The sequence below is a fragment of the Citricoccus sp. K5 genome, from assembly GCF_902506195.1.
Classification (GTDB): Bacteria; Actinomycetota; Actinomycetes; order Actinomycetales; family Micrococcaceae; genus Citricoccus.
On record NZ_LR732817.1, the window covers coordinates 1,579,487 to 1,694,829 of the forward strand.

93 protein-coding genes (2 of these 93 running past the window's edge) are annotated in these 115,343 nt (G+C 69.5%); 33 read left to right on the forward strand and 60 right to left on the reverse strand.

Features of this window, described 5'->3' with window-relative positions; genetic code table 11:
* From secD to BOSE125_RS07115, 6 genes are all read right to left on the reverse strand, one after another.
* On the reverse strand, positions 1-497 hold the start of the coding sequence (secD, locus tag BOSE125_RS07090) for a protein translocase subunit SecD (RefSeq protein ID WP_159551245.1). The gene continues 1,297 nt to the left of window position 1, outside the view; the window shows 497 of its 1,794 coding nt (coding positions 1-497); its start codon is at positions 495-497; its stop codon lies off the left edge, out of view.
* A 59-nt stretch (positions 498-556) separates the two neighbouring features.
* Entirely contained in the window at positions 557-1,045 is a 489-nt protein-coding gene (yajC, locus tag BOSE125_RS07095) for a preprotein translocase subunit YajC (RefSeq protein WP_236557863.1), read from the reverse strand.
* Positions 1,046-1,218: 173 nt separating this feature from the next.
* Entirely contained in the window at positions 1,219-2,334 is a 1,116-nt protein-coding gene (gene ruvB / locus BOSE125_RS07100; protein ID WP_159551247.1) for a Holliday junction branch migration DNA helicase RuvB, read from the reverse strand.
* 10 nt (positions 2,335-2,344) lie between these two features.
* On the reverse strand, positions 2,345-2,983 hold the full coding sequence (ruvA, locus tag BOSE125_RS07105) for a Holliday junction branch migration protein RuvA (RefSeq protein WP_159554860.1): 639 nt from the start codon (positions 2,981-2,983) through the stop codon (positions 2,345-2,347).
* Between the two features lie 117 nt (positions 2,984-3,100).
* A complete protein-coding gene (ruvC, locus tag BOSE125_RS07110) occupies positions 3,101-3,802 on the reverse strand; it encodes a crossover junction endodeoxyribonuclease RuvC (protein WP_236557864.1) in 702 nt (233 codons plus the stop codon).
* Positions 3,803-3,809: 7 nt separating this feature from the next.
* Complete coding sequence (locus BOSE125_RS07115) at positions 3,810-4,565, reverse strand: YebC/PmpR family DNA-binding transcriptional regulator (protein ID WP_159551249.1); 756 nt, start codon at positions 4,563-4,565, stop codon at positions 3,810-3,812.
* 236 nt (positions 4,566-4,801) lie between these two features.
* On the opposite strand from BOSE125_RS07115, the gene BOSE125_RS07120 reads away from it, so the two are divergent.
* The gene (locus BOSE125_RS07120; protein ID WP_201301156.1) at positions 4,802-6,850 is read left to right on the forward strand and encodes a M3 family metallopeptidase; all 2,049 of its coding nucleotides are present in this window, start codon (positions 4,802-4,804) and stop codon (positions 6,848-6,850) included.
* A gap of 30 nt (positions 6,851-6,880) precedes the next feature.
* Here BOSE125_RS07120 and BOSE125_RS07125 read toward each other — a convergent pair whose 3' ends face one another.
* The gene (locus BOSE125_RS07125) at positions 6,881-8,206 is read right to left on the reverse strand and encodes an alpha/beta fold hydrolase (protein WP_201301157.1); all 1,326 of its coding nucleotides are present in this window, start codon (positions 8,204-8,206) and stop codon (positions 6,881-6,883) included.
* Positions 8,207-8,327: 121 nt separating this feature from the next.
* Here BOSE125_RS07125 and msrB point away from each other — a divergent pair, with 121 nt between their 5' ends.
* The 6 genes from msrB to BOSE125_RS07155 all read left to right on the forward strand — a co-directional run bounded on the left by msrB (position 8,328) and on the right by BOSE125_RS07155 (position 14,716).
* Positions 8,328-8,828, forward strand: coding sequence for a peptide-methionine (R)-S-oxide reductase MsrB (gene msrB, locus BOSE125_RS07130; RefSeq protein ID WP_371300576.1), 501 nt, complete (start codon positions 8,328-8,330; stop codon positions 8,826-8,828).
* A complete protein-coding gene (locus BOSE125_RS07135; RefSeq protein ID WP_236557865.1) occupies positions 8,825-9,898 on the forward strand; it encodes a low specificity L-threonine aldolase in 1,074 nt (357 codons plus the stop codon). Before msrB ends, BOSE125_RS07135 begins: the two co-directional genes overlap by 4 nt.
* Before the next feature lie 85 nt (positions 9,899-9,983).
* On the forward strand, positions 9,984-10,556 hold the full coding sequence (locus tag BOSE125_RS07140; RefSeq protein WP_159554868.1) for a DUF3000 domain-containing protein: 573 nt from the start codon (positions 9,984-9,986) through the stop codon (positions 10,554-10,556).
* Positions 10,522-11,826 carry an HRDC domain-containing protein gene (locus BOSE125_RS07145; RefSeq protein WP_371300577.1) on the forward strand — a complete coding sequence of 435 codons (1,305 nt, stop codon included), beginning with the start codon at positions 10,522-10,524 and terminating at the stop codon, positions 11,824-11,826. The genes BOSE125_RS07140 and BOSE125_RS07145 overlap by 35 nt, the downstream gene beginning before the upstream one ends.
* A gap of 76 nt (positions 11,827-11,902) precedes the next feature.
* The gene (locus BOSE125_RS07150) at positions 11,903-14,104 is read left to right on the forward strand and encodes a 3-hydroxyacyl-CoA dehydrogenase NAD-binding domain-containing protein (protein ID WP_159551255.1); all 2,202 of its coding nucleotides are present in this window, start codon (positions 11,903-11,905) and stop codon (positions 14,102-14,104) included.
* Between the two features lie 87 nt (positions 14,105-14,191).
* On the forward strand, positions 14,192-14,716 hold the full coding sequence (locus tag BOSE125_RS07155; RefSeq protein WP_236557866.1) for a ubiquinol-cytochrome c reductase iron-sulfur subunit: 525 nt from the start codon (positions 14,192-14,194) through the stop codon (positions 14,714-14,716).
* A gap of 14 nt (positions 14,717-14,730) precedes the next feature.
* Here BOSE125_RS07155 and BOSE125_RS07160 read toward each other — a convergent pair whose 3' ends face one another.
* The 7 genes from BOSE125_RS07160 to BOSE125_RS07190 all read right to left on the reverse strand — a co-directional run bounded on the left by BOSE125_RS07160 (position 14,731) and on the right by BOSE125_RS07190 (position 25,351).
* Positions 14,731-14,997, reverse strand: a complete 267-nt coding sequence (locus tag BOSE125_RS07160; protein ID WP_159551257.1) for a PLDc N-terminal domain-containing protein — start codon at positions 14,995-14,997, stop codon at positions 14,731-14,733.
* Positions 14,998-15,062: 65 nt separating this feature from the next.
* The gene (locus BOSE125_RS07165; RefSeq protein WP_159551259.1) at positions 15,063-16,037 is read right to left on the reverse strand and encodes an aldo/keto reductase; all 975 of its coding nucleotides are present in this window, start codon (positions 16,035-16,037) and stop codon (positions 15,063-15,065) included.
* A gap of 76 nt (positions 16,038-16,113) precedes the next feature.
* A complete protein-coding gene (locus BOSE125_RS07170) occupies positions 16,114-16,602 on the reverse strand; it encodes a hypothetical protein (protein WP_236558155.1) in 489 nt (162 codons plus the stop codon).
* Positions 16,603-16,607: 5 nt separating this feature from the next.
* Positions 16,608-18,644 (reverse strand): 1-deoxy-D-xylulose-5-phosphate synthase, encoded by a 2,037-nt coding sequence (gene dxs / locus BOSE125_RS07175; RefSeq protein WP_236557867.1) that lies wholly within the window; start codon positions 18,642-18,644, stop codon positions 16,608-16,610.
* A 164-nt stretch (positions 18,645-18,808) separates the two neighbouring features.
* Positions 18,809-21,508 (reverse strand): aconitate hydratase AcnA, encoded by a 2,700-nt coding sequence (acnA, locus tag BOSE125_RS07180; protein ID WP_159551263.1) that lies wholly within the window; start codon positions 21,506-21,508, stop codon positions 18,809-18,811.
* A 288-nt stretch (positions 21,509-21,796) separates the two neighbouring features.
* Positions 21,797-23,263, reverse strand: a complete 1,467-nt coding sequence (locus tag BOSE125_RS07185; RefSeq protein ID WP_159551265.1) for a class I SAM-dependent RNA methyltransferase — start codon at positions 23,261-23,263, stop codon at positions 21,797-21,799.
* Between the two features lie 21 nt (positions 23,264-23,284).
* Positions 23,285-25,351 (reverse strand): APC family permease, encoded by a 2,067-nt coding sequence (locus BOSE125_RS07190; protein WP_159551267.1) that lies wholly within the window; start codon positions 25,349-25,351, stop codon positions 23,285-23,287.
* 223 nt (positions 25,352-25,574) lie between these two features.
* Here BOSE125_RS07190 and BOSE125_RS07195 point away from each other — a divergent pair, with 223 nt between their 5' ends.
* Positions 25,575-26,294 carry a TrkA family potassium uptake protein gene (locus BOSE125_RS07195; RefSeq protein WP_159551269.1) on the forward strand — a complete coding sequence of 240 codons (720 nt, stop codon included), beginning with the start codon at positions 25,575-25,577 and terminating at the stop codon, positions 26,292-26,294.
* On the forward strand, positions 26,291-27,007 hold the full coding sequence (locus BOSE125_RS07200; protein ID WP_159551271.1) for a TrkA family potassium uptake protein: 717 nt from the start codon (positions 26,291-26,293) through the stop codon (positions 27,005-27,007). Before BOSE125_RS07195 ends, BOSE125_RS07200 begins: the two co-directional genes overlap by 4 nt.
* Before the next feature lie 81 nt (positions 27,008-27,088).
* On the opposite strand, the gene BOSE125_RS07205 is transcribed toward BOSE125_RS07200, so the two are convergent.
* The 4 genes from BOSE125_RS07205 to dut all read right to left on the reverse strand — a co-directional run bounded on the left by BOSE125_RS07205 (position 27,089) and on the right by dut (position 29,635).
* Complete coding sequence (locus tag BOSE125_RS07205; protein WP_159551273.1) at positions 27,089-27,868, reverse strand: DUF3159 domain-containing protein; 780 nt, start codon at positions 27,866-27,868, stop codon at positions 27,089-27,091.
* Entirely contained in the window at positions 27,852-28,133 is a 282-nt protein-coding gene (locus tag BOSE125_RS07210; protein ID WP_159551275.1) for a hypothetical protein, read from the reverse strand. Before BOSE125_RS07210 ends, BOSE125_RS07205 begins: the two co-directional genes overlap by 17 nt.
* A 95-nt stretch (positions 28,134-28,228) precedes the next feature.
* Positions 28,229-29,041: a DUF3710 domain-containing protein gene (locus BOSE125_RS07215; RefSeq protein WP_159551277.1), complete on the reverse strand. Its 813-nt coding sequence runs from the start codon at positions 29,039-29,041 to the stop codon at positions 28,229-28,231.
* Positions 29,042-29,191: 150 nt separating this feature from the next.
* Positions 29,192-29,635, reverse strand: a complete 444-nt coding sequence (gene dut, locus BOSE125_RS07220; protein ID WP_159554874.1) for a dUTP diphosphatase — start codon at positions 29,633-29,635, stop codon at positions 29,192-29,194.
* Positions 29,636-29,801: 166 nt separating this feature from the next.
* On the opposite strand from dut, the gene BOSE125_RS07225 reads away from it, so the two are divergent.
* Positions 29,802-30,326, forward strand: a complete 525-nt coding sequence (locus tag BOSE125_RS07225) for a DUF3093 domain-containing protein (RefSeq protein ID WP_159551279.1) — start codon at positions 29,802-29,804, stop codon at positions 30,324-30,326.
* Between the two features lie 108 nt (positions 30,327-30,434).
* Here BOSE125_RS07225 and BOSE125_RS07230 read toward each other — a convergent pair whose 3' ends face one another.
* The gene (locus BOSE125_RS07230) at positions 30,435-30,734 is read right to left on the reverse strand and encodes a DUF4193 domain-containing protein (RefSeq protein WP_159554876.1); all 300 of its coding nucleotides are present in this window, start codon (positions 30,732-30,734) and stop codon (positions 30,435-30,437) included.
* Between the two features lie 325 nt (positions 30,735-31,059).
* Between BOSE125_RS07230 and sepH the strand changes: the two genes are divergently transcribed.
* Positions 31,060-32,499 carry a septation protein SepH gene (gene sepH / locus BOSE125_RS07235; protein ID WP_159551281.1) on the forward strand — a complete coding sequence of 480 codons (1,440 nt, stop codon included), beginning with the start codon at positions 31,060-31,062 and terminating at the stop codon, positions 32,497-32,499.
* Positions 32,500-32,522: 23 nt separating this feature from the next.
* On the opposite strand, the gene BOSE125_RS07240 is transcribed toward sepH, so the two are convergent.
* The 3 genes from BOSE125_RS07240 to BOSE125_RS07250 form a co-directional block, all read right to left on the reverse strand.
* Positions 32,523-33,743: an alkaline phosphatase family protein gene (locus BOSE125_RS07240; protein ID WP_159551283.1), complete on the reverse strand. Its 1,221-nt coding sequence runs from the start codon at positions 33,741-33,743 to the stop codon at positions 32,523-32,525.
* Entirely contained in the window at positions 33,740-34,465 is a 726-nt protein-coding gene (locus tag BOSE125_RS07245) for a DUF5998 family protein (protein WP_159551285.1), read from the reverse strand. The genes BOSE125_RS07240 and BOSE125_RS07245 overlap by 4 nt, the downstream gene beginning before the upstream one ends.
* A gap of 103 nt (positions 34,466-34,568) precedes the next feature.
* Positions 34,569-37,289 carry a GNAT family N-acetyltransferase gene (locus tag BOSE125_RS07250; protein WP_159551287.1) on the reverse strand — a complete coding sequence of 907 codons (2,721 nt, stop codon included), beginning with the start codon at positions 37,287-37,289 and terminating at the stop codon, positions 34,569-34,571.
* 95 nt (positions 37,290-37,384) lie between these two features.
* Between BOSE125_RS07250 and BOSE125_RS07255 the strand changes: the two genes are divergently transcribed.
* On the forward strand, positions 37,385-40,153 hold the full coding sequence (locus tag BOSE125_RS07255) for a DNA topoisomerase (ATP-hydrolyzing) subunit A (RefSeq protein ID WP_159551289.1): 2,769 nt from the start codon (positions 37,385-37,387) through the stop codon (positions 40,151-40,153).
* Here BOSE125_RS07255 and cydC read toward each other — a convergent pair.
* From cydC to BOSE125_RS07270, 3 genes are all read right to left on the reverse strand, one after another.
* Positions 40,140-43,898 carry a thiol reductant ABC exporter subunit CydC gene (gene cydC / locus BOSE125_RS07260; protein ID WP_159551291.1) on the reverse strand — a complete coding sequence of 1,253 codons (3,759 nt, stop codon included), beginning with the start codon at positions 43,896-43,898 and terminating at the stop codon, positions 40,140-40,142. The two genes, BOSE125_RS07255 and cydC, sit on opposite strands and share 14 nt — an antisense overlap.
* Complete coding sequence (cydB, locus tag BOSE125_RS07265) at positions 43,895-44,914, reverse strand: cytochrome d ubiquinol oxidase subunit II (protein ID WP_159554878.1); 1,020 nt, start codon at positions 44,912-44,914, stop codon at positions 43,895-43,897. The genes cydC and cydB overlap by 4 nt, the downstream gene beginning before the upstream one ends.
* Positions 44,915-45,011: 97 nt before the next feature.
* The gene (locus BOSE125_RS07270; RefSeq protein WP_159551293.1) at positions 45,012-46,607 is read right to left on the reverse strand and encodes a cytochrome ubiquinol oxidase subunit I; all 1,596 of its coding nucleotides are present in this window, start codon (positions 46,605-46,607) and stop codon (positions 45,012-45,014) included.
* 201 nt (positions 46,608-46,808) lie between these two features.
* On the opposite strand from BOSE125_RS07270, the gene BOSE125_RS07275 reads away from it, so the two are divergent.
* The 5 genes from BOSE125_RS07275 (at position 46,809) to BOSE125_RS07295 (ending at position 53,323) form a co-directional block, all read left to right on the forward strand.
* The gene (locus BOSE125_RS07275) at positions 46,809-47,147 is read left to right on the forward strand and encodes a BlaI/MecI/CopY family transcriptional regulator (RefSeq protein WP_159551295.1); all 339 of its coding nucleotides are present in this window, start codon (positions 46,809-46,811) and stop codon (positions 47,145-47,147) included.
* Positions 47,148-47,276: 129 nt separating this feature from the next.
* A complete protein-coding gene (locus BOSE125_RS07280; protein WP_236558157.1) occupies positions 47,277-48,248 on the forward strand; it encodes a M56 family metallopeptidase in 972 nt (323 codons plus the stop codon).
* 190 nt (positions 48,249-48,438) lie between these two features.
* Complete coding sequence (locus BOSE125_RS07285) at positions 48,439-49,461, forward strand: 3-oxoacyl-ACP synthase III (protein ID WP_201301158.1); 1,023 nt, start codon at positions 48,439-48,441, stop codon at positions 49,459-49,461.
* Positions 49,458-52,328 (forward strand): alpha/beta fold hydrolase, encoded by a 2,871-nt coding sequence (locus tag BOSE125_RS07290; protein WP_371300578.1) that lies wholly within the window; start codon positions 49,458-49,460, stop codon positions 52,326-52,328. Before BOSE125_RS07285 ends, BOSE125_RS07290 begins: the two co-directional genes overlap by 4 nt.
* Entirely contained in the window at positions 52,325-53,323 is a 999-nt protein-coding gene (locus tag BOSE125_RS07295; RefSeq protein ID WP_236557868.1) for an NAD(P)-dependent oxidoreductase, read from the forward strand. The genes BOSE125_RS07290 and BOSE125_RS07295 overlap by 4 nt, the downstream gene beginning before the upstream one ends.
* Positions 53,324-53,326: 3 nt before the next feature.
* On the opposite strand, the gene BOSE125_RS07300 is transcribed toward BOSE125_RS07295, so the two are convergent.
* Positions 53,327-53,968 (reverse strand): class I SAM-dependent methyltransferase, encoded by a 642-nt coding sequence (locus BOSE125_RS07300; RefSeq protein ID WP_201301159.1) that lies wholly within the window; start codon positions 53,966-53,968, stop codon positions 53,327-53,329.
* A gap of 1 nt (position 53,969) precedes the next feature.
* Positions 53,970-56,090 carry a type IIA DNA topoisomerase subunit B gene (locus BOSE125_RS07305; RefSeq protein WP_159551303.1) on the reverse strand — a complete coding sequence of 707 codons (2,121 nt, stop codon included), beginning with the start codon at positions 56,088-56,090 and terminating at the stop codon, positions 53,970-53,972.
* A gap of 382 nt (positions 56,091-56,472) precedes the next feature.
* Between BOSE125_RS07305 and BOSE125_RS07310 the strand changes: the two genes are divergently transcribed.
* Entirely contained in the window at positions 56,473-56,700 is a 228-nt protein-coding gene (locus BOSE125_RS07310; RefSeq protein WP_159551305.1) for a hypothetical protein, read from the forward strand.
* A gap of 193 nt (positions 56,701-56,893) precedes the next feature.
* Here BOSE125_RS07310 and BOSE125_RS07315 read toward each other — a convergent pair whose 3' ends face one another.
* The 3 genes from BOSE125_RS07315 to BOSE125_RS07325 form a co-directional block, all read right to left on the reverse strand.
* Positions 56,894-58,150, reverse strand: coding sequence for an RNA polymerase sigma factor (locus tag BOSE125_RS07315; RefSeq protein WP_159551307.1), 1,257 nt, complete (start codon positions 58,148-58,150; stop codon positions 56,894-56,896).
* Between the two features lie 346 nt (positions 58,151-58,496).
* Positions 58,497-59,753 (reverse strand): DUF4192 family protein, encoded by a 1,257-nt coding sequence (locus BOSE125_RS07320; protein ID WP_159551309.1) that lies wholly within the window; start codon positions 59,751-59,753, stop codon positions 58,497-58,499.
* Positions 59,754-59,848: 95 nt separating this feature from the next.
* Positions 59,849-60,916, reverse strand: coding sequence for a PAC2 family protein (locus tag BOSE125_RS07325; RefSeq protein WP_159551311.1), 1,068 nt, complete (start codon positions 60,914-60,916; stop codon positions 59,849-59,851).
* Between the two features lie 200 nt (positions 60,917-61,116).
* Between BOSE125_RS07325 and BOSE125_RS07330 the strand changes: the two genes are divergently transcribed.
* The 4 genes from BOSE125_RS07330 to BOSE125_RS07345 all read left to right on the forward strand — a co-directional run bounded on the left by BOSE125_RS07330 (position 61,117) and on the right by BOSE125_RS07345 (position 66,516).
* The gene (locus BOSE125_RS07330) at positions 61,117-62,667 is read left to right on the forward strand and encodes a leucyl aminopeptidase (protein ID WP_159554884.1); all 1,551 of its coding nucleotides are present in this window, start codon (positions 61,117-61,119) and stop codon (positions 62,665-62,667) included.
* Between the two features lie 122 nt (positions 62,668-62,789).
* Positions 62,790-64,169 (forward strand): dihydrolipoyl dehydrogenase, encoded by a 1,380-nt coding sequence (gene lpdA, locus BOSE125_RS07335; RefSeq protein ID WP_159551313.1) that lies wholly within the window; start codon positions 62,790-62,792, stop codon positions 64,167-64,169.
* A gap of 103 nt (positions 64,170-64,272) precedes the next feature.
* Positions 64,273-66,153 carry a 2-oxoglutarate dehydrogenase, E2 component, dihydrolipoamide succinyltransferase gene (gene sucB / locus BOSE125_RS07340; RefSeq protein WP_159551315.1) on the forward strand — a complete coding sequence of 627 codons (1,881 nt, stop codon included), beginning with the start codon at positions 64,273-64,275 and terminating at the stop codon, positions 66,151-66,153.
* Positions 66,154-66,156: 3 nt separating this feature from the next.
* Positions 66,157-66,516 carry a hypothetical protein gene (locus BOSE125_RS07345; protein ID WP_159551317.1) on the forward strand — a complete coding sequence of 120 codons (360 nt, stop codon included), beginning with the start codon at positions 66,157-66,159 and terminating at the stop codon, positions 66,514-66,516.
* A 99-nt stretch (positions 66,517-66,615) separates the two neighbouring features.
* Here the strand turns inward: BOSE125_RS07345 and BOSE125_RS07350 are convergent, their stop codons facing one another.
* Positions 66,616-68,145, reverse strand: a complete 1,530-nt coding sequence (locus tag BOSE125_RS07350; RefSeq protein WP_159551319.1) for a serine/threonine-protein kinase — start codon at positions 68,143-68,145, stop codon at positions 66,616-66,618.
* 111 nt (positions 68,146-68,256) lie between these two features.
* Between BOSE125_RS07350 and lipB the strand changes: the two genes are divergently transcribed.
* From lipB to BOSE125_RS07365, 3 genes are read left to right on the forward strand one after another with little or no spacing between them, the layout of a single operon-like run.
* Positions 68,257-69,009: a lipoyl(octanoyl) transferase LipB gene (lipB, locus tag BOSE125_RS07355; RefSeq protein ID WP_159551321.1), complete on the forward strand. Its 753-nt coding sequence runs from the start codon at positions 68,257-68,259 to the stop codon at positions 69,007-69,009.
* Positions 69,006-70,010 carry a lipoyl synthase gene (lipA, locus tag BOSE125_RS07360; RefSeq protein ID WP_159551323.1) on the forward strand — a complete coding sequence of 335 codons (1,005 nt, stop codon included), beginning with the start codon at positions 69,006-69,008 and terminating at the stop codon, positions 70,008-70,010. Before lipB ends, lipA begins: the two co-directional genes overlap by 4 nt.
* A 12-nt stretch (positions 70,011-70,022) precedes the next feature.
* Positions 70,023-70,847, forward strand: a complete 825-nt coding sequence (locus BOSE125_RS07365) for a DUF4191 domain-containing protein (RefSeq protein WP_159551325.1) — start codon at positions 70,023-70,025, stop codon at positions 70,845-70,847.
* A 39-nt stretch (positions 70,848-70,886) separates the two neighbouring features.
* Here BOSE125_RS07365 and BOSE125_RS07370 read toward each other — a convergent pair whose 3' ends face one another.
* Positions 70,887-71,420, reverse strand: coding sequence for an RDD family protein (locus tag BOSE125_RS07370; RefSeq protein ID WP_371300579.1), 534 nt, complete (start codon positions 71,418-71,420; stop codon positions 70,887-70,889).
* Between the two features lie 198 nt (positions 71,421-71,618).
* Between BOSE125_RS07370 and glnA (BOSE125_RS07375) the strand changes: the two genes are divergently transcribed.
* The gene (gene glnA / locus BOSE125_RS07375; protein ID WP_159551327.1) at positions 71,619-73,043 is read left to right on the forward strand and encodes a type I glutamate--ammonia ligase; all 1,425 of its coding nucleotides are present in this window, start codon (positions 71,619-71,621) and stop codon (positions 73,041-73,043) included.
* A 191-nt stretch (positions 73,044-73,234) separates the two neighbouring features.
* Positions 73,235-74,218, forward strand: coding sequence for an LLM class flavin-dependent oxidoreductase (locus tag BOSE125_RS07380; RefSeq protein ID WP_159551329.1), 984 nt, complete (start codon positions 73,235-73,237; stop codon positions 74,216-74,218).
* A gap of 240 nt (positions 74,219-74,458) precedes the next feature.
* Here BOSE125_RS07380 and BOSE125_RS07385 read toward each other — a convergent pair whose 3' ends face one another.
* Both BOSE125_RS07385 and glnA (BOSE125_RS07390) read right to left on the reverse strand, forming a co-directional pair.
* Positions 74,459-77,653: a bifunctional [glutamine synthetase] adenylyltransferase/[glutamine synthetase]-adenylyl-L-tyrosine phosphorylase gene (locus BOSE125_RS07385; RefSeq protein ID WP_159551331.1), complete on the reverse strand. Its 3,195-nt coding sequence runs from the start codon at positions 77,651-77,653 to the stop codon at positions 74,459-74,461.
* A 6-nt stretch (positions 77,654-77,659) separates the two neighbouring features.
* Positions 77,660-79,000, reverse strand: coding sequence for a type I glutamate--ammonia ligase (gene glnA, locus BOSE125_RS07390; protein ID WP_159551333.1), 1,341 nt, complete (start codon positions 78,998-79,000; stop codon positions 77,660-77,662).
* A gap of 94 nt (positions 79,001-79,094) precedes the next feature.
* Here glnA (BOSE125_RS07390) and panB point away from each other — a divergent pair, with 94 nt between their 5' ends.
* Positions 79,095-79,937, forward strand: a complete 843-nt coding sequence (panB, locus tag BOSE125_RS07395; protein WP_159551335.1) for a 3-methyl-2-oxobutanoate hydroxymethyltransferase — start codon at positions 79,095-79,097, stop codon at positions 79,935-79,937.
* Between the two features lie 10 nt (positions 79,938-79,947).
* Here panB and BOSE125_RS07400 read toward each other — a convergent pair whose 3' ends face one another.
* Positions 79,948-80,118: an SPOR domain-containing protein gene (locus BOSE125_RS07400; RefSeq protein WP_159551337.1), complete on the reverse strand. Its 171-nt coding sequence runs from the start codon at positions 80,116-80,118 to the stop codon at positions 79,948-79,950.
* Between the two features lie 163 nt (positions 80,119-80,281).
* On the opposite strand from BOSE125_RS07400, the gene map reads away from it, so the two are divergent.
* Positions 80,282-81,163 (forward strand): type I methionyl aminopeptidase, encoded by an 882-nt coding sequence (map, locus tag BOSE125_RS07405; protein ID WP_159554888.1) that lies wholly within the window; start codon positions 80,282-80,284, stop codon positions 81,161-81,163.
* Positions 81,164-81,204: 41 nt separating this feature from the next.
* Entirely contained in the window at positions 81,205-82,026 is an 822-nt protein-coding gene (gene ppgK, locus BOSE125_RS07410; protein WP_159551339.1) for a polyphosphate--glucose phosphotransferase, read from the forward strand.
* A gap of 75 nt (positions 82,027-82,101) precedes the next feature.
* On the opposite strand, the gene nrdR is transcribed toward ppgK, so the two are convergent.
* The 24 genes from nrdR to dinB all read right to left on the reverse strand — a co-directional run bounded on the left by nrdR (position 82,102) and on the right by dinB (position 110,620).
* Positions 82,102-82,599, reverse strand: coding sequence for a transcriptional regulator NrdR (gene nrdR / locus BOSE125_RS07415; protein ID WP_159551341.1), 498 nt, complete (start codon positions 82,597-82,599; stop codon positions 82,102-82,104).
* A gap of 132 nt (positions 82,600-82,731) precedes the next feature.
* A complete protein-coding gene (gene dnaE, locus BOSE125_RS07420) occupies positions 82,732-86,334 on the reverse strand; it encodes a DNA polymerase III subunit alpha (protein ID WP_371300580.1) in 3,603 nt (1,200 codons plus the stop codon).
* Positions 86,335-86,434: 100 nt separating this feature from the next.
* Positions 86,435-87,397: an RluA family pseudouridine synthase gene (locus BOSE125_RS07425; protein ID WP_159551343.1), complete on the reverse strand. Its 963-nt coding sequence runs from the start codon at positions 87,395-87,397 to the stop codon at positions 86,435-86,437.
* The gene (gene lspA, locus BOSE125_RS07430; protein WP_236557869.1) at positions 87,381-87,989 is read right to left on the reverse strand and encodes a signal peptidase II; all 609 of its coding nucleotides are present in this window, start codon (positions 87,987-87,989) and stop codon (positions 87,381-87,383) included. The genes BOSE125_RS07425 and lspA overlap by 17 nt, the downstream gene beginning before the upstream one ends.
* Positions 87,990-88,146: 157 nt before the next feature.
* A complete protein-coding gene (locus BOSE125_RS07435) occupies positions 88,147-88,917 on the reverse strand; it encodes a DivIVA domain-containing protein (RefSeq protein ID WP_159551347.1) in 771 nt (256 codons plus the stop codon).
* 109 nt (positions 88,918-89,026) lie between these two features.
* A complete protein-coding gene (locus tag BOSE125_RS07440; RefSeq protein ID WP_115931479.1) occupies positions 89,027-89,329 on the reverse strand; it encodes a YggT family protein in 303 nt (100 codons plus the stop codon).
* Between the two features lie 55 nt (positions 89,330-89,384).
* Positions 89,385-89,951, reverse strand: coding sequence for a cell division protein SepF (locus tag BOSE125_RS07445; RefSeq protein ID WP_159551349.1), 567 nt, complete (start codon positions 89,949-89,951; stop codon positions 89,385-89,387).
* Positions 89,952-90,031: 80 nt separating this feature from the next.
* Positions 90,032-90,814 (reverse strand): YggS family pyridoxal phosphate-dependent enzyme, encoded by a 783-nt coding sequence (locus BOSE125_RS07450; protein WP_159554892.1) that lies wholly within the window; start codon positions 90,812-90,814, stop codon positions 90,032-90,034.
* 10 nt (positions 90,815-90,824) lie between these two features.
* The gene (locus tag BOSE125_RS07455; protein ID WP_371300581.1) at positions 90,825-91,811 is read right to left on the reverse strand and encodes a polyphenol oxidase family protein; all 987 of its coding nucleotides are present in this window, start codon (positions 91,809-91,811) and stop codon (positions 90,825-90,827) included.
* Positions 91,812-91,841: 30 nt separating this feature from the next.
* Positions 91,842-93,056 carry a cell division protein FtsZ gene (gene ftsZ, locus BOSE125_RS07460; RefSeq protein ID WP_159551351.1) on the reverse strand — a complete coding sequence of 405 codons (1,215 nt, stop codon included), beginning with the start codon at positions 93,054-93,056 and terminating at the stop codon, positions 91,842-91,844.
* A 284-nt stretch (positions 93,057-93,340) separates the two neighbouring features.
* On the reverse strand, positions 93,341-94,174 hold the full coding sequence (locus tag BOSE125_RS07465; RefSeq protein WP_159551353.1) for a cell division protein FtsQ/DivIB: 834 nt from the start codon (positions 94,172-94,174) through the stop codon (positions 93,341-93,343).
* Positions 94,171-95,637 carry a UDP-N-acetylmuramate--L-alanine ligase gene (murC, locus tag BOSE125_RS07470; RefSeq protein ID WP_159551355.1) on the reverse strand — a complete coding sequence of 489 codons (1,467 nt, stop codon included), beginning with the start codon at positions 95,635-95,637 and terminating at the stop codon, positions 94,171-94,173. The genes BOSE125_RS07465 and murC overlap by 4 nt, the downstream gene beginning before the upstream one ends.
* A gap of 20 nt (positions 95,638-95,657) precedes the next feature.
* Complete coding sequence (gene murG / locus BOSE125_RS07475) at positions 95,658-96,839, reverse strand: undecaprenyldiphospho-muramoylpentapeptide beta-N-acetylglucosaminyltransferase (RefSeq protein WP_159551357.1); 1,182 nt, start codon at positions 96,837-96,839, stop codon at positions 95,658-95,660.
* Positions 96,836-98,107, reverse strand: a complete 1,272-nt coding sequence (gene ftsW, locus BOSE125_RS07480; RefSeq protein WP_159551359.1) for a putative lipid II flippase FtsW — start codon at positions 98,105-98,107, stop codon at positions 96,836-96,838. Before ftsW ends, murG begins: the two co-directional genes overlap by 4 nt.
* 11 nt (positions 98,108-98,118) lie before the next feature.
* Entirely contained in the window at positions 98,119-99,687 is a 1,569-nt protein-coding gene (murD, locus tag BOSE125_RS07485) for a UDP-N-acetylmuramoyl-L-alanine--D-glutamate ligase (protein ID WP_159551361.1), read from the reverse strand.
* On the reverse strand, positions 99,669-100,772 hold the full coding sequence (mraY, locus tag BOSE125_RS07490) for a phospho-N-acetylmuramoyl-pentapeptide-transferase (protein ID WP_159551363.1): 1,104 nt from the start codon (positions 100,770-100,772) through the stop codon (positions 99,669-99,671). Before mraY ends, murD begins: the two co-directional genes overlap by 19 nt.
* Positions 100,769-102,295 carry a UDP-N-acetylmuramoyl-tripeptide--D-alanyl-D-alanine ligase gene (murF, locus tag BOSE125_RS07495; protein ID WP_159551365.1) on the reverse strand — a complete coding sequence of 509 codons (1,527 nt, stop codon included), beginning with the start codon at positions 102,293-102,295 and terminating at the stop codon, positions 100,769-100,771. The genes mraY and murF overlap by 4 nt, the downstream gene beginning before the upstream one ends.
* Positions 102,292-104,034, reverse strand: coding sequence for a Mur ligase family protein (locus tag BOSE125_RS07500; protein ID WP_159551367.1), 1,743 nt, complete (start codon positions 104,032-104,034; stop codon positions 102,292-102,294). Before BOSE125_RS07500 ends, murF begins: the two co-directional genes overlap by 4 nt.
* 17 nt (positions 104,035-104,051) lie before the next feature.
* Complete coding sequence (locus BOSE125_RS07505; protein ID WP_159551369.1) at positions 104,052-105,851, reverse strand: penicillin-binding protein 2; 1,800 nt, start codon at positions 105,849-105,851, stop codon at positions 104,052-104,054.
* 79 nt (positions 105,852-105,930) lie between these two features.
* Positions 105,931-106,713 (reverse strand): hypothetical protein, encoded by a 783-nt coding sequence (locus BOSE125_RS07510; RefSeq protein WP_159551371.1) that lies wholly within the window; start codon positions 106,711-106,713, stop codon positions 105,931-105,933.
* Positions 106,710-107,660, reverse strand: coding sequence for a 16S rRNA (cytosine(1402)-N(4))-methyltransferase RsmH (rsmH, locus tag BOSE125_RS07515; protein WP_159554896.1), 951 nt, complete (start codon positions 107,658-107,660; stop codon positions 106,710-106,712). Before rsmH ends, BOSE125_RS07510 begins: the two co-directional genes overlap by 4 nt.
* A 231-nt stretch (positions 107,661-107,891) precedes the next feature.
* The gene (gene mraZ / locus BOSE125_RS07520) at positions 107,892-108,323 is read right to left on the reverse strand and encodes a division/cell wall cluster transcriptional repressor MraZ (protein WP_115931494.1); all 432 of its coding nucleotides are present in this window, start codon (positions 108,321-108,323) and stop codon (positions 107,892-107,894) included.
* Between the two features lie 539 nt (positions 108,324-108,862).
* On the reverse strand, positions 108,863-109,237 hold the full coding sequence (locus BOSE125_RS07525) for a DUF3040 domain-containing protein (RefSeq protein ID WP_159551373.1): 375 nt from the start codon (positions 109,235-109,237) through the stop codon (positions 108,863-108,865).
* Between the two features lie 114 nt (positions 109,238-109,351).
* Positions 109,352-110,620 (reverse strand): DNA polymerase IV, encoded by a 1,269-nt coding sequence (dinB, locus tag BOSE125_RS07530; protein ID WP_159551375.1) that lies wholly within the window; start codon positions 110,618-110,620, stop codon positions 109,352-109,354.
* Positions 110,621-110,695: 75 nt separating this feature from the next.
* Here dinB and BOSE125_RS07535 point away from each other — a divergent pair, with 75 nt between their 5' ends.
* A complete protein-coding gene (locus BOSE125_RS07535; RefSeq protein ID WP_159551377.1) occupies positions 110,696-111,805 on the forward strand; it encodes a polyprenyl synthetase family protein in 1,110 nt (369 codons plus the stop codon).
* A 22-nt stretch (positions 111,806-111,827) separates the two neighbouring features.
* Here BOSE125_RS07535 and BOSE125_RS07540 read toward each other — a convergent pair whose 3' ends face one another.
* Positions 111,828-112,217 (reverse strand): Rv2175c family DNA-binding protein, encoded by a 390-nt coding sequence (locus tag BOSE125_RS07540; RefSeq protein WP_236557871.1) that lies wholly within the window; start codon positions 112,215-112,217, stop codon positions 111,828-111,830.
* 249 nt (positions 112,218-112,466) lie between these two features.
* Here BOSE125_RS07540 and BOSE125_RS07545 point away from each other — a divergent pair, with 249 nt between their 5' ends.
* Both BOSE125_RS07545 and BOSE125_RS07550 read left to right on the forward strand, forming a co-directional pair.
* Positions 112,467-114,173, forward strand: coding sequence for a LysM peptidoglycan-binding domain-containing protein (locus tag BOSE125_RS07545; RefSeq protein ID WP_236557872.1), 1,707 nt, complete (start codon positions 112,467-112,469; stop codon positions 114,171-114,173).
* 43 nt (positions 114,174-114,216) lie between these two features.
* Positions 114,217-115,343: the 5' portion of a Stk1 family PASTA domain-containing Ser/Thr kinase gene (locus BOSE125_RS07550; RefSeq protein ID WP_159551379.1), read on the forward strand. It continues 1,177 nt past the right edge of the window; only the first 1,127 of its 2,304 coding nucleotides appear in the window; the start codon lies at positions 114,217-114,219; its stop codon lies off the right edge, out of view.

Consider the following 115,343-nt stretch of genomic DNA (forward strand, 5'->3'; position numbering starts at 1 on the left):
AGTTCCGGGGTGATCCAGTTCGGGTCCGAGCCGTTCTCGGGCTCGGCCGTGGGCTCCGGGAACTCCTCCACCGGGGTCCGCTGGTCCTCCGGCGTCGCGGTGAAGGAACCCATGGTGATGACCGGACGGAACTCCATGTTGGCGGAGGCCTGGATCAGCTCACGGGTCTCCTGGTCCGGGACGCCGGGCAGGGACACCACCACATTGCGACCGCTCTGGGTGGTGATCTCCGCCTCGGAGACACCGGAGCCGTCCACACGCTGGCGGATGATCTCCACCGCCTGGTCGAGCTGCTCCCCGGACACCTCCTGGCCACCGGTGACTTCCGGGGCGAGCACCATCTGAGTGCCGCCTTCCAGGTCGAGGGCGAGCTTGGGGGCCAACTGGGCCTGGCCGGTGGCCACGCCGACACCGAGGATCGCCGCCAGGGCGACTATCAGGCCGGCGAGCCACCAGAGGGTGCGCTTGGCGCGTCCCCGGGGGGTCTTATCTGACATGGAGGGCTACGGCTTTCGGTTCACGGGACGAGGGCGGGCGTCTGCTCGGTCCGACGGTGTCAGGCAGAGGGGCGGTCCGTGCCGGGACGCTGATCATCCGGGCCGTTGCCATCGGTCTCGTTGCGGTCGGTGCCGCCATTGGCCTCTTCCAGGCCGGCCGGGGAATCCGGGACGGTGGTCTCCGGCTCACCCACCACGGCGGCACCGGCGGCGGGGTCCACGGCCTTGCCGATGGCCTGCAGGTGCACGGTGGCCGTGTTACCCGGGGAGATCTCGATGACGGCCTTGTTCTCTTCCTTGTCCACGGACAGGATGGTGCCGAACAGGCCCATGGTCGTCATGACCTCCACGCCCGGGGCGAGCGACTGGTGGAGCTGCTGCTGCTGCTGCTGAGCCTTCTTGCTGCGGCGGAACATGCTGAAGATCAGCAACGCGAAGATCGCGAGCATGATCAGCAGGAAGGGGTCGAACGGGAGGCCGCCACCGCCTTCCGGATTGGCGCCTTCGGCGACAAGCGGGACAGTTGGGGAGGCGATCAGCTGGGTCACTTCGGGGACACCACATTCCAGAGTCGGGGCACAGGACAACCCGATTAGTCTACGGGTAGGTTCGCACCGTCCATTCAGCCGCGCCCTCCCGGGGCACATTGTTCACCGATTTCCCAGAAACGCCCCGAACCCGGGGACAGAAATCAGGACCGAGTTCAGGGATCAATCCGACTTCAGGGATCGAACAGCGTGTCGGCCTCGTCAGCACCGTCTGGCCGGCTGGAGTCCGCACCGGCATCACGTGCCGCCGGAACCGACCAGAACGCCGCACCCGGGGAATCGGGGGGCGGGGCCAGGCCCAGATGCTCCCAGGCGGCGGGCATGGCGATCCGGCCCCGCGGGGTCCGCCCCAGCAGCCCCTCGCGCACCAGGAAGGGCTCCGCCACGGTCTCCACCGTCTCGGTCTCCTCCCCCACGGCGATGGCCAGCGTGGACAGGCCCACCGGTCCCCCGGCGAACTTGCGGCATAGGGCCTCGAGCACAGAGCGATCGAGACGGTCCAGTCCCTTCTCATCCACTTCGTACATCTCCAAGGCGGCGGAGGCGGCGCGCGAGTCCACCTGGTCCAGTCCGCCGACCAGGGCCCAGTCGCGCACCCGGCGCAGCAGCCGGTTGGCGATGCGCGGCGTTCCCCGGGACCGGCTGGCGATCTGGGTGAACCCCGCGGAGTTGACCTTCATGTCCAGCAACAGGGCGGAACGGCGCAGCACCAGTTCCAGTTCCTCGGTGCTGTAGAACTCGAGGTGGCCGGTGAAGCCGAAGCGATCGCGGAGCGGCCCGGGCAGCAGCCCGGCACGGGTGGTGGCCCCCACCAGCGTGAACGGCGGAATCTCCAGGGGGATGGAGGTGGCGCCGGCCCCCTTGCCGACCACGATGTCCACCCGGAAGTCCTCCATGGCCATGTACAGCATCTCCTCGGCCGGGCGGGACATCCGGTGGATCTCGTCCAGGAAGAGCACCTCCCCCTCCGTCAGGGAGGACAGGATGGCGGCCAGGTCGCCGGCGTGCTGGATCGCCGGTCCGGAGGAGATCCGCAGGGGCGCATTCATCTCCGCCGCGATGATCATGGCCAGGGTGGTCTTGCCCAGTCCGGGCGGTCCGGACATCAGCACGTGGTCGGCGGTGCGGCCGCGCAACCGGGCCGCCTCCAGGACGAGCGATAGCTGCCGGCGGACCCGCTGCTGGCCCACGAAGTCGTCGAGGTTCTTGGGACGCAGGGCGGTCTCGAGCTCCCGCTCCTCACCCTCAGCTGCCCCGGCCACGAGCCGGCCGTCTGGCTGTTCCGTCATGCGCTACCGCCTACCGGCCCGACCTGGCGGACTGTCCCTGGCCGAGATGGCGCAGCGTGGACTTGAGCACGCTGGCGACCGTGCCGGACTCCTCGAGTTCGGGCTCATGCCGGATGGTGTCCCGGACGGCCTTCTCGGCGTCCTTCTCCGTCCAGCCCAGGCCGGTCAGTGCCTCCAGGACGCGGTCCATCCATGGCATGGAGCCGGCCAGGGCCGGCTGGTCCTCGGTCCCGGGGCCGGTCGCCCCCGTGGGCACGAGCTTGTCCGTCAGTTCCAGGACGATGCGCCGCGCGCCCTTGGGTCCGATCCCTGGGACCTTGGTGAAGGCCTTGTCGTCCCCCGTGGACGCCGCCACCCGGACCGCCTCCGGAGCGTGGACCGCCAGCACGGCCAGGGCCAGCCGGGGGCCGACGCCGGAGACCCCGAGCAGCACCTCGAAGACCTCCCTCTCGTCCTCCGTGGCGAAGCCGAACAGGGTCATGGAGTCCTCGCGCACCACCATGGAGGTCAGGACCCGTCCAGCCTCGCCCAGGTGGAGCCCGGCCAGCGTCTGCGGGGTGGCGGAGAACCGCATGCCGAAGCCGGACACGGTGAGGACAGCGTGGTTCAACCCCACGGATTCCACGGTGCCGGTCAGGGACGAAATCATGCTCAACTCGCTCTTCTCGGAATAGCAATTTGGACAACAGCCGGACGACAGCGGGTCAGGTGCCGGACAGCGGCCCGGTTCGAACGTATCTACGAAGACCCTAACCCATCACGGGGTTCAGATCCGGGAACCGCCGTTCCAGCCCTTCGAGCCCCGGCTTCGCTGCTCGGCGGCGAGCCAGGCCTGCTGGGCCGGCGTCGATCCCCCGGTGCGGCGTCCGCCGGAGCCGCCGGCCGGCGTCGGGAACCGCGAGGCACGCTGGGGGCTGGTGAGGTTGCCCGTCTCCAGTCCGCTGCCCATCAGCCCGCCGCGCCAGGCATGGGTGATGGCCAGGGCGAGGGCATCGGCGGCATCGGCGGGCTTGGGCGGGGCGTCGAGGCGCAGGATCCTGGTGACCATGGCGGTGACCTGGTCCTTGTCCGCGGTGCCGCTGCCGGTGACCGCGGCCTTCACCTCGGAGGGGGTGTGGAGCGCCACCGGGATGCCCCGCCGGGCGGCCGCGGCGATGACCACGCCGGAGGCCTGGGCGGTGCCCATCACGGTCGGCGTGTTGTTCTGCGCGAACATGCGCTCCACGGCCACGTGGTCCGGGCTGTGGCGGTCGAGCCACTCGTTGATGGCCTCGTCGATGGCGAGCAGCCGCAGGTCGAGCGATTGTTCGGCCGGGGAGCCGACGACCGTCACGGCCACCAGGGTGGCGGTGCGGTTGGGCGCCACGTCCACCACCGCGATGCCGCAGCGGGTCAGGCCGGGATCGACACCGAGCACCCGCAGCGGACGCGGTGCCCGGCGTCCCGTGGCCCCGGGGCTGAGGGTCAAGGGCGGATCAATCCTCGTCCAGCTGGGCAAGGACCTCCGGCGAGATGTCCACGTTGGAGTAGACGCTCTGCACGTCGTCCAGGTCCTCCAGGGCGTCCTCCAGGTTGAAGTACGTCTTGGCGCCCTTGGCGTCCAGGTCCACCTTCATGGTGGCCACGAACTCCATCTCGTCCGTGTCGTACTCGATCCCGGCCTCCTCCAGGGCGGTGGCCACGGCACGCAGGTCGGAGGGGTCGCACAGGATCTCGAAGGAGTCCCCGGACTGCATGACCTCCTCGGCGCCGGCGTCCAGCACGGCCATCAGGATGTCGTCCTCGGTGTGTCCCTCGGCCGGCAACCGGACCAGGCCGGTGCGGTTGAACAGGAAGGCCACGGACCCCGAGTCGGCCATGGTGCCGCCGTTGCGGGTCACCGCGGTGCGGACGTCCGCGGCAGCACGGTTCTTGTTGTCCGTCAGGCATTCGACCATGAGGGCGGATCCCTGGGGCCCGCGGACCTCGTAGATGATCTCCGTGTACTCGACGACCTCACCGGTCAGGCCGGCACCGCGCTTGATGGCGCGCTCGATGTTGTCATTCGGCACTGACTGCTTCTTGGCCTTGGTGACCGCCAGCTCGAGGGCGGGGTTTCCGACGAGGTCCGGCCCGCCGGCACGCGCCGCCACCTCGATGCCCTTGACGTACTTGGCGAAGGCCTTCGCGCGCCGCGAGTCGATGATGGCCTTCTTGTGCTTGGTGGTCGCCCACTTGGAATGCCCTGCCACGTGCTCTCCTCTCCGAGCCGGCCATGCCGGAGCACGGCCCGCATCGGCTGTTGGTGATGATCGGGTTCGTCCTGGCCCGGACGCCGCGGTGCCGGGCCCCTGCCGCTGCGGGCAGAAGTCTGGCTTCGATTCTACGGGAGGAGCCGCCGGTGCCCCTTCCGTGCGGGACACGGTGCGGTCCGTCCGACCCGTCGGCCCCTGTCCAGGGGACGCGAGATGTGAAACAGTTGCTGACTATGACGACCGACACCTCCTCCGCCACGAGCACCAATCCCCTCCTGGCGCCGTCCCCGCTGCCCTATGGGCTCCCCGACTTCGCCGCCCTCGACGACGGGCACTTCCTGCCCGCCTACCGTGCCGGCATGGCCGAACACCGCGCCGAACTCGAGGCGATCACCGCGGATCCCGCCGAGCCGACGTTCGAGAACACGTTCCTCGCCTTCGAGCGTTCGGGGCAGCTGCTGCGCCGGGTGCACCAGGTCTTCTCCAACCTCGTGGCCGCCGACGGCACCGAGGCACGGCAGGAGATCGACGAGGAGATCAGCCCGGAGCTGTCCGCCCACTGGGACGCGATCCACCTCGACGCGGCCCTCTACAGCCGACTGGCGAGGGTGGACCTGGATGGCATCGGCGGGCCGGAGTCCGAGGACCGGCGGCTGGCCGAGGAGAGCCTCAAGACCTTCCGGCTGCTCGGCGCGGACCTCGACCATGAGGCGAAGGTGCGGCTGGCGGCCATCAACGAGCGGCTCGCCGTGCTGTCCTCCCAGTACGGGCGCCGCATGGTCGCGGAGAACACAGCCTCGGCCGTCTGGTTCGGCTCCGCCGGGGACGTGGCCGGGCTCTCCGAGCAGGACCTCGCCGCGGCCGCGGCCGCGGCCCGGAACGCCGGGCACGACGCCGGCTACCTCCTGACGCTGTCCATGTTCACCTCCCAGCCCTGGCTGGAGACCCTCGAGAACCCGGAGTCGCGGCGGCGCGTCCACGAGGCCGCGTGGCAGCGCGGCACCACCCCGGGGGAGAACTTCGCCCTGGACCTGGCCGTGGAGCAGGCCGGCCTGCGCGCCGAGAAGGCCGGCCTGCTGGGCTTCTCCAGCTGGGCCGACTACGCGCTGCAGGACCGGACCGCCCCGAGCCTGGACGCCGTCCGCGACCTGCTGGCCCGGATCATCCCGGCCGCCACCGCGAACGCCCGCCGGGAGAGGGCCGAGATCGAGGCCGCGGCCGGCCACCCGGTGGAAGCCTGGGACTGGCCGTTCTACGCGGCCCGTATCGAGCGGGAGAGGTACCGCGTGGACACTTCCGCGCTGCGCTCCTACTTCGAGCTGGACCGGGTTCTCACCGAGGGGGTGTTCGCCGCCGCGACGGCCCTGTACGGCATCACCTTCCGCGAGCGCCCCGACCTGCACGGGTACCAGCCGGATGTCCGTGTCTGGGAGGTGCGGGAGTCCGACGGCAACGAGCTCGGCTTGTTCGTCGGGGATTTCTTCACCCGTCCCACGAAGTCCGGTGGAGCCTGGATGAACTCGTTCCGGGAGGCGTCCACGTTCTTCGGCGAGCGCCCGGTGGTGAGCAACAACCTGAACATCCCGAGGCCGGGAGCCGGTGAACCGGCGTTGCTGACGGTGGACCAGGTGAACACCCTGTTCCACGAGTTCGGCCACGCCCTGCATGGTCTGCTGTCCTCCGGCCGGTACGCCACGCTGGCCGGGACCGCCGTCCCCCGCGACTTCGTGGAGTTCCCCTCGCAGGTCAACGAGATGTGGATGTACTGGCCGGAGATCGTCTCCGCCTACGCGCGCCACGTGGAGACCGGGGAGGGGATAGAGCCCGGGGTGCTGGCGGCCATCGAGGCCTCCTCGCTGTGGGGCGAGGGCTTCCGCACCACGGAGTACCTGGGGGCGACCATGCTGGACCTCGCGTGGCACTCCCTGGCACCGGGCGCCACGGTGGAGGATCCGCTCGCCTTCGAGGCCGATCAGTTGCGGGCGGCCGGCCTGGATCCGGACCTCGTGGCTCCCCGGTACCGCTCGAGCTACTTCAAGCACATCTTCGGCGGCGGGTACGCGGCCGGGTACTACTCCTACCTCTGGTCCGAGGTCCTGGACGCGGACACCGTGGAGTGGTTCCGTGCCCACGGCGGGCTGAGCCGGGAGAACGGCGAGCGCTTCCGTTCCGAGTTGCTCGCCCGCGGCAATACTCGCGACCCGATGGAGTCCTACCGCCGGTTCCGCGGCAGCGATGCGGACCCGGAGCACCTGTTGCGGCGCCGGGGGCTGCTCGGCTGAGCTCCGGTGCCGTCGCCTGCGCGGCTCAGCTCAGGTGGAGGAGGCCGTGAGCTGGGCCAGCCCGGGCCGGGGTGAGGTCAGCACGGCGTGCAGCCACAGGCGGCACGCGTGGTCCCACTTCTCCGGGTCCACATTCCACTCACGGGTATGGCGCGCCAGGTGGAACCGGACGAAGGTGACCAGCTGGGGGACCTTGGCGGCGAGTTCCATGGACGGGCCCACCGGGACGAAGTCGTCATCCTCCGAGTGGAGGATGAGGGTCGGCACCCGCAGGTGGTCCGCGCGGGAGAGCCAGTCCATCGCCTTGAGGTCCACGGGCGCGGCGAGGCCGGTGGCCCACCGTCCGGCCTTGTTGCTCATGAGCCACTGCCCCAGCCGCCCCACGGCGTCCGGCAGCCGGTTCAGCCGGGCCTGGTGCGCCAGCACGTCGATCCAGTTGATGACGGGCCCATCCAGGACCATGGCGGCAACCATGGAGGACAGCTCGGAGCGGTCCGCCATCTGCAGGCACACGGCCCCGCCCATGGACCAGCCGAACAGGACCACCTCGCGGGCCCCCTGCTCGAGCGCATAGGCGACGGCGGCCTCGACGTCCTTCCACTCGGTACTGCCCAGGCCGTAGCGCCCGTCCCCGGCAGCCGGGGCCTCCCCGTCGTTGCGGTAGGAGATCAGCAGTGAGGTCATCCCCAGGGCCCGGGCGGTGCCGATGGCCCTGATGCCTTCGGCGCGCTTGGAGCCGCGGCCGTGGACCATGATGGCCCACACCCCTTCGCCGGCGAGCCGAGGTGCAGCGTCGTCGACGGCCGGGGATGGTTCCGGGCGGACGAGCCAGGCAGGGGCGGTGCCGTTCTCAACCGGGATCCGCACGTCCTCGGTCTCGTAGCCCAGGGTGCGCGGCTCGGGGTAGACGAATCCGGTCCACCGGCCGCGGACGGCACGGTGCAGATCACCGCTGTAGACCTCCTCGACCTCCCGCTGGACTGTCCCGTCGCGGGGGTCGAACGAGGTCACCGCACCGATGCGGGCGATCCCCGCGCCGCCGTCGAACACCAGGGAGTAGGTCCCGGGGACGGTGGTCTCCGCGGTCACGGGCAGGATGATCTCCAGGCCAGACGCCCCTTGGACCACCGCGAGGACCTCGAGGTCCTCGGCCGGGGTCTTGACGGGGGTGACCACGGTACGGGCGAAGAGGCCGGCCAGCCCGGACACGGTCCCGGCCGCCACCGAGCCGGCCACCACTCCGCCCACAGCAGCCAGGGAGGACCACCGCATCACCGGCTCGGCCTGTCCGAGGGACTTCTGGATCTTGGAGCGGCGGCTCGCCGGGCGGGAGGAGCGGGAAGGGCGGGAGGTCATGCCCCATTCTGTCCACGTCCGGCCCAGCATTGCCAGCCGGGCACCCGACGGGCTGCCGAGCGGACTGCCAGGAGGACCGCCGCTGAGGTGCGGCGGAAACAACGGGGCGGTTCGTGGTGTTATGGCTGTCATGAGCGATACCCCTCTTTCCTCCTCCCCCGCCGACCAGCCGGATCAGCCGAGTCAGGCACAGAACGCCCCGAGTAGCCCGGATCCAACCGCCCGGAACCGTTCGGACGCCGAATGGCGTGAGCGGCTCAGCCCCGAGGAATTCCAGGTCCTCCGCCAGGCCGGCACCGAACGGCCCTTCACGGGTGAGTACTGGGACGCCCAGACCGAGGGTGTCTACGCGTGCCGTGCCTGCGGTACCGAACTGTTCCGCTCGGACACGAAGTTCGACGCGAATTGCGGTTGGCCCTCCTTCTTCGCCCCTCTGGCCGAGGACCGCGTCGAATACATCCGGGACACCGCCCTGGGCATGGAACGCATCGAGGTCCGCTGCGCCAACTGTGGCTCCCACATGGGCCACGTCTTCCAGGGTGAGGGCTTCGACACCCCCACGGACCTGCGCTACTGCATGAACTCCGTCTCCCTGACGCTCCAGCCGAAGGCCGACGCGTGAGGGGGTTCGCCTCGGACAACTACGCGGGCGTCCACCCTGAGGTCCTGGCGGCCCTCGGTCAGGCCAATGTGGATCATGAGCCGGCGTACGGGGACGATTCCTGGACCGCGCGGCTCCAGGGCCTGGTCCGCGCCGAGTTCGGCGAGAAGGCAGAGGCCTTCCCGGTGTTCAACGGCACGGGCGCCAACGTTCTGGCGCTGCAGGCGCTCCTCCCGCCGTGGGGAGCCGTGATCTGCGCCGAGTCGGCCCACATCCACCAGGACGAGGGCGGTGCTCCCGAGCGCATCGCCCACACGAAGCTCTACACGGTTCCCACGGGGGACGGGAAGCTGTCCCCCGAGCTGATCGACCTCCAGGCCCACGGGGTCGGCTTCGTGCACCGGGCCCAGCCGGCCGTCGTCGAGATCGCCCAGGTCACGGAGCTGGGTACGGTCTACACGCCTGAGGAGGTCCGTGCCGTCACGGACCACGCCCACGCGCTGGGAATGCCTGTCTACATGGACGGCGCGCGGCTGGCGAACGCCGCGGCCGCCCTGGGGTCCTCCCTGCGGTCCTTCACTGTGGACGCCGGGGTGGACGTGGTCTCCTTCGGCGGCACCAAGAACGGCGCCCTGGGTGCCGAGATGGTGGTGGTCCTGAATCCCGACGCCGTCCTGTCCGGTCCCGGGGGGCGGCGCGACGAGGGCGCGGGGCAGGCGGTGGGCTACCTGCGCAAGGCCTCCATGCAGCTCGCCTCCAAGATGCGCTTCGTCTCCGCCCAGCTGGTCGCGCTGCTCACCGACGAGCTGTGGCTGCGCTCGGCCCGGCATGCGAACACCATGGCCGCCCGGCTCGCTGCCGGGGCCGGCGCACTGGACGGCGTCACCCTCACCCAGACGCCCCAGGCGAACCAGGTCCTGGCCGTCCTGGATCCCACGGTCGCGGCTGACGTGCGGGCCGCCTATCCCTTCTACGACTGGGATCTCCCGCGGAACGAGGTGCGCTGGATGACGTCCTGGGACACCACCGAGCAGGACGTCGACGGGTTCGTGTCCGCCCTGTCCGCGTCCCTCTCGGCGGGGCGCGTGTAGCGGGCCACGGCGCGCCGCCTCAGGATCCAGCGGAAGCGGCTTTAACCTTGGTTGCGTGACTGCCCTTGGCCACCGCCCCGCAGAGATGCGACGCCTTCCCGGAGAGTTCCGTGAGGCGTTGTCCGGGTTGCGCCGTGCGCGGCACCGGCAGGAGATCACCCTGGATGAGATTCCCGCCCCGGGTCGCCTCGCCCCCTTCGCCGTGGCCCTGGCGGCTGAGGTCCACGATCCGGCAGCGGAGGGCCGGCCCGAACTGGCCACCGGCCGGTTCGTCCTGTTGCACGATCCCGCCGGTTCCCCGGTATGGAAGGGCACGTTCCGGGTGGTGACCTACATCCGGGCCTCCCTGGAGTCAGATCTCGGCAACGACCCCATGGTCGGCGCCGTGGCCTGGACCTGGCTGGTGGAGGCCCTCGAGACCCACCGGGCCAGGTACACGGAGGCGGGAGGGACCGCCACCCGGGTGCTGTCCGAGAGTTTCGGCGGCCTGGCCACCCGCCCGGACACCATCGACATCGAATTGCGGGCCTCCTGGACACCCGAGGGCCCGGACAGCACCGATCATCTGGAGGCCTGGGCGGACATGGTCTGTGCCTTCGCCGGGCTGCCGCCGGTCCCGGACGGTGTCACACCCTTGCCGCGCATCAGGAGGAACTGACATCACTGCGGACACCAGCGCCACCCCGGAAGAGGACCTGACGGAGGCCACCGCCCCCGAACCGCCCCGGCTCCTCACTGAGCCGGCCGGCGGCATCCCCTTCGTCACGAACTCCCGGCAGGAACTGGAGCGGTGTGCTCGGCTCCTGAAGGCCGGTACCGGTCCCGTGGCCGTGGACGCCGAGCGGGCCTCCGGCTTCCGCTACGGCCAGCGGGCCTTCCTGGTCCAGATCAAGCGCGAGGGTGCCGGGATCTGGCTCATCGACCCCGAGGCCTTCGAAGACCTGAACATCATCCAGGACTCCCTGAGCGGGGTCGAGTGGATCCTGCACGCGGCCAGCCAGGACCTGCCCTGCCTCTCCGAGCTGGGAATGTGGCCGGATCGGTTGTTCGACACCGAGCTGGCCGGGCGTCTGCTCGGACTCCCCCGCGTGGGGCTCGCCTCCGTCCTGGAACAGCTCCTCGGTGTCACCCTGGCCAAGGAGCACTCTGCCGCGGACTGGTCCAAGCGGCCGCTGCCGGAGGACTGGATGCGGTACGCCGCCCTGGACGTGGAGCTGCTGGTCGAGCTGCGCGCCGCGATGATCATGATGCTGACCGAGGCCGGCAAGCTGGACTGGGCGAACCAGGAGTTCGAGGCGATCCGCAAGGCTCCGCTGCCCGGCCCGCGCAAGGATCCCTGGCGCCGTACCTCGGGCATGCACCGATTGCGCAAACCGGAACAGCTCGCCGTGGTGCGGGAGCTCTGGGAGACCCGGGAGGCCCTGGCCCAGAACCGGGATGTGGCACCCGGACGCCTGATCCCGGACGCGGCGATCGTGGCTGCCGCCGCCAGCCAGCCGACCACCGTGCCCGCCCTGCTGAAGACGCAGGGCTTCCACGGCCGTGCCGCCGCCAAGGAGGGCCCCCGCTGGATCCGGGCCATCCAGGCCGGGCAGGCCGCCGCGCAGAGCAGGGCCGGGCTGCCCCCGCTGCACCTGCCGAATGACGGCCCGCCCCCACCGCGCGCCTGGCGGGATCGCAACCCCTTGGCCGACCGCCGGCTGAAGACCGCGAAGGCCTGGGTCGGCAACCGAGCCGACGAGCTGCAGCTGCCCACGGAGAATCTGCTGACGCCGGATACCCTGCGGCGGCTGTGCTGGACGCCTCCGGAGACGATCGACCTGGACTCGGTCTCGGCCGCCCTGGCCGGACTCGGCGCCCGTCCGTGGCAGGTGACTGCCGTGGCACCGATCGTGACGGTGGCACTGCTGGATCCCGACCCAGCCTGAAACTCAGTCCCCTATTCGCTGGTCATGAGTTCCGATACGATGGCGTCAACGCCCGTCCCTCCCACTCAGGAGCAGCATGTCCGAGCCAGTCGTCCCGACGTCCACCACCGACGCGAACGGAGACCGGTTCGCGCCGTACCGCGGCCTCGCCGCACGATTCCCGGACGAAATCCTCACGCGGGCCACGGTGACGGATGTCGCCCTCCCCGACGGCGCCGGGACCCTGGCGCTCCTGGTCCTGGACAATGACGCCGGCCCCCGGCGCCCCACGACCCTGGGCCCGAATTCCCTGATCGGGATCGGCCAGGTGCTCGAGGCCCAGGCCGAACGCGCACACCGCGGCGAGATCGCCGCCGTCGCCGTCACGGGCAAGGCCGGCTTCCTGGTCGCCGGTGCTGACCTGGGGGCCATCAACCGGCTCACCGACCCGCAGGACGGCGTCCTGCTGGGCCGGCTCGGGCACGAGGTCTACAACGGCCTGTCAGACTTCCCGGTGCCCTCCTTCGCGTTCATCAACGGCGTGGCGCTCGGTGGCGGTCTGGAGATCGCTCTGGCGGCCAATTACCGGACCGTCTCCTCCGCCGCAAAGGGCCTGGGCCTGCCGGAGGCCTTCATCGGCCTGGTACCCGGCTGGGGCGGCGTGTGGAAGACCCCGCGGCTCACCGGCCCGAAGGACGCCCTGACGGTGATGATCAAGAACCCGCTGGCGAACAACCGCAACATTGACGGCCGCACCGCCCACCGCATCGGCCTGGCGGACGTGATCTTCGATCCCGCCACCGATCCTGCCGACACGGCCGTGTTCATCGAGGCCTCGACGGCCTGGGCGGCCCGGATCCTGACCGGGGATGCCGCCACCGTGGCCGCGTTGGAGCAGCAGCGGGACCGCGACCACTCCGACCGGGCCTGGGACGAGGCCATCGCCGAGGGCCAGGCGATCGTGGCCGCCAAGACCGGCGGATACGTGCCGGCACCGGCGAAGGTCGTGGAGCTCTTCGCCGCCGGCCGTCACTGGACCCGGGACGAATCGGCCGCCGCCGAGGCCGACGCGCTGGGTGAGCTGATGCTGACCCCCGAGTTCGCCCACACCGTCTACGCCTTCCTGGACGTGGTCCAGAAGCGCTCCAAGAAGCCGGCTGGCGCCCCCTCCCCCGAACTGGCCCGTCCGGTCCGGAAGGTCGGGGTGGTGGGGGCCGGTCTCATGGCCGGCCAACTGGCGCTGGTCTTCGCGCAGAGGCTGCAGGTCCCGGTGGTCATGACGGATGTCGACCAGGCTCGCGTGGACCGCGGACTCGGCCACGTGCACGGGCAGGTGGACGCGCTGGTGGCCAAGGGCAGGCTGCCCGCCGGCCACGGGGAGGCGCTGAAGTCCCTGGTGACCGGCTCCGTTGCCAAGGACGTCTACGCCGATGCCGACCTGGTGATCGAGGCCGTCTTCGAGGAGATGGGCGTCAAGAAGGCGGTGCTGGCCGAGGTCGAGGCCGTCGTCACCCCTGAATGCATCCTGGCCACCAACACCTCCTCCCTGTCCGTGACCGAGATGGCCTCCGGACTGGAGCATCCCGAGCGGCTGGTCGGCTTCCACTTCTTCAACCCCGTGGCCGTGATGCCCCTGGTGGAGATCGTCCGCGGGCCAGCCACCACTGACCCGGTACTGGCCACCGCCTTCGCCACCGCCCGGGGTCTGGGCAAGACCGCCGTGCTGGTGCAGGATGCCGCCGCCTTCGTGGTCAACCGCATCCTGCTGCGGATGATGGGCGAGGTCCAGCACTCCTTCGACCAGGGCACGGAGGCCACTGTGGCGGACCACGCCCTGGATCCGATGGCCCTGCCGATGACGCCGTTCACCCTGCTCTCCATGGTGGGCATCCCGGTGGCCCAGCATGTCACTGAGTCCCTCAACTCCGCCTTCGGGGACGAGCGGTTCCCGGTGTCGAAGAACCTGCAGTCGCTCATCGATGCCGGCATCCCGTCCCTATGGGCGCGTCAGGGGGAAGACCAGGATCACGGCCAGGAGGTCATCCCCGCCGAGACCCGGGCGGTCCTGGAGTTCGGCGACTCCCCCGAGACCGCGGAGGAGCTGCTGGCCCGCGTCCAGGACGCGCTGGCCCAGGAGATCGGCCTCATGCTGGACGAGGGGGTCGTGGCGGATGCCGAGGATATCGACCTGTGCATGATCCTCGGCGCCGGCTGGCCCATGCACCTGGGCGGCATCACCCCGTACCTCGACCAGGTGGGGGCCTCGGAGCGGGTCAACGGACGGCGGTTCCACGCCTGACGAGCACTTCTCAGTGCCAGCACACAAGCGGACGACACCGACGCCGGGCTGCTCGCCGTCCGGCCGCTGCCGACGGATAATGGAGGGATGACTTCCGCTCCCCACTCCTCCACCGGATCCACCGGACCGCAGGACCAGCACGACGCCGGCGCCCCCTGCGGCGGCTGCGGCCCCTCCCGCAGGTCCTTCCTGGAACGCGGCGCGCTGCTCGGCGCGGTGGGGATGGTCGGCACCGTCGGACTGACGGCGTGCACGGACGAGATCCGCGCCGAGGACAACGCTCCCTCTCACCACGTGGGCGGTTCCCCGACCCCGGCCATCGACCTGGCGGACCTGCCCGTCGGCGGGATGACCAGCGTCATGGTCGAGGGCCGGACCCTGTTGATCAGCAGGCCGGCGGAGGACGAGGTGCATGCCTTCTCGGCCGTCTGCACGCACCAGGGCTGCACCGTGGCCCCCGCCACGGAGAACGGCGAGGAGGTGTTCGCCTGCCCGTGCCACGGTTCGCACTTCGACGTGGCCACCGGAGCCCCCTACGGCGGACCGGCACAGAAGCCGCTGACCGCATACACGGCCACCGTGGACGGTGACCAGGTCCTCGTGACGCTGTAGGTGGCCCAGTCGGGCTAGTTCCCCGCGTTCGGACGCCGCGGTGGGTTGACGATGACCTCGCGGCTGTTGGGGTCCCAGGATGGCTGCTCGGCCTTGCGCCGCGGGTAGTAGTAGAACCGCCACCACAGCCACACCGCCGGTCCCAGCACGGGCAGCAGGAACATCAAGAAGGCCCACGGGATGCGCCGCCCCGGGTCCAGGGGAGAGTGGGACAGGGAGACCAGGGACCACACCAGCATCCCTACCACGGCGATGACCACGATCCAGAGCAGGATCTCCACGGCGTTGAGGCCGAGCGTCGACCCGGCGGCGCCTATGAGACCAGTTCTCAGGAGACCGGATAACACTAGAACAGGGCGATCTTCGCGGCGGCCGGGAAGATCTCATCCAGCTCGGCGCGCTCGGCGGCTGTGGGCACCCAGCGGATGGCCTCGGCGTTCTGGCGGACCTGCTCCGGCCGGGTGGCCCCGGCGATCACGGAGGTGACCGGCTCCTGGGCGGCCAGCCAGGAGAAGGCCAGGTCCACCTCGGAGAGGCCCCGTTCCCGGGCGAAGTCACCGTACCGCGCGAGCTGGTCCAGGTCCGCGTCCGCGACCAGTTGCTGGCGGCTGTGCGTCAGCCTCGAGCCCTCGGGCGCCCTGCCGGAGGAGTACTTGCCCGTGAGCAGTCCGTTGGCCAGCGGGAAGTACGGCAGCACCCCGAGCCCGAAGGCCCTCGCCGCGGGCAGGACCTCGAGCTCGGCCCGGCGGTCCAGCAGGTTGTAGTGGTTCTGGGCGGAGATGAACGTCTCGGTCCCGAGCTCGCGGGCCACGAACTCGGCCTCGGCGATCTGCCATCCGGCCCGGTTGGAATGACCGATGTACCGCACCTTGCCCGAGCGCACCAGGTCGTCCAGGGCGGAGAGGGTCTCCTCGATCGGCGTCGCGTCATCCGGGGTGTGGAACTGGTACAGGTCGATCCAGTCCGTGCCCAGCCGCCGCAGCGAGGCCTCCACGGCCTTGACGATGTACCGGCGCGAGCCGCGGGCCCCGAAGTCGTTGCCGTTGACGCCACCCATGTCCATGCCGAACTTGGTGGCCAGGACGATCTCCTCACGCCGGGCGCCCAGGGCCCGGCCCAGCCGCTCCTCGCTCAAGCCGGGGCTCGCCCCGTAGGTGTCCGCCACGTCGAACAACGTCACCCCGGCGTCCAGGGCCGCGTGCACGACCGCGTCCGTCCCCTCCTGGCCCTCCGTCACGGTGCCGGGGCGGCCGAGGTTGTTGCACCCCAGCCCGACGACGGAGACGGCCAGGCCGGAGCGCCCGAGACGGCGGTGTTCCATGGGATTCAATCCTTCGAGTGGTGGGGTCGGCGGGCCACGGCCCGGGGGCCGCAGCAGCTCCGCTTCAAGGGCAGATTCAGCGGGAGGTGGTGACGCGGGAGGGCTGGACGCCGGCGAACTTGGCGGCGGCCGGGATTTCGGCGGCCGCCTTGCGCGGGTGCGGCGTGGCCACGTCCAAGACAACTCGGCCGGACTCCGAGCGTTCTTCCACGACCTCACCCAGCCCGCGCCAGGCCAGCTGATTCGTGATCTCACCGCGCAGCTTGGCCACCAGGGCGGTCTCCACCGACGTCGGCTCCGCGCCCTTCAGCCGGTAGGACACCTCGACGTGCTTCAGCTCCTCCTCCGGGAGAACGGCGAAGCCGTCCTCCGCGCACTGCGCGGCGAAGCCGGCGAGCAGCTCCTCACCGGTGGCGTCGTCCGCGACCTGCTCGGCCGACGTCGTGCCCGTGCTGCCGATCCGGCCGTGGTGGACCACCACCTCCCCGCTGCCGGGGGCGAACCACGCCTCGCGGTAGTCCAGACGTTGCTGGCCGTCCTGCTCGGACCGCCGGTAGGTACGCACAATGCTCAAGAGTTGCCCTCCGTTGACGGGATCTGGCCCGTGTTGACATCCTTGCCGCCAGTGTCCCCGGCCGCCCGGACCTGACTCATCTGACCCGTCAGCGGCCGCGCAAACGGCACCTTCGTGCCGAGAACCTGGGCCACCGTGTCCTGGGCGATGCGCCGTGCCGTCAGGCCGGTGCGCTCAAGCACCTGGTCCCGGGAGGCGTGGGCCAGGAACTCCACCGGCAGTCCGACCTCGTTGAGCGCCGTGTCCACGCCGCGGGCGCGCATCTCCTGGCGGATCCGCGAGCCGACGCCCCCGGCCTTCACCCCGTCCTCGATGCAGACGACGATTCGGTGGCGGGAGGCCATCTCGATCACGGATTCCTGCACGGGAAGCACCCACCGTGGGTCGATGACGGTGGCGGAGATACCCTGGTCGGCCAACCGGGCGGCCACGTCCAAGCCCAGCTCGGCCATGGTCCCGACGGCGACGATCAGGACATCGCGTTCCGCCCCTGGCTCCTCGGAGGCGCCTCCGAGGCGGACCAGCAGGTCCACGCCGTCCGCGAGCCGTTCCAGCGCGGCGATCTCCGGCCCCACGGACCCCTTCGAGAACCGCACGACCGTGGGCGCATCCTCCACGGAGACGGCCTCCCGCAGTTCCTCCCGGAGCCGCTGGGCATCCCGGGGTGCGGCGATGCGCAGGGTGGGCACGGACTGCAGCAGGGCCAGGTCCCACATGCCGTGGTGGCTGGGCCCGTCCGGCCCGGTGACGCCGGCCCGGTCCAGGACGAACGTGACCCCGGCCCGGTGCAGGCCGACGTCCATCAGGACCTGGTCGAAGGCACGGTTGAGGAAGGTGGCGTACACGGCGACCACGGGATGCAGTCCGCCGAAGGCCATGCCGGCGGCCGAGGTGACAGCATGCTGCTCGGCGATCCCGACGTCGTAGACGCGCTGCGGATGCTTCTCGGCCATGAGCCCCAGACCGACGGGGATCTTCATGGCCGCGGTGATGGCCACGATGTCCTCGCGCTCGTCCGCGATCGCGCAGATCTCCTGGCCGAACACGGACGTCCACGAGGGGCCGGAGCTGGAGGCCACCGGCTCGCCCGTCTCCGGGTCGATCCTGCCGATGGCGTGGAACTGGTCATCCTGGTGGGCCACCGCCGGGGCGTAGCCGTGCCCCTTCTCGGTCATGGCATGCACGATCACGGGGCCGGCGTAGTTCTTGGCGTCCGCCAGCGCCTCCTCGAGCTCTGCCTGGTCATGTCCGTTGATGGGGCCGATGTACTTCATCCCCAGGTCCTCGAACAGGCCCTGGGGAGCCCACCAGTCCTTGATGCCCTTCTTCGTGGCATGCAGGGACTTGTACACGAACCGCCCGGCCGTCCCGGAGGTCTGCAGCCGGGACTTCCAGAAGTCGAGGGTGTCCTCGTAGCTGCGGTGGGTGCGGAGCTTGTCCAGGAAGGCCCTGCGCAGCCCCGAGAGCTGGTTGGCGAGCCCGCCGACGGTCGGCGCGTAGGAGCGTCCGTTGTCATTGACCACGATCACGACGCGCCGGTTACGGTCCGCGGCGATGTTGTTGATGGCCTCCCAGGCCATGCCGCCCGTCAGGGCACCATCGCCGATCACGGCCACCACGGAGCGGTCCCCGTCCCCGCGCAGTGCCCAGGCGCGGGAGATCCCGTCCGCCCAGGACAGGGACGAGGAGGCGTGGGAAGACTCCACCACGTCATGCACGGACTCGCCGCGGTCCCCGTAGCCGGAGAGCCCGCCCTCCTGACGCAGCGTGGAGAAGTCCTGGCGACCGGTGACGAGCTTGTGCACGTAGGACTGGTGCCCGGTGTCGAAGATGACGGCGTCCCGGGGCGAGTCGAAGACCCGGTGGATCGCCAGGGTCAGCTCGACCACACCGAGATTGGGGCCGAGGTGGCCGCCGGTGCGGGAGACGTTGGCGATGAGGAAGCTGCGGATCTCCTCGGCCAACTGCCGCAGCTGACCACCGGTGAGGCGGGTGAGGTCCTGCGGGGTATGGATCGTTTCGAGAAGGCCCACGGGCAAGCGGTCCTTTCGGCCGGGGAGGGATTATCACAACAGCTCCCACCAGAATACCGCGCGGCGGGGCCCACCAGAGGACGAAGGGCCGGACCCCCGTGTGGGGGTTCGGCCCTTCGGTCCTCTCTACCGCCGGTCCCCCGGTGCGGGGAGCCGGCTGACGATCACTTGGTCGCGATCTGGCGCAGCACGTACTGCAGGATGCCGCCGTTGCGGTAGTAGTCGGCCTCACCGGGGGTGTCGATGCGGACGACCGCGTCGAACTCGGTGACCTTGCCGTTCACGTGGGTGGCGGCGACCTTGACCGTCTTCGGGGTGGTGCCCTCGTTCAGGGCCGTCACGCCGGAGATGGCGAAGGTCTCGGTGCCGTCCAGGCCGAGGGTGTCCGCGGACTCGCCCTCGGGGAACTGCAGCGGCAGCACGCCCATGCCGATCAGGTTCGAGCGGTGGATGCGCTCGAAGGACTGGGTGATGACGGCCTTGACGCCCAGCAGCGCGGTGCCCTTGGCCGCCCAGTCGCGGGACGAGCCGGAACCGTACTCCTTGCCGGCCAGGACGACCAGCGGGGTGCCGGCGTCCTGGTAGTTCTGGGCGGCGTCGTAGACGTAGGCCTGCGGGGCGCCGTCCTGGGTGAAGTCGCGGGTGAAGCCGCCCTCCACGCCGTCCAGGAGCTGGTTCTTGATGCGGATGTTCGCGAACGTGCCGCGGATCATCACCTCGTGGTTGCCACGGCGGGAGCCGTAGGAGTTGAAGTCCTTGCGCTCCACGCCGTTCTCCAGCAGGTACTTTCCGGCCGGGGTGTCCGACTTGAAGGAACCGGCCGGGGAGATGTGGTCGGTGGTCACGGAGTCGCCGAGCTTGAGCAGCACCCGGGCGCCCTCGATGTCCTGGACCGGCTCCGGCTGGGCCTGCATGCCCTCGAAGTACGGGGGCTTGCGGACGTAGGTCGACTCGGCGTCCCACGCGAAGGTGTCACCCTCAGGGGTCTCCAGCGCCTTCCAACGGTGGTCACCGTCAAAGATGGTGCCGTACTCCCGGGTGAACATCTCGGTGTCGATCGAGCGGTCGATGATCTCCTGGACCTCGGTCGGGTCCGGCCAGATGTCCTTCAGGAACACGTCCTGGCCTTCGGCATCCTGACCCAGCGGATCATTCTCGAAGTCGAAGTCCATGGTGCCGGCCAGCGCGTAGGCGACCACCAGTGGCGGAGAAGCCAGGTAGTTCATCTTCACGTCCGGGTTGATGCGGCCCTCGAAGTTGCGGTTGCCCGAGAGCACCGAGGTCACGGACAGGTCGTTGTCCTGGATGGCCTGGGCGATCTCGGACTCCAACGGACCGGAGTTGCCGATGCAGGTGGTGCAGCCGTAGCCGACGATGTTGAAGCCCAGCGCGTTCAGCGAGGGGACCAACCCGGACTTCTCGTAGTACTCGGTGACGACGCGTGAGCCGGGGGCCACGGAGGTCTTCACCCAGGGCTTCGAGGTGAGGCCCTTCTCCACGGCGTTGCGGGCCAGCACCGCGGCGGCCATCATCACCGAGGGGTTGGAGGTGTTGGTGCAGGAGGTGATGGAGGCGATCGAGACCGCACCGTGGTCCAGATGGAACTCACGGCCGTCCTCCATGGCCACGTCCACCGACTTGGACGGACGGCCGGAGCCGGTCTCGTCCTCCGTGGCGTAGTTGTGGATGTCCTTGCGGAACTGGTCCTTGGCGTCGGTCAGCTGGATGCGATCCTGCGGGCGCTTCGGGCCGGAGATCGAGGGCACCACGGTGCCCAGGTCCAGCTCGAGGTACTCGGAGTACTGCACCTCATCGTCCGCGTTGTGCCAAAGGCCCTGTTCCTTGGTGTAGGCCTCGACGAGGGCGATGTTCTCCTCGGAGCGGCCGGTCAGGCGCAGGTAGTCCAGGGTGACCTGGTCGATCGGGAACATGGCCGCCGTGGAACCGAACTCCGGGGACATGTTGCCGATGGTCGCGCGGTTGGCCAGCGGCACGGAGCCGACGCCCTCACCGTAGAACTCGACGAACTTGCCGACCACGCCATGGTGGCGCAGCATCTCGGTGATGGTCAGCACCACGTCGGTGGCGGTGGCACCGGCCGGGATGGATCCGGTCAGCTTGAAGCCGACGACGCGCGGGATGAGCATGGAGACCGGCTGGCCGAGCATCGCTGCCTCGGCCTCGATGCCGCCGACGCCCCAGCCCAGCACACCGAGGCCGTTGACCATGGTGGTGTGGGAGTCGGTGCCGACGCAGGAGTCCGGGTAGGCGCGCAGGACGCCGTCGACCTCACGGGTCATGACGGTGCGGGCGAGGTTCTCGATGTTGACCTGGTGGACGATGCCCATGCCCGGGGGGACGACCTTGAAGTCGTCGAAGGCAGTCTGGCCCCAGCGCAGGAACTGGTACCGCTCACCGTTGCGCTGGTACTCGATGTCCATGTTGCGCTCGATGGCCTGGTCGTTGCCGAAGGAGTCGATCTGCACGGAGTGGTCGATCACGAGCTCGGCCGGGGCGAGCGGGTTCACGCGGTTGGCGTCGCCACCGAGGTCCTTGATGGCCTCACGCATGGTGGCGAGGTCCACGACGCAGGGCACGCCGGTGAAGTCCTGCATGAGGACGCGTGCGGGGGTGAACTGGATCTCGGTGTCCGGCTGTGCGGTCGGGTCCCAGGACGCCAGTGCCTTGATGGACTCGGCGGTCACGTTCGCGCCGTCCTCGGTCCGGAGCAGGTTCTCCAACAGGACCTTCAAGGAATAGGGGAGCTTCTGTGCACCCTCCACCTTGTTGAGCCTGAAAATCTCGTACTCGGCGCCATTGACGTCCAGGACGCCCTTGGAGCCGAAGCTGTCAACAGTAGTCACGGAGGACTCCTCTTCCCGCCCTGGGTCAGGGCGATTGGCCGGTCTTGAGTGCCATTGCCGTTCCACCGGGCCTTCCGGCACCGCGTGCGGGCGGTCCCGGACCGATGGTGGCGGCCACATGCCGATCCTGGGCCGGAGTCTGACGACTCCGTCACAGGGGGCTCGTTCACCATCCTATCCCGAGGGAAGGCAGGATCCCGCGCTTCACCCGCGCAGATGTCATGCGTGACGGGTTGATTTATGGCGTTCTTGACGGAGCAGCGTGCTTTCCTGACTCCGGCACCGTGCTCAGGACTTCGTGAGCAGGGCCACGGATTCCATGTGGTGGGTGTCCGGGTACAGGTCATAGACGTCGACCTTCGCCGCGGTCCAGCCGGCCTGGGACAACAGCCCCAGGTCGCGGGCGAAGGACGCGGGATCGCAGGAGACGTAGACGATCCTCTCCGGGTCCAGTCGGTGGATCCGTTCCACGGCAGTCTTGCCTGCGCCCGCCCGTGGCGGGTCGAGCACCACCGTGTCGACCGAGTGCCCACCCAGGCCGCAATCGGCGACCGGCTGGTCCGGCTTGGACAGCCAGCCGCCCAGTACCCGGTCGGTCATGCCGTTGAGCACGGCCGCCTGGGTGACCCCGTGGAGGTTGCGCCGGGCGTCCCGGCTGGCTCCCGGTGCGGCCTCCACGGACAGCACCAGCCCCTCGGTCCCGACCCGGTCGGCCAGGAACGCGGAGAACAGTCCGGCACCGGCGTACAGGTCGGCGATCACCTGTCCGGGCTGCGGGTCGGCCGCCGCGAGCACGGCGTCGACCAGCATGGAGGGAGCCGAACGGTGGACCTGCCAGAAGCCGTCCCCGGTGATCCGGAAGGCGTGTTCGGACCCGCGGACACTGGCCACTGTCTCCTGGGTCCAGGTCCGGCCGCGCAGGCGGTGTATCTCTGGCCGGTCGTTCGGGGTCTCGCCCGGCACGATCAGCGCCACGGAGGTGCCCTCCGGCAGCCGGCTGGTCTGCCGGTGCATGCGGCCGCCCAGCTGGGACACGTCGGCACCGTCAGCGGGGGTGAGCAGCACCAGGGCCGACTCGCCGGAGGCGGGCGTGGCCACGTCCACCCGGGAGAGGCCGGTGAAGTCCAGTTCCCAGAGCTTGAGGGCGTCCAGGCCCGGCACGCCGAGGGGCATGTTCCGGACCGGTACCAACACGGTGGAGCGGTGCGCGTGCATGGCCAGCCGGCCGGTAGGTGTCACGGCGAAGGCGTTGCGGGTGCGCCAGTGCAGGCCGGACGGATCGTCCCCCGGCGCCCCGGTGACGTGCACCTCGAGTTGGAGCCCGGCGATCCGGGCCACGGTGTCCCGGAACACCTGGGCCTTGAGGCGCCGCTGATGCGGCAGCACGATGTGCCCGTACTCGGCACCGCCCACGGGCAGCCGGCCTGCCGCGTGCGCGCGCAGGGAATCGGCCAGCTTCCACTGGTGGGTCCGGCGGAACTCGGAGCCGTGGAGCACCTCGACGGCGTCCGCACGCCAGAACCTGGCCCCCTCCCCCGCCTCGGTGACGACGGCGCGGACCACCTCGCCGGGGATGGCGTGGCGGACGAACACCACGCGCCCCTCATGCCGGGCCACGCAGTGGCCTCCGTGGGCCATCGGCCCCGCCTCCAGTTCGAGGATCTGGGGCATCTCCGGCAACCCTGCCGTCCCGGATGCACCGTGCACCGGCTGGCGGGCTACGTCAACATTGCTGGTGTCGCGGATGGTGGTCATCCTCGCCGTCCTCCTGAGCAGTCATGGGCGGTCGGCCTGATCGGCCGGGGATCCGTTGCCCTGTACCCCAGACTCTACTGGGCCGGTCCAGGGTCCGGTGGGCGGGGCGGGTGTGCCGGTCCGGGGCGACGTGCCCGCCCCACGCCGCGTCGTCGCCAACTGCCACGGCACCGAGGCGACCATGACACCGGGCTCGTGGTGCAGGCGCGCCTTGATTCGCTTGGTGGTCCGGTTGTGCAGGAGGGCCTGCCAGCCACCGTTGACGACGTATTCGGGGATGTAGACGACCATCAGGTCCCGTGGCGAGGTGCGCCGCAGGGCCCGCAGGTGGCGGATCAGGGGCTCGGACATCTCCCGGTAGGGGGAGGCCAGCACCGTGATCGGCACCGGCAGGCCGAGCCGGTCCCAGGCCGTCACCAGCTTGCCGGTGGACTGCTTGTCCAGATCCACCACGACGGCCTCCAGGCTGGAGGGCCGTGAGGCGCGGGCATAGGCCAGAGCCCGCAGCGTGGGCCGCTGGACGGACATCACCAGGATGACGGCATGGACCCGGGAGGGCAGCGCCCGCGCATCCTCGGTCGAGGTCAGGTCGAGCTCAGAGGCGACCGCCTCGTAGTGACCCCGGATCCGGGACATCACGAACACCATCGCCGCGATCGCCAGCAGGGCCACCCAGGCCCCCTGGCCGAACCGCGTCACGAGGACCACCAGTGCCACCAGGGCGGTGACCACGAGTCCCACCAGGTTCACCAGCCGCCGCGTCCGGACGGCCTGGCGGGCTCGGACTCCGGGCGTGTGCGCGAGCTGACTGCTCCAGTGCCGCACCATGCCCAGTTGGCTGATGGTGAAGGACAGGAAGACGCCGATGACGTAGAGCTGGACGAGCAGTGCGGTCTGGGCCTGAAAGGCGACCACGAGGGCCAGTGCGGCCAGGGCCAGCAGCACGACGCCGTTGGTGTACCCCAGGCGGTCACCACGGGTGAGCAGCTGGCGGGGCAGGTAGCCGTCCGCCGCCAGCCGTGAGGCCAGCTCCGGGAACGACTTGAACGCCGAGTGGCCGGCCAGCACCAACAGCACCGCGACCATCAGGATCAGGGCGCCGGCCAGGAGCCCGCCGTGGCCCAGGATCGCGTTGGCCAGCTGGGCCAGCACGGGATTCTGCACATAGTCCCCGGGCACCGGGCCGCCGCCGACGGCCTGCAGTCCGGAGGGGTCCAGGACGAACACCACCCCGGTGCGGTCTGCCAGGTACATCACCCCGATCGTGGACGCGCCGGCCGTCAGGCCCATCGCCAGCATCACGGACCGGGCCAGGCGGACCCTCGGCTTGGCCATGGCGCCCACATTCGAGGCCGGAACCTCCACACCGGTGGCGAGCGCCGAGCCGGAGGAGAACGCCCGCAGCACCAGGACCGCCAGCGCGAGGCCGCCCAGCCCCTCGGAGAAGGCGGAGTCGGGCACGGGCTCGACTCCGGCCGACGTCGCCGGTCCGAGGGCGCCCGCCGCGTCCTGGACGAGGCCGGCCCCGATCATGCCGAACAGCAGGGCGAGGAAGACGAAGGCGAGGACGGCGGGGGTCACCCGTCCGCGTCCGGCACCGCGGATGCTCGCCATGGCCAGGACCACGACGCCGGCCACGGCCACCGCCGTCTCCGCGCCTCCCAGCGCGGGGACGGCCGCCACGAGGTAGTGCGCCATGGCAGCCATGGACACCGCCACCGTGAAGACGAAGTCGAGCATCATGGCGGCCCCCACGGTCAGGCCCGCCCACGGCCCGAGATTCGCCCGCGAGATCGCGTAGTCGCCGCCCTCGGGGTAGGCCCGGATGGCCACCCGGTAGGACACGACGATCAGCAGCATCACCGCCACCACGGCCACGCCGATCTCGGGACCCAGGGCCAGGGCGGCCGTGCCGCCGAGTGCCAGGGTCAGCAGGATCTCGTCCGGGGCGTAGGCGATGGAGGACCAGGCGTTCGCAGAGAACACGGGCAGGGCGGTGAACCGGCCCAGGGGCCGGCGGTTCAACCGCTCCGTGTCGTAGGGCCGGCCCACGAGGAGACGGCGCATGCTGTCCAGGACCCTTGCCACGCGCACTACGGTACCGCGCCCACCGATCCGCTCCGCCCACGCGCAGGCCACACCATCGTCACGGCCGAGGAGCAGGCCGGCACGGCATGCCGAGGCCCGGGGGCGGTGCGCCCGTGGCACACTGGACTCGCTGGCGGCGCCAGCCGTTCGAAAGACCGCACAGCCGGGTCCGTGCCGCTCCATCAGGGCGAGGCCTCGGGCCGGTGAAACAGGAGGGAATCCGATGGCCCACTTCGTGATCATGGGTTGCGGCCGCGTCGGTTCCTCCCTGGCCCTGACGTTGGAGCGGGGCGGCCACACCGTCGCCGTGGTGGACCAGGACGAGCGGGCCTTCCGGCGTCTGGGACGGCACTTCGGCGGACAGCGGGTCACCGGCGTCGGGTTCGACCGGGACGCCCTGACCAAGGCCCGGATCCACGATGCCTATGCCTTCGCCGCCGTCTCCTCGGGGGACAACTCCAATATCATCGCCGCCCGCGTAGCTCGCGAGACGTTCGGTGTGGAGCACGTGGTGGCCCGGATCTACGACCCGGGCCGCGCAGAGGTCTACCAGCGGCTCGGCATCCCCACGGTGGCTGCCGTGCGATGGTCCACGGACCAGGTCCTGCGCCGGATCCTGCCGGACGCAGACCTGGCCGGAGACTTCAGGGACGCCTCGGGGCGGATCATCATGACCGAGGTGCGGGTCTCCCCTGCCTGGATCGGGCGCCCCCTGGCCGAGCTGGAGGCCGAGGCCGGACTCCGCATCGCCTTCGTCACCCGTATGGGCGAGGGCATCGTCCCCACCGGCGGCACCCTCTACCAACAGGGAGACATCGTGCACGCCGTGATGGCCGTGTCCGGTCAATCCGAGGCCGAACGGGCCCTGGAGGCCGGACCACAGACCGGTGCCGACCTGCTGGAGGACCGCCCCGAGGACAGCGGAAAGGTGGACCCAGCATGAAGGTCGTCATTGCCGGAGCCGGCGCCGTCGGTTCCTCGATCGCCCGCGAACTGCTGACCAACGGCCATGAGGTCCTGCTGGTGGACATCAAACCCGAGGTCGTCGCCCGCTCGGGGCTGCGAGGCGTCAAGTGGCTCATGGGGGATGCCTGCGAGCTCACGGTCCTGCAGGAAGCCCACCTGGAGACAGCCGAGGTACTGGTGGCCGCCACGGGCGATGACAAGGCCAACCTCGTGGTCTCCCTGCTCGCCAAGTCCGAGTTCGGAGTGGGCCGGACCGTGGCCCGCGTGAACAACCCGAAGAACGACTGGCTCTTCGATGAGGCATGGGGTGTGGACGTGGCCGTCTCCACGCCGCGCATCATGACCGCCCTGGTGGAGGAGGCCGTGGAGACCGGTGACCTCGTGCGGCTGCTGACGCTGAAGTCTGGCCAGACCACGCTCGTGGAGTTCACGGTTCCTGCCGGACACTGGGCCGATGGCCGCCGGCTCGGCTCGGTGTCCTGGCCGGAGGACATCTCCGTGGTGTCCATCATCCGGGACACCCGCCCCATCACCCCCAGTGACGACGACGTCATGGAAGCGGGTGACGAACTGTTCTTCCTGGCCACCGAGGAGGCGGAGTCACGGCTGCGGGACGTCCTGGTACCCGAGGACGAGCGGCAGGCCCGTGGTCAGCGCGAATCACTGTCCCAGCGCGAGACGCGCGGATAGAGAGCCGCGGGAAAGCCGATAGCCGACAGAGACAGAGCAGGGGCAGAGAAGGGACGGATTGGGCAGGGAGGGCAGAGAGGTTCAGGCGCCGGGCTGGTCCGGACGGCCCTCGGACGCCGGTTCCACGTCCTGCCGGGCGGAGACCAGCCAGCCGAACCACAGGGCCAGCGCATAGAGCGGCAGTCCCATCACGAGCCGTGCGGTGCCCAGGGCCGTCAGCAGGTCGGCGAAGTAGAGGGGGACCTGGACGGCCAGCCGCAGGGCGAGGGCGGCCACCAGGATCCAGGTGGCCAAGGCATAGCGCCGGCGCCGCTGCGGATCCTGGCGCCAGGCGATCCCCTCGTTGCGGACCAGTCCGAACACCAGCCCCAGCAACGGCCAGCCCACGAGGACGGAGACGGCCATCGCGGTGATATAGGCCGCATTGGTGACGAATCCCCAGAGGTAGTAGTCCTTCGCCTCTCCTGTGTTCAGCGCCACCACCACACACAGCACGACGGCGGCCAGTCCTGCCAGGGCCTGGATCGGACTCTGACGCTGGAGAAGCCGGACCACGCTGAAGGCGGCGGCCACCACCACGGCGGCGATGCCAGCACCCCACAGGTTCTGGGTGCTGATGAAGGCGACGAGGAAGACAGCGGAGGGCAGAACCGATTCCAGCAGTCCACGCCACCCGCCGACCGTCGCCAGGACGTCGATCTCCCCGTTCTCCGTCACGGCGGTGCCGGACCCGACCTTGCGCAGGGCCGCATCCAGCTGGCCGCGCGGGTCATCCCCCTCCGGCACGCCATCAGTGTGCGGTGCGGCGTTCGGAGTGTCCCGCGGCGTGGGTGCTCCCGAGGTCTCAGGATCGTGGGTCATGCGGCGCTCCTGCCAGCAGTTCGTAACGGGGGTTGAAAACCGTGGGGAGGTCATCGTGCACCGAGAGGAAACCTTCGATGCGTAGCCAGCGTCCGGCCTCGATGCCGGGGATCCGGCGCTGCCCGATCCATACCAGACGCAACCGCTCGCCGCCGGTGGACACCCGTCCGGGACGAGGAGCCTCGGTCACCAGGTCGACGGCGAAACGTACCGGTCCGGCCGCAGCCGTCAACCGTACGGCGGCCACCAGGCCCACACGCTGCACGTGAGCCCCATGGGCTCCTCGGCGTGCGGCACCCCCCGTTCCCGACTGCGGGAGGGACGGGGGTGCGGACGCGGCGGAGGAGGACATGGACGGTGTCAGCGGACTTCCGTCACTTCCGGTCCGCGCTCCGGCGGCCGCTGGCGCGGGTCCACGATGGTCGGTGCCTCTGATCCGCCCGTCGGCTGCGGTGCACCGGCCGCCCCGGAAGACCCGGTCTCGACCGACTCACCGGACTGGCCAGTCTGACCGACCTGACCCGGCTGACGCACGGGGCGCATGTTCTCGGGTGGGGTGAGCGGCAACAGTTCCCGCGGCGGGTGGGGATCGTCTCCGCGCCGGACCACGATGCGGGAGAACAGCTCGTTGACAGGACCCACGGCCTCTGCCTTGAAGGCCGCCTCGCCGCCGATCACGCCGCGGAGGAACCACCGGGGTCCATCCACGCCGACGAAGCGGGCCACGCGCCAGCCGGGCGATCCATCGGGCATCTTGGCGGGAATCCGAGCGACGACCTCGGTGCCGAACTGCCCCTCCTGCTCCCCCACCTGGGCGCCTTCGGTGACGGTGACGGACTCGAGGATCTCGGCGCGGATCTCGTCCCAGATGCCGCCCGCCCGCGGGGCCGCGAACGCCTGCACCTGCAGTGAGGACTGGCCCAGCTGCAGGGTCACGCCGATCAGGCGCTTGGTGGTGTCCTCGAGGTCGAGGCGCACCTTCATGTCCTTCACCACCGGGATGCGCAGGGATCCCAGGTCAAGGTGGCCGTCCACCTCGGGGCGGTCGGCGATGTCGAAGGGGCCGGTGGCCTCGGCTTCGGGCTCGGTCGCCAGCTGGTCCCGGGGATCCTGGAGTTCCTCCGGGAGGACGACCGTCTCGGTCTTGACGTTCCGGTTACGGCCGAAGATCATCTGCGTGCCTGCCAATCCGTGTCACGTGTAGAAGATGCTGGTTCTTGCCTGGCCAGTGCCACCGTCCGACCGACCGGGCTGGACCGGGCCGGCCTTCCGTGCTGGGAGGGCCAGTCCAGCTTAGGTCAGTAGGGCGGTGCCGCAGAACTGTCACGCCCCATGTACCGGGGCCTCCGCACCGAATCCGCCGGTGGATCCGAAACCCGCGGCGCCACGGTCCGAGGGCGGCAGTTCGTCCACGAGCACAAACTGTGCCTGGGCCACCCTCTGGATGACCAACTGGGCGATCCGGTCCCCGCGCCGGAGCCGGATCGCCTCGGTCCGGTCCGTGTTCAGCAGCGGCACCTTGATCTCTCCCCGGTATCCGGCGTCGATGGTCCCGGGAGCGTTGACGAGGCTGAGCCCCTGGCGCACGGCCAGTCCGGACCGCGGGTGCACGAAGCCCACGAAGCCCACGGGCAACGCCAGTGCGACGCCGGTCGGCACCAGGGCTCGTGCGCCTGGTTCCAGCACCACGTCCTCGGTGGTCCGCAGGTCCGCGCCGGCGTCACCCGGGAGGGCATACGCCGGGGGCTCGATGCCGTCGTCGAGCATGGTAAGGGCGATCGTGGGACGCTCCACGGCACCGCCAACGGAAGGCGTGTCAAGGGACTCTGCTGACTGATTCACGCGGCCACTGTACCGGAGAGCGCCGGTCCAACCCTGCGGCGTCAACGGCGCCGATTCACCCTGCCACGCGAAACGTGGGATTCTTGAAGGCATGCACGAATCCTCCTCGGTCCCTGCGGAACAGCCCGGTCGTCCACCCGCCCCAGAGGCGCCCGATCGGGTCCTCTACGAAGAGAAACTGCGTCCTTCCGTGTGGATCTGGTTGATGGCCCTGATGATCTCCGGCCTGTCCATTCTGGTCTTCGTGCCGATCGGACTGGAGATCGGCCTGGGAGCCGCCGTGGTGGTCTTCGCGATCATCGCGATCCTGCTGACGCTCTCCACTCCCAGGATCCAGGTCACTGAACGGTCCCTGCAGGTCGGCCGGGCCGGAATCGAGCGCCGCTACGTCGGCGCTGTGACCGGGTACCGCGGAGACGATGCGACGTACCAGCGCGGGCCGGCCCTGCACGGACTGGCCTTCATGTGCATCCGCGGCTGGATCGACCCGGTGGTCCGCATCCAGATCGAGGACGAGCGGGACCGGACTCCGTACTGGCTGACCAGCACGCGGAACCCGGAGCAGCTCGTCGAGGTCCTGGGCGGCACCATGGCCCGCGACATCGAGTCCGACTGAAACCTACTGCAACCGACTGAACCCCCAGAACACCACAGGCCGGCCAGGAGTACCTGGCCGGCCTGTGTGGTGTTCGGCTGGAACGCAGCCCGTGGGAGAGTCGCTGACTCAGCCTTCGCAGTCCTTGCAGAACAACAGGCCGTCCTTCTCCTTGGCGACCTGGGACCGGTGGCGCACGAGGAAACAAGAGGCGCAGGTGAACTCGTCAGCCTGGGCGGGAAGCACCCGGACCATCAGTTCCTCGCCGGAGAGGTCGGCTCCGGGCAACTCGAAGCCTTCTGCGGCCTCAGCCTCGTCCTCGTCCACCACGGCGGACTGCGTGTCCGTGCGGCGGTTCTTCAGTTCTTCGATGGAGCTCTCGTTCAGCTCATCTTCGTTCTTGCGTGGCGCGTCGTAATCGGTGGCCATAAGGGGTGTATTCACGCTCCGCTGGTGTGGCCGGCGATGACCGACCGTGGGTGGGATGTTGCGACAAGGTCACCGGAACCCCCGGGGATAGCTGGGGAAACCGGCCGCGAGAAACCGGGGCAGAAGGCCCACGGGGCCTTGGCTTCGGTCTGCGCGTCGTGGAGATTGTTCCCCACGTCCAAGGAAAAACCAAATCGCTGAGAGCGGACACCTACCGGCTGCCTTCCACGGATCCGCGCCACACCGGACCGGCGTGGTGCATGCCCCGCCGAATCGTGGCAAAGTCGGTGGAAGAATGTGGGTAGACCGACCGTGGAGGACAAACATGCAGGAACTCCGTCTCGTTGGTGTCCAGGAGGATCGCGGGCACCTGCTGTTGAGCAACGAGGCCGGCGAGGAGTTCTCCCTGCCGGTGACCGAGGCCCTGCGCTCGGCAGCGACCCGCCCCATCGGCCGGCCCTCCGCCCGTGCCGCCGATGCCGCCGCCGGCGTGGTGACTCCGCGCGACATCCAGGCTCGCATCCGTGCCGGTGCCACCGCCGAAGAGGTTTCCGCCGAATCCGGTGTGGACCTCGAGCGGGTCCGGAAATACGAGGGCCCGGTGCTGGCCGAACGCGACTGGATCGCCCACCTGGCCCGCCAGGTCGAGGTCACGGCCCCCCAGACCGGGCACGACCTGTACCGCAGCACGTTCGGCGAGGAACCCGCCCTCCTGGGTGACATGGTCCGCCACCGCCTGACGGCCCTCGGCATGGACCCGGCCACGGCCCAGTGGGACGCCTGGCGCAATCCCGAGGGCTCCTGGACCATCAGCCTCCACTTCTCGACTGACGGACACGACGGGTCTGCATCCGCGATCGGGGACCAGTCCCCCGCCCTGTGGACGTATCGCCAGTCCAGCCAGCACCTCGACAACCAGAACCGCTGGGCTCAGGTCCTGTCCGAACTCGACCCCCTGGACGGGCCGTTCGGGGGTCGCCGGCTCTCCGCCGTCGGTGACCGGCCGTTCAATGTGGAGGAGGACGAGACCCCGGCTCCGACCCCCTCCACCGCGTCCGCCGGGCCCCGCCCTGCCGTCGACCAGGACTCGCAGGACGAGTTGCTGGACGTGTTGCGGGCCCGCCGCGGTCAACGCCTCGGCGTGGACGAGGACGGCGACGACGAGCTGGCCCTCATGCTCACCCGTGACGAGCAGTCCTCCTCAGGGACCTCGCGGCCCCGCCTGACCGTGGCCTCCGCCCCGACCGGCCAGGATGACAACGCTGAAGTCACTGATGACGCAGATGACGCTGTTGAGGATGCCGACGGAGACACCACGGACGAGACCAGCAACAGCCGCTGGGGTCGTCGGTTCGGCCGCACGGCGCCTACTGTCAGCTCTGCCAGCGCTGATCACGACGCCTGGGCGATCGCGGAAGACGACGCCGACCACGCCGTGGATGGTGGGCTCAGCGGCAGCGGCGCACGCGGCGATGACGCAGACGGCGGGGACAACGGGGACGACAGGTCTGCCGATGGAGCGACCGGCGAGCACCAGCGCGGTGATGAGCAGGCCCCCGAGGTGCATCCGGACCAGACCGCACTGGACTTCAGTGCCGATGGCTCGCCGCGGCCCCGGAACGAAGAGGACGAGCCCGCCACGGTGGCCGGGGACAAGGGCCGGACGTCGGGGCGCAAGCCCGGGACCCGGAATGCGGGGACCAAGTCGAAGCGGCCCTCGGTGCCCAGCTGGGACGAGATCGTCTTCGGCCGCAAGGGCGACTGACCTCTCCCCTGCCGAAGCCGTCGTTAGCGCCGGGGGCGGTGCATCATCAGGAGCGGCACCTCCCGCTCCGCCCGCGTCGGGGCACCGTGGTGGCCCACCATCTCGAAGGCGGCCGGCGCCACCCTCCGGCCGTCATACAGGGCGACCGGCCCATGGGCGGCCACCAGGAGGTCGCCGATGCGCGGTGCCACCCGCGCGTCCACCGCGCCGAACCACCCGGCCCGGACGGCTTCCTCTCGTGTCAGGATCCACGCCTGGTCGGCGAAGGCCTCCTGCCACGCCGACGCCGTCGACTCGCGCACGGTCTCCGAGGCGTCCGGCTCGAAATGCACCTGGACGAAGCGGGGCTCCCCCGCCGTGTGCCGGACGCCATCCACCAGGGCCGGCAGTTCTGCGTAGTCGATCCTGCCGGACTCGGGCACGTCCACCATTCCGTGGTCTCCGGTGAGCATGAGCAGCGTATCCCGGGGCACGGCGGCGCTGAGGCGGCGGGCGGCGCCGTCGATCTCCTCGAGGGCGTAGAGCCACTGCTCCGAGCCGGTCCCGTGCTGATGACCGGCCTTGTCCAGTTCGTTGAGGTAGAGGTACAGCAACACCGGGCCGGTGGCCGCGTGCAGTTCCTCCTTGGCCTTCTGGAACCGGGCCTGCAGGGTCTTCGCCCCGACGAACCGTGAGCCCCGCAGGGACGCCTCCGTCAGGGCTGAATCCTCGAACGCCGGCAGGGAGACGGTCACCGCATCCACGCCGGGATCGTCGAAGGCCGAGGCCCTCCGGCAGGTGTCATCGACGGACATCGGCCGCGTGGCGGCGAGGCGTTCGAACACCGTGGGATGCGGCTGCCAGGAGCGGGGATCGGTCAAAGGGTCCCAACCGCCGAGCTGATTGATGACCTTGTCCCGCTCCGGGTCGAGGACGTCGTAGCCGACCAGGCCGTGACGGCCCGGCTCCAGGCCGGTGCCGAGGCTCGAGAGGGAGGCGGCCGTCGTCGTGGGGAAGGCGACCTGCAGGGTGGCCGCATCCCGCTCCAGGACGGACCGGAGGAAGGGCGCGTGGCCGGCGTACCGTTTCAGCAGCGCCTTGCCGAGCCCGTCCACCATGACGACGACGGCGCGCCGGGTCCGCGGTAGCTGCAGGGAGTTGGTGAAGCCTTCGGCTCCGAGCGCCGCCGCGGCGGAGGTGAGGACCCCGGAGAGGGACCTGCCGGCAAAGGGAGGACCTGCGGGCAGCGGTGGTGCGGAGGTCACCGGACGGACCGGCCCCCGATGTCGTCCGTGGTGGCCCGGCGCAGTTCACGATAGAACACCAGCGCCTGGTCGACGGCCTGCTGGCCCTCGGCCTCCGCGGCGACCCGCAGGACGAGGTCTTCGCGCGTGGAGGTGCCGGTATACCCGTGGTCGGCCTCGCACTCGGGATCGCCGCAGGCGGCAGGTGCCAGGTCGAGCCGCTGGCCGCCGGCCCAGGTCACGGACAGGGTGACCTCGGCGATCGGGTCTCCGCGGCGGAAGTTCTGCGGCTGCGGGTGCATGGTGGTGGCCACCACGGAGTTGATCCGGCGTACGGGGACCACCTCGGTGGAGACCTGGGCCATGATCTCCCGGCCCGCGTCGTCCATCGCGTGGTCGTCCAGGTGCAGGGCCGCCACGATGTCCTCGGCGAGCGCCAGCACGGTGATGTGGCGGTGGATCTCGTCATAGTCGAAGTGCGTGTCCACATGCACCAGATGGCTCGAGACCTCCCGTCCGTCCAGGACGGAGTCCAGGACGTCCGCCACGAGCTCCGGGTAGAACCCGGCACGCTCGATGTCCGCCCCGAGGCTGGGCATCGAGGCCCCCGGGCTGCCGGCCGGCGGTGCCGGGCGGTGCTGCGGAGCGTTCGAATCGGCCCCGGACCCGGTGTTGGCGTTCCCCGAGGAGTGGTGCCCGGAGGGTTGCTGGCCCGATCCCGGGTTCCTGCGCAGTGGAGTCATGGTGTCCATGCTATCGGCAGGCACCCCCGCCGGTGGGCCGGGGCGGCAGTTCCCTGGCTCCGTGGCCGGGGCAACCGGCCAGTTGTCTGACGCGGGCGGTCGGTCAGTCCCGCATGGCCCGGCGTGCGGAGTCCGTCCGCTGGGCGGCGTTGGCCACGTCGATGTCCGCGGAGAGGACCGTGACCCCTCGGTCAGAGGCCAGCACCGGGTTGAATCGGATCCGGGCCACCTGCGGATGGTCGTCCTTCAGTGCGGCGACCCGGGCCAGCAGGTCCTGCAGGGCATCCGTGTCCACGGCGGGCAGTCCCCCATAGCCGAAGAGCTTGGCGGCGGCCCGCGGGGCGCGGATCATCCGGTCCAGGTCCTGATTCGTCAGCGGTGGCACCCGGTGGACCCAGTCGTCCAGCAGGTCCACGGCATCCCCGGCGATGCCGAAGGAGACCACCGGTCCCAGGAGGGGGTCTTCGAGGGCGGTGATGGTGCAGGCCTGTCCGGAGGGGGCCATGGACTGCACCTCGAGGCCGGGGCTGCCGAAGGGCTCGAGGACCTGGCGCATCTGGGCCACGTTGCGCCGCAGCGATTCGGCGTCCACGATGTTGAGCCGCACCCCGCCAAGGTCCAGACGGTGGCGCAGGTAGGAGTCCACGGCCTTGACGGCCACGGGCCACCCCAGGCGGTCGGCCGCCCGGACAGCCTCGTCCTCGGTGGTGAAGCGGGCCGAGGGCAGCACCCGGATGCCATAGCAGCCGAGCAGCTCTCCGGCCTCGTCGGCCGTGAGGCGGACCAGGTCGGTGCCGTGGGCCCGCGAGGCCCAGCCTTCGATCAGGCCTTCGGCGCGATCGCGGTCGACTCCCTCGGGTTCCAAGGGCACCCCGGCCTCGGCCTCCCGCCAGGCGCTGTACCAGACGAGGCGGGACAGGACGCGTGCGGCCTGTTCGGGCGAGGAGAACACGGGGACCCCGCGCTGCAGCCCGTCCTGGGTGGACGGCCCGGAACCGCGCAGGCTGGCCGAACGGTAGGTGAGGTCCAGGACGCCGGTGAGCGAGGCCAGCACCGTGACGGACGTTCCGCGAGTGACCTCCTCGACCGCGGCGGCCAGCCGGTCGGCGTCGCCCACCTCCTGGTGCATGCCCGCCTGGGTGACCACCAGGAGGGCGTCCACCTCGCCGGTCGCGATGGTCTCGGACACGGCGCGGCCCACCGCACGCACCGCCTCGTCCACCACGTGCGCGGCGTCCAGGTCGGGGACGAGGACGGTGCTCGCCACGGTCAGCCCGTGGTGTTCCACGGCGTCCATGACCACCCGGTTCAGGGCCAGTGAGTTGCCGACCACGCCCACGCGGGGACCCGCCGGCAGGGGCTGGCTGGCCACGGTCTGCATCAGGTCCATCAGGTCATCGTGGTTCTCCACCTGGATGACACCGGTCTGCTCCAGCATGGAGTCGACAGCCCCGGTGGGCGCCTGCGTGGTGCGGGTCTCATGGCCGGGGGGCAGGCGCCGGCCCATCACGTCGGAGCGTGCCACCACCACGGGCTTGGACCTGGACAGGCGCCGGGCGATGCGGGAGAACTTGCGGGGATTGCCGAAGGACTCGAGGTAGACGCCCACGGCATCGGTGGCCGGATCATCCTCGAAGTACTGCATGGCGTCGTTGCCGGAGACATCCGCGCGGTTGCCCGCCGAGAGCACGGAGGACAGGCCGATGCCCCGGCGGTGGGCCGCGGCGAAGAGAGTGACACCGATGACCGCGGACTGGGAGAACAGCCCCACGGGCCCGCGCACAGGCAGGAACGGGGATACGGACGCGTTCAGGGAGACTTCGGGCGCGGTGTTGATCAGGCCGGCGGAGGCCGGGCCGATGACGCGCATGCCGTTGGCCCGGGCCTGGCGGACCAGGGCGCGCTGGCGCACCAGACCCTCCTGGCCGGCGTCGGCGTAGCCGGTGGTGACCACGAGCAGTCCCTTGACGCCGTGGCGGGCGCAGTCCTGGACCACGCCGGGGACCTCGGACTCCGGGACGGCGATGACGGCGAGGTCCACGGGCCCGGGGACCTCCGCCAGGGTGGCGCGGGAGATCATCCCGGCCACCTCCAGCGCCTCGGGATTGATGCCGTAGACCGGCCCCGTGTACCCGCCCTCGATGATGTTCTGCAGCAGGGCGAAGCCCACGGAACCCCACTGGCGGCTGGCACCGATCACGGCCACGGCCTCGGGCGCGAGCAGCTCCGCCACGGACCGGGCCTCGGCGCGGTGCTCACGGGACTCCATGACCGCGCGCGACTGGGCGGTCGGGTCGATCGAGAAGGCGACGGCGACCACGCCGTCGTCGAAGTGCCGGGAGACCTCGAACCCGGTGTCCTGGAAGACGGAGAGCATCTTGCGGTTCTCCGGCAGCACCTCGGCGGTGAACCGGCGGATGCCGTTCTCGCGGGCGGCCACGGCCAGGTGCTCCATCAGGATCGAGCCGATGCCCTTGCCCTGGGAGGCGTCTGAGATGTTGAAGGCCACCTCGGCCTCGAGGGGGTCATCCAGCCGGTCGTAGCGGCCGATCCCCAGGATCTCCTCGCCGCGCAGCACCACGAACGCGACCCGGTCCCGGTAGTCCACGTGGGTGAATCGCTCCAGCTCCTTGCGGGACAGGGAGGACTTGAAGGTGAAGAAGCGCAGGTAGATGGAGCTCTGTGACTGCCCCTCGTGCATCCGGGCCAGCCCCGAGGCATCCTCGGGCCGCACCGGGCGCAGATGTGCCGTGGTGCCGTCCCGCAAGACGACATCGGCTTCCCAGTAGGCCGGATATTCGGGGGTTTTCGGCTTCTCACCCATAGGATCACAGTAGACAATTCCCGCCCCTCGCGCTGGCGCGTTCTCGTGGCAGGCCCGCGACCGACCGGCGATCGACAAGGACTTCAGAGCACCCCATGGCCCGTACCCCCAAGAAAAACTCCGCCCCGGCCGCCCAGGCGATCCCGCTGGAGCAGGAGAACATCGTGGACATCGACGTCTCCTCGGAGATGGAGACCTCGTTCCTCGAGTACGCGTATTCGGTGATCTACTCCCGCGCCCTGCCGGACGCCCGGGACGGCATGAAGCCGGTGCAGCGGCGGATCCTGTACATGATGAGCCAGATGGGACTGCGCCCGGACAAGGGCCATGTGAAGTCCGCCCGCGTGGTCGGCGAGGTCATGGGCAAACTGCACCCGCACGGGGACACGGCGATCTACGACGCCATGGTGCGCCTGGCCCAGCCGTTCTCCCAGCGCCTGCCGTTGGTGGACGGACACGGCAACTTCGGCTCCCTCGACGACGGCCCCGCCGCCCCGCGCTACACGGAGGCCCGGCTCGCTCCGGCCGCCCTGGCCATGACGACCTCGCTGGACGAGGACGTGGTGGACTTCGTGCCGAACTACGACAACCAGTTCCTGCAGCCCGCCGTGCTGCCGGCCGCCTTCCCGAACCTGCTCGTCAACGGCGCTTCTGGTATCGCGGTCGGCATGGCCACCAACATGGCCCCGCACAACCTGCGCGAGGTGATCGCCGCGGCCCGCCACCTGCTCGCCCACCCCGACGCGACCCTGGCGGACCTCATGGAGCACGTCCCCGGGCCCGACCTGCCCTCGGGCGGCCGCATCGTCGGCCTGGACGGGGTGCGGGACGCCTATGAGACCGGACGCGGCTCCTTCAAGACACGCGCCAAGGTCGCCGTGGAGCAGGTGACGGCCCGCAAGACGGGGCTCGTGGTCACCGAGCTGCCCTACGGCGTGGGCCCGGAGAAGGTGATCGAGAAGATCAAGGACGCCGTCAACGCCAAGAAGCTCACGGGCATCGCGGACGTGAACGACCTGACGGACCGCCACCACGGACTCCAACTCGTCATCGAGCTCAAAAGCGGATTCAACCCGCAGGGCGTGCTCGCCCAGCTGTACAAGACGACGCCGCTGGAGGAGTCCTTCGGCATCAACAACGTGGCGCTCGTGGACGGCCAGCCCCGTACCCTCGGCCTGCGGGAACTGCTGCAGGTGTACGTGCGCCACCGGATCGACGTGGTCCGGCGGCGCAGCGCCTACCGGTTGGGCAAGAAGCAGGATCGCCTGCACCTGGTCGAGGGTCTGCTGCTGGCCCTGGTGGACATCGACGAGGTCATCCAGATCATCCGCACCTCGGATGACACGGCGGCAGCCCGGACCCGGCTGATGGGTGTCTTCGACCTGACCGAGATCCAGGCCAACCACATCCTCGAGCTGCGCCTGCGCCAGCTGACGAAATACTCCCGGCTCGACCTCGAAGCCGAGCAGGACGACCTGCAGAAGGCGATCGCCGAGCTCGAGGCCATCCTCGCCTCGGAGCAGCGGCTGCGCGACCTCGTCTCCGGTGAACTGGCGGACATGGCCGAGGAGCACGGCGACGACCGCCGCACGGTGCTGCTGGAGTCCGAGAACCTCGCGCCCGTCAGCGCCGGCGGCACCGGTCAACTCGGGGCCACCCCGGCGGCCGGTGCGGGTGCCACTTCCCGGGCCGCCCTGCCGGGTGGCGGCGCGGACGGGCTCATGGTCCCTGACACCCCGTGCTGGGTGGTGCTCAGCACGGCGGGCCAGCTGGCCCGTACCGCCGATGACACCCCGCTGGCCACGGGCGGCCGCCGCCAGCGCCATGACGCCTACCGCTCGGTGGTCCCGGCGACGGCGCGGGGCGAGATCGGCGCCCTCACCTCCTCGGGGCGCCTCCAGCGCGTGCAGGTCGTGGACATCCCGGCCCTGACCGAGTCCTCCCCCACGCCAAACCTCACCGCGGGGGTGAATGTCAAGGACTTCCTCACCCTGCAGCGCGGCGAATCGCTCGTGGCCTTGGTTCCGCTGAACACCGTGCTGGCGCTGGGCACGCGGAACGGCATCGTCAAGCGCGTCAACCCCGAGTGGCCGCTGAACCGTGACGACTTCGACGCCATCGCGCTCAAGGGCAACGACGTGGTCGTCGGCGCCGGCACAGCCCGTGATGAGGACCAGCTGGTCTTCATCACCCGCAAGGGCCAGCTGCTACGGTACGCCGCATCGCTGGTGCGGCCGCAGGGCCGTACCGCCGGGGGCATGGCCGGCATCAAGGTGGCCGCGGACGATGCCGTGATCGCCTTCTCCGCCGTCCCGGCCGACACCATCGGTGAGGATGCGGAGGAGGGCCACCGGGCCGTCGTCGTGACCGTGGCGACGGGTGAGGACACGCTGCCCGGTACCGTCCCGGGGTCCGTGAAGAGGACTCCGCTGGACGAGTACCCGGCGAAGGGCCGCGCCACCGGCGGTGTCCGCGCCCACCGGTTGCTCAAGGGCGAGACCCTGCTGTCCCTGGCGTGGGCCGGGGCCGAGCCCGCGCTTGGGGCCTCCGCCCAGGGTGTGGCCCGCGCCCTGCCGGCCGAGTTCGGCCCCCGGGACGGCTCCGGGCTGGCCATGGACCAGCTCGTCGAGGCCCTCGGTGCAGGGGCCTCTCCGCTCGCGTCCGCCCCGGTTGCCGGGGCCGTCGCCGGCAGCGCGTCCGCCGCCGCTCAGCCCGAGGGCGGCGCCGATGCGGACAGCGCGGAACAGGCCCTCTTCGGAGAGACGCTGTTCGGCGAGACCGAGGGCCGCCGTGGCCTGGCCGAGGCACCGACGGACACCGACCCCTTCGCGGCCGGCTCCGATGCGGTGATCACCGGGGACTGACCCCTCCGGCTCCGTCCAGTTCCAGGTGCACCTGGCCGGAGCCGGCGAACCGACGGTCATGGGTCACCATCACCGCCGTGCGGTCCGCCAGGGCGGCGCGCAGGTCCGCCACCAGGTCGGCAGCCTCGTCGGCACCCAGGTGGGCGGTCGGTTCGTCCAGTAGCACGACGTCGGCCCGGGCCAGCAGCGCTCGGGCGACGGCCACCCGCTGACGCTGGCCACCGGAGAGGAAGTGCCCGGAGGGGCCGACCCTCGTGTCCAGGCCGTCCAGGCCGTCCGGGGCGGCGTCCAGCCAGTCCCCCAGGCCCACGAGCTCCAGGACAGAGATGAGCTCACCGTCCGAGGGACGGTCCTCCGGATCCCGGGCCAAGTTCAGGTTGGAGCGGAGCGTGGAGTCGAACAGGTAGGCGTCCTGCGGGCACCAGGCCACGGCGCTCAGGGCGGCGTCTGACGAGTCCACCGGGCCACCGGTGGACTCCAGGACGTACCGGCCCTGCCGTGGCCCGAGGAAGCCGAGCAGGACCGCCAACAGGGTCGACTTCCCGGAGCCCGAGGGCCCGGTGACGACCGCGAGCTGGCCACGGCGGACCGACAGGTCCAGGTCCCGGAAGACGTCCGTCGCCGTCCCGGGGTAGCGTACTGCGGCCGCCGAGAGCTCGATCCCGGTGACGGAAACCAGGTCCGCACCTGCGTCTGCCTCAGGTTCGGTGGCGTTGTCCCGGGCAGAGTCCGGCGCGGGGTCCGAGGCGGAACCCGAGTCGTTCTCCGCGGTGAGCAGCGGCGCGGTCTTGGCCAGCTGCCGGGACAGGATCGCCGCCTCCTGGCAGGCTGTGCTGTACAGGCCCAGGGGCTCGGCCAGGGCCAGCAGCAGGAACACGACCATGGCGGTGACGGGTGCGGTCACGCCGTTCTGGACGCAGAGCACCAAGGTCTGCACCGCCGCCCAGCCGGAGAGCAGGGACGCGAGGGCCTGTCCGAAGCCGGTGGCCGCCGCATTGCGCCTCAGGGGACGGTCCGCGGCGCGGTCGGCGGCCCCGAACCGGTCCGCGGCGAGTGCCGCCGCGCCGTTGCCGGCCAGATCCGGGGTCGCCGCGAACAGGGCGGTGGTGCGCTGCAGCAGCCCGGTGCGGTGGTCCGTCAGGGCGCGGGTGGTCTGCCGGTCGGCCAGCCCCACCACGAGCGGCACCAGCACGAGGCCGGCCAGCCCGGCGACCACCGCCGGCCACCAGGCCGCCGGGGCCATCAGGGCCACGATGAGGACGGTGATCAGCCAACTGATGACGGCGGCCGGGACCGGGACGATCACGCGTGGCAAAGCATCGCGCAGCTCGTCCACGTCCGCCACCAGCACGGACAGTGCGCCACCGGAACGGGTCAGCCGTCCCCACTGGGCCGCCTGCGAGCCGAGGGCGTCCCATAGCCGCAGCCGGATCCGATTCGCCCACGCGAGCACGGCGTCATGGGTGTCCAGGCGTTCGAGGTAGCGGAACAGGGCGCGTCCGATGCCGAAGAACCGCACCAGGACGATCACCGAGAGCAGGTAGAGCACGGGAGGCTGATAGGCCGCCTGCACGATCAGCCAGCCGGAGAGGGCGGACAGCAGCGCCGCGGCCAGCGTGGCCGCCGTGGCCCAGGCCACGCCGGCGATGAACGTCCGATCCGTCAGCGGCAAGAGCCGGAGCCAGCCGCGCCAGCGCCGCCAGCGCGGCCATCGTTTCGAGAGGCTGGTCCCGGTCCGCGGGTCGGCACCCGTCGCGCTCGGCGTCTCAACTGCGGTCGGCGTCTCGGCCGCTGCGGCCGTGACGGCGGAGCCGTCGTGGTCCGGGACCGGCGTCCCGCTCGAGTATGTGACGTCCGGCTGCTGCGTCAGCTGCGGCTCCGGCGAGGCAGGGAGCCTCTGCGGAACGCCCTTCGGCGCCCCGATGACCCTGTCCGCGAGCGCCTGCAGGTCGCGGTCATGCGAGGCCACCAGCAGGATGGCCTCCACGGCACGGCCACCCGGGAGGTGCCCGGAGCGCAGTGCGGCCAGGACGGCGCGGATCCGCTGGGCGTTCTCGGCATCGAGGTGGGCCGTCGGCTCGTCCAGCACGATCAGCCAGGCGGCGGAGTCCACGGGACCCGCCATCAGGCGGACCAGCACGCGGGCCAGGCCGAGCCGGCGTCGTTCCCCGGGGCTGAGCTCGTCGGGGTGGCGCGGTGCGAAGCCGTCGAGACCGCAGGCGGCGAGCGCGTCGGCCACCAGGAGGCCGTCCCGGCCGGGAGCGCCGTCCGGGCCCGCGGACGCCACTGCGTACAGCGCCAGCTCGGCGCCGACCGTCGGCTCGCTGAACGCGGGGTGCTGGCCGAGCCAGACCACGCGCCGGCCGGCCAGCCCAGCGGCCGTGCCGGTGAACTCGGCCTCGCCGCACCGCAGCACCCCGGTGAGGGCGGACAGGACCGTCGTCTTGCCCGTCCCGCTGGGACCGCCGAGGACGGTCAGTTCGCCGGGGGCGAGGTCCAGGTCCAGGTGCCCGACGACGGCCGGGAACGTCCCGCCGTCGGGGTCCCGGTAGGCGATGCCCAGACCTCGGAGGACCAGCCGGTCCTCCCGCGCGTGGGCAGACGGGTGTGTACCCGGGCCCGCATCCTGGCCGGTGGCTGCTTGGGCGACCGGTGCCACGGCTGGCTCTCCATCCGCCGCCACGTCCGTGCCGAGGACGTCCGAGAGCGAGGCCGGGACGGGACGGTCCAGGCCGGCGCGGGCGCGGCGCAGGGCCTCCACCCCGTCCTCGGAGGCGTGGTGGGCGGAGCCGATGTCCCGAAACGGCAGGTAGACCTCGGGGGCGAGGGTGAGCACGAGCAGCCCGGTGTAGAGGTCGAGCTCCCCGTAGACCAGCCGCACGCCGATGAAGACGGCGACCACGGCCACGGACAGGGTGCTGATCAGCTCGAGGGCGAAGCCGGACATGAAGGCCGTCTTCAGGGTGGTCATGGTGGTGGCCCGGTAGCGGTCCGAGACCCCCGCCAGCGCCTGACGCTGCGTGCCCGCCCTCCGCAGGCCGACCAGGACGGGTAGCCCCCGGGCCAGTTCCAGCACGTGGTGCGAGAGTCGGTCCAGTCCCTCGGCGGCCTGCTGGACTCGATCCTCGGTGTACTGCCCGATCAGGACCATGAACACGGGGATGAGTGGGATCGTCAACACCAGCACCAGGGCGGAGACCCAGTCGTGGGTGAGGATCCACACCCCGAGCATGAGCGGCATGACCGCGGCGGTCAGCAGGGCGGGCAGGTACTGGGTGAAGTACTTGTCGAGCCCGTCCAGGCCGGAGGAGGCGAGCACGGAGTCCTCCCCCGCCCGGTCCGCACCGGCCCCGGCAGAGGCCAGGCGGTGGGCGACCATCCGGTGGCGCAGCTCCTCCTTGGCGCCCAGGGCTGCGCGCCGGGAGAACACCTGCTGTCCCCAGGTGGCGGCGGCCCGGGCGAGGACACCGGCCAGGCCGAGGGCCACGACCTGGGCGAGGGTGGTTCCGGCCGCGTCCGAGAGCAGCCCGTGGGCGAGCGGATCGTAGGACGCCGGGTCCGGTGCGAAGAGCAGGCCGAGGAGATCGCTGCTCTCTGGAGCCGGGAGGCGCTCGGCCAGCCAGGTGATGCCCCGGGCCAGGGCGGTGGCGAGCAGGATCCAGCCGGCGGCCTTGACCCCGGCGAGCAGAGCCAGCAGGGCCAGGGCGGCCCGGCCGGAACGGGAGGTGGGCAGTTCGGGTCTCACACCGGTGTCACCACGTGTGACTCCGGGATGTGCGTCTCATGCAACCGCTTCCGGAAGACCCAGTACACGAAGGCCGAGTAGGCCAGGATGATCGGCACCATGATCACGGCGACCCAGGCCATGAAGTTCAGCGTGTACTCCGAGGAGGAGGCATTCATGGCCGTCAAGTTGAAGGCCGGATCGATGGTGGAGGGCAGCACCACGGGGAACACCGCCAGGAAGATGCCGGCGGCGCCGGCCAGCAGGGAGGCCCCCAGGGCGATGAAGGTCCAGCCCTCGCGGCGGAGCTGGGCCGCCATCAGCGCTCCCAGGGCGGCTGCGAGGGCCACGGCCAACAGGATCCACGGGACAAGGCTGGCCTGGCGTGAGACCACCACGACGCCCCACGCGCCCATGGGCAGCAGGTAGAGGGCCAGCCAGCGGGTGAGGTGGCGGTGCGCCGCCTCCCGCGGGGCGCCGTCGGTCTTCAGGCCGAGGTAGGCCCAGCCCATGGCCAGCGAGAACCCGACGACGGCCAGGCCGCCGAGCACGCCCTCCCAGGACAGCCAGGCGAACGGACCGCCCACGCGGTCGCCGTTGGCGTTCAGCGGCAGGCCCGTGGTGGACACGGCCAGCATCAGGCCGATGCTGAAGGCGGCCACGGCAGAGCCACCGGCCATGCACCAGTCCCAGCGGTCCCGGGTCCGGGCGGTCAGGGCCTTGCCCCGGTACTCGATGGAGACGGCCCGGAGGATCAGGGCCAGCAGGGTGATCGTCAACGGGATGTAGAGGCCGGCGAACAGAGCCGCGTACCAGAGCGGGAAGGCGGCGAACATGGCCCCCGCAGCGGTGACCAGCCAGACCTCGTTGCCGTCCCAGACGGGGCCGATGGTGTTGAGGATGACCCGGCGCTGGCTCTCATTGCGGGCCCAGCCCCTCATCAGCATGCCGACGCCGAGGTCGAAGCCGTCGAGGAAGAGGTAGCCCACCCAGAGCACGGCCACCAGGACGAACCAGAAGGTGGGAAGGAACTCGATCGATTCCATGACGGTCTACCTCTCGGGGGTCTCGGGAGCCTCGGGCGTCCGGGTGGACTGGGCGGTGGGAGCGGCCTCGGTGACCGCAGTGACCGGGTCAGTACGCGAAGGCCAGGACATCGGAGTCAACGGTGCCGTCCTTCCCCGCGCCACCGGCGTCGTCATCGTGCTCGTCCTGGGTGAGTTCGGGCATGCCGGCCGGCACCCCTCCCTTGACGTAGCGGGTGAGCAGGACGACCTCCACGACCAGGAGCACCGCGTAGATGGTGGTGAGGAGGATGAGCGAGAACAACAGCTCGCCCGCGCCCACCCCCGGGGACACGGCCGCGGCCGTGTACATCCAGACCTGGTCGATTCCGGTGGGATCGGGGTTCGGGGCCACGACGAACGGCTGCCGTCCCATCTCGGTGAAGATCCATCCGGCCGCATTGGCGCCGAACGGCGCCAGGATGCCGGCCACGGCCAACCGCATCAGCGGCTTGGACGCCGGCACGGTGCCCTTCCGCGTCAGCCAGAGCGCGATCGCCGCCGCCAGGGCCGCGAGACCACCGAAGGTGATCATGATGCGGAAGCCCCAGTAGGTGACCTCCATGACCGGCAGGTAGTCGATCTCCTGGCCGGCGCGCTCGCCGTACATCGGATCGTCCGGCAGATGGGTGCCGTAGTCCTCCTGGTACTGCGGGATCAGGGTGTTCACACCGGCCACGTCGGTGGTGAAGTTGTTGTGGGCCAGGAAGGACAGCAGCCCGGGGATCTCGAAGACGCCCACGACATCGTCGCAGTCGGTGGCTCCGTCGCTGCGCAGGTCCGCCACCGAGAGCACGGAGAACGCCGTCCCGTCATGGCAGGCCGCCTCGGCGGCCGCCATCTTCAGCGGTTGCTGCTGGATCATCAGCTGTGCCTGGGCATGGCCGCTGAAGGCGGTGCCCAGGAAGGCCACGAGCGCGATCCAGGCTCCCCACCGCAAGGAGGAGTACCAGACCCGGTAGTCCGTTTCGTCCCGTCCCTTGGAGCCGGTGGTACCCACCACCACGGTCCCGTCCGCGGCCACGGTGTCGATGCCGTCCCGGCGCCGCTTCCACAGGTGGAACCACGCGATGCCGAGCAGGAAACCGCCGGCCACGGAGAGGGCACCGGCCAGGGTGTGCGGGAAGTGCACCAGCAGGGTGCTGTTGGTCAGCACGGCCCAGATGTCATTCATCACGGGACGGCCGTCCACCATCTCGACCCCGACCGGGTGCTGCATCCACGCATTGGCGGCCAGGATGAAATAGGCGGAGAACACGGTGCCGATGACGGCGCACCAGATCGAGGCGAGGTGCACCCGCTTCGGCAAGCGCTGCCAGCCGAAGATCCAGAGACCGAGGAACACGGACTCCAGGAAGAACGCCATGAGCGCCTCCAGCGCCAACGGAGCCCCGAACACGTCCCCCACGAAGCGGGAGTACTCGGACCAGGCCATCCCGAACTGGAACTCCTGCACCAGTCCGGTGGCCACGCCCATGATGAAGTTGATGAGGAAGAGCTTCCCCCAGAACTTCGTCATCCGCAGGTAGTGCTCCCGGCCGGTGCGGTGCCACATGGTCTGCAGGGTGGCCACCACCAGGCCCAGCCCGATGGTCAGCGGGACCATCATGAAGTGATACACGGTGGTGATGCCGAACTGCCACCGGGCAATGTCCAGGGGATCCATGGGTACACCCTTCCCTCGGTGCAGCGTGGGGTCCGCACCGGTCCGGACCGAACGCCGTCTCGTGTGGGCGAGGCGGGCGTCCGGCACTCGACTTCTACAGCTTGTAGAAACCAGGATAGCGCCAAGTTCTACGTCCTGTAGAATAAAGTCGAGTCCGGAAGGACACCTGTGGTGGAGATCATTGCTTTGAGGGAGGCGCCCGTGGCACTGGGAGATTTGGAACGGTCCGTGATGGACCTGCTGTGGGACCGGCCGGGAGCCCATACGGCCAATGACGTGCGTGATGCCCTGGCGGGAGACCTCGCCGTCACGACCGTGCTCACCGTGCTGTCACGCCTGGAGAAGAAGGGCCTGGTCCACCGCGACGGCGGACGCCGGCCCCATCGCTATGCCGCCGCCTCGTCCCGTGAGGACCACACCGTCGGCCTGCTCAACGAGGTACTCGGCTCCGTGCCGGACCGCGAGGCCGTCCTGGCCCGCTTCATCGGCGAGATCGGCCCCGATGAGGCCGCTGCCGTACGTCGTCTGCTGGAATCCTGATCCGGCCCACGATCCCGACCCGTGATCCCGGCTTTGAGTCGGCTCGGGGTGGGTCTGACGCCGAGACGCCCACCCCGAGTCGGCTGAAAGCGGGAGGCCCCGCCCTCTAGACTCTCCCTCGTGTCCGTCATGCTGCTCGCCGCGCTGGCCGTGATCCTGGCCTGGCCGGTCCCGGTCCTGCTCGGCCGCGCGCGCTGGGTCCGCCGGGCTCCCGCCGCCGCCATGGCGCTCTGGCAGTCCGTCGCCCTCGCCGGCGGCCTCTCCCTGATCGGCTTCCCCCTCCTGTGGGGGCTCACCCCCTTCGGGGACACCGTGGTCGAGGCGGCCCCCGCCTTCGTCCGGGCCCTCGTGGAGGGTTCCTGGATCCCCCTGCTCGAGCATGACCCGTGGCTGCCTACGCGCATCGCCGCCGCCACCCTGGCCCTGCTGCTCTTCGCCCACCTCGTGCTCACCCTGGCCGTCACCGCAGTGAAGACCGTGGCCAACCGGCGCCGTCACCGCCAGATGGTCGAACTCCTGGCAGCACCTCCGTCCGAACGCAGTCGACTGGCGGAGGACATCGCCGGGACTCCCACGCGGGTGCTGCCCCACGATGTCCCGCTGGCCTACTGCCTTCCCGGCCTGACCGGTTCCCTGACCGTCCTGTCCCGCGGCCTGCTGGACCAATTGTCCGAACCGGAGGTGGCCGCCGTCGTGGCTCACGAGCGAGCCCACCTGCGCCAACGGCACGACCTGCTCCGGCTGGCCTTCGAGGCCTGGCATCGGGCGGTGGCCTGGTTGCCCACCACGGCGATGGCCCAACGGGCTGTGGCCGGACTCACCGAGATGATGGCGGACGACGCCGCGCTGGCCGTCCACGACCGCCGAGACCTGGTGCGGGCCATCGTGCTCACCGGTGAAGCCGGGTCACCGACGGCACCGGCGTCCCCGGCCCCGCGACCACCACGGGCGGAGAACGTCCAGAGGGACGAATCCGTCCCCCTGACCCTGCGCCTGTACCGCCTGCTGTCCCCCGCCGACCCCCTGCCGGTGGCGGTGCGCCTCCTGGTCGTCGTGGCGGCGTTGTGCCTGGCCGCCTTCCCGCTGGTGCTGTTGCTGTAGACACTGCTGTAGCCATGGTCACCGTCCCTGGGCAGCCACCCTGCGCTTCCGGGGCGTCATTCAGCAGCCTCCCAGCCGACTCCCGGCTTTCCATCGGTCGGGGTTCGCTAGGCTGGTGCTTCGGTGGCGTCGACCGCCACCTCCCCACCACCCAACCCCTTTGACCCCCACGAACGGACCAGGCCCCATAGTGCAAGGCAACGCGACATTCCGTCACTCCAATGCTTCACTCCTCTCCGTGACGGAAGTACTGGCCCCTGTCACCGTGACCAGTGCACAGCTCGACGAGGAGTTGGCTGATGTCCTGAAGGGGCTGCGGCTCCCCAAGGGCCTGCTGCCGCGCGTCGCGGGCGTCAACGCACGCCGCAATTGGGAGCACCCCGGTCACTTCCAGTTGGGCGCCGCTGAAGCCGGCCGCCAGGCCATGACCAAGGCCGGCGTCCGGCCGGACCAGATCGGGCTCATGGTCAATACCTCCGTCACGCGCGAGACCCTCGAACCGTCCGTGGCCGTCCGCATCCACCACGAGATGGACCTGCCCACCTCCGCCACGAACTTCGACATCACCAACGCGTGCCTGGGCTTCGTCAACGGAATCACCCTGGCAGCCTCCATGATCGACTCCGGTCAGGTCGACTACGCCGTCGTCGTGGCCGGCGAGGACTCCGTCAAGGTCCAGCAGGCCACCCTGGAGAACCTGAAGCAGGAGGGCGTGGACCGCAGCAACTTCATGGAGCAATTCGCCTCCCTGACCCTGGGCTCCGGGGCCGCCGCAGCCGTCATCGGGCGCACCGACCAGCACCCCGAGGGCCACCGGATCGTCCGCGGCATCACCCGCGCCGGCACTGACCACCATGACCTCTGCGTGGGCGACCACAAGGGCATGTTCACGGATTCCACCGCTCTGCTCAAGGACGGACTCGAGCTCGTCATGGACGCCTGGAACGACGTCCCGGCAGACTGGGGCTGGTCGGACATGGACCGCTACGTCACCCACCAGGTCTCCCGGCTCCACACCGATTCGATCACGGAGGCGACCGGCCTGGACCCGGCCCGGTTCCCGGTCACCTTCCCCGAGCTCGGCAACGTCGGGCCGGCGTCCCTGCCGATCACCCTGGCCCGGGAGGTGGACCAGTTGTCGGCCGGCGACAAGGTGCTCTGCATGGGAGTCGGTTCCGGGCTCAACACCGCCATGCTGGAGATCGCCTGGTGAGGATCCCCGCCGCCCCAGCCACCCTGCCGGCCGTTTCCGCCTCCGTTCCGCTTCCCGGCTGGGACCCGGCCTGGAGCCGCCTCGTGCCGATCGATGCCGTCGACGGCCAGCGGACCCTGCACGTGCTGGACACCGGGGATGTCTTGGCCCAGGCCGGAGCGGAGCCGGACGGCACCATCCTGGCCGTGCACGGCAACCCGACCTGGTCCTACCTGTGGCGCGGTCTGGCCGCCGCGACCGTCCGCGCCGCCCTGAAGGGCGAGGGACCCGTGTGGCGCGTGGTCGCCCCGGATCAGTTGGACATGGGTTTCTCCGAGCGCCTGCCGCACGAGTCCCTCCCCCGTCCCGCCACTGCGGCCGGCGCCCCGGATCCGGTGTCCGCGAACGACGCCGGCTACCGCACCCTGGGCGGTCGCCTCGCCGATCTCGACGCCCTCGTCACCGCCCTCGGACTCGACGTCCAGGCCCGCGCCGGCCACCCGCTGCTGACGCTGGGCCACGACTGGGGCGGCGTCGTCTCCCTCGGCTGGGCCGGCCGCCACCAGCACCTGGTGGCCGCCGCGATGACCCTGAACACCGCCGTCCACCATGACGAGTCCGAGCCGATCCCGGTTCCCTTGCAGGCGGCCCTCGCCGGCCCCCTGCTCGCCGGCTCCACCGTCCTGACCGATGCCTTCCTGCGGGTGACGACGGCACTCGGCCACCCCGGCCTGGGCAGCGACCTCAAAGCCGCCTATCACGCCCCCTATGCCTCTCCCGAGCGTCGCGGCGGGATCGGCGGCTTCGTGGCGGATATCCCCGTGGGACCGCAGCACGCCTCCCATCCGGAACTGCGCCGGGTGGCTGCCTCCGTGGCCGACTTCACCCAGCCCGCCCTGCTGCTGTGGGGTCCGAGGGACCCGGTGTTCCTGGACCGGTACCAGGCGGATCTGCTGCAGCGGCTCCCGCACGCCGACCTGCACCGGTTCGAGACGGCCGGGCACCTGTTGGCCGAGGACGTGGACATCGCCACCCCGATCCTGCGGTGGGCCGGACAGGTGCTCGCCGGCACCGCCCGCACCCGAAGCCCCGAGGGCGCTGTCCTCGCCGCCCAGGGTGGGGCGGAGCCGGACGTAGACACCGGCACCGTGGAGATCGGCTGGAACGAGGCCACCGGCCGGCCACTGTGGTCCTACCTGGATGACTGGCGTGACAGTTCCGCCCCGGCTCTCGTGGACATGGCCGGGGACGACCAGACACCGCTGAGCTGGAACCGCCTGTCCAGCGTCGTGGACGCCATCGCCACCGGCCTGGTTGCCCGCGGGGTCCGCCCGGGCGACCGGATCTCCATGATGGTCACCCCCGGACGGGACCTCACAGCCGCCCTGTATGCGGCGCTGAAGATCGGTGCCGTCGTGGTGGTCGCCGATGCCGGACTGGGCGTCGCCGGCATGACCCGCGCCGTGCGGGCGGCCCGGCCGGACTGGGTCATCGGCAAGCTCCCCGGACTCGCCGTGGCCCGGTCCCAGCGCTGGCCGGGACGCCGCCTCTCCGTCTCCACGTTGCCCACGCCCCTGGCGCGGGCCCTCGGCGTGGAGGACAGCCTCTACCGGATGGCCCAGGACCACGACGGCACGCGGTTCTCGGGCGCGCGGCAAGCGGACGGCACCATCCACGTGCCGGCCCCCACCGATCCGGCCGCCATCCTCTACACCTCCGGCTCCACGGGGCCGGCCAAGGGGGTCCTCTACACCCACGGCCGCCTCTCGGCGCTGGCCGGGCTGCTGCGGGACGTCTTCCGGGTCCGGCCCGGTTCCTCTCTGCTGGCCGGGTTCGCCCCCTTCGCCCTGCTGGGGCCGGCCATCGGCGCCACGTCGGTCACCCCGGACATGTCCGTGACCCAGCCCGCCACCCTCACGGCGCAGGCTGTCGCCGAGGCCGCCCGTGCCGGTCATGCGACCATCCTCTTCGCCTCCCCCGCGGCGTTGCGCAACGTCGTGGCGACCGCTGGTCAGCTCGGATCGGAGGATCACGCCGTGCTCGGCCGCATCGACCTGGTGCTGTCCGCCGGAGCCCCGGTCCACCCCCAGCTGATGGCCCAGGTGGCAGAACTCTTCCCCCGGGCCGAGTTCCACTCGCCCTACGGCATGACCGAGGCACTGTTGCTGGCGGACATCGACCGGGAGGCGATCATCGAGCTCTCGGCCCGGGCCGCGGATCCCACGGCGGACGCGAGCAGGCCGGACGACGGCGTCTGCGTGGGCCGCCCCGTGGGTCCCGTGCGCATCGCCATCGACGCGCTGGAGGCCGACGGCAGCCCGGCCGGGATCCTGCTCGAGGGGCCCGACGCCGCCGGAGTCCTGGGCGAGGTCGTCATCTCCGCGCCCCACCAGAAGGCGGGGTACGACCGGCTGTGGCTGACCGACTCCCTGAGCCGGCGGGACGGCAAGGACGGGCTGGACTGGCACCGGACCCAGGACGTGGGCCACCTGGACGCCGCCGGCCGGCTCTGGATCGAGGGCCGCCTGCAGCACGTGGCCATCACGGCCGAAGGGCCCGTGGCGCCCGGCGGCCCCGAGGCGCGCATCGACGACCTCGACGGCGTGTCCCGATCAGCCGTCGTCGGTGTGGGCCCGCGGGGCACCCAGGCTGTCGTCGCCGTCGTCGAGGTCGACACGCCGGACCGGGCCCGGAGGCCGCGCCCCGGGCTGGCCCCCAGCGCCCTGACGGCGGCCGTGCGGGCAGCTGCGGCGCCGGTTTCCGTGGCGGCAGTGCTCGTGACGGACCGGGTCCCCGTGGACATCCGCCACAACTCGAAGATCGACCGCACCCGGATCGCCCAGTGGGCCGCTCGGGTCCTGTCCGGCGGGAAGGTGGGCACCCCGTGAGGGCCGCACCGCCTCCCCGCGTCCTCGTGACCGGAGCCTCCGGCCTCCTGGGCTCCGGAGTGGCGCGCCGCCTCGTGGAGTCCGGCGCCGACGTCGTGACCCTGCAGCGCCGTCCCTCCGGGGTGGCCGGCGCGCGCGACGTCCTCGGCACCGTCACCGATGCTGCGGCCGTCGAGCGGGCCACAGCCGGCCGGGACACGGTGGTCCATGTGGCGGCCAAGGTCTCCGTCTCCGGACCCGCCCACGAGTTCGAGCAGGTCAACATCGGGGGCACAGCGACCGTCCTGGAGGCCGCCCGCCGGGCGGGCACCGAGCGGTTCGTCCACATCTCCTCGCCATCCGTGGCCCATGCCGGGACGTCGATCGTCGGCGAGGGCGCCGGGCCGGCAGACCCGGACCGCGCGCGCGGCCACTACGCCCGCACCAAGGCCGCCGGGGAGCTGCTGGCCCTGGCCGCGGACAGCGCGGAGCTTCGCGTGCTCGTCCTGCGCCCACACCTGATGTGGGGCCCCGGGGACACGCAGCTGACCGAACGCATCATCGACCGTGCCCGCGCCGGCCGGATGCCGCTGCTCGGGCCGGCCGCGGCCCTGATCGACACCTTGTACTCGGACAATGCCGTGGACGCCGTGGTGGCTGCCGTCGCCGCGGTGGACCGGGTCCACGGGGAGGCACTCGTGGTCACCAACGGGGAACCCCGCCCGGTGGGCGAGCTCATCCGGGGCCTGGCCATCGCCGGCGGCGCCCCCGAACCGCGGCTGCGGGTCCCCGGTGGCCTCGCCCGAGGCGCCGGTGCCATCATCGAGCGGATCTGGGAGGCGGCCGATCTCGGCCGGGACGGGGATGTACCCCCGCTGACGCGGTTCCTGGCCGAACAGCTCTCCACGGCACACTGGTTCGACCAGCGCCGGACCCGGGCGAAGCTGGACTGGGTGCCGGCCGTGTCCCTCGACCGCGGCCTGGAGCTGCTGGCCGCGCGCTACGGACGTCGGTGAGCTCTAGCGCCGCACGGCGCTGAGATGGCACTCGGGATACTCGTGGTCCTGGTCAGGGCAGACGATGACCCGCCACGTCTCAGCGAAACCGGCCTCGTCCAGGGCCTGGGCCAACGACGACGGGTTCCATCGCCAGGCCCGGGCCACCCCGTGCGGGAACTCCTCCACATCCCGCCCGGACTCCAATAGTCCCTGGAACGCCAGGAGCACCTGACAGCCGGGCTCCGTGTGCGCCGCCCAGGACTGCAGGACCTGCCGGACCTGTCCGGGTGGGACGTGGATCAGGCTGAACCGGGCCAGGATCCCACTGACGGGACCGGCAGCTCGCACCACCGGATCTGCGGCGGGAAAGTGGGCGTCGCCGGCGATCCAGGTGCGCTGCGGATAACGCTTGCGCGCGATCTCCAGCATCCGGGCCGAGGGGTCCACGCCGATCGTGTTGAAGCCGCGGAAGGCCAATTCCACGGTGACATGGCCGGTGCCGCACCCCAGGTCCAGGATGGTCCCACCTCGCGGCAGCGCGTCGGCGAAGGCATCCACAGAGTGCCGGTCCAGTGGCCGCTGCCAGGGGCCCGGGAAGGTCCGGTCGTACAGTTCCGCCAGGGCGTCATAGCCGGGCTGGCCGGACCAGGGCACGGACGTCACCTCAGGTGTCGATACGGTCGAGGTCGAGGTCGCTGGCGCCGGAGATGATGAAGTCCTTGCGCGGTGCCACATTGGAGCCCATCAACAGGTCGAAGACGTGCTCTGCCCGCTGCAGGGCCTCCTCCGCCTCGGGGATGGTCACGCGGCGGAGCATCCGCACGCGCGGGTCCATGGTGGTGTCCGCCAGCTGGTCCGCATCCATCTCCCCCAGGCCCTTGTACCGCTGGATCGGTTCCTTGTAGTTCTTGCCGTCCTTCTGCAGACGGGCCAACAGACCGTGCAGCTCGTTCTCCGAGTAGGTGTAGACCACCTCGTTGGCCTTGCTGCCGGAGTGGATGATCTCCACCCGGTGCAGGGGCGGCACGGCGGCGAACACACGCCCCTGTTCGACCATGGGGCGCATATAGCGGAAGAACAGGGTGAGCAGCAGGGTGCGGATATGAGCGCCGTCCACGTCCGCATCCGTCATCAGGATCACCTTGCCGTACCGCGCTGAGGAGAGGTCGAAACTGCGGCCGGCACCACCGCCGACCACCTGGATCAGGGCGGCACACTCGGCGTTCGAGAGCATGTCCCCCACGGAGGCCTTCTGCACGTTGAGGATCTTGCCGCGGATCGGGAACAGGGCTTGGAAGTCCGAGGAGCGGGCCAGCTTGGCCGTGCCGAGAGCCGAGTCTCCCTCGACGATGAACAGCTCCGAGGACGCCACGTCCGTGGTGCGGCAATCGGCCAGCTTGGCCGGCATGGTGGAGGTCTCCAGTGCATTCTTGCGCCGCTGGTTCTCCTTGTGGGTCCGGGCGGAGATGCGGGACTTCATCTCCGAGACGACCTTCTCCAGCAGCACTGAGACCTGGTTCTTCTCGTGCTTCTTGGTCGACTTCAGGATCGCGCCGAGCTGCTGCTCGACCACCTTGGCCACGATCTGGCGCACGGCCGGGGTACCGAGGACCGCCTTGGTCTGCCCTTCGAACTGCGGCTCGGCCAGACGGACCGTCAGCACCGCCGTCATCCCGGCCAGGACGTCGTCCTTCTCCAGCTTGTCGTTGCCGGCCTTGAGCTTGCGGGCGTTGGCCTCCACGACCTTGCGGACGGTCTTCAGCAGCGCCTGCTCGAAGCCGGACTGGTGGGTGCCACCCTTCGGAGTGGAGATGATGTTCACGAACGAGCGGAGGTGGGTGTCGTAGCCGACGTCCCAGCGCAGGGCGATGTCCACCTCACACTGACGCTCCACGTCCTGCATGGCCGAGCGGCCGTCCTCACCCAGGACGGGAACGCGTTCGGAGAACGTGCCGGAGCCCTGCAGCCGCCAGACGTCGGTGATGGGGCTGACGGAGGAGAGGTGGTCCACGAACTCGGAGATGCCGCCGTCATAGTGGAACACCTCCTCATGGGATCCCATCTCCCCCGGGGTGCCCGGCAGCCGGCGCTCGTCCCGCAACGTGATCTTGAGGCCGGGGATGAGGTAGGCGGTCTGCCGGGCCCGCTGCTGCAGGTCCTCATAGGAGAACTTCGCCTCCGGGGTGAAGATCTGTTCGTCCGCCCAGTACCGCACCCGGGTGCCGGTCTGCCCGCGCTTGGCCTTGCCCACGATCTCCATCGGCGAGTGGTCGGCCGAGGGAGTGAAGGGCGCGTCAGGCCGGGCGGTGGAACCCGTGTCCGTGAACTGACCTGGCTCGCCGCGGTGGAAGGACAACTGATGGATCTTTCCGCCACGGAACACCTGGACGTCCAGGCGGGAGGAGAGGGCGTTGACCACCGACGCGCCCACCCCGTGCAGCCCGCCCGAGGCCCCATAGGAGCCACCGCCGAACTTGCCACCGGCGTGCAGTTTGGTGAAGACCACCTCGACTCCGGACAGGCCGGTCCTCGGCTCGATGTCCACCGGGATGCCGCGGCCGTTGTCCTCCACCTCCACCGCTCCACCGGCGTGCAGGGTGACGGCGATGGACTGGCCATAGCCACCCAGGGCCTCATCCACCGAGTTGTCGATGATCTCCCAGAGGCAGTGCATCAGGCCGCGGGAGTCCGTGGAGCCGATGTACATGCCCGGCCTCTTGCGGACGGCCTCCAGGCCCTCCAGCACGGAGAGGTGCCGGGCGTTGTACTCACTGCTGCCGGACATGCGTTTCCCTGACTTCCCTGATGACTGCTGTTGCGCCCCCTCGCCAGTTCACGAGGTGGTTGATGATCGTCCTTCAGGCTATCGGCACGAGGCGCCGTTCAGCGGGAACCGGGCGGGGACCGCGCCACATCGGCTGACCTCGAGCCGTGGCGGGTCACATCGAGCGCCACGGATACCGGTCACGTCGGCGGCGGGGGTAGAGAACGGGCGGAGCATCCACAGGTACGCAATCAGCGAAAATGGGGCCTTCCCGCTCGCGCCTGCGGACAAAAGTGCGAGGATGATGGTTCCGTAGGTGTACGCAGTACCCTTCAAGTACCGATCCCCCCGGTCTCTGCGGACCGGTCCCAGGGGAACAGGGGCACCACATGAGGAGGCCAACATGACCACCACCGCCACGACGATTGAACCGCCGGTCCTGACCGGTGCCGACCGTTGCGACCGTTGCGGGGCCCAGGCCTACGTCCGAGCTGTCCTGCACAGTGGCGGCGAACTGCTGTTCTGCGGCCACCACGCCCGCGCAGTGGAGGAGACCCTCCGTCCGCAGACCACCCTGTGGCAGGACGAGACGAACAAGCTGCACGAGAAGCAGCCGGTCGACGCCGACTGAGACGTCCGCCCAACGGATCGCCAACCGTCAGGCTCCGGCTCATACCCGGCACCGACGCACACGATCCACGACGTCCAGGATCGACAAAGGCCCGGCACCTGTTGGTGCCGGGCCTTTGTGCTGCGGTGGGTGTCCCGCCGGCCATGCTCCTCACCCTCTGGGTCGGGGCGGCCGGTGCTTGGGACGGTCGGGCTCAGTCCAGGTAGTCGCGCAGCACCTGGGAGCGTGAGGGGTGGCGCAGCTTCGACATGGTCTTGGACTCTATCTGTCGGATGCGCTCGCGGGTGACCCCGTAGACCTTGCCGATCTCATCCAGCGTCTTCGGCTGGCCGTCCGTCAGGCCGTAGCGCATGGCCACCACACCCGCTTCGCGCTCCGCGAGCGTGTCCAGGACCGAGTGCAGCTGCTCCTGCAGGAGCGTGAAGCTCACGGCATCGGCGGGCACCACAGCCTCGGAGTCCTCGATCAGGTCACCGAACTCCGAGTCGCCGTCCTCACCCAGGGGGGTGTGCAGTGAGATGGGCTCGCGCCCGTACTTCTGGACCTCGACGACCTTCTCCGGGGTCATGTCCAGTTCCTTGGCCAGCTCCTCCGGGGTGGGCTCCCGGCCCAGGTCCTGGAGCATCTGACGCTGCACGCGGGCGAGCTTGTTGATGACCTCAACCATGTGGACCGGGATGCGGATGGTGCGGGCCTGGTCCGCCATGGCGCGGGTGATGGCCTGGCGAATCCACCACGTGGCATACGTGGAGAACTTGAATCCCTTGGTGTAGTCGAACTTCTCCACGGCGCGGATCAGGCCGAGGTTGCCCTCCTGGATGAGGTCCAGGAACAGCATTCCGCGTCCGGTGTAGCGCTTCGCCAGGGAGACGACCAGGCGAAGGTTGGCCTCGAGCAGGTGGTTCTTCGCGCGACGGCCGTCGGCGATGACCAGTTCCATGTCCCGCCGCATCCGGGCCTCCGTGGGAGGCTCGTCCTTCATCTTGTGCTCGGCGTACAGGCCGGCCTCGATACGCAGAGCCAGATCGACTTCCTGTTCCGCGTTGAGCAGGGCGACCTTGCCGATCTGCTTGAGGTAGTCCTTGACCGGGTCGGCCGTCGCACCGGCTGACACGACCTGCTGAACCGGGGCGTCGTCCTCCGCGTCGGAGACGACGAATCCACCGCGGGTCCTCGTCTCCTCGGCCTCAGCCGAGGCTGCCGGGGCGTCCGTGGACTCATCGGTCTCAGCCTCGGAGTCGGAGGCATCCACGGCCTCCTCGGAGGGCTTCGCGGCCGCAGCCTTGGTCCGTCCGGACTTCGCGGCGGCCTTGGTCGCCGTGGTCTTCGTGGCACTCGACTTCGGGGCGGACGTCCGAGCGGTGGCCTTGGCCGCCCCCTGGTCCTCCGCAACGGCGTCCTCGACGGCCGTGCTGCCCTGCGTCTCGGTCTTCTTCGAAGAAGTAGTCACTCAATACCTTTCGTACGGGCATCCCGGAGGGCCCCTAACGGTCAACACCACTATGACCCTGTCAAATCCGCTGGAACTGCACCCGGACGCCACGGGATGACGATCCCGTACTTCCGGACCCGCGGACGCAGGGTCTTCATGTGGTCAACGACCCCCCTGGCACTTTTGTTCCCGTCTCACCGATTTTCCCGCACCCCGACGTGTTGTCGGAGATTCGGCGGGCGGAGGGATGTTAACGAGAGCCGGGGTCGGCCCCGCCGATTATGCCACGGCAATCACCGGACCGGCGCATCAGCGCCCGCCGCGCGCCGCCCCACATCACCCGGTCGGCTCCGGATACGCGGTGTCAGCTCGTCCTGCGGGCCGTGGCCGACCATGCGGTCTCGCGCCGGGCCGCCCAGCCGGACAGCATCCCCCGGTCCACGATCTCGCCCAGCAGTTGTCCCAGCGGGTAGTCCGGGTCCTCGTGCCGGCACTCGAGCAGGATCCTGCCAGCGGCAGAACCACGGCCCCTCGCCCATTCGACCCAGGCCGCCAGGCACCGCAGAGCCGACGCCACCGGTCCGGCGGCCTCCGACAGCAGGCCTGTGCAGGCGTTCTTGAGGTGGGCGATGCGCTCCCAATCCGGCGCGCGGCGGCTGGCGGCGAGGACGACGGAGGAATAGAGCACTCCGTTGACCTCGCGGGGTTCGGCCTCGAAGGCCAACGACGCCTCGATGGGCAGGGTACCGATCCAGGCGGCGCCGGACAGGGCCCGTTCCAGCGTGAAGCTCGCGGCGGCGAGGAGGCAATCCCGCCACTCGACCAGGAGCAGCCCGGCCATGAGGACGGCTCTCTCGGTCGGCTGCTCCGGGAGCCCCTCGCCCGCCAGGACCCGCTCCCAGGCCGCAAGCCAGTACACCAGTTCCTCGAGGTCCTCGGCCTCATCATCGGCGCTGGCCCCGAGGCCGATCTCCCGGATGTTCCGCAGCGCCCAGGCGAGCTCCACGGAGAAGTCCTCCGCGGCGGGCGGCAGCCCACTGCCCACCGGTTCCTCCTCCACCACGGACCCCTCCACGATCAGGGAGGCGTTGACGACGCTGGTCTCGACCCAGGATGCCGGTGAACCATGGCCGGAACACGATCCCGGGGCTGGACAGTCCACGTGCCACAGGCGTCCCCTGGCCACCAACCAGAGTTCCATCAGGGGCAGGCCGACCTCACTGAGTTCGCGTTCCAATGCGGCTGCCAGCAGGCGGTCCGACTCGCCGGTCGGATCCTCCTCGACCTGCCGGTCGTCAGCATCGCGGTCGTCAGCATCACGGAAGAGCACGGCCACACAGCCGTCCGCTCGCTGGTCCCGGGCCAGGTGTCCGGCGAACTGGTGGGCATAGGCCGAGTGGTCCGCCCAGGTCCTCACCGTCCCGGGGTCCCAGTCGCAACGCAGGACGGCACCGAGGTTCCGGCCGGTCATGCTGATGGCCGCGAGGCTGTTGCGGGGCGGAAAGCCCATGGTGTGCTGGATATAGCTGATCAGATCGGCCACTCCGGCGGCCTTGACCGGGGCGGAGATCGAGACCGGCAAGCCGGGACGGACACGGTCGTCGGGGAGGTCTGTGTGCATGGCCTCCACGCTTCCGTCTCCCTGCCGGACACGGAACCGCCCACAACCCCGGCTGTGGGGCTGTGGGCGGTCTCTGCCGGGTGTGGAGTAGCGGTCTACTCCTCGCGGCGGCTGTTCGGCTCCTCCGCCGGACCGTCCTGTGGGCCCTCTGGGGCGGCAGCTTCCTCGGGGCCCTCAGGGCCCACACCAGCGTCCCCGTCCTCCGGTCGCACGCCCCCGCCGGCGTCCAACGCATGGCGCGGCTGGCTCTGCAGGTATTCCTCGACGGCCGCGCCCAGCTCCTCGGCATCGGGGACCTGCTCGTCTGGACCCACCAACAGGGAGCGGCCGGCCCCCGGCGAGTTCTGGTCGAAATTCTTCTCCAGGCCCTCCACCATGGCGGTGACCTCACGCGAGGAGCCGGTCTGGCGGTCGAGCTCCCGGTCCACCTCGCGGCCCCGTTCGCGCAACTCCTCGGTGGGGAGCATGAGACCCAGGGCGGCCCCGACGTATTCCAGCGCGGCGACGGCGGCCTGGGGGTAGGCGGCATCGTTGAGGTAGTGCGGGACGTGGAGGGTGTATCCGGTCGTTCCGCGGTTGTTCTCGTCCAGTCGCAACTCGAGCAGCTGGCCCACGCCGGACACCATGCGTGCCTGGGGGCTCCAGGTGGACAGGCCCGCCACCAACTCGTCGCGGTTCCCATGGGCCGTCACGCCGAGGGGCCGGGTGTGCGGCACGGGCATGGGCACGGCATCGATCAGGGCCACGAGCTTGACGTCCAGCTTCTCCACCAGGAACAGCACCGAGGAGACGAAACGCTCCCACTGGTAGTCCGGTTCGGGGCCGGACAGCAGCAGGAAGGGCCGGCCCAGGGAGTCGGAGACCAGGTGCAGCTGCAACCGGGGTGACTGGTAGTCGCGGAAGCGCTCGCCGTCGAACGTGATCTGCGGCCGGCGTGAGCGGTAGTCGATCAGCTGGTCCGCGTCATAGCTGGCCAGCAGCTTGTGGTCCAACGAGTCGAAGACGGTGGTCCGCACCTGTTCGGAGAGGTGACCGGCATCCATGTGCCCGCCGAAGACGGCCAGCATGCCCAGGCCACGCAGCGCGGTGGCACCGTCGAAGCCACCGGCCAACAGGTCGCGGCCGGCCGGCTCGAGCGAAAACAGCGTGGTGGGATCCTGCATGGTGCGTCCTTCCGGTGCCTCGGGTCAGGGGGCAGTGCATCGGGGCCGGGCCAGGCCAGCGGCTCCGGCCCTGTTGGTGATACCAACGTACTGTGGCCTGCGCGTATTCCGTGGCTAGGATCGAGGCAGAACGGATCAACCACCCACGACCATTGCCACCGAGGGGAACCACCCACGTGATCAACTATTTCAGCCCTGTCCTGACCGCCATCGGACCCAAGCTGTCCCAGAACAGCAAGAATGCCGCCTCGGCCCTGGTCGTCGGCGTCTGCTCCACCGATGACGGGCCGGTGCTGTTGCCGAACCCGCTTCCCGACGCCGGCGCGCGCGCCCTGGCGGATTCGCTCGAGGCACTCGGCGTCACGGGTGCCGCCGACGAAGTCGTGCGGATCCCGGGGCTGGATCCCCTGCCGTTCCCCCTGCTGGTGCTGACCGGCGTCGGCCGGATCACCGGCGAGCCGGGCGCGGGGGTGTCCACCGAGGCCTTGCGCCGAGCCTCCGGGGCAGCCGTCCGCCAGCTCTCGGGGACCCCGTCCGTTGCCCTGGGCCTGCCGGCCGAGACCCCCGAGTTGCTGGGTGCGGTCGCCGAGGGAGCCGCCCTGGCCGCCTACTCGTTCACCGCCTTCCGGTCGGCCGAGGCCCGGGAGAAGGCGAAGAACCCGGTGGAGCACGCCGCCGTCGTGACGTCCCTGAAGCCCAAGGTGACCGGGCCGGTGCTGCAGCGCGCCGCCGTCGTGGGCCGCGCGGTCCGTGCGACCCGGGACCTGGTCAACACGCCCCCGTCCCACCTGTTCCCGGCGTCCTTCGCCGAGGAGGTGGCCGAGGCCGTGCGGAGCCTGCCGATCAAGGTCACTGTGTGGGATGAGAAGAAGCTGGAGAAGGACGGATTCGGCGGCATCCTCAACGTCGGCAAGGGCTCCACGCGCCCACCACGGCTGGTCAAGCTCGAGTACACGCCGGCAGCGGCCGGCCGGAACGCCCCGCACATCGCCTTCGTCGGCAAGGGCATCACGTTCGATTCCGGCGGCCTGTCCCTGAAGCCGCCGACGTCCATGACGACGATGAAATCGGACATGGCCGGCGCGGCGACCGTGGCGACCGTGGTCGCCGCCGCGGCCGAACTCGAACTGCCCGTCAAGGTCACCGGTTGGCTGTGCATGGCCGAGAACATGCCCTCCGCCACGGCCCAGCGCCCCTCCGACGTCATCACGATGTACGGCGGCAAGACGGTCGAGGTCATGAACACCGACGCCGAGGGCCGCCTGGTGATGGCCGACGGGCTGGTGGCCGCGACCGATGAGACGCCGGACGCGGTGATCGACATCGCGACCCTCACCGGCGCGCAGATGATCGCCCTCGGCAACCGGACCACCGGGGTGATGGGCACGGAGGACCTGCGCACCGACCTCGTGGCCGCGGCCGACGCCAGCGGGGAGACCGCCTGGGCCATGCCGATCCCGGAGGACCAGCGGGCCTCGCTGGACTCCACGGTCGCGGACCTGTCCAATGTGGGCGACCGGTTCGGCGGGATGATGACGGCAGCCGCCTTCCTGCGGGAGTTCGTCGACGCCGGCCGCGCCCCCGGGGCGGCCGGGGCCGAGCCCACTCCCTGGGCCCACCTGGACATCGCCGGCCCATCCTTCAACGACTCCGGCGCCTATGGCTACACACCCAAGGACGCCACCGGCGTCATGGTCCGGACCCTGGTGGCCTTCCTCGAACGACGTGCCGGTCTGCCGCGCGGGAAGTAGAAGGCAGTGGTCCCGTGCGGCTAAGGTAAAACCCAGGCATCACAGCGACGATCCCGACGGGATCGTCACCCAACCCCGAAGGGTGCCGGAGACCCTGGCACCTGATTGTGAGGAGCACCATCGTGGCCGAAGAGGCAACCGCCCAGGAATTCGACGTACTCATCCTCGGCGGTGGCTCCGCCGGCTATGCCGCCGCGCTGCGGTCTGTCCAATACGGGATGACCGTGGGACTGATCGAGAAGGCCAAGCTGGGTGGCACCTGCCTGCACTGGGGCTGCATCCCGACGAAGGCGTACCTGCATGCCGCCGAGCTGGCCGACGACGCCCGCAACTCCGCGAAGTACGGCGTCCACACGACCCTCGAGTCCGTGGACATGGCCGGGGTGAAGTCCTACAAGGACGGGATCGTCGCCGGCAAGTACAAGGGCCTCACCGGCCTGCTGAAGATGCGCAAGGTCCAGGTCATCGAGGGTGAGGGCAAGCTCGTCTCCCAGAACCAGATCGAGGTCGGTGGGACCCGCTACACCGGGAAGAACATCATCCTGGCGTCCGGCTCCGAGGCCAAGACCTTCGGCCTGCCGATCGGCGGCAAGATCATGACCTCCACCGAGGCCCTTGAGCTCGACTACACCCCGAAGTCCGCCATCATCCTCGGTGGCGGCGTCATCGGGTCCGAGTTCGCCTCCGCCTGGAACTCGTTCGGTGTGGACGTCACCATCATCGAGGGCCTGGACCACCTGGTCCCGAACGAGGATCCGGAGATCATCAAGATCCTGGAGCGCGAGTTCAAGAAGAAGGGCATCAAGTCAAACCTGGGCACCTTCTTCGAGAAGGTCGAGGAGACCGGGGACGGCGTCAAGGTCACCCTGGCGGACGGCAAGGAGTTCACCGCGGAGGTCTGCCTCGTCGCAGTGGGTCGCGGCCCGGTCACCCAGGGCCTGGGCTACGAGGAACAGGGCATCCCCATGGACCGGGGCTTCGTCATCACCAATGAGCGCCTGCACACCGGGGTGGGCAACATCTACGCCATCGGTGACATCGTCCCCGGCGTCCAGCTGGCACACCGCGGTTACCAGCAGGGTCACTTCGTGGCCGAGGAGATCGCCGGCAACAACCCCATCATCGTCGAGGACGTGAACATCCCCAAGGTGACCTTCACCGAACCGGAGATCATGTCCGTGGGCTACTCCGAGTCCAATGCCAAGGAGAAGTTCGGGGAGTCCAACGTGGAGACCACCACCTACAACCTGGCCGGCAACGGCAAGTCGTCCATCCTCGGCACCGGGGGCATCATCAAGATGGTCCGTCAGAAGAACGGGCCGATCGTCGGAGTCCACGGCATCGGCAAGCGCATCAGCGAGCAGATCGGTGAATCTCAGCTGATCGTCAACTGGGAGGCCTACCCGGAGGACGTGGCCGCCTTCGTCCACGCGCACCCGACCCAGAACGAATCCCTCGGCGAAGCCGCGATGGCCCTGAACGGCCACCCGCTGCACGGCTGACAGCACCCCAGAACAGCAACCGGCCGGCCCCGCCAGGGGTCGGCCACCAACCATCGTCACGCCGGCAGGCAGCCGGCACGCACTTGAGGAGAAACGGGACGACATGTCTGAAACCGTGAACCTGCCGGCCCTTGGTGAATCCGTCACCGAAGGCACCGTCACCCGCTGGCTGAAGGAGGTCGGCGACGAGGTCGCCGTCGACGAGCCCTTGGTGGAAGTCTCCACCGACAAGGTGGACACCGAGATCCCGTCCCCCGTGGCCGGCATTCTCGAGGAGATCCTGGTCCAGGAGGACGAGACCGTGGAGGTCGACGCCCCGCTGGCACGTATCGGTTCCGGCTCCGGCGGCGGCTCGTCCGACGACGCTCCGGCCGCCGCTGAGTCCGACGCGGAGGAGCCCACTGAGTCCGACGCTGATGCCTCCACCGAGGAACCCGCCGAGGCCCCGGCCAACGACGAGGCCGGCGACAGCAGCACCGACGGACAGGAGCTCTCCTCCGAGCAGGTCGCCGCCGAGGACGCTGAGGAACAGGGCTCCGGCGAGTCGACCGAGGTCACCCTGCCCGCTCTCGGCGAGTCCGTCACCGAGGGCACCGTCACCCGCTGGCTGAAGGAGATCGGCGACGACGTCGAGGTCGACGAGCCCCTGCTGGAGGTCTCCACCGACAAGGTGGACACCGAGATTCCCTCCCCCGTGGCCGGCAAGTTGCAGGAGATCAAGGTCCAGGAGGACGAGACCGTCGAGGTCGGTGCAGTCCTGGCCCTCGTCGGTTCCGGTTCCGGCGGCGGTTCGACCGCCGAGGACAAGCCGGCGGAACCCGCAGAGGAGAAGACCGAGAAGTCGGAAGCGAAGGTCGAGTCGAAGTCCGAGGACACGTCTGCGGAGAAGTCCGAGGACACTGGCTCGGACAAGGCAGAGCAGACCGAGTCCGCTCCGGCTCCGAGCTCTGAGCAGAAGCAGGAGAAGCCGGCACCGTCCGCTTCCGACTCCACGCCGGCCCCCTCGGCCCAGGCTTCGGCCCCGGGCGAGGGCTATGTCACGCCGCTCGTGCGCCGACTGGCCCAGCAGAACGATGTGGACCTGTCCACCGTGGTGGGCACCGGCGTCGGTGGCCGCATCCGCAAGCAGGATGTCCTGGTGGCCGCAGAGGCAGCCAAGGCCAAGCAGTCCGACTCCGCACCGGCCCAGGCGGCCCAGGCCGCCCCGTCGGCAGCAGCCTCGGCTCCGGCCGCCGCTGCCGCCAGCACCGTGGACCCGGCCAAGCGCGGCACCTCTGAAAAGGCCCCGCGCATCCGCCAGACCATCGCCAAGCGCATGCGGGAGTCCCTGGACGTCTCGGCCCAGCTGACGCAGGTCCACGAGATCGACATGACCCGCATCGTGGCACTGCGAGGCAAGGCCAAGGTCGGTTTCCAGCAGAAGAACGGCGTGAAGCTCACCTACCTGCCCTTCATCACCCAGGCCACGGCCGAGGCGCTGAAGCAGCACCCCAAGCTGAATGCCGAATTCAACGTGGAGACCTCGGAGATCACGTACCACGATTCCGAGGACATCGCGATCGCCGTGGACACGGACAAGGGCTTGTTCGTCCCCGTGATCAAGGACACCGGCTCGCTGAACCTGTCCGGGATCGCCGGAAAGATCGCCGATCTGGCCGATCGGACCCGGAACAACAAGATCTCCCCGGACGAGCTCAGCGGTGGGACCTTCTCCATCACCAACTTCGGTTCGGTGGGGGCCCTGTTCGACACCCCGATCATCAACCAGCCCAACGTGGCGATCCTGGGCGTGGGCACCATCGTCAAGCGGCCCATGGTCATCACCGATCCCGATGGCAATGACACCATCTCCATCCGGCACATGATGTACCTGAGCCTGACGTACGACCACCGCCTCGTGGACGGTGCCGATGCCGGACGCTTCCTGCAGACCGTCAAGGCCCGCCTCGAGGCAGGCGAGTTCGCCCACGAGCTGGGGCTGTAGCCCGTGGAGGTCGTGACGGCTCTGTTCGTCGCCATCCACATCGTCTCCGCCGCCGCGATCGTCGGCGGGTGGCTGGCCCACTTCAAGAACCCGACCGTCACCAAGTCGCAGTGGTGGGGTTCCTGGGGAATGATCGTCTCCGGTCTGTTGCTGGCCGGCCTGGCTGAGATGGGTGACGGGCCGGTGAACCACGCCAAGATCGGCGTCAAGCTGGTCGTCGGCCTGGGGGTCTTCATCACGGCTCTGCTGGGCCGGCGCAAGGAGAACAAGGGCGAGCCGGTCCCGACCGGGTTGGCCCACGCCACGGGCGGCCTCGGGTTGATCAACATCCTGATCGCCGTTCTGTGGCAGGACTACTCCTGATCCACGCCACGCACCGCTGAAGGCGGCCGACCGGTTCTTCGGTCGGCCGCCTTCTCTGTCTCTGAGCGACCCGCCCCACCAGTCCGGGCGTCCGGCAGGTCAGGGAAGGATCTCTCTCACCCTCCAGCCAGCCGTGGTCCGCTGCAGTTGAACGGTGAATCGTTCCACGGTGGGCGTGGGGGATTCCGCCACGGTGTCCCCGCTGGACGTCACCGTGCGATAGGGACTGATCGTCAGTTCGACCGGGACAGTGGCCGTCGAGGCATCGGCCTGTTCGATCGCGCCGGTGACCGCGGTCTCCAGGCGCAAGCCCTCGAAACGAAGGCCCTGCGCTTCCAACTGCTCCTGCAGGCCGACATCCTCGGCGAAGGCGGGCGAGTCCGGCAGGCTGTACACCGCCACCTGCCGGCGGTCCAAGGACGTGAGTGCCTCGGTGCGAGCCTCCCCTAGGGACTCCGCCACATCGGCGACCTGTTCCATGCCGAGTCCAGTCGTCGCGGCCGGCTCCGGGGAACTGGAGGCGGCTTCCTCGCCGGCCTCCGGCGTCGTCGTGGCGGCGGGAACGTTCGCCGCTGCCCGGGCCGGCGGGTCCTGCACCGGGTCCGGCTCGGGGGCAGCCAGGTACAGGCCCGCCGTCACGGCAACCCCGAGGGTGGCGGCCACTCCCCCGCCCAGCATCCAGCCACGCCGGACCGACCATCCGCGCCGTCCGCGTCTTCTGCGCTGACCGCGCTGTCTACGAACCCTGCGTCCGCCGTCGTGTCCCTCGCTCTCCCGACGGCGGGTGGGCAGTTCCATCGCCACGTCCGGGCCGGCCGCGGGGTACAGGTCCACGGGGACCGGGGTGGCCCATCGGTAGCATGCCATCGCGAACCGCTCGGCGGTGGGGCGACGAGCGGGATCCTCCTCCAGGCCGGCCTCCAGGAGCTCGACCACGTCCAAGGGGATGTCCGGCACGATCAGGGGCAGTGGAGCCCGGGATGCGGTGGCGGCCGGCGCACGTCCGGTGAGCGCAAACCACCCCACGGCGGCCAGCGAGTACACGTCTGCCGCGGGATTCAGCCCGGGGCTGTCTCCGTCCGGAGGCCCGGCGACGCCATCCTGGTCGAGTTCCGGGGCGGAGAACCCCGGCGTCCCCAAACGGCGGCCGGGGCCACCCAGGAGCCGCGATGATCCCAGGTCGGAGACGGCAGGACGGCCCATGACCGTGAAGAGAATGTTTCCCGGCGACACGTCACCGTGGACCACGCCGCGCTCATGGAGGGCCTGCAGTGCCTGGGCGACCGGCACCAGCACGGTGACGACCTGGCCCAGGGGCAGCGGTCCGGCAGCCCGGACCAGGGCGCCCAGCGAGCCGCCGGGATGATACTCACTGAGCAGGCCCGGACCGCGGTCGGTGGACACCACCCCCAGAGGGCGCACCACGTGATCATGGTCCAGCTCTCCGACAGCCCTCAACTCGATGTCCAGCAGTTCGGCCGCCGCCTCGACCCGGTGATCCGGGATCTTCAACGCCGCTTCAGAACCCTCCGCGTCGGCCACCAGCCAGACGGTGGAGTTGCCTCCACGCCCCAATTCACGCCGGACCTCCCAACCGGGCACCTGAGGCCACGGCGTCGACGATTCCATCGGGTCTCCTTCCGGCCAGCACGCGTCATCCTGCGTCATCCATCCTGCCGGTCCCCCGTCACCTCTGCAGGGGTTATCCACAGCCTGCGGGGGCAGGGCTACAGTGGAGGCATGCCCGCGACGACCATGCCTCCGTTCCGCGTCCTGGGACTCTCCCCGGACACCGTCGACTACCTCACGGCGTGGAACCTCCAGCAGCAGCTGCACGCAGAGGTGGTCGCAGGATCCTCGAGTGGCTCCGTCCTGTTCCTGGAGCACACCGCCGTCTACACCGCCGGCAAGCGCACCGAGCCCCAGGATCTCCCGGACGACGGCTCACCCGTGGTGAACGTGGACCGCGGCGGCAAGCTGACCTGGCACGGCCCGGGGCAGCTGGTCTGCTATCCGGTGGTGCGACTGGCAGACCCGGCCGCGGTCAAGGACTATGTCTGGTTCCTCGAGGAGGCCATCATCCGCACCCTGGCCGACCACGGCCTGACGGGTGAGAGGGTCGACGGCCGCTCCGGCGTGTGGATCGTCGGCGATTCCGACGGGGGCGGCCGGCCCCGGCCGGACCGCAAGGTGGCCGCCGTCGGACTACGGGTCAACCATGGCGTCTCCATGCACGGGTTCGCACTGAACTGCAGCAACTCCCTGGAGCCCTACGAGCACATCATCGCCTGCGGCATCTCCGATGCCGGCTCCACCACCATCTCGGCCGAGACCGGCCGGACCATCACCCCGGCAGACGTGCTGGCAACGGTCCAGGAGCACTTCGCCGCACTGGCACCGGGACACATCGCCCCCGTGCCCCAGGGCCTGCCGGCCGGAACCGCGGACGGCAACGCAACGACGAGAACCCTTGTGGAAGGAACACCTCAGTGAGCGCATCCCCCGACGGCCGCCGACTCCTGCGCGTGGAAGCACGCAACGCCGAGGTCCCCGTGGAACGCAAGCCGGACTGGATCAAGGCGAAGGTCGAGATCGGTCCCGAGTACATCGACCTCAAGAACAAGGTGAAGTCCTCCGGACTGCACACCGTGTGCGAGGAGGCCGGGTGCCCCAACATCTTCGAATGCTGGGAGGACCGTGAGGCGACGTTCCTGATCGGCGGCGACACCTGCACGCGCCGCTGCGGCTTCTGCGACATCGCCACCGGCAAGCCCGAACCCCTGGACCTGGACGAGCCGCGCCGCGTGGCCGAGAACATCCGCGAGATGAACCTGCGCTACACCACCGTCACGGGGGTGGCGCGGGACGACCAGAAGGACGGTGCCGCCTGGCTGTACGCGGAGACCATTCGCAAGGTCCACGAGCTGAACCCGAACACCGGCATCGAGATCCTGCCCCCGGACTTCGGGGCCGACCCGGATCTCGTCCAGGTGGTCTTCGACGCCCGACCAGAGGTCTTCGCCCACAACCTCGAGACCGTGCCGCGGATCTTCAAGGCCATCCGCCCGGCCTTCACCTATGAGAAGTCCCTGCGCGTACTGTCCATGGCCAAGGCCGATGGCCTTCTCACCAAGTCCAACCTGATCCTGGGCATGGGCGAGGAGGACCAGGAGATCGATCAGGCCCTCATGGACCTGCACGAGGCCGGCTGCGACATCATCACGGTCACCCAGTACGTCCGCCCCTCGAAGCTGCACCATCCGATCGACAGGTGGGTCAAGCCCGAGGAGTTCGTGCACTGGTCCGAACGCGCCGAGGAGATCGGTTTCGCCGGCGTCATGGCCGGCCCCCTGGTCCGCTCGTCCTACCGCGCCGGCCGCCTGTACGCCACGGCCATGCGCAAGCTGGGCCGTGAGATGCCGTCGAACCTGTCCCACATCGAGGAGTCGGGTTCGACGCGCCAAGAGGCAGCATCGCTGCTCGCGGGCCGGTAGACTGGGGCCACTATGGCCAAGAGCACTGATTCCGCAGCTTCCTCCTCCCAGTCGACCCGCGAAAGCCTGAGGGCGGTCAAGGCCGCCCAGAAGGAACGTCGCCAACAGGAGAAGATCCGGGCCAAGGGGAACAAGGCCGAGACCAAGGCACGCAAGAAGGCCACGAAGAAGCCGGGCGTCTTCAAGCAGCTCGGTGAGGTCTTCTCCATGACCCGGGCACACGACCCCAAGGTCGTGCTGTGGATGGCACTGGCCTTCGTCGGCGCCCTGGTCGTCGGCCTCGTCGTCGGCCTGCTGCTGAACAACTGGATCACCTGGCTGCTCATCGCCATCCCGTTCGGCCTGCTGGCCGCCGTGATCATCATGAACCGGATGGCTGAGCGTGCCGCCTTCGCCCGGATCGACGGGCGCCCCGGAGCAGCCGGCGCAGCCCTGTCGACCCTGCGCCGCGGCTGGATCGTCCCGGAGCAGCCGGTGGCCGTCAGCCCGAAGACCCAGGACGCGGTCTTCCGTGCCGTGGGCCGCCCCGGCGTCGTCCTCATCACCGAGGGGCCGACCACCCGCGTCCGCCCCCTGGTGGAGAAGGAACGCAAGAACATGCAGCGCTTCCTGCCGAACGTCCCGATCCAGGTGCTCGCGACCGGACACGGCGCGGACCAGGTGGAGCTGCACGACCTCTCGAAGACCCTCAAGCGGATGAAGAAGACGCTGACCAAGCAGGAGGTCCAGGCTGTCGACAAGCGGCTGAACTCCCTGGGCTCCACCAAGATGCCGATCCCGAAGGGGATCGATCCCTACCGCGCCCGCCCGGACCGCAAGGCCATGCGGGGCCGGTAGCCGGCGTTCGCCGCTGAGGGGTCTGCGGGGGCAAGAGGACTACATCCGGATCTCCACGGTGCCGGCCAGCCGATCGTGGAGTCCGCGTCCGTCCGGGTCGGTCAGGGCCGGCGGCACCACCAGGCACAGCAGCACGGTGCGCAGGACCACTCGCAACGGCTTGGCCATGGCGCCGCCCAGGCGGACCACCTGGATCCGGGCCACGCGCTTGCCGATCGTGGTCCCGAACAGACTCAGCAAGAGCACGTGCATCAGGGCGAAGAACCCGAGCGTCACCAGCGGATTCCCCTCAAACCACACGGCGGAGATGATCATGGCGATGAACCAGTCGATGAGGAGGGCCAGGATGCGCCGGCCCCATCCGGCCATCGACGTGGGGCCGTCCTGGGCCAGGCCCAGCCGCTCACCGGGCCAGCGGCCCCGGGCGTTCGGGCGTGCTGTGCCGCCCACCCAGCCGGCCATGTCCCGCCGGGTCACCAGGGGTTCGTCAGGATGCCGTCCGGAGTCGCGTCGCCGGGAACCGGCCACAGGATCGTCGCCGGAGGAAGGGGGTGTCTGGGGGGTTCGTGCCACGGCTCCACTCTACCGATCCGTGAACTCTTCGGCGTTCCGGCGGACCCGCCAGGAGCCCCACCAGGATCCCTGCCGTCCGGGCTCTCCGGAGAGGCGAGGGCGGACTCCGCGTTACACGCCGGAAACACATCCGACACGATCGGGTCACGGCATCCCGATAAGGTGGGGGCACTAGCCGAACCCCGAGGAGCACACCAGATGTTCAGCACCGCCCAGGAAGTCCTGCAGTTCATCCAAGACGAGGACGTCGTCTTCGTGGACGTCCGTTTCACCGACCTGCCAGGCGTCCAGCAGCACTTCAACCTCCCCTCGAAGGCGGTGGACGAGGACTTCTTCGTGAACGGCCAGCTGTTTGACGGCTCCTCGATCCGCGGCTTCCAGGGCATCGCCGAATCGGACATGCAGTTGATCCCGGACGTGGCCACTGCGTACCTCGATCCCTTCCGCGTGGAGAAGACGCTCGTGATGAGCTTCTCGATCGTCAATCCGCGGACCGGAGAGCCATACCACCGCGATCCTCGCGGCGTCGCCCAGAAGGCTGAGGAGTACCTGGCCTCCACCGGTATCGCGGACACCGCGAACTTCGCCTCCGAGGCCGAGTTCTTCATCTTCGAGGACGTCCGCTACCAGTCCACGCCGAACCACAGCTTCTATTCCGTCGATTCGGACGAGGCCTGGTGGAACTCCGGCCGCCAGGAGGAGGGGGGCAACCTCGGCCACAAGACCCCGGTCAAGGGCGGCTACTTCCCCGTCTCCCCCGTGGACAAGCAGGCGGACCTGCGGGACGCGATCTGTGTGGCCCTGGACGAGGTCGGCCTCGAGGTCGAACGCTCCCACCACGAGGTCGGCGCCGCCGGCCAGGCTGAGATCAACTACAAGTTCAACACGCTGACTCACGCCGCCGATGACCTGATGAAGTTCAAGTACGTGGTGAAGAACACCGCGGACGCCTTCGGCAAGACCGCCACCTTCATGCCGAAGCCGGTCTTCGGTGACAACGGCTCCGGCATGCACTGCCACCAGTCGCTGTGGAACGCCGGCGAACCGCTGTTCTACGACGAGAAGGGCTACGCCAACCTCTCGGACACCGCCCGCTGGTACATCGGCGGACTGCTCAAGCACGCCTCGGCGATCCTGGCCTTCACCAACCCCACGGTGAACTCCTACCGCCGCCTGGTGAAGGGCTTCGAGGCTCCGATCAACATGGTGTACTCGCAGGGCAACCGCTCCGCGGCCATCCGCATCCCGATCACCGGCTCCAACCCCAAGGCCAAGCGCCTGGAGTTCCGCGCTCCGGACCCGTCCGGCAACCCCTACCTGGCCTTCGCCGCGCAGCTGATGGCCGGCCTGGACGGCATCCGCAATCGGATCGAGCCGGCCGAGCCGATCGACAAGGACCTCTACGAGCTGCCCCCCGAGGAGGCCGCCACCATCCAGAAGGCCCCCGCGTCCCTGGAAGAGGCCCTGCGCGCGCTCGAGGAGGACCACGAGTTCCTGCTGGCCGGTGATGTCTTCACCGAGGACCTCATCCAGGCCTGGGTCGAGTACAAGCGCGAGAACGAGATCCTCCCGCTGTCCATCCGCCCGAACCCTTACGAGTTCGAGCTGTACTACGGCGTGTGACCGGTCCCGGCCCTCAGGCCGGAGACCACGCGACTGACTGACATCATTCGACGACGGCGGCGCCTTCGGTGACCTTGTACGGTCACCGAAGGCGCCGCCGTCGTCGGTACCGGTCTGTGCCGGCCGGTGGGAATAGAACCGCACCCCACACGGCTGTGCCTTGGAGGAAGAACCCCCGTGAAAGGTGCCCTGTGAGCTATCCGCTGTCCATCCTTGACCTGTCCACCGTCCTCCCCGGGCAGCCCGTCGCAGAGGCCGTGGCCGCCAGCGTCGAGTTGGCGCAGAAGGCCGAGGAACAGGGCTTCCACCGGATCTGGTTCGCCGAGCACCACAACTTCCCCTCCATCGCGTCCTCCGCCACCTCGGTGCTCCTGGCCCACGTGGCCGCCCACACCGAGAGGATCCGGCTGGGCTCGGGCGGCATCATGCTGCCGAACCACTCTCCCCTGGTGATCGCCGAACAGTTCGGCACCCTGGCGGAGATCCATCCCGGCCGGATCGACCTCGGGCTGGGGCGCGCCCCTGGCACGGACCAGCGCACCATGATGGCCTTGCGCCGCGAACCCTCGGCGGCTGACACCTTCCCGCGGGACATCAAGGAGCTGCAGGGCTATCTTCGGGGAGAATCCCTCATCCCCGGCGTGGATGCCTTCCCGGGGCACGGAACGAACGTCCCGCTCTACATCCTGGGATCCTCGCAGTACGGCGCACAGCTCGCGGCGGCGCTGGGACTGGGCTACTCCTTCGCCTCACACTTCGCCCCCCAGATGCTGGAACACGCGGCCACGATCTACCGGGACCGGTTCGAACCGTCCGAGAGCGTCCCCGAACCACACTTCATCGCGGCGCTCAACGTGATCGCAGCGGACACCGAGGCCGAGGCGCATGCCCAGCTGGAGACCGCCCACCGCCACCGCATCCGCCAGATGCTCGGCCGGGGCCGTGACCTGAGCGAGGATGACGTCACCATGCTCCTGCACTCCGCCGGCGGCGAACAGGTGCTCTCCATGATGAAGTACACCGCGGTGGGCACCATCGAGACCGTCAAGGCCTACCTGGATGAGTTCCGTGAGCGCGTCCAGGCCGATGAGCTGATCATCACCAATGCCGCCCCGGACCTGGCGGCCCGGCACCGCACCCTCGAGCTCCTCGGTGAGCACATCATCCGGCGGTGATCCCCGCGGCCGGAGGGTGACGATTCCGTTGCGATCCCACTCCCACGTGGCCTGAGGGCTATTCCCGTCCGGCCCCCCACGGTCATGGTGGTCGCATGAGACGGACACCGTTCTCGAACGGCCCGTGGGTGGCCATCACCCGCGAGGAGATGGCGGAGGCAGGTTGCCAGCGCTAGGGGTCTTCTTCGATGCCGCGGCCCACGCGCTCGAGTACGGCCAGGCACTGGAGGTCGGGGACGCTTAAATCCCGTAGAAGTGCTTCTCGAAGACCTGCCGGGCGTGACGGGTGGACCGCAGGTAGTCCTCCTCCAGCTGGGCCGCCTGGCCGAGCTCGTAGCCGCACCACCGGGCCACGGCCTCCAGGTCCTGGCGCTTGGCGGGCAACATGTCCGAGGGCTTGCCGGACCAGACGATGTTCCCAGCCCGGATCCGGGTCGCCAGGTGCCACGCGCGGTCCAGCACCTCGGCGTCCTCGGCCGGGAGGAGTCGCTCCTGGACGAGGACCTTCAAGGCCGCCATGCTGGACGTCGTCCGGAGCGCGGGATACTCGGCCGCATGCTGCAGCTGCAAGGTCTGGATCAGCCACTCGACGTCCGTGAGGCCGCCACGGCCCAACTTCAGGTGCCGGGCCGGGTCTGCCCCTCGGGGCAGCCGTTCGGCCTCCACGCGGGCCTTGATCCGGCGGATCTCGCGGATGGCCGCCGGTCCGGGGTCCCCGGCGTAGCGCACGGAGTCCGACCAGGTGGTGAACTCCTCGGCCAGCTCGGCGCTGCCGGCCACCGGCCGGGCCTTCAGCAGGGCCTGCACCTCCCAGATCTCGGCCCAGCGGCGGTAGTACTCGCGGAAGGAGTCCAGGGACCGGGCCAACGGTCCCTTCTTGCCCTCCGGCCGCAGGTCCGCATCCATGACCAGCGGTCGCTCGCCCAGCACCGGCGGCTTGCACGGCCGGGTCAGGAGGGACATGACGAGCTTGGACAGCTCCACGGCCTGGCGTTGGGCGGCTTCCGGGTCGGCACCGTCATGGGGACGGTGGACGAACATGACGTCCAGGTCGGAGCCGTAGGCGATCTCCCGGCCTCCCTGGCGTCCCATGGCCACCACCAGCAGGTCCGTGAGTTCGACGTTCCGGACCGTGGCCGGGCCATTCGCCGTGTTGGTCCTGTTCGCGGTGGACGTGCCCGTGCTGCTCGACCCGTTCGATCCGTTCGAGACCGTCCCGGTGTCCGTCGAACCGCCCGGGCTCCCCGTCCGGTGGTCGGGGTGGCCGAAGAGGGTGTTCTCCGCAACGTGCAGCGCACCCAGCACGGCCGCGCGGTCGGCGTCGGAGAGCGCACGGCCCACGGTGTCCCGGTCCAGCAGCCCGGAGGCATCGGCGATAGCAGTCCGCAGGATCTCCCGCTGTCGGATGAGCCTGATCTGGCGGATCGCCTCCTCCGGATCAGGGTGCCGGGACATCTTGGCCTGGATCTCCTGCCACTGCGTCTCGAACGGCATGGGGACCAGCTCGCGGTCCCGCCCCAGCCAGGCGGCGGCCTCTGGCCGATGCTCCAGCATGTCCGAGATGTAGGAGGATAGCGAGAGGATCTGGCACAGCCGCTCGGCGGCCGCCGATGAGTCCCGCAGCATGCCCAGGAACCATGGTGAGGAGCCCAGCGATTCCGAGAGCCGGCGGAATCCCAGCAGGCCGCCGTCGGGATTGGGACCGTTGGCCAACCAACCGAGCATCACCGGCAGCAGTTGGCGCTGCAGCGCCGCGCGGCGGGACACCCCGGTGGTGAGGGCCTCGATGTGCTTCACCGCGCCGGCCGGATCCTGGTAGCCCAGGGCGGCGAGGCGCTGGCGCACCGCCTCCGGGGTCAGTTTGGCCTCATCGGCGGACAGCGCCGCCGTGGTGGACAGCAGCGGCCGGTAGAAGATCTTCTCGTGCAGGGAGCGCACGCCCTTGCGGGTCCGCTTCCAGAGTGAGGTCAGGGCCGCGGCATCCGAGGGGCCGGGTTCACCGGGGCCCTTGGCCGCCCGGGCCAGGACCCACAGGGCGTGCGGCTTGTCCGGCATGAGGTGCGTCCGGCGCAGGTGGACCAGCTGGATCCGGTGCTCGAGCAGCCTCAGGTACCGGTAGGCGCCGGCAAAGGACTCGGCGTCCGAGCGTCCGATGTACGAGCTGTTCTCCAGGGCGTCAATGGCGTCCAGGGTGTTCCGGACCCGGACGGACTCCTCGGTCTTGCCGTGGACGAGCTGGAGCAACTGGACCGTGAACTCCACGTCCCGCAGGCCGCCGGCCCCCAGCTTGATCTCCCGGTCCCGGTTCTGATGGGCGATGTTGTCCAGGACTCGGCGCCGCATCTGCTGGACGGATGAGACGAAGCCGTCCCGCTCCGAGCTGGTCCAGACCAACGGCCAGATCGCGTCGATGTACTCACGGCCCAGGTCTGGGTCGCCGGCGATGGGCCGGGCCTTGAGCAGGGCCTGGAACTCCCAGGTGTGGGCCCAGCGGCGGTAGTACTCCCCATGGGACTCCACCGTGCGGGACAGTACCCCGTCCTTGCCCTCGGGGCGCAGGTTCGCGTCGATCTCCCACAGGCCCTGTTCAGGGGCCCCCGCCGTGGTGTACTTCGAGATCCCGGAGACCAGGGCCGTGGCGATGACAGCCGCGTGATGGTCGTCCTCCAGGCCTGAGGCGTGGACGAAGATGACGTCTACGTCCGAGATGTAGTTCAGTTCCCGGGCGCCGCATTTGCCCATCCCGATGACGGCCACATCCACCCGGTCTGCGTCCTGGCCGAATTGCTCGACGGCGTCCGCCCGGGAGGCGGCGAGGCCCGCCTCGATCGCGGCGCCGGCCAGGTCTGCCAGCCACGCGGAGACCGCCGGCTCCGACTCCCGCGGATTCCGCCCCGTCAGATCCTGGATGGCCAGGGCCGTGAGCTGCCGGCGATAGGCGATCCGCAGAGCCGCGGCTGCCTCCTTGCCGCGGAGCGTGGCCACCGGGCGGGCCGCGGCGGCATCCGCCCCGACAGCCTCCAGGAGCAGAGTCCGCAAGGGGGCCGTGTCCGCCGCGAGGCCGTCCGGTCCCAGGGCGGGAGCGGTGCGGGCTGCGCCGGCCGGGTCCACGAGCAGGTCGATGTGATCCGGCCGGCGGATGAGGAACTCCCCCAGTGCCTCGGAGGCGCCCAGCAGTCGTGCCACCGCCCGGGAACGCACCGGGTCCTCCAGCACCCCTACCAGGGTCGGGGCCCGCTCCAGCAGCCGGACGAACAGGATCAGGGCCTGGTCCGGGTCCGGGGCGTTCGCGAGGACGCTCACGATCTCCTGCTGGTCCAGGGATCCCAGTTCCGGGGAGGCCAACAGCTCGCGGGCGCGGGCCCAGTCGGAGAAGCCGGCACTGACCAAGGACTTCCGTCCGGGCCCGCTATTCTCCGATGCCGGGGTGATCATGCCGGATCAGAGGATGCCGAGATTGCGCTGCAGTTCGAACGGCGTGACCTCGACCCGGTACTCGTCCCACTCCTGGCGCTTGTTCCGCAGGAAGTTCTCGAAGACCGTCTCCCCCAGCACCTCGGCCACGAACTCGGAGTCCTCCATGATCCGCAGGGCGTCATGCAGGGTACCGGGCAGCGAGTCGTGGCCCAGAGCCCGGCGTTCCGTGGAGGTGAGCGCGCTGATGTCCTCGGCGGCGGCCTCCGGCAGCTCGTACTCCTCCTCGATTCCCTTCAGGCCGGCGGCCAGGAGGACCGCGTAGGTCAGGTACGGGTTCGCGGAGGCATCGATCCCTCGGTACTCGACGCGAGCCGAACCGGCCTTGTCCGGCTTGTACAGGGGGACACGGACCAGGGCGGAACGGTTGTTGTGGCCCCAGGACACGTAGGACGGAGCCTCACCGCCGCCCCAGAGACGCTTGTACGAGTTCACGAACTGGTTGGTGATGGCCGTGATCTCCATGCTGTGGTGCAGCAGCCCGGCGATGAACCGGCGCCCCGTGGTGGAGAGGTGGAACTCGGCACTGGGCTCGAAGAATGCGTTCGAGTCGCCCTCGAACAGGGAGAAATGGGTGTGCATCCCGGAACCGGCATGCTGGCCGAACGGTTTCGGCATGAAGGTCGCGTAGTTGCCCTGGAGCTGGGCGACCTCCTTGATCACGGTGCGGAACGTCATGATGTTGTCGGCCGTCTGCAGGGCATCCGCGTAGCGCAGGTCGATCTCGTTCTGCCCGGGACCGGACTCGTGGTGGCTGAACTCCACCGAGATGCCGATCGCCTCGAGCATGTTGACCGCGTGGCGGCGGAAGTCCGTGGCGACGCCGCCGGGCTCGTGGTCGAAGTACCCGGCCTGGTCCACCGGGACGGGCTGGCCGTCCGGGCCGGGGTCCTTGGACTGGAGGAGGTAGAACTCGATCTCGGGGTGCGTGTAGAACGTGAAGCCCATGTCCGCGGCGCGGGACAGCTGACGGCGCAGCACCTGGCGGGGATCGGCGGCGGAGGGCTCTCCGTCCGGGGTGAGCACGTCACAGAACATTCGCGAGGTGGGCTCGTCCTCGCCGCGCCACGGCAGGATCTGGAAGGTCGAGGGGTCCGGCTGCAGCAGCATGTCCGACTCGAAGATCCGGGTGTACCCGTCGATCGAGGACCCGTCGAAGCCCAGCCCCTCGGCGAAGGCCCCCTCGACCTCGGCCGGTGCCAATGCGACCGACTTCAGCGTGCCGGTCACGTCGGTGAACCACAGTCGCACGAAACGCACGTCCCGGTCCTCTATGGTCCTGAGGACAAACTCCTGTTGGCGATCCATGTCTCTGGCGGCCTCCTGTCGGATCGTGCGAATGCTCCCACTGTAGTGTGCCCGGCCCGGTCAGCGCCGGATGACGGGCCGCTAGACTGCGGCCATGGCTGAGAAAGAAACCGCGCCCTACGCCGCACCGACTCCTGCCCGTTACCGCACCGTGCACCTCCAGAGGGCCAAGGATGACGGCCGGCGCTTCGCGATGCTCACGGCCTACGACTTCCAGATGGCCCAGGTCTTCGACGACGCGGGCATCGAGACGATCCTCGTGGGTGACTCGGCGGCCAACACCATGATGGGCCATGCCACCACCCTGCCGATCACGCTCGACGAGATGATCGTCTACGCCGGATCCGTGGTCCGCGGGACCCGTCACGCCATGGTGCTGTGCGATCTGCCCTTCGGCTCCTATGAGCTGTCCCCCCAGCAGGCGACCGAGAGTGCCATCCGGCTCGTCAAGGAGGCCGGCGTCCACGCCGTGAAGATGGAGGGTGGAGTCCGCTACGCCGAGCACGTGCGCATGATGACGGACGCCGGAGTCCCCGTCATGGCCCACATCGGCTTCACCCCCCAATCCGAGAACGTCCTGGGCGGATACCGGGTCCAGGGCCGCACCGAGGGCGCCGCCGAGTCGATGGTGCGCGAGGCGACCGTGCTGCAGGATGCCGGTGCCTTCGCCGTGCTGATGGAGATGGTCCCCTCGGACATAGCCCGCCAGGTGGACGAGGCGCTGCGCGTGCCCACCGTCGGCATCGGGGCCGGGCCCGCCACCACCGGCCAGGTCCTGGTGTGGCAGGACATGCTCGGCCTGCGGACCGACAGGATGCCGCGCTTCGTGAAGCAGTACGCAGACCTGCACTCGGTGGTCTCAGCGGCGGTCACCGACTACCGCCGGGACGTGCTCGAGGGCACGTTCCCGGCAGCCGAGCACGGCTTCGAGTCCTGACCGGGCCGGCCTACCCTTCCTCCTCCTCCGCGTCATCCCAGCGCTCGTTGTTCGCCTGCACCTGCGCGATGGCGCCCTCGGCCTCGGTGCGGGACTGGTAGGGCCCCAGCAGCTTCGACCAGTCTGACTGCGGGCCTTCCTCGACCTGCTTCGTGATGACGTTGTACCAGTATTCGCTCATGGGCTCACCCTATCGGCGCTCCAGCCGGCCCGCCCGGTGCCTTCGGCGGCGATAGGATCGAGTCATGTCCCACAGCCCTCAGACGAACACCCGTCCCGCCTCGACCGCCCCGGCTCCCTCGGGGCCCTCGACCAGCCACAACGGTCCGGCCCCGGAGGGCCCGATGCGGGGCGAACCGGGCTCCAAGGCGCCGGTGGGCACCCTGACGCCGGGCGTCGTCGCTCCCGCCCTTCCCGTTCCGGCGCACATCGAGCGGCCGGAATACGTGGGACGGACCACGGCGGACGAGGGCAACGGCTCTGACGTCTACGATGCCGAGGGGATCGCGAAGATCCGCGCGGCCGGCCGGATCGCCGCCCAGGCCATGGAGGAGGCAGCCCGGCACATCGCCCCCGGCGTCACTACGGGTGAGCTGGACCGGATCGCGCACGAGTTCATCTGCGATCACGGCGCCTACCCGTCCTGCCTCGGCTACAAGGGCTTCCCGAAGGCCATCTGCACCTCGCTGAACGAGGTGATCTGCCACGGCATCCCGGATGACACCGTGCTGGAGGACGGGGACATCGTCAACCTCGACATCACCGCCTACCTGGACGGGCACCACGGGGACCACAACATGACCTACCTGGTCGGCACCGTGGATGAGGAGTCCCGGCTGCTGGTGGAGCGCACCCACGAGGCCATGATGCGCGGCATCAAGGCCGTCCGCCCCGGTCGCGAGATCAACGTCATCGGCCGGGCCATCGAGTCCTATGCCAAACGCTTCGGCTATGGGGTGGTCCGGGACTTCATCGGCCACGGCGTGGGCCGTGAATTCCACTCCGGGCTCGTCATCCCCCATTTCGATGCCGCCCCCGCGCACAGCACCGTGATGGTCCCCGGCATGGTCTTCACCATCGAGCCGATGATCACCCTCGGCACCATCCGCTGGGACATGTGGGACGACGACTGGACCGTGGTCACCCGGGACCGTCAGCGCACCGCACAGTTCGAGCACACCCTCGTGGTCACGGACGACGGCGCGGACATCCTGACGCTTCCCTGACCGGCCCACCTCTCGATCCCTGAACCCACCTGGAGCGCAGCATGGCGAAGAAGTCCACCGGCCCCTCCCACGGCCTGCACACCGCCCTCGGCATCGACATCGGCGGCACCGGCATGAAGGGCGGCATCGTCCAGCTGGGCGAGGGCAAGAAGTCGGGCCGCCTGCTCGGGGACCGCTTCCGGATCCCGACGCCGCAGCCGGCCAGCCCGGAGGCCGTGGCCGACGTCCTGGCCCAGATCACCACCGAACTGGACGCCCGGGACCGCGCGCCGGCACCGGCGTCCCCCGTGGGAGTGGACTTCCCGGCGGTCATCCAGGACGGGATCTGCCGCACGGCCACGAACATCGACCCCTCCTGGATCGGCACCGATGTGGACGGCCTGTTCTCCGAGCGCCTGAAGCGGCCCGTGAGAACCCTGAACGACGCCGACGCGGCCGGGCTCGCGGAGGTCCGGTTCGGCGCGGGCCGGGGCGTGCAGGGCACGGTGCTCGTCATCACGCTCGGCACCGGCATCGGGTCGGGCCTGTTCCGCGACGGGCAGCTCGTGCCCAACCTCGAGCTGGGCACGATCGAGCTGGACGGCATCATGGCCGAGACCCGGGCCTCCGCCGCCGCACGCGAACGCGATGGGATCGACTGGCCGGAGTACGCCGAACGGCTCCAGCGCTACTTCTCCTATGTGGAGGGCATCTTCTACCCGGACCTCATCATCGTGGGCGGCGGCATCTCCAAGCGCCCTGACGACTACCTGCCCCACCTGACCCTGCGCACGCCGATCGTCCCCGCGACGCTCAGGAACAATGCCGGCATCGTGGGAACCGCGCTGTGGGCGCTCGAGAACCTGCCGACGGTATCTGCCTGAAGTGGCCGATGGCGGCTCCGGCTTCCCCTCCGGAGCCGCCATCGGCAGTCTCATCGCCCCGTGGGGCCTTCCGCGTCAGCGGGTGAACAACCGCGGCTGCAGAGCCGGGGTGGCGGTGTCCGATGCCGTACCGGCGGACCGCAGGTCCTCGATGGCGCCGGCGAAGTCGTCCAGCGAGTCGAAGGCCTGGTACACGGAGGCGAACCGGAGGTAGGCCACCTGGTCCAGGCGGCGCAATGGTTCCAGGATGGCGAGCCCCACCTCGTGGGCGTCCACCTCGGCATTGCCCGTGGCCCGGATGGTCTCCTCGACCTCCTGCGCCAGCATGGCGAGGTCATCGCTGGTGACCGGACGGCCCTGGCAGGCCTTGCGGACACCGTTGATGATCTTGGAGCGATCGAAGGGTTCGGCCACCCCGGACCGCTTGACCACCGTCAGTGCCGTGGTCTCCATGGTCGTGAAACGCTTCCCACAGGACTGGCACTGGCGGCGCCGGCGGATGGCCGAGCCATCATCCAGCGAGCGGGAGTCCACCACACGGGAGTCCTCATGACGGCAGAAGGGACAGTGCATGACTTCCCCTTCCTCCGCTGGTGGACCACTCCATCATAGTCGGATGACCCATTGAATAACAACCGTGTCATTACCAGATGTAGTGGTGTTCTTCGATGAGCGACACCACGGATGGGGCCGACTCTGCCTTCCCTATTCGAGGCAGGCCGGACCCAGCAGCACCTTGAGATCCCCGAAGAGGGCCGGATTCGGGCTGACCCGGAAGTCGGCGCCGAGCTGCATGACCTCCATGGTCCGCGCCCCCGTCAGCTTGAGCCGGACCTCGGTGGTCCCCGGATGGGTCTTGAGCACGTCCCCCAGGGCGGCGACCACGGTCTCGTTCGCCTTGAAACCGGGCATGGTCAGCGAGACCGGGCCGGAGTGGCCGTCCGAGAGGTCCGGGATGGTCAGCTCCTGGGCGCTCAGGGAGATCGACCCGTCATCACGCCGCTGCACGCGGCCCTTGACGGCCACCACGAGGTCCTGGGCCAGCATCGTGGCGATCGGCGCGTAGGCCTTGCCGAAGAACATGACGTCCATCGAGGCGCCCAGGTCCTCGATCTCCGTGCGCGCATAGGCGTTGCCCGAGCTCTTGGCGATGCGCCGCTCGAGGCTCGTGATGAGCCCGGCGATGGTGACCATCGCGCCGTCGGACGGGCCGTCGTCGGACAGGATGTGGGTGATGGAGATGTCCGCATGCTGGGCGAGCACGCCGTCCAGTCCCTGCAGGGGGTGGTCGGAGACGTAGAGGCCGAGCATCTCGCGCTCGAAGGTGAGCTTGTCGTTCTTGTCCCATTCCGGCATGTCCGGGACCTCGATCCCGAACCCGGCGTCGCCGACGTCGCCCCCCTCGTCCTCCAGCAGGGAGAAGAAGTCGAACTGATTGTTGGCCTCCTGGCGCTTCTGCGCCACGGCGCCGTCCGTGGCCTCCTCGTGCACGGCCAGCATGGCCCTGCGGGCGTACCCGAGGGAGTCGAAGCCGCCGGCCTTGATGAGGGATTCGATGGTGCGCTTGTTGCACACCACGGCCGGGACCTTCTTGAAGAAGTCCTGGAACGAGGTGAATTTCCCCTTCTCCTCGCGGGCGGCGACGATCCCGGCCACGGCGTTGGCACCCACGTTGCGCACGGCGCCCATACCGAAGCGGATGTCCTTGCCCACCGAGGTGAAGTAGAGGCTGGACTCGTTGACGTCCGGCGGGAGCACTGAGATCCCCATGTGGCGGCACTCGTTGAGGTACATCGCCATCTTGTCCTTGTCATCACCCACGGAGGTGAGCAGGGCGGCCATGTACTCGGCCGGGTAGTGCGCCTTGAGGTACGCGGTCCAATAGGACACCAGCCCATAGGCCGCCGAGTGGGCCTTGTTGAAGGCGTAGTCGGAGAACGGCAGCAGGATGTCCCACAGAGCCTTGACGGCGGCCTCGGAGTAGCCGCGGTCGACCATGCCCTGGTGGAACCCGACGTACTGCTTGTCCAGCTCCGACTTCTTCTTCTTGCCCATGGCTCGGCGCAGGATGTCCGCCTGGCCGAGCGAGTACCCGGCGACCTTCTGCGCGATGGCCATGACCTGTTCCTGGTACACGATCAGGCCGTAGGTCGTGTCGAGGATGTCCTTGAGGGGCTCCTCCAGCTCCGGGTGGATCGGCGAGATCTCCTGCTGGCCGTTCTTGCGCAGCGCGTAGTTGGTGTGCGAGTTCGCGCCCATGGGCCCGGGGCGGTACAGCGCGATGGTGGCCGAGATGTCCTCGAAGTTGTCCGGCTTCATCATCTTCAGCAGGGAACGCATGGGCCCGCCGTCGAGCTGGAACACGCCCAGGGTGTCGCCTCGGGCCAGCAGCTCATAGGACGCCTTGTCGTCGAACGTCAGGGACTCCAGGTCCAGGGTGAAGTCCTGGTTCATCTGGATGTTCTCGATCGCGTCCGAGATGATCGTCAGGTTCCGCAGGCCGAGGAAGTCCATCTTGATCAGCCCCAGGCCCTCCGCCGTGGGGTAGTCGAACTGGGTGATCACCTGGCCGTCCTGCAGGCGGCGCATGATCGGGATGACGTCGATGATCGGCTCCGAGGACATGATCACGCCCGCGGCGTGCACGCCCCACTGCCGCTTCAGCCCCTCGACGCCCTTGGCGGTCTCGAAGACCTTGGCAGCGTCCGGATCCGTCGCGACGAGCTCGCGGAACTCACCGGCCTCGCCGTACCGCTGCGACTTCTTGTCCTCGATGTCCTTCAGCGGGATGTCCTTGGCCATGACGGCCGGTGGCAGCGCCTTCGTCAGGGACTCACCCATGGAGAAGGGGAAGCCCATCACGCGGGCAGAGTCCTTGAGGGCCTGTTTCGTCTTGATGGTGCCGTAGGTGACGATCATGGAGACGCGCTCGTCGCCGTATTTCTCCGTGACGTAGTCGATCACCTCGGAGCGGCGGCGATCATCGAAGTCCACGTCGAAGTCCGGCATGGACACGCGGTCCGGGTTGAGGAAGCGCTCGAAGATCAGTCCGTGTTCCAGCGGGTCGAGCTCGGTGATCTTCAGCGCGTAGGCGACCATGGAGCCGGCGCCGGAGCCACGTCCCGGCCCCACCCGGATGCCGTTGTTCTTGGCCCAGTTGATGAAGTCGGCCACCACGAGGAAGTAGCCCGGGAAGCCCATCGAGAGGATGACGTCCAGCTCGTAGTCTGCCTGCTTGCGCACGTGGGAGGGAACGCCGTTGGGGTAGCGGAACTTCAACCCGGTGGCGACCTCCTTCGTCAGCCACGTCGTCTCGTCCTCCCCCGGCGGGCAGGGGAACTTCGGCATGTAGTTCGCCTCAGTATCGAAGGAGACCTCGCACTGCTCGGCGATCAGCAGCGTGTTGTCACAGGCCTCGGGGAACTCCGAGAACAGGTCCCGCATCTGCCGCGGGGACTTCACGTAGTACTCGGTGCCGGACAGGGCGAAGCGGGACCCGCCCTGGTCATAGGTGGGCTCGAGCAGGTTGGACCCGGACTGGATGGCCAGCAGCGCCTCGTGGGGCTTGGAGTCGTGCTCGTGCGTGTAGTGCAGGTCGTTGGACGCCACGAGCGGGATCTGCAGGTCCTTGGACAGCTTGAGCAGGTCGTTGATGACCCGCTTCTCGATGTCCAGGCCGTGCATCATCAGCTCACAGTAGAAATTCTCCCGGCCGAAGATGTCCTGGAACTCGGCGGCGGCCTCCCGGGCCTCGTTGTACTGGCCCAGCCGCAGCCGCGTCTGGATCTCACCCGAGGGGCAGCCGGTGGTGCCGATCAGGCCTTCGGAGTAGGTGGACAGCAGTTCCCTGTCGATGCGCGGCCATTTCGCGTAGACCGAGTCCAGGGAGGCGATCGAGCCCGCGCGGAACAGGTTGTGCATGCCCTTGTTGTTCTTGGACAGCAGGGTCATGTGCGTGATGGCGCCACCACCGGAGACGTCGTCCCCGCGCTGATGCTGCTCACCCCACCGGACCTTCGTCTTGTCCGAGCGGTGCAGCTGTCCGGGGGTCAGGTAGGCCTCGAGCCCGATGATCGGCTTGACGCCGGCATCGGTGGCCTTCTTCCAGAAGTCGAAGGCCCCGAAGAGGTACCCGTGGTCGGTGATGGCGATCGAGTCCATGCCCAGCCGCTTCGTCTCGTCGAAGAGCTCGCTGAGCTTGGCCGCGCCGTCCAGCATCGAGTACTCGGTGTGGACGTGGAGGTGGGCGAACCCGCCGTCCTTCTTCGTCGCAGCTGCTTCCTGTGCCATATCCGTGGTGGCCGTCATGCTCCGCACTTCCCTACTGCCCTGCTTGCTACCTGCTGCCGTACATGCTGATCGCGCCGATCATGGTGGTCATGCTGATCGCGTCGATCATCCAGATTAGTTAGTCCCCGCGCAACACGCCCAAGGCATAGACGAGGTCCTGCGGGTAGGGGCTCTCGTAGTCCACCCATTCCCCGGTCACCGGGTGGGAGAACCCGAGCCGGTGGGCGTGCAGCCATTGCCGCGTCAACCCCAATTCCGCTGCCAGCCGAGGATCGGCGCCGTAGGTCAGATCCCCTGCACAGGGGTGGCGCAGCGCCGAGAAGTGCACGCGGATCTGGTGGGTCCGCCCGGTCTCGAGCTTGACCTCCACCAGGGTCGCCCGGCCAAAGGCCTCGAGGGTCTGGTACCGGGTGATGGAGTCCCGGCCGCCCTCGAGCACGGCGAACTTCCAGTCGTGACCGGGGTGGCGGCCGATCGGGGCGTCGATGGTCCCGTTCAGGGGATCCGGAAGTCCCTGCACCACCGCGTGGTAGGTCTTCTCCGGGGTGCGGTCGCGGAACGCGTCCTTGAGCACGGCGTAGGCGCGCTCGGACTTGGCGACCACCATGATCCCTGAGGTGCCCACGTCCAGTCGGTGCACGATCCCCTGGCGCTCCGGGGCACCGGACGTCGAGATGCGGTAGCCGGCACCGGCCAGTCCCCCGACGACGGTGGGACCCACCCAGCCCGGGGACGGGTGGGCGGCCACGCCGACGGGCTTGTCCACCACCACGTAGTCCGGGTCGTCTGCCAGGATTCTCAGGTCCTCCACGATTTCCACCTTCACATCGAGCGGGTTCGGTTCCTCCGGGACGTCCACCAGGAGTTCGGTGCCGGCCGCGACTCTGGCGGATTTCTGCACGGCCCGTACCGGCCCCGGCGTCCCGGCGGCACGTTCGGACACGAGGCCGGCCGCGCACCAGGCCGCTGCCTTCGTGCGCGAGATCCCGAGGGCCACGGCCAGGACCGCGTCCACCCTCCGGCCCACCTCGTGCTCCTGGGGGACGACGACGGCCTCGCCGGGTTCAGGAGTCTGCGTCACGGCCCTGCCCGGTGGGCTTACCGGCCTCTGTTGTCCCCGCGGCCTTCTCAGGCATCTCTCGGGTGCCGTCGAGCTGCAGTCCCCTGAACATCAGCAGGACGATGCCGATCATGGAGCAGACGATCAACGAGTCCGCGATGTTGAAGATGGCGAAGTTCGGCAAGGCGATGAAGTCGACCACGTGCCCCACACCGAAGCCCGGCGGCCTGAACAGGCGGTCCGTCAGGTTGCCCAGGACTCCACCCAGCAGACCGCCCAGGGCCACGGCCCACAGGGTCGAGCGGACCCGGAACAGCAGCACCACCACGACGACGGCCACCGCGGACTGGATGATGGTGAAGATCCAGGTGTGCTCCTCGCCGATGGAGAACGCGGCACCCGGATTGCGGATGAAGTGCCACCGGAGCACGGGAGCCAGGACGTCGGTGACCTGCCCCTCGGTCATGGTGCTCTCGACCCAGCGCTTGGTGAGCTGGTCGAAGACGTAACCCACGGCGAACACCAGCACGGCGACCCACGCACGATGACGCTTCGGTGCGGTTGCGGTGGTGTCCTCTGGACCGGCGGGGTGGCTGGGCTCAATGTCGGTCACGCGGTGGCGTCCTTCGGTGCAGTCCGGTGCTGTCCTGTGCCGGACAAGGATGGTGGTCGGGAACAGAAGCGGGCCGGCCATGGTGGTCCACCATGGCCGGCCCGGATCTGTATCAGTGGGGTCGACTCGCGTCCGGCCCGGCAGGCCGGGTCGCGGTTCAGTTCGAGGCTGTGGCCTCGTCCTGGATCGGCCCCTGGTTCTGCAGGTCGCGGAGCTGGCCCTCGATGTAAGCCTTCAGGCGAGCGCGGTAGTCGCGCTCGAAGCCCTTGAGCTGCTCCACCTTGCGCTCCAGCACCGACTTCTTCTCCTCGAGGTCGGCCAGCGTCTTCCGGGACTTCTCCTGGGCGTCATTGACCAGCCCGTTGGCCTCGGTCTGGGCCTCCAGGATGATCTCCTCGCGCTTGGTCTGGCCCTCGGCCACGTAGTCGTCATGCAGCTTCTGGGCCATGGCCAGCACGCCTGCGGCGGACGTGGCCGTGGCCTCGGACGCGCCGGAGACCGGCGTGGCGGCGGTGGAACCGGCAGCTGGGGCGGACTCGGTGACGGTGGGCTCGGAGACGGCAGCCGGGACCGCCGCACCAGCGGCAGGCGCCGCGGTGGCCGGAGCAGCGGCGGGGGTGTCCTCGGCCTGGGCGGACTCGGTGGTGTCCGTGGACTCCACGGCCTCCGGGGCAGCGCCGGCCTTGACCTGGGTGTCCTGGTCCTCTGCGGCCTCAGCCGACACCGGAGCCGGAACAGCGGACTCGCCGCTTCCGCCGGACTGCAGGTCCGACACCTTGCGGCGCAGCTCGTCGTTCTCCTGGTTCAGACGACGCAGTTCGACCACGATCTCGTCCAGGAAGTCGTCAACCTCGTCCTGGTCGTAGCCTTCCCGAAATTTCGTCGGCTGGAACCGCTTGTTGACAACATCTTCCGGCGTCAGAGCCATGTGGTCACCCCAATACGTATTTGGTCTGCCCTCGAGGGGCAACGGTCTTCTTTGTGGCCATCCGCATGCAGGTCTGCATGCCGCGGCCACACTGTTCTTCAGGCTACCATCAGCCCAACGTGCCCACGGCAAGGGCAGCGACGATGGACTTCAGCAGGACGACAACGACGAAGAGGATCAGAAAGGCCACGTCGATGCCGATTCCGCCGAGATTCACCGGCGGGATCTTGGACCGGAGCCAGCGCAGGGGCGGGTCGGTCACGGTGTACACGGTGGATGCGACCATCAGCAGGATGCCCTTCGGCCGCCAGGAACGCGCGAAGGACTGCACCACGTCGAAGACGATCCGGATCAGCAGCAGGAACTGAACCAGTGCCAGGACAAGGTAGAGAAGGGAGAAGATCAGGGTCACGGCAGCCTATTCCACACCGTCATGGTCCCGGCAGGGAAGCCCTGCCGGTGCGGTGTCAGCTCTGGTTGAAGAAGTGGGCCTGGTCTTCGGTCTCCGAGGAGTCCTCGCCCAGGACCTGGACGGTGGCCGGCGTCAGCAGGAACACCTTGTTGGTGACGCGCTCGATGGATCCGTGCAGGCCGAACACCAGGCCGGCGGAGAAGTCCACCAGGCGCTTCGCATCGGCCTCGCTCATGTCCGTCACGTTCATGATGACCGGGATGCCCCCACGGAAGGACTCTCCGATGAGCTTGGCGTCGTTGTAGGAACGCGGGTGCACGGTGGTGATCTGTCGCACAGCAGGGGCCTCTTCCCGGGACTGGGTGGCCCGCTTGATGGGGGTGACGGGTGCGCGATACTCACGCTCAGCCGGCTGGGGGTGGGCCGCACGCACCGGCTGGGGGCGGTCCTCCCGGACCTCGTCCTCCCAGTCGTCGGCCGGCTCAGCGGTCTCGACGGCGGAGTGGCGCTCGGCCCGCTCCTGCCGGCGGGGCTGCTCGGCCGCCCGCTGCTCTTCCTCGTACTGCTCCTCGCCATCGGCGAGCCCGAGGTAGATCATGGTCTTCTTCAGTGCACCAGCCATCGAACATCCTCACCGTGTGGAATCCGCCCGGCCTGCTCCGGGCCCTGCGTCGCCCGCTGTCGAAGCAGACACCTTTGAGGTTAACCCACGTCGGGGCGTGGCCCGAGGACATCAGTGCCGATCCGAAGGTGTGTCGCTCCGGCCGCCACGGCCTGTTCCAGGTCCTGGCTCATGCCGGCCGAGATCCAGGTGGCCTCCGGATGGGCTGCCGACACCGCTCCGGAGATCTGCCGGAGGAGATGGAAGGCCGGCACGGGGTCCAGCCCGACGGGTGCCACCGCCATGACCCCCCGGAGCGTCAGTCCCTCGGCCTCGGAGATCGCGGCCGCCAACCCGGACACCTCGTCGGGATGTGCGCCGCCCCGCGACCCGATTCCCGCGGGGCGGTCTGCGGCGGCCCGGCCGTCCAGGTCCACCTGGATCAGGCAGTCCATCGGCGGGCGCAACGGCTCCCCCGCCTCGCGGCGTCGCCCCTGCTCCCGGTCCATCGCCGAGGAGAGCGCCTCCACGAGGGAGATCCGGTCCACCGAGTGCACTGCCGAGGCGTAGCGCACCACGTACTTGGCCTTGTTCGACTGCAACTGGCCGATGAAGTGCCACTCGAGTCCGGCCTCGGCCAGGTCAGCGACCTCGGCGGCCTTGCCCCTGGCCTCCTGGTCGCGGTTCTCGCCCACGTGGCGCACGCCGCAGGAGTGCAGTCTGCGCACGTCAGCTGCCGGATGGAACTTGGTGACGACCACCAGGTCCGGGGTGTCCTGCCTACCGGCCGCCTCGACCGCCGCAGCGATCCGGCGGTGCACCACAGCCAGGCGTCGTCCCAGTTCCGCCGCGCGCTCGTCCTGCGGGTGGTCCGTGTCCGTCATTCCGGTGTACTCATCCTTCGATATCTTCACTACCGTCACTGGGACTGGTGCCCTGCCCTTCCTCGCGCCGCCACACCAGCCCGATGAACCGCCCTCGGCCGGGATCACGTCGATGCGAGAAGAGCCGCGGATCCTCCCGGGTGCAGACCGCACTGCGGTGCACCGCGACGCCGAGCGATTCCAGCACGGCCTGGGCCCCGGCCGGCAGGTCCAGTGCCGGCGTCCCCCACGTGGTCGTGGAGTGGGTGGCGGGGATCTGAGCGGCACCGTCCAGACGCATCTGCTCGGGAACCTCGTAGCACCGGCCGCAGATGGCCGGGCCGATCCATGCCTGGATGTCTCCCGGCTCATGGCCGGAGCCCTCGCGCCGCATCCTCTCCACCGTGTTCTGCAGGATTCCGTCGAGCAGGCCCCGCCGGCCGGCATGCGCGACCGCTGTCGGGCCGGCCAGGGGGTCCGTGCCACCGGTCCCGGACACGGATGTCCCGGCACGGCCGTCGCTGCCCACGGATACAGGCGACGCCGCAGGGCGGCGGGACGCGAAGACCACCGGCAGGCAGTCCGCCACCATGATGGCCAGCGGATCCCGGCCGGTCGGGCTGACGAGGGCGTCGGCTTCCTCTGCAGCGGGCGATTCACCCCAGCCGCGTCCGGCAGCCGCCACCACCCGCGCCGAGTGCACCTGCGTGAGGTACTCGGTGCGTCCGGGCGGGACGCCCAAGGCCGCCTCGACGCCGTGGCGGGACGCCCGGACCCGCTGGCGTGAGTCCCCTGCGCCGTCGGCGCCGTCGCCCGCGACGCTGTCGGCATACTGGTGGCTCTTGTTGCTCTTGCTGCCCGCTGCCGGCGAACCGCTGACACCGCTGACATGGAAGGCGAGATTGCCGGCGTCGACGCTGGTGAAGGCCACCTCGAGGCCGGGACCGGGATGGGCCCGGAACAGGAACGGAGCGGCCGGGGCCGTCATAGCCCCGGCCGGTCGCCGGTTGTCGGTCACGATGCCTCCGGCACGGTCGTCGCCCGGTGACTACTTCAGGAAGTCGGGGACATCGAGATCGTCACGGCCGGCACCGGACAGGTCCGGCTCGACGACGGTCGGCAGGTCCTGCTGGGCGGGCTCGGCCTTGTAGCCGGAAGCCTCGGGCTGCGGCGCGGCCTCCTGGGCGGCCGGGACGGGCTGGTTCGGAACGGGCTGGTGCGGCACCTGCGCCGCACCGTTCTGTGCCGGCAGCCCGGACTGCTGGCCCTGCGGCTTGGTGCCGGTGTTGAAGCCGCCGGACGGCGCGGAAGTGGCATCGACCTGGTCGAAGCCGGCGGCGATGACGGTGATGCGTGCCTCATCGCCCAGCGCGTCGTCGATGACAGCGCCGAAGATGATGTTCGCCTCCGGGTGGGCGACCTCCTGGACCAGGCGGGCTGCCTCGTTGATCTCGAACAGACCCAGGTCGGAGCCGCCCTGGATGGACAGCAGCACGCCGTGCGCGCCGTCGATCGAGGCCTCCAGCAGCGGGGAGGCGATGGCCAGCTCGGCCGCCTTGACGGCGCGATCCTCACCCTGCGCCGAACCGATGCCCATGAGCGCGGAGCCGGCGCCCTGCATGACGGACTTCACGTCCGCGAAGTCGAGGTTGATCAGACCCGGAGTGGTGATCAGGTCCGTGATGCCCTGGACACCGGACAGCAGGACCTGGTCCGCGGACTTGAAGGCGTCCAGCACGGAGACGTTGCGGTCCGAGATGGACAGCAGCCGGTCGTTCGGGATGACGATGAGGGTGTCGACCTCGTCCCGCAGGGCGTCGATGCCGCTCTCGGCCGAGCCGGCGCGGCGGCGGCCCTCGAAGGTGAAGGGGCGGGTGACGACACCGATGGTCAGGGCGCCGAGCGAGCGGGCGATGCGGGCGACCACGGGAGCACCGCCGGTGCCGGTGCCGCCGCCCTCGCCTGCGGTGACGAACACCATGTCCGCGCCGCGCAGGACCTCTTCGATCTCCTCGGCGTGGTCCTCGGCGGCTTGGCGGCCGACCTCGGGGTTGGCGCCGGCGCCGAGGCCGCGGGTGAGCTCGCGGCCCACGTCCAGCTTCACGTCGGCATCACTCATGAGCAGCGCCTGGGCGTCCGTGTTGATGGCGATGAACTCCACGCCGCGGAGTCCGACGTCGATCATGCGGTTGACGGCGTTCACGCCGGCGCCGCCGATGCCGACGACCTTGATGACGGCCAGGTAGTTCTGCGGTGCTGCCACGGTATTTGTCCCTTGCTCGGTTTCTGTCTGTCTTGGTACCCGGTGGTGACGGTGACGCCCAGCGCGCGTCCGGCCACTCAGGTTGGCTTAACGTTCAGGTTGAAGGTTATTGTTATGTCAACCTGTCTTCTGGTTGAAACGTTATGGTGCTGGCGGCGTTCGTGCAAAGACCCGCCTCCGGTGTGTCGCTGTGGCGTCCCCGACTGGCGCTGAATCCCGGCCGTGGCGCCCTTGCGGGTGGCGGTGCACGCCCTGGCCACCGCACCTCACCGGGTCACGGGACGTCACCGGGTCACCGGCCGGTCCGGCGTGGAGACGTCGAACTCGCGGATCGGCGCCTCCTCGTCCTTGGGAACGTTCAACAGGGCCTCGAGGACCTGGGCCTTCCGGGCCCCCTTGTCCGCGTTGCCCCAGAGGACCGTCCTGCCGTCCGTCAGCTGGAGGGTGACCGAGTCCACGGTCTCCGCGGAGGCCGACTCCATGCGGGTGCGGATCTGTTCGGGCAGCGTACCCAGGACCGAGGTGATCGTGTCGAAGACCTCGGGATCGCTGACATCCTCCGCGCTGGACACGCTGGGCAGCTGGTAGGTGGAGGCCCGCTCTCCGGACAGGGTGGCCAGGGCCTCCCCACGCGCTGAGTACAGGACGTGGCTCTCCCCCTCCGGGACCATGGCCACCGGTTGATGCTCCACGATCTCCACCGACAACGAGTTGGGGGGCTCGGCATGGACCCGGACCGTGTCCACGGCCGGCTCCCCGCCAACCAGGTCCTCAACGGTCCGCTGGCCGACCTGCGGCAGCGGCTCTCCGATGACCGGCTCCAGCAGTTCCTCCGCACGGCTCTGCTCCAGGAGGTCCGTCCCGGTGACCTTGATCTGCTGGATGGCCAGCACCGGGGAAAAATACAGTACCGCGCCAAGGATGCACAACAGCACCAGGGCACCGGCCCCGCCGATCAACCACACCCTGCGGTGCCGCCTGCGGGCCTGCCCCTGCGTCTCCGGGAACTCGACCACATTGTCCGCGGGCAGGGCGGTGTCCTCAGAGGCTGAAGAAGCCGAAGAACCAGCATGGTCCGACGTGGCCGATCTGCCGGTGGGGGTCCGCTCGTCTGTCACGCGCGTCCCGCCTGCTCTGTCAGGGCCGCCAGCACCGCACCGCCCTGGGCCGTGACGTCCCCGGCTCCCATCGTGAGGATGACGTCACCGGGCTGTGCCGCGGACACCAGGGAGGCGACGGCGGCCGGCGCGTCCGCGGGCACGGTCGTCGACCCCGGCAGTTCCGTGCGGACCCGACCGGCGATGAGCGAGGAGTCGACCCCGCGGATCGGCTCCTCCCGCGCCGGGTAGACCGGCAGCACTCGGACACCATCCGCCGCCGAGAGCGCCGCGGCGAAGCCCTCCGCGAAGTCGCGGGTGCGCGAGAACAGGTGGGGCTGGAAGAGCACATGGACACGGTTCCCGCCGGCCACGGTCCGTCCGGCGGCGATGGCGGCAGCCACCTCGGTCGGATGGTGCGCATAGTCGTCGAAGACCCGGACTCCGGCGGCCTCGCCGCGGTACTCGAAGCGGCGCGCCGTGCCCCGGAAGGCCTCGAGCCCACGTGCCGCGGCACCGACGTCCAAGCCGGCGTGCCGGGCGGACAGGAGTACCGCCGCCGCATTGAGTGCGTTGTGCCGCCCGGGCACGGCCAGGGTCAGGGCCGTCGTCGTTCCATCAGCCCACCGGTACGTGAGCCGCTGTCCGGTGCCACCGGTCAGCTCAGCCAGCTCACTGTCCACCAGCACCAGGTCATCGGCCCGGGCGGGGTCCGATCCATAGGTGGCCACCCTGGGCGCCGGAAGGCCGTCGACGGCTTCGGTGCGCGCCCATTCCGCGGCCTCCCGCGCGCCGGCGTCGTCCGCGCAGGCCACCAGGACCCCCTGGCGCGGCAGGAGCCGGATGAAATCCCGGAACACCTCGGTGACGGCCTCCACCGAGCCGTAGAAGTCGAGGTGGTCGGCCTCCACGTTGGTCAGGATGGCGATCTCCGGGCGGTAGTTCAGCAGGGTGCCGTCCGATTCGTCGGCCTCGGCGATGAACCATTCGCCCCCGCCGGCTCGTGCATTGGTGCCCAACCCGGCCACGGCGGCCCCGACCGCGAAGGTGGGGTCCGCGCCGGCGTCGGAGAAGGCCATGGCGGCCATGGAGGACGTGGTGGTCTTGCCGTGGGTTCCGGCCACGGCCAGGACACGGTGGCCGGACATGGCCGCGGCCAAACCCTCGGAGCGGTGGCGCACCGGGATCCCTCGATCCACCGCGGCGTCGTACTCGGGATTGCCCGGGCCTGCGATGGAGGAGGCGATGACGGTGCCCACCGCTCCCCCGCCGTCCTGCGCGAGGCGGTCGAGATGCGTGGCGTCGTAGCCCACGAAGACGGTGGCTCCGGCCGTCTCCAGTTCCCGCATGACCGGCAGGTCTTTGGCGTCCGTTCCCGAGATCTCGACGCCGAGCTGCTGCATGATCCGGGCAATGCCGGAGACGCCGACCCCGCCGAGGCCGAGGAAGTGGACCCGACCCAACTCGGCCAGGGCAGGGGGCATCGATGAGGCTGACGGGGGGTTCACGAGGCGTCTCCCGGGTGGTTGCTGGAGGAAGAGGACGGGGCACGGCCGGCGGACTGCAGGACGAGCCTCGCCATGGTGCGGTCGGCGTCCCGGATGCCGCGGGCCTGGGCTGCGGCGGACATGGCAGCCAACCGTGCGGGATCCTGGGCGAGCGGGATGAGTTCACGCCGGACCCAGTCGGCGGTGAACGCCTCATCCCGGACCATCAGGGCTCCGCCTGCCGCCACGAGCCCGCGGGCGTTGAGGGCCTGCTCCCCGTTGCCGATGGGCAGGGGGACGAGGACGGAGGGCAGGCCCACGGCGGCGAGTTCGTGCACGGTGCCCGAGCCGGCCCGCGCGACGATGAGGTCCGCGGCCGCGTAGGCCTGTTCCATCCCGTCGAGGTACTCACGCTGGTGGTAGCCCGCAGCGGCGACCGGGGTGCCGTCCTCGCTCAGGACCTGCTTGTCCCGCCCGGTCAGGTGCAGCACCTGCAGTCCGGCGGCGGAGAGGCCGGGCAGCGCGGCAGCGATGGTCCGGTTGACGTTGAGCGCGCCGGAGGATCCCCCGGTCACCACCACCGTGGCCCGCTCTGGGTCCAGGCCGAGTGCCCTCCGCGCCTGCGCCCGTGACGCGTCCCGGTCCAGCGTGGAGATCTCCCGGCGCATCGGCATGCCGACGCACTGCGCCCGGGGCAGGACGGTCTCCGGGAAGGCCGTGGCCACGACGGCGGCCTTGCGCGCGCCGACCTTGTTCGCCAGTCCGGCCCGGACATTGGCCTCATGGATGACCAGCGGCACGCCCCGGCGGACGGCGGCCAGATAGACGGGGGTGGAGACGTATCCGCCCACCCCGACCACCACGTCCGCACGGCGGCGGTCCAGGATCTCTCCGGCCTGGGTGACGGCCCGACGCAGTCGCAGGGGCAACCGCACGAGGTCCATGGTGGGCCGGCGGGGCAGCGGCACCCGGTCGATGGTGTCCAACTGGTAGCCGGCGCTCGGGACCAGCCGGGTCTCCAGGCCCGAGGTGGTCCCGACCATGGTGCAATGCACCCCGGGATTCCCGGCGTCACCGGCCGTCGTCGCGTCCACACCTGCGGTGTGCGTCTCCTCAAGGGCGCGTGCGATCGCCAGCATGGGGCTGACGTGCCCGGCGGTCCCGCCGCCCGCCAGAACGACGCGGAGCGGTTCGGTCATGATCGGGCCTTCTTCCCGGCGCGTGCGGCGCCGACAGGGGTTGCGGACGGTACGGAGCTTCCGGAGGTGGCGGTTGTTGCGGTCTCGGCGGCACTTCGCGCAGCCGCTTCCTCCTCCTGGCGCTGCTCGCGGGCAAAGGCGAGCACCACGCCGATGCCGGCCAGGACGAAGGTGAGCGCCGAACCGCCATAGGAGATGAAGGGCAGCGGGACGCCGATCACGGGCAGCAGCCCGGTGACCATGGCGATGTTGATGAAGGCCTGACCGACGATCCAGATGAGGATCCCCCCGGTGCAGATCCGGACGAAGAGTGAGGTCGAGCGGCGCGCCACCCGGAACAGGCCGATGGCCAGACCCGCGAACAGCCCGATCACGAGCAGGGTCCCGGCCAATCCGAGCTCCTCCCCGAGGATGGTGAAGATGAAGTCGTTCTCCGCCTCCGGGATGTAACTCCACTTCTGCCGGGACTGGCCCAGACCGACCCCCCACCAGCCGCCGGAGGCCAAAGCGTACATGCCGTGGTCCGGCTGGTAGCAGGGCTCAGTGGGGAACTCGCAGTTGCCCAGCCAGGCCTGGATACGCACGGCACGGTTGGCCGAGGTCAGGGCCATGACCACGGCCCCCAGGGCCCCGATGCCGCCGGCGATGAGGAAGTAGCGCAGCTTGGTGCCGGCCAGGAACAGGACGGCGGCCATGATCATCATGATCACCATGGCCGTGCCGAGATCCCGGCCGTACATGATCAGGCCCAGCAGGATGGCGCCCACCGGGAAGATGACCGGGACGATCGAGTGCTTCAGCTGGCCGACCAGTTTGGCCTTGCGCTCCAGGACCACGGCCGCCCACAGGGCCAGCGCCAGCTTGGCGGCCTCGGAGGGCTGTGCCGTGAACGAGCCGATCTTCAGCCAGTTCTGGTTACCGTTGACTTCGTGGCCGAGCGGTGTCAGCACCAAGGCCAGCAGGAAGACCGCCAGCAGGATGGCGGGCCAGGCCAGGGACCGCAGCCGGTCGGTGCTCAGCCGCGAGAGGACGAACAGGCCCACGAACCCGACCACGGCGAACAACGCCTGCCGGATGAACAGGTCATAGGATCCGGTGGTTTCCCCGATGTTCTCGACCGAGGAGGACGAGAGCACCATCACCAGGCCGATGACGGTCAAGGCCGCGGCGCAGCCCAGGATCAGGAAGTACGACGTGCGGCTGGAGCCCTGGCCTTCGAGGAATCCCCAGGCCCGGCGCCACACGGGCGGGTGGGGTGTGGTCACCATGCAAGGGCTCCTTAGCTGCCCAGCCCCTTGGCTTCCATGAGGCGGGCGACGGCGTCGATAAAGGCGTTTCCTCGGTCTGCGTAGGATTCGAATTGGTCCATGGACGCCGCTGCCGGCGCCATCAGTACGACGTCCCCGGGGCGGGCCACCGCATTGGCTTCACGGACCGCTGCGGCCATGGCCTGATGGCCGTCCGAGGGGTCTGTTCCAGTGTCCCGCACGGCGGTGGAGAGTACCGGGATGTCCGGCGCGTGTCGCCGCAACGCCCCGGCGAGTTCGGCGGGATCGGCGCCGATGAGCACGACGGCGCGAAGTCGGCCGACATGGCGGGCGACGAGCTCGTCATAACTCACTCCCTTGGGCAGGCCGCCGGCGATCCACACCACGTCCGTGAACGCCGCCAATGACGCATCGGCCGCATGCGGGTTGGTGGCCTTGGAGTCGTTGATCCACAGCACGTCATCGGCCTGGGCCACCAACTGGATCCGGTGGTCGCCGGGCTGGTAGGCGCGCAGCCCGTCGCGCACCGCCTCGGGTGACACCCCGACGGCGCGGACCAGTCCGGCCGCCGCCAGGGCATTGGCGACCTGGTGCTGCGGGGCGATCGGTCCGAGGTCCTGCAGCTGGCCGAGCTCCAGGGCCTGATGGGCCCGGTCCTCCAGGAAGGCGCGGTCCACGAGGAGACCGTCCACCACGCCAAGCATGGACCGTCCCGGGGTGTCGGTGGTGAAGGAGATGGCCCGGCAGCCCTCCTGGACGTCCGCCTCCTCGACCATGCGCATGGTCAAGGGCTGTTCCTCGTTGAAGAGGCAGGCGAGTCGGGTGTGCTCGTAGATCTTGGCCTTGTCCGCACAATAGGCCTCGAAGGAGCCGTGCCAGTCGACATGGTCCTCGGCGAGGTTCAGCACCGCGGAGGCGGCGGGCTCGATGTGATGGGTCCAGTGCAGCTGGAAGCTGGAGAGTTCCACGGCGATGGTGTCCCAGCCCTCGGGATCACGGATCGCGTCGAGGATGGGTGTGCCGACGTTGCCGCACGCGATGGCCCGCTGTCCGGCAGCCAGCAGCATGGACTCGACCATGCCGACCGTGGTGGTCTTGCCGTTGGTGCCGGTGACGACCAGCCAGTCCGCGGTCTTGCGCCCTGCCCGTTCGCGGACCCTCCAGGCCAACTCCACGTCGCCCCAGATGGGGATGCCCGCCGCAGCGGCGGCCGCCAGGAGGGGCTGGTCGGGCCGCCACCCCGGGGAGGTGACCACGAGTTCGGGGGCCAGTCCGCCGACGTCGGGAAGCACGGCCGTGTACCGGTCCCCCAACAGCACGTCCTGCACGCCGACGATCTTCAGGGTGTCCGCCTTGGCCCGGTGTTCCGGGCTGTCCTGGCCGTCCACGACCACCACGTGGGCGCCGAGCTCGGCCAGGGTGTCCGCCGCGGCGAAACCGGACAGGCCCAGGCCGGTGACGACGACGCGCAGGCCGGCCCACTCGGCATCCCAGCTCGTGAGGGTGGCCAGGCGGTCGAAGGGGTCGGTTCGGGACTCCTCGGTCACTGGGTTCACCGGGTTCACTGGGACAGCACCCATTCGCCGTAGAACAGGGCGATGCCCACAGCCACGCAGAGCAGGCCGATGATCCAGAACCTGATGACCACCGTCACCTCGGCCCAGCCCTTGAGCTCGAAGTGATGCTGCAGCGGTGCCATCAGGAACACCCGCTTGCCGCCGGAAAGCTTGAAGTAGCCGACCTGGATGATCACCGAGAGGGTGATGAGGACCATGAGCCCGGCCAGGATGACCACCAGGAGTTCGGTCCGGGACATGATGGCGAAGCCGGCGAGGGCGCCGCCGAGGGCGAGCGAGCCGGTGTCCCCCATGAAGATCTTGGCTGGCGCGGTGTTCCACCACAGGAACCCGATCAGGGCGCCGGTGAGGATGGAGGCCAGCACCGCCAGATCCATGGAGTCTCGCACCTCGTAGCAGCCGGGTCCCGCGCTGGTGACCCCGCACGACTGGTTCGCCTGGAACAGGGTGATCAGCATGTAGGCGGCGGTGATCATGGCGGTGGCGCCCGTGGCCAGTCCGTCCAGTCCGTCCGTCAGGTTCACCGCGTTGGTGGTGGCCGTGGTGATGAGGTTGGACCAGACCACGAAGAGGATCACGCCGAGAACCGGCCCGGCGAAGGCCAGGTCGATCGGCAGGTCCCGGACGAAGGAGATGGCGGTCGAGGCGGGGGTCAGCCCACGCTCGTTCGGGAAGTTCAGGGCCAGCACGGCGAAGGTGATGCCGACGACGGCCTGCAGGATGATCTTCGCCCAGGGGGTCAGGCCGAGCGAGCGCTGATTGGAGATCTTGGTGAAGTCGTCCAGGAAGCCCACGAAGCCCATTCCGACCATGAGCAACAGAAGGATCAAGGCCGAGGCGGTGACCCCGGCATTCTCCAGCTGCAGGCCGGACATGATCCAGTGGGTGAGGAAGTACGCGACCACCGTGGCGACCACGAAGACCGTTCCGCCCATGGTCGGCGTGCCCCGCTTCGTCGCATGCGAGGTGGGGCCGTCATCACGGATGAACTGGCCGTACCCCTGGCGGACCAGGAACTTGATGAACAACGGCGTGCCGATGAGTGTCAGCACGAGCCCCAGGAGGGCACCGATCAACAGGCCTATCACTGGCTCTGCTCCTTCCGGTCCCCGGTGGGCGGGACATCCATGGGGTCCGGACTGACCGGACCATGTGCGAGCCGATCGCCCAGATCACCCAGGCCGGCGCCGTTAGAGGACTTGAACAAGACGATGTCGCCCGGAGCGAGCTTGCCCTGGAGCAGGGTCTCGGCGGCGTCGAGATCCTCGGCGAAGTCGACCTCGTCACCCCACGACCCCTCGTTCACCGCGGAGGTGTAGAGCGGCCGGGCGCCGCGGCCGACGACTAAGAGCTGGCTGATGTTGAGCCGTACGACAGCGGTGCCGATCGCGGTGTGCTCGCGGATGCGGGTATCGCCGAGCTCCAGCATCTCCCCCAGCACCGCCCAGGTGCGCCGCCCGGTGGACCGGCCCATCATGGCGAGGGTCTGCAGGGCTGCCCGCATGGACTCGGGGTTCGCGTTGTAGGCGTCGTTGATGACGGTGATGCCGTCCGGGCGGTCGGTGCGCTCCATCCGCCGGCGGCTCGTGGGGCCGGCGCCGTTGAGTGCCACGGCGATGGACTCCACGGAGAGGCCGGCTGCCGCCGCAGCGGCCGCGGCCGCGGTGATGTTGGAGGCGTGGTGCCGCCCGATGAGGCCGGAGGCCACGGGGTGGGGCTCGGCGCGGGTGCCCGCGCCGATCCGCAGGTCGAACTGGGGCCGCTCGTCGGCGTTCGTCGTGAGGGAGTCGGCCAGTGCGGAGAAGGCGGCACTACCCGTCTCGAGGTCCGCGTCCACCAGCGGGAAGGAACCGTCCTCCACGGCGAACCAGACCACGCGACCCTGGGTGCGGGCGGCCATCGTGGCCACGCGCGCATCGTCCCGGTTGAGCACGGCGAAACCGTTCGACGGCAGGGACTCGACCAGTTCGCCCTTGGTCCGGGCGATGTTCTCGACCCCGCCGAACTTGCCGGCGTGGGCGGAACCGACCATCAGGACGACCCCGATGTCCGGCTTGACCATGGAGGAGAGGTACTTGATGTTCCCCACCTCGTCAGCGCCCATCTCGATGACGAGGTAGCGCGTGTCCAGGGCGGCTCGGAACACGGTGAGCGGCACGCCGACCTCACCGTTGTACGAGTTCTGCGGCGCCACGGTTGGTCCCGCGGTCGCCAGGATGGTGGCCAACAGGTCCTTGGTGGTGGTCTTCCCGGCTGAGCCGGTGATGCCGATGACCGTGGTCGGTGAATGCTCACGGATACGTTGCACGATGTGCGTGGTCAGACGGCCCATAGCCAGCACCACGTCGTCCACGATGACTGCGGGGTCCGTCCGGCCCTCGGCATCCGTGGTCTGACGCTCCGCCAGAATGAGCGTGGCTCCGGCGGCACGGGCGGCGGTGATGAAGTCATGCCCGTCGGCATGTTCACCGGGTTTGGCGATGAACAGGGTCCCGGCGGCGGCTTCCCGGGAATCGGTGGTGGCGGAGTCGACCGTGGCACCCGGCGGCACGGAGGCAGTGAGCGTACCTCCCGTGGCCTCGGCGACGGCTGTTGCAGTGAGTTCGATCATGACCCGTCAACTTTACGTCGGTGCCCATGAGAATCCGATGAGGGACCGAAGCCGTGCCGTGCCAGGGCGCCCCGCAGTTCCACCCGGTCGTCCAGGCTCACGTCCACACCGTCCATGTCCTGGACGGTTTCATGGCCACGGCCGGCCAGCAGCACCGTGTCGGCTGGTGTGGCCAAGGACACGGCCAGGTCGATGGCCTCCTGGCGCGGCGCGGCCTCGTGGACCTCGACCCGACGGCCGATGCCGGCAGCCTGACGGGCCGCTTCCCGCACGCCGTCGAGCACCTCTGACCGGATGCCCGCAGGCTCCTCGGTGTGGGCGTCGTCATCGGTGACGATCACGACGTCGGCCCACTCGGCCGCGATGCGACCCATCACCGGGCGCTTGGCCCGGTCCCGGTCCCCGGTGGCGCCGAACACGAGGATCGTGCGTCCGGTGGTGTTGCCGGCCGCCTGCCGGGCGTCCCGGACGGACTCCAGGGCCCGCACCATCCCGTCCGGGTTGTGGGCGAAGTCGACGATGCCGTCCGGTGACTGGCCGACGACTTCCATGCGCCCGGGCACGGCCGTGGCGAAGGGTCCCTGACCCACCGGCATGTCCAGCACCCGGGCCACGGCATCCCACTCGGTGCCGGGCAGCGATTCGAAGACCATGACTGCGGCCAGCGCGGCGTTGGCCACGTTGAAGCGGCCGGGCAGCCCGGTGGAGGCGGTGACGCTGCGGCCGCTGGCAGCATGGAGCAGGGTGAACCGGTACCCGAGGCCGATGGCCTCGAGGGACGTGACGGTCCAGTCCGCGCCCGTCAGCGGTGCGCCCCCGTGGTCGGCCGCGGGCCCCAGGGACAGGGTCGCGATGGGGCAGCCGGCGGCAGCGGCCATCCTGGTCCCCCAGGTGGCACCGTCACGGTCCGGGGCATCTGGACCACCGTCCAGGGTGATGACGGCACGGCCGGTCCGTCGGGCGTCGAAGAGGCCCGCCTTCGCGGCGAAGTACTCCTCCATGGAGCCGTGCAGGTCCAGGTGGTCCTGGGTGAGATTGGTGAATCCGGCGACCGCGAAATGCAGGCCCGCGACCCGTCGGTAGCTGATGGCGTGGGAGGAGACCTCCATGGCGGCCGAATTGACCTGTTCCTGGCGCATCATCGCCATCAACGCGTGCAACTGCGTGGATTCGGGCGTGGTCAGGCTGCTCGGTACGGTACGGCGTCCGGCGCGGATCTCGATGGTGCCGATCAGGCCGGTGGTCTCCCCCCACGCCTCCAGCAACGAGGTGAGGAAGTAGCTCGTGGTCGTCTTGCCGTTCGTGCCGGTGATCCCGTACATCCGGGGGCCCACCCCCGCATTCCGGTAGATGGCCGCGGCCGCCGGCCCGACGGCGTCGCGCACGTTCCGCACCACCAGCACCGGTGTGCCGGTGGGCAGGTGACCGGCCAGCTCCGCTCCCTCCTGGTCCGTGAGGAGCCCGGCGGCTCCGCCCGCCACGACGGCCGCGGCGAACTCGGCCCCGTGTCGGTTGGCTCCGGGGACGCCCACGTAGAGATCGCCGGTCCGCACCGCACGGGAATCCATCGCGATCCCGGTGGGGCCGGGCTGTCCGGGCAGGCCGACTTCCACGCCGGAGAGTTCAACGGGCAGGCCGGAGCGATTGAGCGCCTCGATGAGGTCGTTCCAGTCCAGCGGGTCCGTGTGGTCCGGACGGAAGGCAGCATCCTGCTCGGCAGGCGTCAGGGGTGAAGTCATGGTCGGGCAGTCCCCTCCTACCAGGGACGCTTCTGCGGGTCTTCGGGGAAGACGTCGTAGTTCTGCGGCTCCTGGTCGTTCGGCGGCACGTTGTACTTGGTCAGGAGGTAGGACAGCACCTCGGCGGCAGTGTCCTCCACCTGCCAGGTCTTCCAGTCACCCTTCGGACGGTGCACGGAGATCGCCACGACGAATTGCGGATCGTCGAGAGGGGCCACGCCGGCGAAGGAGGTGGTGTAGCCGTTGTAGCCGCCCACGCCAGCGGCCTCACCGGTGCCGGTCTTGCCGCCCACGCGGTAGCCGGGGATCTGGGCCGGCGCGGCGGTGCCGAGTTCGACGACACCCTCCATCAGACGGAGCATCTCCTCCGAGGTCTCCTCGGAGTAGATCCGGGTGCCCTCGTCCTCGGGATTGACGTTCTCCGAGCCGTCGGCGTCGATGTAGGCATCGATCAGCTGGGCCTCCTTCTCCACCCCGCCGTTGGCCACCGTCTGCAGGAGCTGCGCGAGGTGCAGCGTGGTCTGGGTGTAACCCTGCCCGAACATGGTGGTGAACCGCTGGCGACCGTCCCACTGGGAGGGATCCACCAGGATGCCCTTGTTGCTGCCGGGCAGGCCGATGTCGATGTGCTCGCCGACACCGAGCTGCTTGAGGTAGTCGTAGCGGACTCCGTCCTCCACGGTCTGGGCGACCTGCACGGTACCCGTGTTGTAGGACCGGGTGAAGATGCCGGCCGTGGTCATGTCGTAGGTGTCGTGGGGCATGGAGTCATTGATGACCTGGCCGTCGAACTCCTGCTTGTTCGGAACCGTCCAGGTGTCCGTCGGTGAGATGCCGCCCCGTTCGAGTGCCGTGGCGAAGGTGGAGATCTTGCCGGTGGAGCCCGGCTCATAGGACTGGGTCAGGGACGTCGGGCGCCAGAACAGGCTGTCCGTGGCCGACGGGTCCGAGGGGTCCACCGTGGTGGAGTCGGCCATCGCCACGATCTCGCCGGTCTTGGCGTTCATCACGGTGATGTTGCCCCAGTCGGCGTTGTAGGACTCGGTCTTCCGGGCGATCGCCTCCTGGGCGAACCACTGTACGTCCTGGTCGATGGTCAGCCGCAGGTCCTGGCCGTCCACAGCGGGGGTCTCGGAGAACTCCGCATTGGGGATGCGCACGCCGTCCGCGGCGATCTCGTAGGTGCGCTGACCTTCGGTGCCAGAGAGGTGCTCGTCCTGGCTCAGCTCGAGGCCTTCCAACGGGGTGCCGTCTCCCCCGAGGAACCCGAGGATGGATCCCGCCACCGAGCCGTTCGGGTAGGAACGCTCGGACACAGGTTCGGCCAGGAGGCCGGGGATGCCGATCTCCATGGCCTGTTCCTTGACCTCCGGCGTGATGCCCTTCATGACGACCTTGTAGGGACGGTCACCGACCATGCTCTCGCGCAGCTCGGCGGCGTCCACATCGAGGATGCCGGAGAGCTCCTGCAGGGAGTCCTCCAGGGCCACGTCCTCCATGGAGTTGGTGTCGTTGTTCCACTTTCGGTAGTCCTTGACGAGCCGCTGGTCCGCCACGAGGTCGTAGCGGTCCACCGAGGCGGCGAGCACGCGGCCCTGGGAGTCGAGAATGGAGCCGCGCTCCGGTGTGATCGAGACGGAGCGCAGCCGCTCCTTCATCGCCTCTGAGGCATGGCCCGATGCGTCGACGCCCTGGATGACCACCAACCGCAGTGCCAGCACCACCAGCAGCGCCAGGGCGAGGAGGATGCCGAGCCGCAACCGACGCCCGCTGGCGTCAACGGTGGCGCCGGTTCCGGTTCCGGGAGTCCTGGCCATCTACGGTGTCCTTCCTGCCCGGTGTCGGGTGCGGTGCTCGGTGGGGGTACTGCGGGTCGTCGGTCAGGGGCGTGCCTGGTCAGTCTCCACTGGCGGAGAACTCCGGGGCCGGGATCGTGCCGCCGTTGAGGCTGTCCTCCGATCCTCCGGCCACACCCTCTGGTGCTGGGCCTTCGGCCGTGGCCGAGCCGTTCCCCGTGGAGTCCTCACCGGACGGGGCGGGCAGATCAGCGAAGGCGCCGGCGCCGATGGGGGCCTCGACTGCCTCCGACGGTTCCGCGTCGGCCGCGGTGGAAGTCGAGTCGGCGTCGGCTGCGGCCTGCTTCTCGGAGGGGCTGGCGGGGGCGGCCACATGGCCGCTGGGCTTGTCCTCGGCCTCGGCTGCGGTGGCAGTACCGGTGACCGCTCCGCTGGACAGGTCGATCGAGGCGACGTCTCCGGGGTTGACCATGCCCAGCTTCGTCGCCTCAGCCGCGAGGTTCTGCGGGGCTTCCAGGTGTTCGACCTGCTGCCGGAGCAGCTCGTTGGACTGGCTCAGGTCCAACTGCTCGTTCTTGAGCGAGACCAGCTCGTACTGGCGGTTGGACACCGTGATGTTGGTGACCAGGACAGCCATCAGGGCAGCGACCAGGACGGCGATGCAGAGCCCGGCGAATCCGCGGCCGGACTTGCGGATGGGAGCGGGGACGAGCGCCAGCGGGGTGCGTCGGCGCGGCGAGGCGCTCCGGCCGGGGTCACCGTCGGGCTGCCGTGCGGGCCGGATCACGGGATGCCAAGGAGCAGCCTGTCCGATCTGCGGAGCGGTGCTCTCGCGGGTCTGGACGGGCTGCTGCATGGCGAGTCGCTGCTGCGTTGCGGTCATGCTTTGCTCCTTGATGCTCTGATCTTCTCAACTGCTCGCACTTTTGCTGAGGAGGCGCGAGGGTTTTGTTCGATTTCTTTCTCGGTGGGTTTGTCCACGCCCCGGGTGACGACCTTGACCACGGGGGCATGTTCCTCGAGTTCGATCGGGAAGCCGGGAGGCGCCGTCGAGGTGGCATCGGCCATGACGGCCCGCTTGGTGATCCGGTCCTCGAGAGAGTGGTAGCTCATGACGACCAGTCGGCCACCGACAGCCAGATGCTGCAGCGCCGCCGGGAGCGCGTCCTCGAGGACGTCGAGCTCCTCGTTCACCTCGATCCGCAGGGCCTGGAAGGTCCGCTTGGCCGGATGACCACCAGTTTTTCCTGCCGCCACGGGGACCGCCCCGCGAATGACCTCGACGAGGCGACCGGTGGAGGTGAGCGGCGACTCGGCCCGGGCCTTGACGATGGCCGAGGCGATCCGTCCGGCGAACTTCTCCTCACCCCAGGCCCGGATGATCCGCCGCAGCCGTTCCTCGTCATAGTCATTGACCACGTCAGCGGCAGTGATGCCGCCCGTGGTGTCCATGCGCATGTCCAGCGGCGCGTCGTACGAATAGGCGAAGCCCCGCCCTCGTTCGTCCAGCTGGTAGGAGGAGACCCCCAGGTCGTAGAGCATCGCGTCGGCCTCGTGGAAGCCCCCTGCGGCCAGGGCGTCGCCGACCTCGTCATAGGTGCCGTGCCAGGTGTGGAGCCGCTCCCCGGCCCAGGCCAGTCGTTCAGTGGCGAGGCGCAGGGCCTCAGTGTCACGGTCAATGCCCACGACGACGGCGTCCGGGTGACGCTGCAGGATCGCTTCGGCGTGTCCCCCCATGCCCAGGGTGCCATCGAGGTAGACCGGCGTGCGTCCGGCCCGGCGGGCGGCGTCGAAACCCGGCGACATCAGGTCAAGGACACGGTCCTGCATGACGGGTACGTGCCGGTGCTGTGCTGGAGTCGGTTCGGTTGCCACGCGTTGCCTCCCCTTCCCTCGCTGATGGGCGTTCCGGTCCCTTAAGTGACAGGGGACCCTTGGATCAGATCCCCATCCGCTCACCGGTTCCGTGCCTGGCCCGGGGGAAGTCGGGTCAGGTCCGGCCGAGGGCGGCTGGAGGTCTCATTCAAGAATCCGCGCTGTGTGGTTTTGTTGCCGGGTCTCCTAGAAGATCCCGGGCAGTACTTCCTCATCGGTCTCGGAGAACGCGTTCTCCTGCTCCTCCAGGTAGGAGGACCAGGATCCGGCATCCCAGATCTCGGCCCTACTGCCGGCACCGATCACGGCGAGCTCCCGGTCCAGTCCCGCATAGCTGCGCAACGGAGCCGGGATGGTAATGCGTCCCTGCTTGTCCGGAGTCTCGTCCGACGCGCCGGACAAGAACACACGGATGTAGTCCCGGGCCTGGCGTGAGGACAGTGGTGCCGACCTCATCTGCTCGTGAACCTTCTCGAACTCACGGGCACTGAAGACGTAGATGCAGCGCTCCTGCCCTCGGGTGAGGACCAAGCCCTCGGCCAGCTCCTCGCGGAACTTGGCCGGGAGGATCAGTCTCGCCTTCTCATCCAGGCGCGGTGTATAGGTCCCGAGGAACACGACCCACCACCTTTGCCGTCTGAGAGGTGAGCGTGACCCTCCTTCTCCACCATTATCCTCTGATGTCCTCCACTTTACCCCACAACCCCCCACAGTCAAGCCAAAACGGGGTGTGGACACGGTGTGGCGTAGCTTCGTTTGCGGCTGTCATTTCCTCCCCGCTCAGACGCCCTTCCTTGTCATCAGGGCGATCCACGGCCAGGAGACGGCGCAGCCCACCCCTCACCGCCAGGCGGGGAGGGAGGTGGAGGGAGTGGAGGGAGTTCTGCGCACACGGCGCCTGCCTGCCGCCCGCCACGGCGCCCACTCCCCCAGCACGGGGTGGAGGAGTCCCGCTCGGAGTGCGTCAGGGAGGGGCGCGGGGAGTGGGGAGGGGCGCGGGGAGAGACGTGAGGAGAGACGTGGGGCGGGAAGTGGGGAGCTCCGTCGGCACATCCCGTTAACGACGAAACCCCGCCGCGGAGCGACGGGGTTGCGATTCCCGGAGCGCCGTGGCGCTCCGGGGTGATCAGTGCTGTTCAGCAGTGCTCAGCGCACGATCATGGTTCCTGGTTGCGACGTTCCTCCCACCGTTGCTCCAGATTTGCCATAAAGGGCGAGTTCTTCTTGGCGGCGGCGGCGGCGGATCCATGACCCCGTCCGCCCGCGGCCTGCCGTGAACGGCTCGTAGCGACGTAGACCCCGGCCGCCATGACAATGAATCCGATGATGCCCAACCAGATGAACTGTTGGGAGACACCCCATAGAAGGGCGCCGAGTCCTACCGCCGCGGTCACCGCGCCGGCCACCAATCGGGTGGTCGAAAAACGAGAGGTACCCGATTCACTCATGCTCGTGGCAAAGTGCGGGTCCTCTGCATTCAGCTGTTGTTCCAGCTGCTCAAGGAGCTTCTGCTCCCGCTCAGACAACGGCATCGCTGCCTCCTCTTCCGGCCCGGGCCTTCCCGTCCACCTAGCATAGGGCTCGCCCGGGCCCCCACGCCATATCGGTGACGCCCCTTGACCGTCTTGATACGAACAGTTCCGCGATCAGCGAATATCCTTGCGCGGGGCCGGCCCCGATTCCGGCGTGTTCCGCTCCACCAGGGTGGCGGGCTTCAACGCCGCTTGGGGGAATTTGCGGCGGATGTCATCGGCCACCCGATCCGCCTCGGACCAGTCTGCCGGGGCGCTCTCGTCCTCCCACAACAAGGCCTCCTGCACCACCTCGTCGGCACCGGACAATCGCTCCGCGCGGATCCCCAACAACCGGACCGGCATCCGTTGGCCGTCCATGAGCCCGGCCAGGAGAGATCCAGCCGCCTCAGCGAGGGGACCGGCGGAGTCCACCGGCGTCGTCAGAGTCATGGTGCGTGTCTTCACGGACAGGTCCGGCGCCTTGACCTTGACGCTGACCGCCCCCGCACGGAAGCCGGCCCGGCGCAGTCGGATGGCACCCTCATGGGCCAGGGCGACCAGGTGCCGGTGGAGCTCGGCCGGGTCGCGCACATCTTGCTCGAACGTCTTCTCCACACCCAGGCTCTTGGTCTCCCGCTCGGGCGTGACGGGGCGGGGATCGATCCCCCGGGCCAGCTTCAGCAGGGCCGGCCCCTGGACTCCGAGCCACCGTTCCATCCGCTGTGGGGCCTGGGCTGCCAGATCAGCCACCGTGGTGAGGCCGGCCGCCACCAGTCGCTGGCGCAGGACCGGACCCACACCCCAGAGGGCGGAGACCGGCAGAGGATCCAGGTAGGCGCGGGTCCGCTCCGGCGGGACCACCACGAGACCATCCGGCTTGGCCCGCGTGGAGGCGATCTTGGCCACGGATTTGGTAGCCGCCGCGCCAACGGTGCAGGGCAGCCCCGTCCGTTCACGGACCTGCTCCCGGATCAGGGCGCCGATCCGCGCGGGCGAACCAAGCCGGCGTCGTGCCCCGGAGACATCCAGGAAGGCCTCGTCAATGCTGAGCTGTTCCAGTGTCGGCGTGAACGATTCCAGGATCCGCATCACGTCAGAGGATGCCGAGACATAGCGTTCGTGCCGGGGTTCCACCACGGCAACGCCCGGGCACAGCGCCTGGGCGTGCGCTAGCGGCATGGCCGAGCGGACTCCGAAGGCGCGCGCCTCGTAGGAGGCGGACAGGACCACCGATCGGCCGCCGCGGTGTGCGACGAGCGAGGGGATTCCCGCCAGCTCCGGGTGGTCGAGCAACTCCACCGATAGGAAGAAGGCATCCATGTCCACGTGCAGGATCACGGCGTCCCAGGAACCATCCGATCCGCCGGTCTCGGCGGACGTCAGGGTCCTGCGGTCTGTCATGGGACCAGCTTAGGGCCCGCGGCCACAGGTAGTCTGAGCACGCCGCCTGACCGCCCAAGGAGCCCAAGGAGCACCGTGCCCTTCCCCTCTTCTGTCCCCCAGACCACTGATGCCGACCGCGAGTCGGCCTTCGTCCAGGCCGTAGGGGTTCGCCTGGTCGAGCTGTTGGACGGGTACCATGGCCGCGCTGCGGCGATCTCCGACTCCGCCACCCCTTTGGTGGAGTCGATCGCCGGACTCGTCCGCGGTGGGAAAAGGATGCGGGCCGTGTTGTCCTGGTGGGGATGGCAGGGTGCCGGCGGCAACCCCGATGATCCGCTCATCCTGGATGCGGCCGTGGCACTCGAGTTGTTCCAGGCCGCGGCCCTGATCCATGACGACATCCTTGACCGGTCCGACACCCGTCGGGGAGCCCCCAGCATCCACCGTGCCTTCGAAGCCCGGCACCAGCAGGCGGGTTGGCGGCAGGACCCGGGCCATTTCGGCGTGTCCGCCGCCGTCCTGACCGGCGACCTGTGCCTGTCCCTCAGCGAGGAGGTGTTCGCCTCCGCCGCCGATGCCTCCACGAACCCGGCGGGCGCACGAGGCCTGTTCAACGAGATGCGGTTCGAGGTCATGGCCGGCCAGTACCTGGACATCCTCGACGAGGTCGAGGTGCCGGGCCAGGACCCGGCCGAGGCCCTCCAGCGGGCTCGCACGGTCCTGCGGTTCAAGTCCGCCCGGTACTCCGTGGTCCACCCGCTGGGCCTGGGTGGGATCCTGTCCGGCGCCGACGGGGACATGCTGGAGCACTATGGCCGGTTCTCCGCGCCTCTGGGTGAGGCGTTCCAATTGCAGGACGACCTGCTCGGGGTCTTCGGAGACCCCGAGGTGACCGGGAAGCCGGCCGGGGACGATCTGCGCGAGGGGAAGCGCACCGAACTGGTGGCACACGCCCTCGACCTGCTCACCCCCAGCCAGGTGGCGGAAGTGGAGGCAGCGTTGGGCGATCCGGACTTGACCCCTGAGGCCGTGTCCCGGATCCAGACGCTGCTGGAATCAGGAGGCGCACGTGCCCGGGTGGAGAGTGAGGTCCTCGATCTCGGTGATGCTTCTCTGGCCGCCCTCGCCGAAGCTCCCATGGACCAGGGCGCCAAGGTGGGACTGGAGCGATTGGCCCGGCAGATCCTGGACCGGAAGCGCTAGCCTCCGGCCGGTGGATTGACGACTACCAGGCCAGGGCCTGCGCCCTCCGGCGAATCTCCGTCTTGCGGCCCTCCCGCAACGCGTCGATCGGGCGGCCCGGGAGGGACTCGTCCGGAGTGTAGAGCCATCGAATGGCCTCTTCATCCGAGAACCTGGCGTCCCTGAGGACCGAGATGGTCCCCTTCAGCGGCTCCAGGGGCCCGTCCTCCACCAGGAAGAGCGCCGGAATGGCGCGGGCGTGACGTTCACCGACCTTGGCGGTCAGCAATCGTCCCTCACTGACCATGTTGTGGACCCGGGTGACCGGGATGTCCCATTTCTCGGCCAGGTCGGGAAGGAACTCCCAGTCCTGCACCAGGTCTTCGAGCGTCGGCTCCTGCGATGCGGCGTTGTTGCCTGCGGCGGTATTCACCCGTCCAGCCTAACGACTGACACGGCAGCCTGGGACACCCGCACCCGGGGGCGACTGACAGGACTGTCCACGCGCAACACGGCTACGTTGCCGAATCGTTACCGTCTAGATTCCCTTCCGTAACTACCTTCAGGTACGTTTACATCTGTCACATTTTCATTACAGGCATCATCAGACGTGGTTTGTCATTCTGTTCACACCCGTGACAGAAGCAGCCTCGGTGGTGCAGCACCTTCAGAGGAAACCCACATGACTGATCGCCCTTCCGGCACGCCACGCCTGTTGAAGTCCGCCCTGGCCACGTCGACCCTGCCGCTCATGGTGCTGGGCTCAGCCGCCCTGGCCACGCCGGCGGTGGCCGACGCCCCCCGTCAAGCGCTCACCCCCCGGTCCGCCTCGCCCGTGAACATCGAGACGGCACAGGTGCGCCTCTCGTCAGCGTCACTGGCCTCCAGCGTTCCCGCCTCCTTCTCCGGCGCCGTCAAGACCGCCAAGGCTGCCTCCAGCTACACGGTCAAGGCCGGGGACACCCTGTCCCACATCGCCGTACGTCACGATCTCTCGCTGTCGGCACTCCTGAAGGCCAACGGCCTCGCAGCGTCCACGATCATCCACCCGGGCCAGAAGATCACGCTCCCGGGCTCCGCGCCGTCGTCCTCCACGTCCGGCCAGACCGCATCCAGCGGCACCAACGCCCAGACCTACACCGTCAAGGCCGGGGATACCCTGTCCCACGTCGCTGTACGCCATGACCTCGCCCTCTCCTCCCTGTTGAAGGCGAACGGCCTCTCCGCTTCGTCGCTCATCTACCCGGGCCAGAAGCTCAAGCTCTCCGGCGGTGCTACGGCGAATCCGGCCTCGTCCGGCGGTTCCACCACCGGCGCTTCGACCACCGGTGCCGCGGCCACCGCAAAGACCTACACCGTCGTCTCTGGAGACACTCTGTACAGCATCTCCTCCCGGCACGGCGTCAGCCTGTCCACGCTCCTCAAGGCCAATGGCATCGCCGCCTCCTCCACCATCTACCCGGGACAGCAGCTCAAGCTCTCCGGCGGCAGCACGCCTGCCTCCACGCCGGCCGGTTCCCCTGCCGGGAACGCTACGGCCTCGACCTACACGGTGAAGTCGGGCGACACCCTCTCCGGCATCGCCGCTCGGAACGGCATGGGCCTCTCCGTCCTGATGAAAGCCAATGGCCTGTCCTCGACCGCCACCATCCACCCGGGCCAGACGCTCAAGCTCTCCGGCAACACCACGGTCGCCCCTGCCTCCTCCGGGACTTCGGCAGACAGCACCGTGCAGTCGTACACCGTCAAGTCAGGTGACACCCTCTACGGCATCGCATCACGGAACGGCATCAGCCTCGCCAGCCTGCTGCAGGCGAACGGCTTCAGTGAGACGGCCACCATCCACCCGGGCCAGACGCTTAAGCTCTCCGGCTCCGGGGCATCCGCCGCACCGGCCGAGGACGACCTGGTCCCGAACACCTTCCTGCACTACACCTACCCTGACCACATCGTCCGCGACGCCAACGAGAACAAGCGGGCCCTGCTCAATGCCGGGGTGCCGTCCCGTTCCCAGATGCAGGCGATCATCGCGGACACCGCCCGTCAGATGGGCGTCGATCCCTCCCTGGCCTTGGCCCACGCCTTCACCGAGTCCAGCTTCAACCACGCCTCGGTCTCCCCGGCCAACGCGATCGGCGCCATGCAGGTCATCCCGAGCTCGGGCGACTGGGCCTCAGACCTGGTGGGTCGCAAGCTCAACCTGCTGGACCCGCATGACAACGCGACGGCCGGCGTCGCAATCATCCGCCAGCTGCAGCGCACGGCCGGGTCCTTCGACATCGGCGTGGCGGCCTACTACCAGGGACTGGGCGGTGTGCAGCGCAACGGCATGAAGCCGGACACCAAGGACTATGTGGCCAAGGTCAAGAACTACATGAAGCGCTTCTGACCCTCTGGTCCCCGGACCGGACGCTGCTCCGGTCTACCCTGTAATGGTGAAGGAATACCGCGCCGACCCCATGAACGGGACCGTCATCGAGGGACGGTACGAGGTCCGAACCAGGCTGGCCCGGGGCGGCATGTCCACGGTGTACCTTGCGGTGGACCGGCGCCTGGACCGCGAGGTCGCACTCAAGGTCCTCTACCCCCACCTCGCCGAGAACCCCGACCTGGTCGAGCGGTTCGAGCAGGAGGCCAAGACCGCCGCCCGTCTCTCCCATCCGCACGTGGTCAACGTGCTGGACCAGGGCGTGGACGAGCACCCGGACGGAAACCTCGCCTATCTCGTCATGGAGTATGTGCCGGGATACACGTTGCGCACGGTCCTGGATCGGCGCAACTCCATGACCCCTCGTGTGGCGTTGGCCTATCTCGAGGCCATCGTCGACGGGCTGGCGGCGGCCCACCGGGCCGGCCTGGTCCACCGGGACATGAAGCCGGAGAACGTGCTGGTGTCCCGGGACGGTCGCATCAAGGTCGCCGACTTCGGACTGGCTCGCGCCACCACCAATTTCACCGGGACGGGCGCTGCCCTGGTCGGCACCGTCGCCTACATCTCCCCGGAACTGGTCAGCGGCTCCCCCGCGGACGAACGCAGTGACGTCTACGCCGTCGGCATCATGGCGTACGAGATGCTGACGGGACGCCAGCCCTTCACCGGGTCTTCCCCCATCCAGGTGGCCTACCAGCACATCAACAACGAGGTGCCCGCCCCTTCCGGGGCGGTCCCGGGAATGGCCGCCGACCTGGACCGGCTGGTGCAGTGGTCGACGGCGCCAAACGCACGCGACCGCCCGGCGGACGCCGCCGTCCTCTTGGCCGAGATCCGCAGTCTCCGCTCGTCCCTCCCGGACGAGGACTTGGACATCGAGGCACCGGCGGCTGGCGGGACGGCAGCGGCCGCCGGCGGTCCGGCTGGCACCGAGGTGCTGGGATCTCGGGGAAACCACCCCGACGCAGAGCCCCACGTTCCCCAGGATGCCGACGACGGCGACGTGCCCTTGGACGACGGCGACGAGGCCTGGGACCACGGCGAGTCCTGGGACGATGACTCCACGGACGTCATCGGGTCCGTGGACCACGTCGATGCCACCGACGTCCTGGATCCCGGGGCGACGAC

Excerpts from the sequence above, each read along its gene's own strand:
- ruvB (WP_159551247.1), bottom strand. The coding sequence starts at position 2,334 with ATGACGGAACAGCCAGACGGCCGGCTCGTGGCCGGGGCAGCTGAGGGT.
- ruvA (WP_159554860.1), bottom strand. The coding sequence starts at position 2,983 with ATGATTTCGTCCCTGACCGGCACCGTGGAATCCGTGGGGTTGAACCAC.
- BOSE125_RS07120 (WP_201301156.1), top strand. The coding sequence starts at position 4,802 with ATGACGACCGACACCTCCTCCGCCACGAGCACCAATCCCCTCCTGGCG.
- BOSE125_RS07125 (WP_201301157.1), bottom strand. The coding sequence starts at position 8,206 with ATGACCTCCCGCCCTTCCCGCTCCTCCCGCCCGGCGAGCCGCCGCTCC.
- msrB (WP_371300576.1), top strand. The coding sequence starts at position 8,328 with ATGGCTGTCATGAGCGATACCCCTCTTTCCTCCTCCCCCGCCGACCAG.
- BOSE125_RS07140 (WP_159554868.1), top strand. The coding sequence starts at position 9,984 with ATGCGACGCCTTCCCGGAGAGTTCCGTGAGGCGTTGTCCGGGTTGCGC.
- BOSE125_RS07150 (WP_159551255.1), top strand. The coding sequence starts at position 11,903 with ATGTCCGAGCCAGTCGTCCCGACGTCCACCACCGACGCGAACGGAGAC.
- BOSE125_RS07155 (WP_236557866.1), top strand. The coding sequence starts at position 14,192 with ATGACTTCCGCTCCCCACTCCTCCACCGGATCCACCGGACCGCAGGAC.
- BOSE125_RS07165 (WP_159551259.1), bottom strand. The coding sequence starts at position 16,037 with ATGGAACACCGCCGTCTCGGGCGCTCCGGCCTGGCCGTCTCCGTCGTC.
- BOSE125_RS07185 (WP_159551265.1), bottom strand. The coding sequence starts at position 23,263 with ATGACCACCATCCGCGACACCAGCAATGTTGACGTAGCCCGCCAGCCG.
- BOSE125_RS07195 (WP_159551269.1), top strand. The coding sequence starts at position 25,575 with ATGGCCCACTTCGTGATCATGGGTTGCGGCCGCGTCGGTTCCTCCCTG.
- BOSE125_RS07200 (WP_159551271.1), top strand. The coding sequence starts at position 26,291 with ATGAAGGTCGTCATTGCCGGAGCCGGCGCCGTCGGTTCCTCGATCGCC.
- BOSE125_RS07205 (WP_159551273.1), bottom strand. The coding sequence starts at position 27,868 with ATGACCCACGATCCTGAGACCTCGGGAGCACCCACGCCGCGGGACACT.
- BOSE125_RS07215 (WP_159551277.1), bottom strand. The coding sequence starts at position 29,041 with ATGATCTTCGGCCGTAACCGGAACGTCAAGACCGAGACGGTCGTCCTC.
- dut (WP_159554874.1), bottom strand. The coding sequence starts at position 29,635 with ATGCTCGACGACGGCATCGAGCCCCCGGCGTATGCCCTCCCGGGTGAC.
- BOSE125_RS07225 (WP_159551279.1), top strand. The coding sequence starts at position 29,802 with ATGCACGAATCCTCCTCGGTCCCTGCGGAACAGCCCGGTCGTCCACCC.
- BOSE125_RS07230 (WP_159554876.1), bottom strand. The coding sequence starts at position 30,734 with ATGGCCACCGATTACGACGCGCCACGCAAGAACGAAGATGAGCTGAAC.
- sepH (WP_159551281.1), top strand. The coding sequence starts at position 31,060 with ATGCAGGAACTCCGTCTCGTTGGTGTCCAGGAGGATCGCGGGCACCTG.
- BOSE125_RS07245 (WP_159551285.1), bottom strand. The coding sequence starts at position 34,465 with ATGACTCCACTGCGCAGGAACCCGGGATCGGGCCAGCAACCCTCCGGG.
- BOSE125_RS07250 (WP_159551287.1), bottom strand. The coding sequence starts at position 37,289 with ATGGGTGAGAAGCCGAAAACCCCCGAATATCCGGCCTACTGGGAAGCC.
- BOSE125_RS07255 (WP_159551289.1), top strand. The coding sequence starts at position 37,385 with ATGGCCCGTACCCCCAAGAAAAACTCCGCCCCGGCCGCCCAGGCGATC.
- BOSE125_RS07270 (WP_159551293.1), bottom strand. The coding sequence starts at position 46,607 with ATGGATCCCCTGGACATTGCCCGGTGGCAGTTCGGCATCACCACCGTG.
- BOSE125_RS07280 (WP_236558157.1), top strand. The coding sequence starts at position 47,277 with ATGCTGCTCGCCGCGCTGGCCGTGATCCTGGCCTGGCCGGTCCCGGTC.
- BOSE125_RS07305 (WP_159551303.1), bottom strand. The coding sequence starts at position 56,090 with ATGTCCGGCAGCAGTGAGTACAACGCCCGGCACCTCTCCGTGCTGGAG.
- BOSE125_RS07310 (WP_159551305.1), top strand. The coding sequence starts at position 56,473 with ATGACCACCACCGCCACGACGATTGAACCGCCGGTCCTGACCGGTGCC.
- BOSE125_RS07320 (WP_159551309.1), bottom strand. The coding sequence starts at position 59,753 with ATGCACACAGACCTCCCCGACGACCGTGTCCGTCCCGGCTTGCCGGTC.
- BOSE125_RS07325 (WP_159551311.1), bottom strand. The coding sequence starts at position 60,916 with ATGCAGGATCCCACCACGCTGTTTTCGCTCGAGCCGGCCGGCCGCGAC.
- sucB (WP_159551315.1), top strand. The coding sequence starts at position 64,273 with ATGTCTGAAACCGTGAACCTGCCGGCCCTTGGTGAATCCGTCACCGAA.
- BOSE125_RS07350 (WP_159551319.1), bottom strand. The coding sequence starts at position 68,145 with ATGGAATCGTCGACGCCGTGGCCTCAGGTGCCCGGTTGGGAGGTCCGG.
- lipB (WP_159551321.1), top strand. The coding sequence starts at position 68,257 with ATGCCCGCGACGACCATGCCTCCGTTCCGCGTCCTGGGACTCTCCCCG.
- BOSE125_RS07365 (WP_159551325.1), top strand. The coding sequence starts at position 70,023 with ATGGCCAAGAGCACTGATTCCGCAGCTTCCTCCTCCCAGTCGACCCGC.
- glnA (WP_159551327.1), top strand. The coding sequence starts at position 71,619 with ATGTTCAGCACCGCCCAGGAAGTCCTGCAGTTCATCCAAGACGAGGAC.
- BOSE125_RS07385 (WP_159551331.1), bottom strand. The coding sequence starts at position 77,653 with ATGATCACCCCGGCATCGGAGAATAGCGGGCCCGGACGGAAGTCCTTG.
- glnA (WP_159551333.1), bottom strand. The coding sequence starts at position 79,000 with ATGGATCGCCAACAGGAGTTTGTCCTCAGGACCATAGAGGACCGGGAC.
- panB (WP_159551335.1), top strand. The coding sequence starts at position 79,095 with ATGGCTGAGAAAGAAACCGCGCCCTACGCCGCACCGACTCCTGCCCGT.
- BOSE125_RS07400 (WP_159551337.1), bottom strand. The coding sequence starts at position 80,118 with ATGAGCGAATACTGGTACAACGTCATCACGAAGCAGGTCGAGGAAGGC.
- map (WP_159554888.1), top strand. The coding sequence starts at position 80,282 with ATGCGGGGCGAACCGGGCTCCAAGGCGCCGGTGGGCACCCTGACGCCG.
- ppgK (WP_159551339.1), top strand. The coding sequence starts at position 81,205 with ATGGCGAAGAAGTCCACCGGCCCCTCCCACGGCCTGCACACCGCCCTC.
- nrdR (WP_159551341.1), bottom strand. The coding sequence starts at position 82,599 with ATGCACTGTCCCTTCTGCCGTCATGAGGACTCCCGTGTGGTGGACTCC.
- dnaE (WP_371300580.1), bottom strand. The coding sequence starts at position 86,334 with ATGACGGCCACCACGGATATGGCACAGGAAGCAGCTGCGACGAAGAAG.
- BOSE125_RS07435 (WP_159551347.1), bottom strand. The coding sequence starts at position 88,917 with ATGGCTCTGACGCCGGAAGATGTTGTCAACAAGCGGTTCCAGCCGACG.
- BOSE125_RS07445 (WP_159551349.1), bottom strand. The coding sequence starts at position 89,951 with ATGGCTGGTGCACTGAAGAAGACCATGATCTACCTCGGGCTCGCCGAT.
- BOSE125_RS07450 (WP_159554892.1), bottom strand. The coding sequence starts at position 90,814 with ATGACGGACACGGACCACCCGCAGGACGAGCGCGCGGCGGAACTGGGA.
- murC (WP_159551355.1), bottom strand. The coding sequence starts at position 95,637 with ATGCCCCCTGCCCTGGCCGAGTTGGGTCGGGTCCACTTCCTCGGCCTC.
- murG (WP_159551357.1), bottom strand. The coding sequence starts at position 96,839 with ATGACCGAACCGCTCCGCGTCGTTCTGGCGGGCGGCGGGACCGCCGGG.
- ftsW (WP_159551359.1), bottom strand. The coding sequence starts at position 98,107 with ATGGTGACCACACCCCACCCGCCCGTGTGGCGCCGGGCCTGGGGATTC.
- murD (WP_159551361.1), bottom strand. The coding sequence starts at position 99,687 with ATGGGTGCTGTCCCAGTGAACCCGGTGAACCCAGTGACCGAGGAGTCC.
- murF (WP_159551365.1), bottom strand. The coding sequence starts at position 102,295 with ATGATCGAACTCACTGCAACAGCCGTCGCCGAGGCCACGGGAGGTACG.
- BOSE125_RS07500 (WP_159551367.1), bottom strand. The coding sequence starts at position 104,034 with ATGACTTCACCCCTGACGCCTGCCGAGCAGGATGCTGCCTTCCGTCCG.
- BOSE125_RS07505 (WP_159551369.1), bottom strand. The coding sequence starts at position 105,851 with ATGGCCAGGACTCCCGGAACCGGAACCGGCGCCACCGTTGACGCCAGC.
- BOSE125_RS07510 (WP_159551371.1), bottom strand. The coding sequence starts at position 106,713 with ATGACCGCAACGCAGCAGCGACTCGCCATGCAGCAGCCCGTCCAGACC.
- rsmH (WP_159554896.1), bottom strand. The coding sequence starts at position 107,660 with ATGCAGGACCGTGTCCTTGACCTGATGTCGCCGGGTTTCGACGCCGCC.
- BOSE125_RS07525 (WP_159551373.1), bottom strand. The coding sequence starts at position 109,237 with ATGCCGTTGTCTGAGCGGGAGCAGAAGCTCCTTGAGCAGCTGGAACAA.
- dinB (WP_159551375.1), bottom strand. The coding sequence starts at position 110,620 with ATGACAGACCGCAGGACCCTGACGTCCGCCGAGACCGGCGGATCGGAT.
- BOSE125_RS07545 (WP_236557872.1), top strand. The coding sequence starts at position 112,467 with ATGACTGATCGCCCTTCCGGCACGCCACGCCTGTTGAAGTCCGCCCTG.